The 112735-nt window shown below is 71.8% G+C and carries 96 protein-coding genes and 1 tRNA gene (2 of these 97 cut by a window edge); 52 read left to right on the forward strand and 45 right to left on the reverse strand.

The window, feature by feature from the left end:
• The 4 genes in view from ACIQ6Y_RS11555 to ACIQ6Y_RS11570 are tightly spaced (each overlapping or abutting the next) and all read left to right on the forward strand, a layout consistent with a single transcriptional unit that may run on beyond the window.
• Positions 1-101, forward strand: the 3' end of a protein-coding gene (locus tag ACIQ6Y_RS11555; RefSeq protein WP_404035867.1) for a polysaccharide deacetylase family protein. It extends 652 nt beyond the left edge of the window; only the last 101 of its 753 coding nucleotides appear in the window; its start codon lies beyond the left edge, outside the window; the stop codon is at positions 99-101.
• Positions 98-1249, forward strand: a complete 1152-nt coding sequence (locus tag ACIQ6Y_RS11560) for a glycosyltransferase (protein WP_404035869.1) — start codon at positions 98-100, stop codon at positions 1247-1249. Before ACIQ6Y_RS11555 ends, ACIQ6Y_RS11560 begins: the two co-directional genes overlap by 4 nt.
• Positions 1246-1902: a lipopolysaccharide biosynthesis protein gene (locus ACIQ6Y_RS11565; RefSeq protein ID WP_404035872.1), complete on the forward strand. Its 657-nt coding sequence runs from the start codon at positions 1246-1248 to the stop codon at positions 1900-1902. Before ACIQ6Y_RS11560 ends, ACIQ6Y_RS11565 begins: the two co-directional genes overlap by 4 nt.
• A complete protein-coding gene (locus tag ACIQ6Y_RS11570) occupies positions 1899-3053 on the forward strand; it encodes a GNAT family N-acetyltransferase (RefSeq protein WP_404035875.1) in 1155 nt (384 codons plus the stop codon). Before ACIQ6Y_RS11565 ends, ACIQ6Y_RS11570 begins: the two co-directional genes overlap by 4 nt.
• A 57-nt stretch (positions 3054-3110) precedes the next feature.
• On the opposite strand, the gene ACIQ6Y_RS11575 is transcribed toward ACIQ6Y_RS11570, so the two are convergent.
• From ACIQ6Y_RS11575 to ACIQ6Y_RS11590, 4 genes are all read right to left on the reverse strand, one after another.
• Positions 3111-4445 carry a glycosyl hydrolase gene (locus tag ACIQ6Y_RS11575; protein ID WP_404035877.1) on the reverse strand — a complete coding sequence of 445 codons (1335 nt, stop codon included), beginning with the start codon at positions 4443-4445 and terminating at the stop codon, positions 3111-3113.
• Positions 4446-4678: 233 nt separating this feature from the next.
• Positions 4679-5320 (reverse strand): hypothetical protein, encoded by a 642-nt coding sequence (locus tag ACIQ6Y_RS11580; protein ID WP_404035880.1) that lies wholly within the window; start codon positions 5318-5320, stop codon positions 4679-4681.
• A gap of 139 nt (positions 5321-5459) precedes the next feature.
• A complete protein-coding gene (locus ACIQ6Y_RS11585) occupies positions 5460-5717 on the reverse strand; it encodes a chaplin (RefSeq protein ID WP_404036409.1) in 258 nt (85 codons plus the stop codon).
• 277 nt (positions 5718-5994) lie between these two features.
• Entirely contained in the window at positions 5995-6411 is a 417-nt protein-coding gene (locus tag ACIQ6Y_RS11590) for a rodlin (protein ID WP_404035883.1), read from the reverse strand.
• 227 nt (positions 6412-6638) lie between these two features.
• Here ACIQ6Y_RS11590 and ACIQ6Y_RS11595 point away from each other — a divergent pair, with 227 nt between their 5' ends.
• The 3 genes from ACIQ6Y_RS11595 to ACIQ6Y_RS11605 all read left to right on the forward strand — a co-directional run bounded on the left by ACIQ6Y_RS11595 (position 6639) and on the right by ACIQ6Y_RS11605 (position 8115).
• Positions 6639-7040, forward strand: coding sequence for a rodlin (locus ACIQ6Y_RS11595; protein WP_404035886.1), 402 nt, complete (start codon positions 6639-6641; stop codon positions 7038-7040).
• 112 nt (positions 7041-7152) lie between these two features.
• Positions 7153-7293 carry a hypothetical protein gene (locus ACIQ6Y_RS11600; RefSeq protein ID WP_404035889.1) on the forward strand — a complete coding sequence of 47 codons (141 nt, stop codon included), beginning with the start codon at positions 7153-7155 and terminating at the stop codon, positions 7291-7293.
• A 423-nt stretch (positions 7294-7716) separates the two neighbouring features.
• Positions 7717-8115, forward strand: coding sequence for a rodlin (locus ACIQ6Y_RS11605; protein ID WP_404035892.1), 399 nt, complete (start codon positions 7717-7719; stop codon positions 8113-8115).
• Positions 8116-8183: 68 nt separating this feature from the next.
• Here the strand turns inward: ACIQ6Y_RS11605 and ACIQ6Y_RS11610 are convergent, their stop codons facing one another.
• The 4 genes from ACIQ6Y_RS11610 to ACIQ6Y_RS11625 all read right to left on the reverse strand — a co-directional run bounded on the left by ACIQ6Y_RS11610 (position 8184) and on the right by ACIQ6Y_RS11625 (position 15615).
• Positions 8184-10127, reverse strand: coding sequence for an AMP-dependent synthetase/ligase (locus ACIQ6Y_RS11610; protein WP_404035895.1), 1944 nt, complete (start codon positions 10125-10127; stop codon positions 8184-8186).
• Between the two features lie 95 nt (positions 10128-10222).
• Positions 10223-11779: a von Willebrand factor type A domain-containing protein gene (locus tag ACIQ6Y_RS11615; protein WP_404035898.1), complete on the reverse strand. Its 1557-nt coding sequence runs from the start codon at positions 11777-11779 to the stop codon at positions 10223-10225.
• Positions 11780-11929: 150 nt separating this feature from the next.
• A complete protein-coding gene (locus tag ACIQ6Y_RS11620) occupies positions 11930-12784 on the reverse strand; it encodes an ABC transporter permease (protein ID WP_404035901.1) in 855 nt (284 codons plus the stop codon).
• The gene (locus tag ACIQ6Y_RS11625; protein ID WP_404035904.1) at positions 12781-15615 is read right to left on the reverse strand and encodes an alpha/beta fold hydrolase; all 2835 of its coding nucleotides are present in this window, start codon (positions 15613-15615) and stop codon (positions 12781-12783) included. Before ACIQ6Y_RS11625 ends, ACIQ6Y_RS11620 begins: the two co-directional genes overlap by 4 nt.
• A 237-nt stretch (positions 15616-15852) precedes the next feature.
• Here ACIQ6Y_RS11625 and ACIQ6Y_RS11630 point away from each other — a divergent pair, with 237 nt between their 5' ends.
• Entirely contained in the window at positions 15853-16683 is an 831-nt protein-coding gene (locus ACIQ6Y_RS11630; RefSeq protein ID WP_404035907.1) for a hypothetical protein, read from the forward strand.
• A 40-nt stretch (positions 16684-16723) separates the two neighbouring features.
• Here ACIQ6Y_RS11630 and mmsA read toward each other — a convergent pair whose 3' ends face one another.
• The 5 genes from mmsA to iolC are packed head-to-tail and all read right to left on the reverse strand — an operon-like array spanning position 16724 to position 22842.
• Complete coding sequence (gene mmsA / locus ACIQ6Y_RS11635; RefSeq protein WP_404035910.1) at positions 16724-18226, reverse strand: CoA-acylating methylmalonate-semialdehyde dehydrogenase; 1503 nt, start codon at positions 18224-18226, stop codon at positions 16724-16726.
• Positions 18227-18240: 14 nt separating this feature from the next.
• Positions 18241-20118 (reverse strand): 3D-(3,5/4)-trihydroxycyclohexane-1,2-dione acylhydrolase (decyclizing), encoded by a 1878-nt coding sequence (gene iolD, locus ACIQ6Y_RS11640; RefSeq protein WP_404035913.1) that lies wholly within the window; start codon positions 20116-20118, stop codon positions 18241-18243.
• The gene (iolB, locus tag ACIQ6Y_RS11645) at positions 20115-20945 is read right to left on the reverse strand and encodes a 5-deoxy-glucuronate isomerase (protein ID WP_404035915.1); all 831 of its coding nucleotides are present in this window, start codon (positions 20943-20945) and stop codon (positions 20115-20117) included. Before iolB ends, iolD begins: the two co-directional genes overlap by 4 nt.
• A gap of 17 nt (positions 20946-20962) precedes the next feature.
• The gene (locus ACIQ6Y_RS11650; protein WP_404035918.1) at positions 20963-21880 is read right to left on the reverse strand and encodes a deoxyribose-phosphate aldolase; all 918 of its coding nucleotides are present in this window, start codon (positions 21878-21880) and stop codon (positions 20963-20965) included.
• 11 nt (positions 21881-21891) lie between these two features.
• Positions 21892-22842 (reverse strand): 5-dehydro-2-deoxygluconokinase, encoded by a 951-nt coding sequence (gene iolC / locus ACIQ6Y_RS11655; protein WP_404035921.1) that lies wholly within the window; start codon positions 22840-22842, stop codon positions 21892-21894.
• A gap of 143 nt (positions 22843-22985) precedes the next feature.
• Here iolC and ACIQ6Y_RS11660 point away from each other — a divergent pair, with 143 nt between their 5' ends.
• From ACIQ6Y_RS11660 to ACIQ6Y_RS11670, 3 genes are all read left to right on the forward strand, one after another.
• Positions 22986-23903: a sugar phosphate isomerase/epimerase family protein gene (locus ACIQ6Y_RS11660; RefSeq protein ID WP_404035924.1), complete on the forward strand. Its 918-nt coding sequence runs from the start codon at positions 22986-22988 to the stop codon at positions 23901-23903.
• A gap of 238 nt (positions 23904-24141) precedes the next feature.
• Positions 24142-24342 (forward strand): helix-turn-helix transcriptional regulator, encoded by a 201-nt coding sequence (locus tag ACIQ6Y_RS11665; RefSeq protein ID WP_404035927.1) that lies wholly within the window; start codon positions 24142-24144, stop codon positions 24340-24342.
• 53 nt (positions 24343-24395) lie between these two features.
• Complete coding sequence (locus ACIQ6Y_RS11670) at positions 24396-24959, forward strand: GNAT family N-acetyltransferase (RefSeq protein WP_404035930.1); 564 nt, start codon at positions 24396-24398, stop codon at positions 24957-24959.
• Here ACIQ6Y_RS11670 and ACIQ6Y_RS11675 read toward each other — a convergent pair.
• Positions 24940-25983, reverse strand: a complete 1044-nt coding sequence (locus ACIQ6Y_RS11675) for a zinc-dependent alcohol dehydrogenase family protein (RefSeq protein WP_404035933.1) — start codon at positions 25981-25983, stop codon at positions 24940-24942. The two genes, ACIQ6Y_RS11670 and ACIQ6Y_RS11675, sit on opposite strands and share 20 nt — an antisense overlap.
• A gap of 145 nt (positions 25984-26128) precedes the next feature.
• On the opposite strand from ACIQ6Y_RS11675, the gene ACIQ6Y_RS11680 reads away from it, so the two are divergent.
• Both ACIQ6Y_RS11680 and ACIQ6Y_RS11685 read left to right on the forward strand, forming a co-directional pair.
• Positions 26129-26359 carry a heavy-metal-associated domain-containing protein gene (locus ACIQ6Y_RS11680; RefSeq protein WP_404035935.1) on the forward strand — a complete coding sequence of 77 codons (231 nt, stop codon included), beginning with the start codon at positions 26129-26131 and terminating at the stop codon, positions 26357-26359.
• Between the two features lie 79 nt (positions 26360-26438).
• Entirely contained in the window at positions 26439-28700 is a 2262-nt protein-coding gene (locus ACIQ6Y_RS11685) for a heavy metal translocating P-type ATPase (RefSeq protein ID WP_404035938.1), read from the forward strand.
• Positions 28701-29342: 642 nt separating this feature from the next.
• On the opposite strand, the gene ACIQ6Y_RS11690 is transcribed toward ACIQ6Y_RS11685, so the two are convergent.
• Both ACIQ6Y_RS11690 and ACIQ6Y_RS11695 read right to left on the reverse strand, forming a co-directional pair.
• Complete coding sequence (locus tag ACIQ6Y_RS11690; protein ID WP_404035940.1) at positions 29343-30632, reverse strand: citrate synthase; 1290 nt, start codon at positions 30630-30632, stop codon at positions 29343-29345.
• Positions 30633-30873: 241 nt separating this feature from the next.
• On the reverse strand, positions 30874-33132 hold the full coding sequence (locus tag ACIQ6Y_RS11695) for an ATP-dependent RecD-like DNA helicase (protein ID WP_404035943.1): 2259 nt from the start codon (positions 33130-33132) through the stop codon (positions 30874-30876).
• Between the two features lie 171 nt (positions 33133-33303).
• Between ACIQ6Y_RS11695 and ACIQ6Y_RS11700 the strand changes: the two genes are divergently transcribed.
• From ACIQ6Y_RS11700 to ACIQ6Y_RS11710, 3 genes are all read left to right on the forward strand, one after another.
• Entirely contained in the window at positions 33304-34155 is an 852-nt protein-coding gene (locus ACIQ6Y_RS11700; protein WP_404035946.1) for an MBL fold metallo-hydrolase, read from the forward strand.
• Positions 34156-34258: 103 nt separating this feature from the next.
• Positions 34259-35227 (forward strand): helix-turn-helix domain-containing protein, encoded by a 969-nt coding sequence (locus ACIQ6Y_RS11705; RefSeq protein ID WP_404035949.1) that lies wholly within the window; start codon positions 34259-34261, stop codon positions 35225-35227.
• A 196-nt stretch (positions 35228-35423) separates the two neighbouring features.
• Entirely contained in the window at positions 35424-35834 is a 411-nt protein-coding gene (locus ACIQ6Y_RS11710; protein ID WP_404035951.1) for a hypothetical protein, read from the forward strand.
• A 9-nt stretch (positions 35835-35843) separates the two neighbouring features.
• On the opposite strand, the gene ACIQ6Y_RS11715 is transcribed toward ACIQ6Y_RS11710, so the two are convergent.
• Genes ACIQ6Y_RS11715 through ACIQ6Y_RS11725 form a run of 3 tightly spaced genes read right to left on the reverse strand, consistent with a single transcriptional unit; the run spans position 35844 to position 38976 of the window.
• Complete coding sequence (locus tag ACIQ6Y_RS11715) at positions 35844-36644, reverse strand: sugar phosphate isomerase/epimerase family protein (protein ID WP_404035954.1); 801 nt, start codon at positions 36642-36644, stop codon at positions 35844-35846.
• Positions 36645-36676: 32 nt separating this feature from the next.
• Complete coding sequence (locus ACIQ6Y_RS11720; protein WP_404035957.1) at positions 36677-37828, reverse strand: dihydrodipicolinate synthase family protein; 1152 nt, start codon at positions 37826-37828, stop codon at positions 36677-36679.
• The gene (locus ACIQ6Y_RS11725; RefSeq protein ID WP_404035959.1) at positions 37825-38976 is read right to left on the reverse strand and encodes a Gfo/Idh/MocA family protein; all 1152 of its coding nucleotides are present in this window, start codon (positions 38974-38976) and stop codon (positions 37825-37827) included. The genes ACIQ6Y_RS11720 and ACIQ6Y_RS11725 overlap by 4 nt, the downstream gene beginning before the upstream one ends.
• 331 nt (positions 38977-39307) lie before the next feature.
• On the opposite strand from ACIQ6Y_RS11725, the gene ACIQ6Y_RS11730 reads away from it, so the two are divergent.
• The gene (locus ACIQ6Y_RS11730; RefSeq protein ID WP_404035961.1) at positions 39308-40354 is read left to right on the forward strand and encodes a LacI family DNA-binding transcriptional regulator; all 1047 of its coding nucleotides are present in this window, start codon (positions 39308-39310) and stop codon (positions 40352-40354) included.
• A gap of 105 nt (positions 40355-40459) precedes the next feature.
• Here the strand turns inward: ACIQ6Y_RS11730 and ACIQ6Y_RS11735 are convergent, their stop codons facing one another.
• Complete coding sequence (locus ACIQ6Y_RS11735) at positions 40460-40840, reverse strand: VOC family protein (protein WP_404035964.1); 381 nt, start codon at positions 40838-40840, stop codon at positions 40460-40462.
• A gap of 99 nt (positions 40841-40939) precedes the next feature.
• Here ACIQ6Y_RS11735 and ACIQ6Y_RS11740 point away from each other — a divergent pair, with 99 nt between their 5' ends.
• The 3 genes from ACIQ6Y_RS11740 (at position 40940) to ACIQ6Y_RS11750 (ending at position 42950) form a co-directional block, all read left to right on the forward strand.
• Entirely contained in the window at positions 40940-41359 is a 420-nt protein-coding gene (locus ACIQ6Y_RS11740; protein WP_404035967.1) for a nuclear transport factor 2 family protein, read from the forward strand.
• 108 nt (positions 41360-41467) lie between these two features.
• The gene (locus tag ACIQ6Y_RS11745; RefSeq protein WP_404035970.1) at positions 41468-42064 is read left to right on the forward strand and encodes a dihydrofolate reductase family protein; all 597 of its coding nucleotides are present in this window, start codon (positions 41468-41470) and stop codon (positions 42062-42064) included.
• A gap of 85 nt (positions 42065-42149) precedes the next feature.
• Entirely contained in the window at positions 42150-42950 is an 801-nt protein-coding gene (locus ACIQ6Y_RS11750; protein ID WP_404035973.1) for a sugar phosphate isomerase/epimerase family protein, read from the forward strand.
• Here the strand turns inward: ACIQ6Y_RS11750 and ACIQ6Y_RS11755 are convergent.
• Genes ACIQ6Y_RS11755 through ACIQ6Y_RS11765 form a run of 3 tightly spaced genes read right to left on the reverse strand, consistent with a single transcriptional unit; the run spans position 42934 to position 45729 of the window.
• Positions 42934-43569 carry a GNAT family N-acetyltransferase gene (locus ACIQ6Y_RS11755; RefSeq protein WP_404035976.1) on the reverse strand — a complete coding sequence of 212 codons (636 nt, stop codon included), beginning with the start codon at positions 43567-43569 and terminating at the stop codon, positions 42934-42936. The two genes, ACIQ6Y_RS11750 and ACIQ6Y_RS11755, sit on opposite strands and share 17 nt — an antisense overlap.
• Entirely contained in the window at positions 43566-44807 is a 1242-nt protein-coding gene (gene aroA / locus ACIQ6Y_RS11760; RefSeq protein WP_404035979.1) for a 3-phosphoshikimate 1-carboxyvinyltransferase, read from the reverse strand. Before aroA ends, ACIQ6Y_RS11755 begins: the two co-directional genes overlap by 4 nt.
• 4 nt (positions 44808-44811) lie before the next feature.
• The gene (locus ACIQ6Y_RS11765; RefSeq protein ID WP_404035982.1) at positions 44812-45729 is read right to left on the reverse strand and encodes an EamA family transporter; all 918 of its coding nucleotides are present in this window, start codon (positions 45727-45729) and stop codon (positions 44812-44814) included.
• Positions 45730-45827: 98 nt separating this feature from the next.
• Between ACIQ6Y_RS11765 and ACIQ6Y_RS11770 the strand changes: the two genes are divergently transcribed.
• From ACIQ6Y_RS11770 to ACIQ6Y_RS11785, 4 genes are all read left to right on the forward strand, one after another.
• Positions 45828-46754 carry a LysR family transcriptional regulator gene (locus ACIQ6Y_RS11770; RefSeq protein WP_404035985.1) on the forward strand — a complete coding sequence of 309 codons (927 nt, stop codon included), beginning with the start codon at positions 45828-45830 and terminating at the stop codon, positions 46752-46754.
• A 115-nt stretch (positions 46755-46869) separates the two neighbouring features.
• Positions 46870-48696, forward strand: a complete 1827-nt coding sequence (locus tag ACIQ6Y_RS11775) for a glycoside hydrolase family 3 protein (protein WP_404035988.1) — start codon at positions 46870-46872, stop codon at positions 48694-48696.
• 142 nt (positions 48697-48838) lie between these two features.
• Positions 48839-49168 carry a CU044_2847 family protein gene (locus ACIQ6Y_RS11780; protein WP_404035991.1) on the forward strand — a complete coding sequence of 110 codons (330 nt, stop codon included), beginning with the start codon at positions 48839-48841 and terminating at the stop codon, positions 49166-49168.
• A 14-nt stretch (positions 49169-49182) separates the two neighbouring features.
• The gene (locus ACIQ6Y_RS11785; protein WP_404035994.1) at positions 49183-53310 is read left to right on the forward strand and encodes a trypsin-like peptidase domain-containing protein; all 4128 of its coding nucleotides are present in this window, start codon (positions 49183-49185) and stop codon (positions 53308-53310) included.
• A 48-nt stretch (positions 53311-53358) separates the two neighbouring features.
• Here the strand turns inward: ACIQ6Y_RS11785 and ACIQ6Y_RS11790 are convergent, their stop codons facing one another.
• The 5 genes from ACIQ6Y_RS11790 to ACIQ6Y_RS11810 all read right to left on the reverse strand — a co-directional run bounded on the left by ACIQ6Y_RS11790 (position 53359) and on the right by ACIQ6Y_RS11810 (position 61162).
• Positions 53359-54774 carry a S28 family serine protease gene (locus tag ACIQ6Y_RS11790; protein ID WP_404035997.1) on the reverse strand — a complete coding sequence of 472 codons (1416 nt, stop codon included), beginning with the start codon at positions 54772-54774 and terminating at the stop codon, positions 53359-53361.
• Positions 54775-54881: 107 nt separating this feature from the next.
• Positions 54882-55235, reverse strand: a complete 354-nt coding sequence (locus tag ACIQ6Y_RS11795; RefSeq protein WP_404036412.1) for a hypothetical protein — start codon at positions 55233-55235, stop codon at positions 54882-54884.
• A gap of 167 nt (positions 55236-55402) precedes the next feature.
• The gene (locus tag ACIQ6Y_RS11800; protein ID WP_404036000.1) at positions 55403-59116 is read right to left on the reverse strand and encodes an ABC transporter ATP-binding protein; all 3714 of its coding nucleotides are present in this window, start codon (positions 59114-59116) and stop codon (positions 55403-55405) included.
• Positions 59117-59208: 92 nt separating this feature from the next.
• Entirely contained in the window at positions 59209-60228 is a 1020-nt protein-coding gene (locus tag ACIQ6Y_RS11805) for an esterase-like activity of phytase family protein (protein ID WP_404036003.1), read from the reverse strand.
• Positions 60229-60304: 76 nt separating this feature from the next.
• Positions 60305-61162: a serine hydrolase gene (locus ACIQ6Y_RS11810; protein WP_404036006.1), complete on the reverse strand. Its 858-nt coding sequence runs from the start codon at positions 61160-61162 to the stop codon at positions 60305-60307.
• Between the two features lie 172 nt (positions 61163-61334).
• On the opposite strand from ACIQ6Y_RS11810, the gene ACIQ6Y_RS11815 reads away from it, so the two are divergent.
• On the forward strand, positions 61335-62138 hold the full coding sequence (locus ACIQ6Y_RS11815; protein ID WP_404036009.1) for an endonuclease I family protein: 804 nt from the start codon (positions 61335-61337) through the stop codon (positions 62136-62138).
• A gap of 618 nt (positions 62139-62756) precedes the next feature.
• On the opposite strand, the gene ACIQ6Y_RS11820 is transcribed toward ACIQ6Y_RS11815, so the two are convergent.
• The gene (locus ACIQ6Y_RS11820) at positions 62757-63047 is read right to left on the reverse strand and encodes a hypothetical protein (protein ID WP_404036011.1); all 291 of its coding nucleotides are present in this window, start codon (positions 63045-63047) and stop codon (positions 62757-62759) included.
• Between the two features lie 308 nt (positions 63048-63355).
• On the opposite strand from ACIQ6Y_RS11820, the gene ACIQ6Y_RS11825 reads away from it, so the two are divergent.
• The gene (locus tag ACIQ6Y_RS11825) at positions 63356-64150 is read left to right on the forward strand and encodes a Scr1 family TA system antitoxin-like transcriptional regulator (RefSeq protein WP_404036014.1); all 795 of its coding nucleotides are present in this window, start codon (positions 63356-63358) and stop codon (positions 64148-64150) included.
• Positions 64143-64343 (forward strand): DUF397 domain-containing protein, encoded by a 201-nt coding sequence (locus tag ACIQ6Y_RS11830; protein ID WP_404036017.1) that lies wholly within the window; start codon positions 64143-64145, stop codon positions 64341-64343. The genes ACIQ6Y_RS11825 and ACIQ6Y_RS11830 overlap by 8 nt, the downstream gene beginning before the upstream one ends.
• Here the strand turns inward: ACIQ6Y_RS11830 and ACIQ6Y_RS11835 are convergent.
• On the reverse strand, positions 64318-66012 hold the full coding sequence (locus ACIQ6Y_RS11835) for a thiamine pyrophosphate-binding protein (RefSeq protein ID WP_404036020.1): 1695 nt from the start codon (positions 66010-66012) through the stop codon (positions 64318-64320). The two genes, ACIQ6Y_RS11830 and ACIQ6Y_RS11835, sit on opposite strands and share 26 nt — an antisense overlap.
• On the reverse strand, positions 66009-66977 hold the full coding sequence (gene speB, locus ACIQ6Y_RS11840; protein WP_404036023.1) for an agmatinase: 969 nt from the start codon (positions 66975-66977) through the stop codon (positions 66009-66011). The genes ACIQ6Y_RS11835 and speB overlap by 4 nt, the downstream gene beginning before the upstream one ends.
• 174 nt (positions 66978-67151) lie before the next feature.
• Between speB and ACIQ6Y_RS11845 the strand changes: the two genes are divergently transcribed.
• The 3 genes from ACIQ6Y_RS11845 to ACIQ6Y_RS11855 all read left to right on the forward strand — a co-directional run bounded on the left by ACIQ6Y_RS11845 (position 67152) and on the right by ACIQ6Y_RS11855 (position 69951).
• Positions 67152-68603: a PucR family transcriptional regulator ligand-binding domain-containing protein gene (locus ACIQ6Y_RS11845; protein WP_404036026.1), complete on the forward strand. Its 1452-nt coding sequence runs from the start codon at positions 67152-67154 to the stop codon at positions 68601-68603.
• 67 nt (positions 68604-68670) lie between these two features.
• Positions 68671-69459: a phosphatase gene (locus ACIQ6Y_RS11850; RefSeq protein WP_404036029.1), complete on the forward strand. Its 789-nt coding sequence runs from the start codon at positions 68671-68673 to the stop codon at positions 69457-69459.
• A 99-nt stretch (positions 69460-69558) separates the two neighbouring features.
• Complete coding sequence (locus tag ACIQ6Y_RS11855) at positions 69559-69951, forward strand: peptidase inhibitor family I36 protein (protein WP_404036032.1); 393 nt, start codon at positions 69559-69561, stop codon at positions 69949-69951.
• Positions 69952-69965: 14 nt separating this feature from the next.
• On the opposite strand, the gene ACIQ6Y_RS11860 is transcribed toward ACIQ6Y_RS11855, so the two are convergent.
• From ACIQ6Y_RS11860 to ACIQ6Y_RS11870, 3 genes are all read right to left on the reverse strand, one after another.
• The gene (locus tag ACIQ6Y_RS11860; RefSeq protein ID WP_404036035.1) at positions 69966-70841 is read right to left on the reverse strand and encodes an acyl-CoA thioesterase; all 876 of its coding nucleotides are present in this window, start codon (positions 70839-70841) and stop codon (positions 69966-69968) included.
• Positions 70842-70876: 35 nt separating this feature from the next.
• Positions 70877-72034 (reverse strand): acyl-CoA dehydrogenase family protein, encoded by a 1158-nt coding sequence (locus ACIQ6Y_RS11865; protein WP_404036038.1) that lies wholly within the window; start codon positions 72032-72034, stop codon positions 70877-70879.
• Positions 72035-72178: 144 nt separating this feature from the next.
• Positions 72179-72775, reverse strand: a complete 597-nt coding sequence (locus ACIQ6Y_RS11870) for a TetR/AcrR family transcriptional regulator (protein WP_404036041.1) — start codon at positions 72773-72775, stop codon at positions 72179-72181.
• Between the two features lie 88 nt (positions 72776-72863).
• Here ACIQ6Y_RS11870 and ACIQ6Y_RS11875 point away from each other — a divergent pair, with 88 nt between their 5' ends.
• From ACIQ6Y_RS11875 to glmS, 12 genes are all read left to right on the forward strand, one after another.
• Positions 72864-74480: a carboxyl transferase domain-containing protein gene (locus tag ACIQ6Y_RS11875; RefSeq protein ID WP_404036044.1), complete on the forward strand. Its 1617-nt coding sequence runs from the start codon at positions 72864-72866 to the stop codon at positions 74478-74480.
• Between the two features lie 6 nt (positions 74481-74486).
• Positions 74487-76400, forward strand: coding sequence for a biotin carboxylase N-terminal domain-containing protein (locus ACIQ6Y_RS11880; protein WP_404036046.1), 1914 nt, complete (start codon positions 74487-74489; stop codon positions 76398-76400).
• Positions 76400-77344, forward strand: coding sequence for a hydroxymethylglutaryl-CoA lyase (locus tag ACIQ6Y_RS11885; protein WP_404036048.1), 945 nt, complete (start codon positions 76400-76402; stop codon positions 77342-77344). The genes ACIQ6Y_RS11880 and ACIQ6Y_RS11885 overlap by 1 nt, the downstream gene beginning before the upstream one ends.
• A 6-nt stretch (positions 77345-77350) precedes the next feature.
• Positions 77351-78511 (forward strand): acyl-CoA dehydrogenase family protein, encoded by a 1161-nt coding sequence (locus ACIQ6Y_RS11890; protein ID WP_404036050.1) that lies wholly within the window; start codon positions 77351-77353, stop codon positions 78509-78511.
• Between the two features lie 120 nt (positions 78512-78631).
• Positions 78632-79678, forward strand: a complete 1047-nt coding sequence (locus tag ACIQ6Y_RS11895) for an ABC transporter substrate-binding protein (protein WP_404036053.1) — start codon at positions 78632-78634, stop codon at positions 79676-79678.
• 98 nt (positions 79679-79776) lie between these two features.
• Positions 79777-80637 (forward strand): siderophore-interacting protein, encoded by an 861-nt coding sequence (locus tag ACIQ6Y_RS11900; protein WP_404036056.1) that lies wholly within the window; start codon positions 79777-79779, stop codon positions 80635-80637.
• 177 nt (positions 80638-80814) lie between these two features.
• Positions 80815-82257: a lysine decarboxylase DesA gene (gene desA, locus ACIQ6Y_RS11905; RefSeq protein ID WP_404036059.1), complete on the forward strand. Its 1443-nt coding sequence runs from the start codon at positions 80815-80817 to the stop codon at positions 82255-82257.
• Positions 82241-83515 carry a lysine N(6)-hydroxylase/L-ornithine N(5)-oxygenase family protein gene (locus tag ACIQ6Y_RS11910; RefSeq protein ID WP_404036062.1) on the forward strand — a complete coding sequence of 425 codons (1275 nt, stop codon included), beginning with the start codon at positions 82241-82243 and terminating at the stop codon, positions 83513-83515. Before desA ends, ACIQ6Y_RS11910 begins: the two co-directional genes overlap by 17 nt.
• Positions 83512-84048, forward strand: coding sequence for a GNAT family N-acetyltransferase (locus tag ACIQ6Y_RS11915; protein ID WP_404036065.1), 537 nt, complete (start codon positions 83512-83514; stop codon positions 84046-84048). The genes ACIQ6Y_RS11910 and ACIQ6Y_RS11915 overlap by 4 nt, the downstream gene beginning before the upstream one ends.
• A complete protein-coding gene (locus ACIQ6Y_RS11920; protein WP_404036068.1) occupies positions 84045-85814 on the forward strand; it encodes an IucA/IucC family protein in 1770 nt (589 codons plus the stop codon). The genes ACIQ6Y_RS11915 and ACIQ6Y_RS11920 overlap by 4 nt, the downstream gene beginning before the upstream one ends.
• 177 nt (positions 85815-85991) lie before the next feature.
• Entirely contained in the window at positions 85992-86249 is a 258-nt protein-coding gene (locus ACIQ6Y_RS11925) for a hypothetical protein (protein ID WP_399641824.1), read from the forward strand.
• Positions 86250-86261: 12 nt separating this feature from the next.
• Positions 86262-88079 (forward strand): glutamine--fructose-6-phosphate transaminase (isomerizing), encoded by a 1818-nt coding sequence (gene glmS / locus ACIQ6Y_RS11930; protein ID WP_404036071.1) that lies wholly within the window; start codon positions 86262-86264, stop codon positions 88077-88079.
• A gap of 155 nt (positions 88080-88234) precedes the next feature.
• On the opposite strand, the gene ACIQ6Y_RS11935 is transcribed toward glmS, so the two are convergent.
• Together ACIQ6Y_RS11935 and ACIQ6Y_RS11940 are read right to left on the reverse strand one after the other, a co-directional pair.
• Positions 88235-88792, reverse strand: coding sequence for a GPR1/FUN34/YaaH family transporter (locus tag ACIQ6Y_RS11935; RefSeq protein ID WP_404036073.1), 558 nt, complete (start codon positions 88790-88792; stop codon positions 88235-88237).
• A gap of 150 nt (positions 88793-88942) precedes the next feature.
• Complete coding sequence (locus ACIQ6Y_RS11940; protein ID WP_404036076.1) at positions 88943-89470, reverse strand: universal stress protein; 528 nt, start codon at positions 89468-89470, stop codon at positions 88943-88945.
• 339 nt (positions 89471-89809) lie between these two features.
• Between ACIQ6Y_RS11940 and ACIQ6Y_RS11945 the strand changes: the two genes are divergently transcribed.
• The 4 genes from ACIQ6Y_RS11945 to ACIQ6Y_RS11960 all read left to right on the forward strand — a co-directional run bounded on the left by ACIQ6Y_RS11945 (position 89810) and on the right by ACIQ6Y_RS11960 (position 92603).
• The gene (locus ACIQ6Y_RS11945; RefSeq protein WP_404036078.1) at positions 89810-90100 is read left to right on the forward strand and encodes a hypothetical protein; all 291 of its coding nucleotides are present in this window, start codon (positions 89810-89812) and stop codon (positions 90098-90100) included.
• Positions 90101-90475: 375 nt separating this feature from the next.
• On the forward strand, positions 90476-91693 hold the full coding sequence (locus tag ACIQ6Y_RS11950) for a helix-turn-helix domain-containing protein (RefSeq protein WP_404036081.1): 1218 nt from the start codon (positions 90476-90478) through the stop codon (positions 91691-91693).
• Between the two features lie 130 nt (positions 91694-91823).
• Positions 91824-92426: an oligoribonuclease gene (orn, locus tag ACIQ6Y_RS11955; protein ID WP_404036084.1), complete on the forward strand. Its 603-nt coding sequence runs from the start codon at positions 91824-91826 to the stop codon at positions 92424-92426.
• A 104-nt stretch (positions 92427-92530) separates the two neighbouring features.
• Positions 92531-92603, forward strand: a tRNA-His gene (locus ACIQ6Y_RS11960).
• A 117-nt stretch (positions 92604-92720) separates the two neighbouring features.
• Here ACIQ6Y_RS11960 and ACIQ6Y_RS11965 read toward each other — a convergent pair.
• Positions 92721-93776, reverse strand: a complete 1056-nt coding sequence (locus ACIQ6Y_RS11965) for a LacI family DNA-binding transcriptional regulator (RefSeq protein ID WP_404036087.1) — start codon at positions 93774-93776, stop codon at positions 92721-92723.
• Positions 93777-94875: 1099 nt separating this feature from the next.
• Between ACIQ6Y_RS11965 and ACIQ6Y_RS11970 the strand changes: the two genes are divergently transcribed.
• From ACIQ6Y_RS11970 to ACIQ6Y_RS11985, 4 genes are all read left to right on the forward strand, one after another.
• Positions 94876-96198 (forward strand): ABC transporter substrate-binding protein, encoded by a 1323-nt coding sequence (locus tag ACIQ6Y_RS11970; RefSeq protein WP_404036090.1) that lies wholly within the window; start codon positions 94876-94878, stop codon positions 96196-96198.
• 5 nt (positions 96199-96203) lie between these two features.
• On the forward strand, positions 96204-97214 hold the full coding sequence (locus tag ACIQ6Y_RS11975) for a carbohydrate ABC transporter permease (RefSeq protein WP_404036415.1): 1011 nt from the start codon (positions 96204-96206) through the stop codon (positions 97212-97214).
• Positions 97215-97225: 11 nt separating this feature from the next.
• The gene (locus tag ACIQ6Y_RS11980) at positions 97226-98131 is read left to right on the forward strand and encodes a carbohydrate ABC transporter permease (protein ID WP_404036093.1); all 906 of its coding nucleotides are present in this window, start codon (positions 97226-97228) and stop codon (positions 98129-98131) included.
• A gap of 740 nt (positions 98132-98871) precedes the next feature.
• On the forward strand, positions 98872-100308 hold the full coding sequence (locus ACIQ6Y_RS11985) for a GH1 family beta-glucosidase (RefSeq protein WP_404036096.1): 1437 nt from the start codon (positions 98872-98874) through the stop codon (positions 100306-100308).
• 58 nt (positions 100309-100366) lie between these two features.
• Here the strand turns inward: ACIQ6Y_RS11985 and ACIQ6Y_RS11990 are convergent, their stop codons facing one another.
• The 5 genes from ACIQ6Y_RS11990 to ACIQ6Y_RS12010 all read right to left on the reverse strand — a co-directional run bounded on the left by ACIQ6Y_RS11990 (position 100367) and on the right by ACIQ6Y_RS12010 (position 108737).
• The gene (locus tag ACIQ6Y_RS11990; protein ID WP_404036099.1) at positions 100367-104572 is read right to left on the reverse strand and encodes a trypsin-like peptidase domain-containing protein; all 4206 of its coding nucleotides are present in this window, start codon (positions 104570-104572) and stop codon (positions 100367-100369) included.
• Positions 104553-104867 carry a trypco2 family protein gene (locus tag ACIQ6Y_RS11995; protein WP_404036102.1) on the reverse strand — a complete coding sequence of 105 codons (315 nt, stop codon included), beginning with the start codon at positions 104865-104867 and terminating at the stop codon, positions 104553-104555. Before ACIQ6Y_RS11995 ends, ACIQ6Y_RS11990 begins: the two co-directional genes overlap by 20 nt.
• 67 nt (positions 104868-104934) lie before the next feature.
• Entirely contained in the window at positions 104935-106431 is a 1497-nt protein-coding gene (locus ACIQ6Y_RS12000; protein WP_404036105.1) for a cellulose binding domain-containing protein, read from the reverse strand.
• A gap of 180 nt (positions 106432-106611) precedes the next feature.
• The gene (locus tag ACIQ6Y_RS12005; protein ID WP_404036108.1) at positions 106612-108042 is read right to left on the reverse strand and encodes a sensor histidine kinase; all 1431 of its coding nucleotides are present in this window, start codon (positions 108040-108042) and stop codon (positions 106612-106614) included.
• The gene (locus tag ACIQ6Y_RS12010) at positions 108039-108737 is read right to left on the reverse strand and encodes a response regulator transcription factor (RefSeq protein WP_404036110.1); all 699 of its coding nucleotides are present in this window, start codon (positions 108735-108737) and stop codon (positions 108039-108041) included. The genes ACIQ6Y_RS12005 and ACIQ6Y_RS12010 overlap by 4 nt, the downstream gene beginning before the upstream one ends.
• Positions 108738-108835: 98 nt before the next feature.
• On the opposite strand from ACIQ6Y_RS12010, the gene ACIQ6Y_RS12015 reads away from it, so the two are divergent.
• Positions 108836-109372 (forward strand): hypothetical protein, encoded by a 537-nt coding sequence (locus ACIQ6Y_RS12015; protein ID WP_404036113.1) that lies wholly within the window; start codon positions 108836-108838, stop codon positions 109370-109372.
• Positions 109373-109409: 37 nt separating this feature from the next.
• Here ACIQ6Y_RS12015 and ACIQ6Y_RS12020 read toward each other — a convergent pair whose 3' ends face one another.
• Positions 109410-110273, reverse strand: coding sequence for a spermidine synthase (locus ACIQ6Y_RS12020; protein ID WP_404036115.1), 864 nt, complete (start codon positions 110271-110273; stop codon positions 109410-109412).
• 45 nt (positions 110274-110318) lie between these two features.
• Positions 110319-110687 (reverse strand): hypothetical protein, encoded by a 369-nt coding sequence (locus ACIQ6Y_RS12025; RefSeq protein WP_404036118.1) that lies wholly within the window; start codon positions 110685-110687, stop codon positions 110319-110321.
• Between the two features lie 311 nt (positions 110688-110998).
• Here ACIQ6Y_RS12025 and ACIQ6Y_RS12030 point away from each other — a divergent pair, with 311 nt between their 5' ends.
• The gene (locus tag ACIQ6Y_RS12030) at positions 110999-112432 is read left to right on the forward strand and encodes a hypothetical protein (protein WP_404036121.1); all 1434 of its coding nucleotides are present in this window, start codon (positions 110999-111001) and stop codon (positions 112430-112432) included.
• Between the two features lie 79 nt (positions 112433-112511).
• Here ACIQ6Y_RS12030 and ACIQ6Y_RS12035 read toward each other — a convergent pair whose 3' ends face one another.
• Positions 112512-112735: the 3' end of a histidine phosphatase family protein gene (locus tag ACIQ6Y_RS12035; protein ID WP_404036124.1), read on the reverse strand. It continues 373 nt past the right edge of the window; 224 of the gene's 597 nt are visible here — the last part of the coding sequence; its start codon lies beyond the right edge, outside the window; the stop codon is at positions 112512-112514.

The following is a 112735-nucleotide window of genomic DNA, read 5'->3' on the forward strand; positions in this document are numbered from 1 at the left end:
TGCCCCGCGTGCACATCGGCCAGCGCGACACCGCCGTACGCCTGTATCTCAAGCACCGGCTGCACCGGCTGCGCCGCCGTCCCGTGGAGGTCGCGCGATGAAGGCGCTGCATGTGATCACCGGGCTCGGCGTGGGCGGGGCCGAGCAGCAACTGCGGCTGCTGCTGCGGCATCTGCCGGTCGACTGCGACGTGGTGACCCTCACCAACCCGGGCGCGGTCGCCGACGGGCTGACGGCCGACGGAGTGCGGGTCACGCACCTCGGCATGGGCGGCAACCGCGACCTCACCGCGCTGCCCCGCCTGGTCCGGCTCATCCGCTCCGGCGGCTACGACCTCGTCCACACCCACCTCTACCGCGCCTGCGTCTACGGCCGCCTCGCCGCCCGCCTCGCCGGAGTGCGCGGGATCGTCGCCACCGAGCACTCCCTGGGCGACTCCCAGCTGGAGGGCCGCCGGCTCACCCGGGGCGTGCGCGCCCTGTATCTGGCCACCGAACGCCTGGGCCGCTCCACCGTCGCCGTCTCCCCCACGGTCGCCGACCGCCTGCGGCGCTGGGGCGTCCCCGCACCCCGGATCGAGGTCGTCCCCAACGGCATCGACCTGGCCCGCTTCCGCTTCGACCCGCTCCAGCGCCATCGCACCCGCCGGCGCCTCGGCCTGCCCGAACACTCCTACGTCGTCGGCGGCGTCGGCCGCCTCACCGCGGGCAAACGCTTCGACGTCCTGGTCCGGGCCCTTGCCCGGCTGCCGTCGGACCACTGGCTGCTGCTGGTCGGCGGCGGCCCCGAGGAGAACGTGCTGCGCCGCCTCGCGCACGAGGCCCGGGTCGCCGACCGGGTGCTGTTCACCGGCGAACGCCCCTGTCTGCCCGACGGCTCCCCGGGCCCCGACCTGCCGTCACTGACCTGCGCCATGGACCTGCTGGCCTCGCCGTCCCCCGAGGAGGCCTTCGGCCTGGCGATCGTGGAGGCCCTCGCGGCCGGGCTGCCCGTGCTCTACACCTCCTGCCCCGCCGTCGAGGACCTGCCCGCGAGCGCCGCGTCCGCCGCCCGCCGCGTCACCGGCGGCCCGGACGCCTTCGCCGACGCGATCGCCCAGGTCCGTGCGGCCGGGGCCGCGCCCCGCACCGCCCCCGAGGCGGCCCACCACTACAGCATCAGCCGCAGCGCCGCCCGGCTCATGGACGTGTACGCGGCAGCGGTCCGCCCCCTCGACGTCCCGACCACCCCAGGAGTGAGTTCCGCATGACCGACAAGACCTCCGCACAGCACCGCGCGGTCCGCCCGCTGGCCCGCGCCAAGGCCCTGCCGCCGTGGGCCCTGGTCGCCGCCGGCGTCCTGGTGGGGGGTGCGCTGGGCGGTGCGTACGGGGCGCTGAAGACCCCCACCTACAGCGCGACCAGCTATGTCGTCGTCGTCCCCGCCGAGAGGTCCGACCCGTCGGACGCGCTCGGCTTCGCCCAGGCCTACGGCCGCGTCGCCACGCAGATCGCGGTGCTCGGGGACGCCCAGGTGTGGGCGGGCGTGCCGGTGAGCACCCTGCGGTCCAGTGTGCGGACGGCGACCTCGCCGGACGCGCCGATGGTCGCCGTCACCGCCACCTCCTCGCGGCCCGACCTCGCCGCCGACATGGCCAACGCCGTCTCCCGCGCCCTGACCCGGCACGCCGACGACACCTCCGACGCCACCCACGTCGAACTCCAGCAGTTCGCCCGTGCCGTCGCGCCCACCGAGCCGTCCTCGGCGTCCCCGCTGCTCACCGGCCTGGTCGGCGCCAGCACGGGCGGCCTCCTCGGCGGCATGCTCCTGCTGGTCCGGCCGCGCCGCACCGAGCGCCCCGAAGGCCCCACCGCCTCCCTGCCCGCCCCGGCCGTCGCCGCCGACACCCGCGGGGCGCTGTGACCACGAGCACCGAGAACCCGGTACGCACCAGAAGAGCCCCCGCCTGCACCGCGGAACTCGTCACCGACGACACCGCCTTCGCCGCCCTCGCCCCCGCCTGGGACCGGCTCTACCGGCGCTGCTCGGCGGCGACCCCGTTCCAGAGCCACACCTGGCTGCACTCGTGGTGGCTGTCGTACGGCCGACCGGGCCGGCTGCGGCTGTTCCTGGTCCGCGGCGCCGACGGCGAACTCCTCGCCGCCGCCCCCCTGATGGCCGTACGCCGCCCCCTGCCCGCCCTGGTGCCGCTCGGCGGCACGATCTCCGACTACGGCGACGTCCTGCTGGACGACGAGCACGCCGAGGGCGCGGCCGCCGCGCTCACCGGCCGCCTCACCGAAGCCGCCCGTACCGCGCTGATCGACCTGCGCGAGGTACGTCCGGGCGCCGCCGCAGAGCGGATCTACGCCCGCTGGAGCGGCCCGCGCCGACGGGTGAGCGACTCCGTGTGCCTGGAGCTGCCCGCCCTGCCGATGGACGAGCTGATCGCCCGGCTGCCCTCCGCCAAGACCCAGCAGCGGGTGCGCGCCAAGCTGCGCAAGCTGGGCGCGCTCGGCATCCGGCGGCAGGTCGTCCCGCCCGCCGAGGTGGACGGGGCGGTGCGGCGGCTGCTCGCCCTGCACCGGCTGCAGTGGCAGGGCCGCAGGGTGACCGGCGAGCATCTGCGGCCCCGCTTCGCCGAGCACCTGGTCCGCGCGGTCGGCCCGATGGTGCGCTCCGGGGACGCCGTGGTCACGGAGTTCCACCTCGACGGCGACGTGGTCGCGGTCGACGTCGCTCTGGCGTCCCCGCGCCTGGCCGGCGGCTACCTCTACGGCGCCCACCCGCTCCTGCGCGAGCGCAAGGCGGACGTGGCGGTGATGCTGCTCGACGCCTGCGCCGAGCACGTCCTGACCGGACGCCGCGGCACGCTGAGCCTGCTGCGCGGCGACGAGTCGTACAAGCATCGCTGGCGGCCCGAACCGGTCGTCAACCAGCGGCTCCTGCTCGCCCGCCGGAGCACCGCCCCGCTGCTCGGCGCCGCGCTCGCGCAGGCCGGGGCCCGGCACCGGGCCAAGCAGCTGCTGCAGCGGTGGCGGGACCGGGAACGCGAAGGTGGCGGCAGGTCCTGACGGGGCCTGCCGCCACCGGGGGCGTGTTCGTGTACCGGGTCCGCTCAGCGCGGCCGCTCAGCTGAGCCGCGACCACCAGTCGAACTTGACGCACAGCTTCCCGCCGAGCCAGTGCTCCACCCAGTCGCCCAGCTCCAGCGGCGAACAGTCGACCGGCGGCTGCGAGGGCTGACTCGGGACCGGGGTGGTGGGTGCGGGGGTGGTGGGTGCGGGGGTGGTGGGTGCGGGGGTGGTGGGTGCGGGGGTGGTGGGTTCCGGGGTGGTCGGCTCGGGCGCCGGTTCCTCCGTACGGCCGGACATGATCTCCCGGTACACCTGCGAGGCCTGCGGATTGCGCGAGCACTGCCACACGCCGTGCGGGCAGTAGTCGGTCACCGTGTGGTACAGCGCGTCGTGCTCGTCCATCCAGGCGAGCATCCGCCGCATGTACTCCGCGTTGTCACCGTTGCGGAAAAGTCCCCATTCCGGATACGAGACGGCCTTGCCGTGGGCCTTCGCGAAGTCCACATGCTGCTGAAGTCCGTAGGGCTCCGTCACCTGCTCGTCGAACGACAGGCCCTCCGGCTGGTCGTAGGCGTCCATGCCGATGATGTCGACGGTGTCGTCGCCGGGGTAGCACTGGGTCCAGGGAACGGCGTCCCGGCCGCGGCTCGGGGTGAAGTCGAACGTGAACTTCTGCCCCGGCACGGACCGCATGGCGGTGACGATCCTGTTCCAGTACGCCTTCCAGGACTCCGGGTCCGGGCCGCAGCGGTGGGTGTACGTGATGCCGTTCATCTCCCAGCCGAGCACCAGGACCGTGTCCGGCACCTCCAGCTCGACCAGCCGCTCGGCCAGGGCCCGGAAGTGATGGTCGAACTCCCCGGCCGCGCCGCGCCGCAGCAGGCCGCGCACCTGGGAGTCGGAGAGGCCCTCCTCGTTGCGCTCCAGCATGGGGACGTTGAGGACGAGCATCCGGTCGGCCTGCTCGGTGCGCCAGTCGGCCCACACGTCCAGGAACCCGGGCTGCCCCTCGATGTTGCTCCAGAGGTCGCCGGGCAGGTAGGTGTGGGCGACACGCAGCTCGGCACCGCCCAGCCAGTCGCTGAACTCGGCCATCCGGGCCACACCGCGCGCCCCGTAGTCGAGGTAGGCACCGAAGGCGGGCTTCTTCGGCACGGCGGCCGGCGAGGCCGGCTCCGGCGGAACGCTCGGGGTCGACTCGGGGGACACGGACGGTGCGGCCACCGCGGGCGCCGGGGACGTCGGCGTGGGAGCGGAGGGGTCGCCGACCGCCACCACTCCCAGTCCCGCGGCGAAACCGGGACCGGACGCCAGGGCGGCCGACGCCGCGACCGTCGCCGCGACGAGCGCCAGCCGCCGGGACGGGGACCGACGTTGTTGTGGGGCCATGCCTGCTCCTTTCTCCACTCTCGCGCTGTTCTTCTGACGTGTTCTCTCGCCCTTTTTGCTACGGGTCATTGACACTGAGTCATATGAACGGGCAGTACGCCAGCGCGGATACGGCGTCCGAGTGCGCCTTGCCACCGCACGGGTGACCGGGCCCCACACATGCGCGCGCCCCGGCTGACGACAACGGGTCGTCAGCCGGGGCGCGGCTGGTCACGGGTGCCGGGCACCTGTGGTCATCGACGGGACGCGGCTCGGCCTCGTCGGTAGAGCAGGACTCCGCCCACGATCAGCACGGCGCTGACCCCCGAGGCGGCGATCATCGCCTCACTGCCCGTGTCGGGCATGTGCGGCGGGCGCCCGTGGTGGTGACCGCCGGGCGGCATCGTGTGCGGAGGCGTCGTGTGCGGCGGCATCGTGTGCGGGGGCGTCGTGTGCGGCGGCGTGGTGTGCGGGGGCGTCGTGTGCGGCGGCGTGGTGTGCGGCGGCGTCGTATGCGGCGGCGTGGTGTGCGGCGGCGTCGTATGCGGCGGCGTGGTGTGCGGCGGCGTCGTATGCGGCGGCGTCGTATGCGGCGGCGTCGTCGGGGTCTCGCCGTAACCGCCCTCCTCGTCGTCCGACGGGCCCCCGTATCCGCCCTCGTCGTCTGAGGGGCCCCCGTACCCGCCACCCTCCTCGTGCGACGGGCCCCCGGAACCGCCGCCGAAGGAGTCGGGCGACTTCTCGCCGTGGCCGTGGTCGTGGTCGTCCGAACCCGTGCGGTGGGTGCCCGACGTCGCGATGGGCGAGGCGGAGGCGGGCCCGCCGGACATGTAGTCGGCGAGGGCGGGGCTGCCGCACAGAGACAGGATGCTCGTCGCGGCAGCGGCCGCGACCATTCCCCTACTCAGGGTCTGTCGCAATCTCGTTGTCTTCCTGCTTGATGAGGATGGGAGAGGCCGGCCCCGGAACATGGTTGAGCTTCAGTCCGGGGCCGGCCGATGCGCAGCCGCGCGGGTGCTGCTCGCCTCGACGACGTCAGTCGTTGATGCAGGTGTTCCCGATGGCCGGGTTCAGCAGCCCGATCACGTTGATGGTGTTGCCGCAGACGTTGATCGGCACGTGGATCGGGACCTGGACGACATTGCCCGACAGGAACCCCGGGGAGCCGACAGCGACACCCGTGGCCTCGGCCCCGCCGTCGGCGAAGGCCGGCGCGGCCCCGCCCAGGGCCAGAATCACGCCAGCGACGACAGCAGCGGTCTTCTTCATGGACTTTCCCTTCTCTGCGGTCACGCCCTTTTGACGGCCGAAGCCGAGCGAGCTCAACTGGGGTGGCTCGCACCATGACCGGCAGGCTGTAGAACGAGGGATAGACGGACGAAGAAACTAATGAACGCGCGTCGCGGGGGAATTCACTCTTCCGCCCTCATAGAATTGACACCGATGCAGCACAGGAGAGGAAACGGTTCGCCTGAGTGGGGACATTCAACGGCGGACAGGTTTGGCACGAACGAGGCCGCCCGGGGACGGCGTGTGCAACACCGTTTCCCGGGCGGCCTCTGCCGGCTGATCAGCCGTTGCCCTCGCCGTTGCCCGACAGCGCCGAGATGTCGCTGAGGATGTTCGACAGCGGCTCGTCGCCCTTGGCCTGGGTGGAGTTGTCGGCGCACTGCTGGTTCTGCGGGGCCGACAGGATCGGCACGTCCTGCGCCACACCGACGGCGGCGATGATGCCGAGGATGGCCTGGAGGTTGGCCTTCACCGGCACGCCCGCGCAGAGCTTGTTGACCGAGCCCTGCACCAGGGTGGCCTGCGGGCTCATCTTGCCCTTGGTCACCGCGTTGCCGAACGCGGAGTGCGCGCCGTTGCCGCTCGCGGACTGGGTGCCGTCACCGTCACCGATGGCAAGCGCCTGGGGTGCGGCAGCCGCCGACGCACCTACGACGGACGCGGCGATCGCCGCCGCGGCCATTGCCTTCTTCAGCATTTCGCTTTCCTTTCCTGACCCGCGACGCGGGTTCCTGCTGCCCCTTCAAGCGGGTGCCTGCTCTCGCATCAACCCGTCGCCACGGGATTGGTTGCGGCCATTCACCCGTAAGGATCGCCGGGCGCCGGATTGGGCCATCGGAGTGAATAGGGACAACCAAGCAGGGCCGGGGCATGTTGGTCAGGGCGCTCCGGTGGACGGGGTTTCTCCAGAAGGGACTTAACCAAGTGATCAAGAAGGTTCTGGCCACCGCCGCGGTCGCCGCTTCCGTTGTCGGCGCGGCCTCCCCGGCCATGGCCATCGGCAACGGCGACGGCACCCAGTCCGCCAGCGGCAACGGTGCCTCCCAGTCGTTCGGCAACTCGGCCACCTACGGCAACATGAGCCCGCAGATGGCGCTGATCCAGGGCTCCTTCAACAAGCCCTGCATCGGCCTGCCGGCCAAGGCCAACCTCCAGGGGCTCCTCGGCATCGTGGCCGTCGGCGTCCTGCAGGACGTGCCGATCCTGTCGGCCCCGCAGAACCAGCAGTGTGTCGAGAACTCCACCCAGGCCAAGGGCGACGAGCCGCTGTCGCACATCCTGGACGACATCTCGGTCCTCGCGGGCAACGGCGAGAAGAACGGCTGACGTCGTACGGGGTGAACGGGCTGTCTCGCACAGCTCTCTCGGACTGATTTTCCGAACAGTCCGCCAGCGGGCCGCCGAATTCCCGGCGGCCCGCTGTTCTACGTTGCGTCGCGTGATGACGAGAAGCGGCCTCCGGGCCGCCGTCCCCGCACTCGTGCCGGCCGCCGCCGCGGGGCTGCTCGGCGGCGCCGCGCTGCCGGGGCGTCAGGCGCCGCGAGCGATGAACATCCTCGCGCAGGCGGCCCGGAGCTGATCGTCCGCCCCGGCAGGCATCGCCTCGGCGGCGGGGCCGCGCTGGAGTAAGTACTGCCGCGGAAGACCGACGCCGGCGCCAGCCTGGGGCGCATCCAGTGCCGGCGGCGGTTCCTCGTGGCGGCCCTGCGCGGTCTGCAGAGCCGTGGTGCGCTCACCGAACGGCTGCGCCAGGACCGGCCACTGGTCGAGCCCGGTACGCATCCCCGCCTCAAGGACCCGCCCGATACACCCGCACCTCACCCGCCGTGCGCGCGAGCGCGCTCGCCTGCCCCTGAGAGGCGCGGCCGCCGAGGGGGGGGCGTTCGTCCCATGATCGGAGTGCGCTGCGCCGATCGGGCCATTTCCCGCAACCTGGGCCGCGTTCCCGCCGTTGACGATCATGCAACTCCCCACCGGAGTCCGCTTTTCGAAGGGAACGAACATGAAGAAGCTGTGGGCAACCGCGGCTATCGCCGCTTCCGTCGCCGGCATCGCCTCCCCGGCCATGGCCATCGGTGACGGCGACGGCACCCAGTCCGCCAGCGGCAACGGCGCCTCGCAGGAGTTCGGCAACTCGGCCACGTTCGGCAACATGAGCCCGCAGCTCTCGCTGGTCCAGGGCTCGCTGAACAAGCCCTGCATCGGCCTGCCGGCCAAGCTCAACGCACAGGGTCTCCTCGGCATCGTCGCCGTCGGAGTCCTGCAGGACGTGCCGATCCTGTCGGCGCCGCAGAACCAGCAGTGTGTCGAGAACTCCACCCAGGCCAAGGGCGACGAGCCGCTGTCGCACATCCTGGACGACATCTCGGTCCTCGCGGGCAACGGCGAGAAGAACGGCTGAGCCATCTCGCTCTCCGCGACGGCGGGCCCCGGTTTCTTACGGTGGCCCGCCGTTCGCATGTCCGGGGCTCACTGGGCGTAGAGCTGCTCGATCTGTTCCGCGTACGCCTGGGTCACCGCATGGCGTCTGACCTTCAGGGACGGGGTGAGCAGGCCGTTGTCCTCGGTGAACTCGCCCTCCACCAGGGCGAACGCGCGGATGGACTCGGCACGGGAGACGGCCCGGTTGGCGTGGTCGACGGCCCGCTGCACCTCGGCGCGCATCCGCGGGTCGCGCACCAGAACGGCCATCGGGGTGTCGGCGGGCAGCTTGCGTACGGCGAGCCAGTGGGCGACCGCCTCCGGATCGAGGGTGATCAGCGCGGCGACGAAGGGCCGGTTGTCGCCGACGACGACGCACTGGCCGACGGGGGCGCGGCTGCGCAGGCGGTCCTCCAGGACGGCCGGGGAGACGTTCTTGCCGCCGGTGGTGATGATGAGGTCCTTCTTGCGGCCGGTGATGGTGAGGTAGCCGTCGTCGTCCAGGGAGCCGAGGTCACCGGTGGCGAACCAGCCGTCGGTCAAGGCCTCCTCGGTGGCTCGTGGGTTGTTCCAGTACGCGCCGAAGACGATGCCGCCCTTGATCAGCACCTCGCCGTCGTCGGCGATCCGGACCGCGGTGCCGGGCACGGGCCGGCCGACCGTGCCGGGGCGGGGCTCCAGCGGCGGGACGACGGTGGCGGCCGCGGTGGTCTCGGTCAGGCCGTAGCCCTCGTAGACGATGATCCCGGCGGCCTGGAAGAACAGGTTGAGCTCACGGTCCAGCGGGGAGCCGCCGCTGATGGCGTAGCGCACCCGGCCGCCCAGCTCCTTGCGGACCCGGCGGTAGACCAGCAGGTCGTACAGCGCCCACGCGGCGTACAGCCCCGGTCCCGGGCCCTTGCCGCGGCCCAGGAACTTCTCCAGGTACGCCTCGCCGAAGCGGACACCGATGCGGTGGGCGCGGTCGAAGGAGGCGGCGCGGCCGAGCTTCTCGGCGGTGGCGCGGCCGGTGTCGTGGATCTTCTCGAAGAGGTAGGGCACGCCGACCAGGAAGGTGGGGCGGAACTCCTTGAGCGCGGGCCGCAGTTCGTCGGGCTTGATGCTCGGGCAGTGGCCGATCTCGATACGGGCCATCAGACAGGCGATCTGCAGGGTGCGGCCCATGATGTGGGCGAGCGGCAGGAAGAGGAGGGTGGAGGCGGTCTGGCCGGTGACCTCCTTGAAGATCGGGTGCAGCAGCTCGACGGTGTTGGCGGCCTCGGCGTGCAGATTGGCGTGGGTGAGGACGCAGCCCTTGGGGCGGCCGGTGGTGCCGGAGGTGTAGCAGAGGGTGGCGACCGTGTCGGGGGTCAGGGCGGTGCGGCGCTTGGTGACGTCCTCGTCGGGCAGATGCCGGCCGAGGGCGGCGAGGTCGGCGATGGCGCCCCCCGCCGCGTCAGCGGCTGATGTCTGCGTCAGCTCTCGGACCCGCGGCGGCTCCGGATGCTCCGCGGTGCCTTCGTGGACGGTCGCGGTGTTCTCGGCGGTCTCGGTGATCACGAGGCGGGCGCCGGAGTCGCGGACGATCCAGTCCACCTGCTCGGCGGAGGAGGTGGCGTAGATCGGCACGACCTGGCCGCCCGCCGCCCAGATCGCGAAGTCCAGGACCGTCCACTCGTAGCGGGTGCGGGACATCACCGCGACCCTGCCGCCCGGCTCCAGGCCCGCCGCCACCAGGCCCTTGGCGACGGCCGTGACCTCCCGGGCGAAGGCGGCGGCCGTGACCGGGCGCCAGCCGCCCGGCTCCCGGCGGCGCAGCACCACCGCGTCGGGGGCCTCGGCCGCGTTGGTGAAGGGCAGGTCCGCGATGCTGCCGGAGGCCTGGGGAGGCGCCAGGGGCGCGGCGCGGGCCTCGCGCACCGCTCCGGTGTCGTCCCTGATCAGCTCGACCGGGGCACGGCCGGCCAGGTCGGTGCGCTGCTTGGCCCGCTTGAGATCCCTGCGTACGCCCATGACGGCTCCCGGTGCGAACGTGCCGGTGAACGACCTTGGTGCGACGTCAACTTACTCGCGCGTAAGGAAAGGTCAATGGGGCCGGCAGGCGGGGTTCACAGCAGCCGGTCCGCCTGCCGGACGGCGTCGGCGAGGTCCTCCACCGCGGGGTCCTCGGTGCGGTCGGCCAGTTCCTCCGTGTCCTCGGTGAGCCGGGCGAGGCTGGGCGCTCCCGGCAGGCGGGTGTCGCCCGAGGCGCGCAGGGCGTCGGCGAAGTAGGCGGCGGCCGCGGTGACCTGGAAGCGCGGGGCGGCCGCGCCCACGGAGCTGTGCAGGGCCGCCGCGTCCAGCTGGCCGGAGCGCTCGTGCGGGGTCCGTGTCCTCGGGTCCAGCCAGCGGACGGTGGCCGTGGCCAGATGCCCCGAGGCCCCGGGAGCCGTGCGTACGGCGTACAGCGCGGTCACCGTGTGGCCCGGGCCGACCTCGCCGCCGTCGACCCGGTCGTCGCGGAAGTCCCCGTCGGCGACGGCCCGGTTGTCGTAGCCGACCAGGCGGAACTCCTTCACCGTGGCCGGGTCGAAGGCGACCTGGGCCTTGGCGTCGCGGGCGGTGAGGTCGACATGGCGCGGGAGCTGCTCGCAGAACACCTCGCGGGCGTCCTGCGCGTCCGACACGTACACGGTGTGGCCGTCGCCGCGGTCGGCGAGGCGTTCCATCAGCTCGTCGCCGTAGTCGCTGCCGACACCGACGCCGAACAGGGTGATGCCGTGCTCGCGGCGAGACGCGCCGATCTTCTCCAGGATGGTGTCGGCGTCGGTGTCACCGGTGTTGGCGAGCGCGTCGGACACCAGCACGACCCGGTTGGTGGCGCCCTCCCGCAGGCCCTCGACGGCGGTGGCGTAGCCGGTCTCGACGCCCGCGCCGAGGTTGGTGGAGCCGAGGACCTCCAGGCTGCCGACCGCGTCGTGGACCGCGCCCCGGTGGCCGCCGAGCCGGGTCATCGGCAGCACGGTCTCGGCCTCGTCGGAGAAGGTGACCAGGGCGACGGAGTCGTCGTCGCGCAGTCGGTCCGTCATCACGTCCAGGGACTCCTTGGCGAGGTCGAGGCGGCCGGGCTCGCTCATGGAGCCGGAGACGTCGACGACGAAGGTGAGCGCGGCGGGCGGGCGTTCGCTCTCCCGCTCGGGCAGCCGGGTGGCGAGGCCCACCCGGACCAGCGACCAGTCCTCCTCGCCGGTGCGGGCGCCGTCCACGGTGACGGTGAAGCCGTTGCCGTCCGGGCGCGCGTACTCCTGGCGGAAGCTGTTGACGAACTCCTCGGGCCGCACCTGCGCCGGGTCGGGGGTGCGGCCCTCGGCCAGGACGCGGCGGGTGTAGCCGTAGGAGGCGGTGTCCACGTCGAGCGCGAAGGTGGAGAGCAGGTCGGGTGCGCGCTCGGTGTCGTCGGGGTTCCGCGAGGTGTCGTCGGGGTCCCGCGAGGTGTCGTCGCGCAGGTCCTGGTCGCCGGCGGTCTGCCGCGGGGCGGGGAAGCCGCGCTCGGCCTTCGAGGCGTCGCTGCCGTCCCCGGTGCCCGAGCAGCCCGTGAGCAGCAGTCCGCCGGCGGCGGCGAGGGCGGTCAGCGCCCCGCCGATCCGCCGTCCGCACCGCCGCCGCTGTGTCCCGTGTCGCTCCATCCGCTGTGCCCCCTCGGTCCGTTCACGCCGTGGTCTGTTGTGACTGTGACGGCGTGACGGACCGGAACGTGCGCGACGGGGTGTTGCGGATGGGTCTCGAAGCGGGCACGACACAGGCCCGCCGAGACCGGTGGGTGATCCTCCGGTGACCTAGGAGACGACGTCCTTGCGGGCGAAACCGCGGAAGGCCAGCGCGAACAGCACCAGCGCGTACGTTATGGACAGGACAGTGCCCTGGATCATGCCGGACCACTCCGGGCGGGGCTGGATGGCGTCGGCCCAGGCGAACTGCCAGTGCGCGGGCAGGAAGTCGCGCCAGTCGCCGAGGGCGGTCACCGCGTCCAGGACGTTGCCGACGATGGTCAGGCCGACCGCGCCGCCGACCGCGCCGAGCGGGGCGTCGGTCTTGGTCGACAGCCAGAAGGCCAGCCCGGCGGTGACCAGTTGGGACACGAAGAGGTACCCGACGACCACCACGAGCCGTTGCGCGGCCGTGCCCGCGGCCAGCTCGCCGCCGGTGGGGATCTCCAGCGGGCCCCAGCCGTAGGCGGCGGTGCCGACGGCGAGGGCGACGACCGGCAGCAGGATCATCGCGGCGAGGCTCATCCCCAGCCCGACGGCCAGCTTGGACCACAGCAGCCGGGCGCGGGGCACGGGGGCGGCGAGCAGATAGCGCAGGGAGGACCAGCCGGCCTCGCTCGCGACCGTGTCCCCGCAGAACAGGGCGACCGGGATGACGAGCAGGAAGCCCGCCGAGACGAACAGGTTCACCGCGGCGAAGTTGGCGCCGGACGCGGTCGCCGTGTCCATCAGGGTGACGCGGCCGTCGGCGCCGTCCGGCTCGCCGCCGATGGCGAAGGCGACGACCAGCACGAACGGCAGCGCGGCGAGGATCGCGCCCATGACCAGGGTGCGGCGGCGCCCGAGCTGGCGGACCAGCTCGACGCGCAGGGGCAGGGTGCGGCCCGGCCGGTAGCCGGAGGCGGCCTCGGTGAGCGTGCTCATGCGGTACCTCCGATCAGGGTGAGGAAGGCGTCCTCCAGGCGGCGGTGAGGGCCGACCGAGGTCACCGGCACATCCAGCCGGACGAGTTCGGCGATCAGGCGCTGCGGGGTGCCGGCCGTGCCTTCGGTGTCCAGCCGGACCAGCAGGCCCTCGTCCGCGCGGGCCGCCGAGGCGACACCGGGCAGCGCGGCCACCTTCTCCACCACCGCCTCCTCCAGGGGTGCGGCGGTGCCGACCAGCAGGGTGTCGCCGTTGCCGGTGATCTCCCCGACGGGGCCGGCCTGCACCAGGCGGCCGCGGTCCATCACCACCAGGTGGGTGCAGGACTGTTCGACCTCGGCCAGGAGATGGCTGGAGACGATCACGGTGCGGCCGCCGGCCGCGTACCGGATCATCACCTCGCGCATCTCGCGGATCTGGGGCGGGTCCAGGCCGTTCGTCGGCTCGTCCAGGATCAGCAGGTCGGGCAGGCCCAGCATGGCCTGGGCGATGGCGAGGCGCTGGCGCATGCCCTGGGAGTAGGTGCGCACCGCGCGGGCCAGCGCGTCGCCGAGCCCGGCGATCTCCAGGGCCTCCTCCAGACGGGCGTCCTCGGGCGGGCGGCCGGTGGCCCGCCAGTACAGCTCCAGGTTCTCCCGGCCGGACAGGTGCGGCAGGAAGCCCGCGCCCTCGACGAAGGCGCCGACCCGGGACAGCACGGGCGCGCCGGGGCGGACCGCCTGGCCAAACACGCGGATCTCGCCGGCGTCGGGCCGGATCAGGCCCATCAGCATGCGCAGGGTGGTGGTCTTGCCCGCGCCGTTCGGCCCGAGCAGGCCGAGCACTTGCCCCTTCTCCACCCGGAAGGACAGGTCGCGGACGCTGTAGCGGTCGCCCTTGGCGTACTTCTTGCTCAGATCGGTGATCTGCAGCGGCACCTCGGCCAGCTCCGGGTCGGGCGCGGGCGCGGCGGTACGGCGGCGGGCGCCGAGCAGCAGGGCCAGGGCGGTCACCGCGCCGGCGAGGGGAAGCCACCAGACCCATGCGGGCAGCGGGGCGGCGGCGGTCTCCACGCGCGGGGCCGTCGGCACGGACAGGGCGCTCTCCAGGGACACCGTGTACGTCGCCGGGGCCGCCGGGGAGGCGTAGCCGAGGTCGGTGGAGGCCAGGACCAGGCGCAGGCGGTGGCCCTTGTCGACCTCGTGGTCGATGGCGGGGAGGGTGAGGGTGACGTCCTTGCCGGTCGTGGCCGTGGTCTTCCCGGTGCCCGCACTGCCGTTGCTGCTCGTGGGCTTCCCGGCGCCCGCGCCGACCTTGCCGGTCGTGGGCCTCCCGGCGCCCGCGCCGACCTGGCCGCTCGTGGCCTTCCTCGCGTCCGCCCCGACCTCGCCGGTCGTGGTCCTCCCGGCACCGACGCCGCCCTTTACGCCCTCCACCCGGACCGGTGCCACCAGCTGGGACGGCAGCACCTGTTGCCTGCCGTCCGGCCCGACGTCGTAGACCTTGGCGAACAGGACCGCGTCCTGGCTCGTCGAGGCCACGTGGACCCTGACCGTGGGCGAGCCGGTGATCCGCAGGCTCTGCCGCAGTGGCGTCGAGTCGAAGCGGGCGTACTGGCCGGGGAAGTCGAGGGAGACGCCGAGGCCGAGGGAGGAGAGCTGGGCGAGGCCGCCGCCGGTGCCGAGGCCGGGCAGGGCGGAGACGGCGGGCGGGCTCGCGCCGGCCGGGTTGGCGAAGGTCTGCTCGCCGCCGCTGAGCGCGATCTCGCGCGGGGCGGAGCGCAGGCCCGGGTAGGCGTCCGCGTCGGCGCCCCGCAACTGGGCGGTGCCGTCGGTGGAGTCGACGCCTCCGGTGCGGGTGACCCGGAAGGCGGGGCCGGTGTCAGCAGCCTTGTCGTCCTTGAGGTAGCGGTCGAACCAGGCCGTGACCCGGGAACGGACCCGGTCGCCCTCCAGGTCGCCGCCGTCGTGGCCGCCGGCGATCCAGTCGACGTCGACGGGGGCGCCGTTGGCGCGGATCGCCTTCGCCGCCGCGTCGGCGTGGTCCAGCGGGAAGAGGGAGTCCGTCTGGCCCTGGACCAGGAGGGTGGGCACGTCGATGCGGTCGGCGACCGCGGACGGCGAGCGCTCCTGAAGCAGCGCGCGGGCCTCGGCGTCCGGGGTGCCGGACTCGGCGACCCGCTCGTACATCGCGCACAGCCGGGGCTCGAACGCCTGGCAGCCGCCGCCGGAGTTGACGAAAATGCCCGCCCAGAGCTTCTTGAACACGCCGTGGGGGAACAGGGCGTCGGCGAGGTTCCAGTAGGTGATCGCCGGGGCGATGGCGTCCACCCGGTCGTCGTGTCCGGCGGCGAGGAGGGCGACCGCGCCGCCGTAGGAGGCACCGGCGACGCCCACGCGCGGGTCGCCCGGCTCGTCGAGCCGGACCTGGGGCTGCCGCGCGAGCCAGTCGATCAGCTTCGAGGCGTCGGCGACCTCGCCCTCGGGGGCGTTCAGCCCGATCCGCCCGGTCGACTCGCCGAAGCCGCGCGCGGACCAGGTCAGGACCGCATATCCGTCGCGGGCCAGCTCCTCGGCCTGTTCGCGGACGTCGGCCTTGCTGCCGCCGAAGCCGTGCGCGAGCAGGACCGCGGGGCGGCGGCCGCCGGTCGCGGACGTGAAGTAGGAGGTGTCGATCCGCGCACCGCGCGCCCCGGCCAGCACCTGGTCGGTGCGGAGCACCCCGGGCTGCTCGTCGGAGGCGACCGCGGTCCATGTCCCGGCTCCGGCCAGCACGACGACGGCGGCCACGGCGGCGACCAGCCGCCGCGGTCCCCGCAGCAGGCCCCGCAGTCCGGGCACTCGAAGATCCATGCGCCCACGGTACGGGCCGCCACCGACAACCCGGAACAACCTCCGGTCGGACCCTCCGACCTCCCCCGGGCGTACGGGCCCCGCCGGGTGTACCGCAGCCGTGGTACGGGCGAAGGCCCGGGCCCCTCAGGGGCGCCGGTGAGTTCACCTGGGCAAACCCGGGCGGTCACGGGGCTGTCAGTGGGCTCCGCTACAGTCGCCGTTCACAACTGACACACAGTTATGGGGTGGGGATACATGAAGGTGCGGCACACGGCTGCCTGGATAGGCGTGACGGCCGTCGCGCTCGTGACGACCTCCGCGTGCGGCGGCGCCGCGCAGAAGGCCGCCGTCGACAACGCCGACACGATCATGGCGGCGCTGGCGCGGGCGACCGACCGGACGGAGAAGATCGGGTCGGCGCAGATGAACATGACCGCCGACATGGGCAACGGCACACCGGTCAGCATGAACGGCACGTACTCCTGGGGCGACGGGTACGCCTTCGACGTCGAGATGGACACCGCCGCCGCCCAGATGCAGGCGCTCCAGGACGCGCCGACCACGCGCATGCTGTTCGTGGACGGCGCCTACTACTACGACATCGACCCGCAGTCCTCCGGCCCGATCGCGGGCAAGGAGTGGATGAAGATCGACGCGTCGGCGGTGCTCGGCGAGAAGGGCGCCCAGGCGCTCAGCACGAGCCCCGGCGCGAGCAGCCCGGCCGCCTCCATGCGGGGCCTGAAGTTCGCCAAGGACGTCGAGGACCTCGGCCAGGAGACGATCAACGGCAAGAGCACGGTGCACTACCGCGCCGAGCTGGGCGAGAAGGAACTGGGCAAGTTCGCCGACGCCTACACCGAGGACAACCCGTTCACCAACCTGGCGGGCAACCCGTCCACCATCGTGATGGACATCTGGGTGGGTGAGGACGACCTGCCGGTCCGTATGAAGCAGGACATCGGCAACGTCAGCATGACCATGGACTTCCTGAAGTTCGGCGCCACCGCCGGGGTCGAGGCTCCGCCCGCCGCCGAGACGGGGGACCTCACGGAGCAGGTCGAGCAGATGCAGACGCAGCAGGGCTGAGCCCGGGCACCCCGCGTGCCCGGGCTCACAGGAAGTGGGCTCAGTGGTTGCGCGGGAAGCCCAGGTCCACGCCCGCCGGGGCCTCGGAGGGGTCCGGCCAGCGGGTGGTGACGACCTTGCCGCGGGTGTAGAAGTGCGTGCCGTCGTTGCCGTAGATGTGGTGGTCGCCGAAGAGGGAGTCCTTCCAGCCGCCGAAGGAGTGGTAGCCGACGGGGACCGGGATCGGGACGTTCACGCCGACCATGCCGGCCTCGATCTCCAGCTGGAAGCGGCGGGCGGCGCCGCCGTCACGGGTGAAGATCGCGGTGCCGTTGCCGAACGGGGAGGCGTTGATCAGCGCCACGCCCTCGTCGTAGGTGTCCACGCGCAGCACGCACAGCACCGGGCCGAAGATCTCGTCCTGGTAGGCCTTGGCGCTGGTGGGCACCTTGTCGAGCAGCGAGATGCCGATCCAGTGGCCGTCCTCGAAGCCGTCGACGCTGTAGCCGGTGCCGTCGAGGACGACCTCGCAGCCCTCGTCGGCGGCGCCGGTCACGTACGAGGCCACCTTGTCGCGGTGGGCGGCGGTGATCAGCGGGCCCATCTCGGAGGCCGGGTCGTTGCCGGGGCCGATCTTGATCTTCTCGGCGCGCTCGCGGATCTTCTCCACCAGCGTGTCGCCGATCGAGCCGACGGCGACGACGGCCGAAATGGCCATGCAGCGCTCGCCCGCCGAGCCGTACGCCGCCGACACCGCGGCGTCCGCGGCCGCGTCGAGGTCGGCGTCCGGCAGGACCAGCATGTGGTTCTTGGCGCCGCCGAGCGCCTGGACGCGCTTGCCGTTGGCGGAGGCGGTGGTGTGGATGTAGCGGGCGATCGGGGTCGAGCCGACGAAGGACACGGCCTTGACGTCCGGGTGCTCCAGGAGGCGGTCGACGGCCACCTTGTCGCCGTGGACGACGTTGAAGACGCCGTCGGGCAGACCGGCCTCGGACAGCAGTTCGGCGATCTTCAGCGACGCCGACGGGTCCTTCTCGGACGGCTTCAGCACGAAGGTGTTGCCGCACGCGATGGCGAGCGGGAACATCCACATCGGCACCATCGCCGGGAAGTTGAACGGCGTGATGCCCGCGACGACACCCAGCGGCTGCCGGATCGCGGCCACGTCGACACGGCTGGCGACCTGCGTCGACAGCTCGCCCTTCAGCTGCACGTTGATGCCGCACGCCAGGTCGACGATCTCCAGGCCGCGCGCCACCTCACCGAGGGCGTCGGAGTGCACCTTGCCGTGCTCGGCGGTGATCAGCTCGGCGATCTCGTCGCGGTGGGCGTCCAGCAGGGCGCGGAAGCGGAACAGGATGGTGGTGCGCTGGGCCAGCGAGGACTGGCCCCAGGTCAGGTAGGCCTCCTTCGCGGACTGCACCGCCGCGTCGACCTCCTCGACGGAGGCGAAGGCGACCTTGGTGGTGACGGCGCCGGTGGCCGGGTCGGTGACCGGGCCGAAATTCCCCGACGCGCCTTCGACGGTCTTGCCGCCGATCCAGTGGTTGACGATCTTCGTCATTCCCAGTAACTCCTTCACAGATGGCGGCGTCGGGTCGCAACGTGCCGGTCGTACTCCTCGCGGGCCTTCACCGCCGACGGGCGGGTCGCGGTCTCGGCCACAGGAACATCCCACCAGGCCTGCGCGGGCGGCGCGCCCGACACTGTGTCTGCCGTTTCGGTCTCCACGTAGACACATGTGGGAGTGTCGGCCGCCCGCGCCTCCGTCAGCGCGGACCGCAGGTCGGCGACGGTCTTCGCGCGCAGCACCCGTATGCCGAGGCTGGCGGCGTTGGCGGCCAGGTCCACCGGCAGCGGGGCCGCGCTGTAGCTGCCGTCGTCGGCGCGGAAGCGGTAGGCGGTGCCGAAGCGCTCGCCGCCCACCGCCTCCGACAGGCCGCCGATGGAGGCGTAGCCGTGGTTCTGCACCAGCAGGATCTTGATCGCGATGCCCTCCTGCACGGCCGTGACGATCTCGGTCGGCATCATCAGATACGTGCCGTCCCCGACCAGCGCCCACACCGGGCGCTCCGGCGCGGCGAGCTTCACCCCGATGGCCGCCGGGATCTCGTAGCCCATGCACGAGTAGCCGTACTCCAGGTGGTACTGGTCGACCGACCGGGCCCGCCACAGCTTGTGCAGGTCGCCGGGCAGGGACCCGGCCGCGTTGATGACGATGTCCGTCCCGTCGACCACCGCGTCCAGCGCGCCGAGCACCTGGGTCTGGGTGGGGCGTACGCCGGGGTCGTCGGCGGCGTACGCGGTGTCCACGCGCTGCTCCCAGCGCGTCTTGTCCTCTGTGTACGAGGAGACGTACGACTCGTCGACGCGATGCCCGTGCATCGACAGCCGCTCCGTCAGCTCCTCCAGGCCGGTGCGGGCGTCCGCCACGAGCGGGATGCCGGACAGCTTGTGGCCGTCGAAGGGGGCGATGTTGAGGTTGAGGAAGCGGACGCCGTCGCCGGCGAACAGCGTGCCCGAGGCGGTGGTGAAGTCCGTGTACCGCGTGCCCACCCCGATCACCAGGTCGGCGTCCCTGGCCAGCGCGTCGGCGGTGGCGGTGCCGGTGTGGCCGATGCCGCCGACGTCCTGGGGGTGGTCGTAGGGCAGGGAGCCCTTGCCGGCCTGGGTGGAGGCGACCGGGATGCCGGTGGTCTGCGCGAACTCGGCGAGGGCGTCCTCGGCGCGGCTGTGGTGGACGCCGCCGCCCGCGATCAGCAGGGGCCGGCGGGCACGCCGTACCGCCCGGACGGCCTCCGCCAGCTCGGCCGGGTCGGCGCCTGGACGTCGTACGGCCCAGGTGCGCTCGGTGAAGAACTCCTCCGGCCAGTCGTACGCCTCCGCCTGGACATCCTGGGGGAGGGCCAGGGTGACCGCGCCGGTGTCGACGGGGTCGGTGAGCACGCGCATGGCCTGGAGGGCGGCGGGGATCAGGGCCTCGGGGCGGTGGACGCGGTCGAAGTACTTCGACACCGGGCGCAGACAGTCGTTGACCGACACATCGCCCGCGTACGGCACCTCCAGCTGCTGCAGGACCGGGTCGGCGGGCCGGGTCGCGAAGATGTCGCCGGGCAGGAGCAGCACCGGGAGGTGGTTGATCGTGGCGAGGGCGGCGCCCGTGACCAGGTTGGTCGCGCCGGGGCCGATGGAGGTGGTCACCGCGTGCGTGGACAGGCGGTTCGACTGGCGGGCGTAGCCGACGGCCGCGTGCACCATGGCCTGTTCGTTGCGGCCCTGGTGGTACGGCATGACGTCGGCGTACTCCACCAGCGCCTGGCCGATCCCGGCGACGTTGCCGTGGCCGAAGATGCCCCAGGTGGCGCCGATCAGCCGGCGCCGCTCGCCGTCGCGCTCGGTGTGCTGGGCGGCGAGGAAGCGGACGAGCGCCTGAGCGACGGTGAGCCTGATGGTCATCGGTATCCCCCTGTGCTTTCTCCGTGGTCCGGGTGGAAGCAGATCCGCCACTCGCGCGTCTCGCCCGGGCCCGCCATGACGTTCAGGTAGTACATGGCGTGGCCGGGCTGGGCGATCGAGGGGCCGTGCCAGCCGTCGGGGACGAGGACGGCGTCACCGGAGCGGACCTCGGCGAGGACGTCCGCGCCGCCCTCGCGGGAGGGGGACACGCGCTGGTAGCCGTAGCCGTGCTCGCCCTCGATCTCGAAGTAGTAGATCTCCTCCAGCTCCGCCTCCTCGCCCGGCCGGTGCTCGTCGTGCTTGTGCGGCGGGTACGACGACCAGTTGCCGCCCGGTGTGATCACCTCGACGGCGATCAGCCGGTCGCAGTCGAAGGCGTCGGCGGAGGCGAAGTTGCGGACCTGGCGGGCGCAGCCGCCGCTGCCGCGCTGTTCGACGGGGACCTCCGGCGCGGGGCCGTAGCGGGCGGGGAGTCGGCGCTCGCACTTCGCTCCTGCCAGGGCGAAGCGGCCTCCCGCACCGGAGGCGATCTGGACCCGGGTGTCACGGGGCACGTACGCGAAGTCGGTGACCGACGCGAAGACGCTGTCCCGGCCCAGGAGTTGGAAGTCGGCGTCCGCCGTGTGCACGCTACAGCCGCCGTTGAGCGGAAGCACGATCCACTCGCTGTCCCCGGTGGAGAACGTGTGGTCGCCGCCCGCCTCCAGCTCGACGACCCGCAGGCCGCTGTAGGTCCAGCCGGCCCGCTCGGGGCCGATGTCGACGGCGTACGGCCCCTCGGCGCTCGCGCCCCGGGGGATGTGCAGCTCCGTGCTCGTACGGGTCATGCGGCTCACGCGGCCCCTCACAGCAGTCCGACGGCGGTGTCCACGGCGGCGGCCACGTCGCCGTCCGCCGGGTACAGCAGCGAGCGGCCCACCACCAGGCCGCGCACGGTGGGCAGGTGCAGCGCACCCCGCCACTTCTCGTACGCACGGTCCTGGTCATCGCCCACGTCCCCGCCGAGCAGCACGGCCGGCAGGGTCGTGGTCTCCATGACGCGGGCCATGTCGTCGGGCTCGTCGGTGACGGGCACCTTCAGCCAGGTGTAGGCCGAACTGCCGCCCAGGCCCGAGGCGATGGCGAGGGACCGGGTGACGGCGTCGGCGGACAGATCGTTGCGCAGCCGTCCGTCCGGGTCGCGTCCGCAGAGGAAAGGCTCGACGAACACGGGGAGCCGGCGCGCGGCCATGTCGTCGATCGCGCGGGCGGTGGACTCCAGGGTGGCCAGCGAGCCCGGGTCGTCGTAGTCGATGCGCAGCAGCAGCTTCCCGGCGTCGAAGCCGAGGCGCTGGATGTCCTCGGGGCGGTGGCCGGTGAAGCGGTCGTCCAGCTCGAAGCGGGCGCCCTGCAGTCCGCCGCGGTTCATCGAGCCCATGACGACCTTGTGGTCGAGTGCTCCGAGCAGCAGCAGGTCGTCGAGGATGTCGGCGGTGGCCAGCACCCCGTCGACGCCGGGCCGGGACAGCGCCAGGACCAGCCGTGCCAGCAGATCGGCGCGGTTGGCCATCGCGAGCCGGTGCTCCCCCACCCCGAGCGCGCCCCGCGCGGGGTGATCGGCGGCCACGATCATCAGCCGGCCGCTGTCCCCGATCAGCGGCCTGCGCAGCCGCCGCGCGGCCGCCTCGGCGACGGCCTCGGGGTGCCGGGTGCGCAGCCGTACGAGTTCGGCGACGTCGACCTCGGGGAGCGCGAGCGCCCGGTGGGTGTGCGACCCGCCCACCCGGCCGCCCCTCACAGCACCGCTCCCGCGCTCAGGGCCGCCTCGATCTCGGCCGGCGTCGGCATCGCCGAGGAGCACTCCAGGCGGGAGGCGACGATCGCGCCGGCGGCGTTGGCGTGCCGCACGGTCGTCTCCAGGTCCCAGCCCTCGATGAGCCCGTGGCACAGGGAGCCGCCGAAGGCGTCCCCGGCGCCGAGGCCGTTGAGGACGGTCACGGGCAGGGGCGGCACCTCGGCCGAGTCGCCGTCGGCGCCGACCGCGAGGACGCCCTTGGGACCCTGCTTGACGACCGCGAGCCGGACGCCCGCGGCCAGCAACGCCAGTGCGGCGGCGTGGGGTTCGCGCTCGCCGGTGGCGACCTCCACCTCGTCGAGGTTGCCGACGGCGACCGTGGCGTGCCGCAGGGCCTCGGCGTAGAAGGGGCGGGCGGTGTCGGGGTCCTGCCAGAACATGGGCCGCCAGTCGAGGTCGAAGACCGTCGTGCCGGCCTTCGCGCGATGGGCGAGCGCCGCGAGGGTCGCCGTACGGCTGGGCTCCTCGCTCAGGCCGGTGCCGGTGACCCAGAAGACGCGGGCCTGGCGCACGGCGTCCAGGTCCAGGTCGTGGGCGTCGATCTCCAGGTCGGGGGCCTTGGGCTGCCGGTAGAAGTACAGCGGGAAGTCGTCGGGCGGGAAGATCTCGCAGAAGGTGAGGGGTGTCTTCAGCGCGGGCACCGGCGTCACCCACCGGTCGTCGACGCCGAACTCCCGTAGCGCCCGGTGGAGATAGGCCCCGAAGGGGTCGTCCCCGGTCCGGCTGATCAGCGCCGTACGGCGGCCGAGGCGGGCCGCGGCGACGGCGACGTTGGCCGCGGAGCCGCCGAGGAACTTGCCGAAGGCCGTCACCTCGGCCAGCGGGACCCCCGCCTGGAGCGGGTAGAGGTCCACGCCCAGCCGCCCCATGGTGATCAGGTCGTACGCCATCGCGTTCCCTTCGTGCCGTCGGATCGGCTGACTCCGGTGTCTGTTCCGGTTTCTAGCCCTGCCCCCGCGACCCTGTCAATATTTTGTCCGGACATTCGGACCAGTGCTTGACACCCTTTCCGGGGCCCCGCACGCTGGCGCCCATGACGTCGCTGTCGCCTCAGTCCTCACTGTCCCGCATCCGCATCGGTTCGGCGCCCGACTCCTGGGGCGTGTGGTTCCCCGACGACCCCCGCCAGGTGCCCTGGCAGCGCTTCCTCGACGAGGTCGCCGCGTCCGGCTACGAGTGGATCGAGCTGGGCCCGTACGGGTATCTGCCGACCGACCCGGCCGTGCTCGCCGAGGAGACGGCGAAACGCGGCCTGAAGGTGTCGGCGGGCACGGTCTTCACCGGCCTGCACCACGGCACGGACGTCTGGGACCGGACCTGGGCGCATGTCGCCGACAACGCCGCCCTGGCCCAGGCGATGGGCGCCCGGCACCTCGTCGTCATCCCCTCCTTCTGGCGGGACGACAAGACCGGCGAGGTGCTGGAACCGAGCACGCTCACCCCCGGGCAATGGCGCGACCTCACCTCCCTGACCGAGCGCCTCGGCCGCGAGGTGCGCGAGCGCTACGGGCTCACCATCGTCGTCCACCCGCACGCCGACACCCACATCGACACCGAGGAGAACGTGGCCCGCTTCCTCGACGGCACCGACTCCTCCCTGGTGTCCCTGTGCCTGGACACCGGCCACTACGCCTACTGCGGCGGCGACAGCGTGAAGCTGATCGAGACCTATGGCGAGCGCATCGGCTATCTGCACCTCAAGCAGGTGGACCCGGAGATCCTCGCGGACGTACAGGCGAAGGGAACCCCCTTCGGACCGGCCGTGGCGCAGGGCGTCATGTGCGAGCCGCCGGCCGGGGTGCCCGCGCTGGGACCCGTACTGGAGGCGGCGCAGAAGCTGGACGTGGACCTCTTCGCGATCGTCGAGCAGGACATGTACCCCTGCGAGCCGGACCGGCCGCTGCCGATCGCCCGCAGGACGCGGGCGTATCTGCGGTCCTGTGGAGCCTGAGGGACGTACGCCTGCCGACCCCGTGTACGCCATGTATCACTTCTGTCACCAACACCACCCCCTTGTCACAGATGTCCCGCGCACGCGCCCCCTCCGTCACACCCCGCCCACGGCCGCTTCCTCTCCGTCACGCCGCGTCGTTCACCGGGCACAGGCCTGGTGATCGCCAGCACTGCGCCCGGCTCCCCCGACGGCCACCCCCGGCCGCGCCGCGGCGCGACGCAGGGAGGTGCGACTCATGACCGACCGACGGCTGTGGTCCTACAAGGAGATCGCGGCGCACATCAAGGTGCAGCCCGACACCGTGCGCTCCTACCGCAAGCACGGGCTGCTGCCACCACCCGACCATGTGGAGGGCGGCAGGCCCTACTGGTACGCCGACACCGTCCGCGCGTGGGTCGCCTCCCGGCCCGGGAACCGGGGGCGCCGGGCCGACTGACCCCCTGGAAATCCAGCTGTGCCCCACTCGTCGGGTGGGGCACAGTGCCGTCCATGGACTTCTCGACCAAGCCGGTGCTGACCGGCGAACGGGCCGTGCTCAGGCCCTTCACCGCGGCCGACGCCGATGTGATGTGGGAGATCATCGGCGACCCCGAGGTGCTCCGCTTCACCTACGAGCCCGGCAGCGACCTCGACCTGGACAAGGTGCGCTCCTGGTACGCCACACGCTCCGAGCAGGCCGACCGGCTCGACCTGGCCGTCACCGACCGGGAGACCGGCGAGGTCGTCGGCGAGGTGGTGCTCTACGAGTGGGACCCGCACGCGCGCAGCTGCACCTTCCGCACCCTGCTGGGCCCGCGCGGCCGGGGGCGCGGGCTCGGCACCGAGGCGATGCGACTGATCGTCGGCCACGGCTTCGAGCAGCTGGGCATGCACCGCATCGAGCTGGCGGCCTACGGCCACAACCACCGGGCCCTGCACGTCTACGAGAAGGTCGGCTTCACCGTCGAGGGCATCCGCCGGGAGGCGGCCCTGCGGGACGGCGAGTGGGCCGACGAGGTCATCATGGCCATGCTGGACCGGGAGTGGGCCGCCCTCAGCGCCACGGCTCGATGACCGTCACCCCCGCCCCGGGCGCCGTACCCAGCTCCGCGAGCGCCTTCGGTACGGCGTCCAGGGCGATGCTCGACGTGACCAGCAGGTCGGGCCGCAGCATGCCCGCGCGGACGGCCTCCAGCATCGCCGGGTAGGTGTGCGCGGCCATGCCGTGGCTGCCGAGGAGCTCCAGCTCCAGGGCGATGGCGCGGGCCAGCGGCACGGGTGTGGTGCCGTCGGCCGAGGGCAGCAGGCCGACCTGGACGTGGCGGCCCCGGCGGCGCAGGCCGTTGACGGAGGCGGCGCAGGTGGCGGGCGAGCCCAGGGCGTCCAGCGACAGATGGGCGCCGCCGCCGGTGAGGTCCAGGACGGCGGCGGCCGTGTCGGGGACCTGGGAGGCGTCCAGGACGTGCGCCGCCCCGAAGGTCCGCGCCAGCTCCAGCGCCCGCGGCGAGACGTCGACGGCGACGACCCGTGCGCCGGAGGCCGCCGCGATCATCACCGCGGACAGCCCGACCCCGCCGCACCCGTGCACGGCCACCCACTCCCCCGCGGCGAGGCGCCCCTGCTGCACGACCGCGCGGAACGCGGTCGCGAACCGGCAGCCGAGCGAGGCGGCGGTGGCGTACGACAGGTCGTCGGGTATCGCGACCAGGTTGACGTCGGCGTGGTCCAGGGAGACGTACTGCGCGAAGGAGCCCCAGTGGGTGAAGCCGGGCTGCGTCTGGCGCTCGCACACCTGGTGGTCGCCGGCCGCGCAGGACGCACAGGTGCCGCAGCCGCACACGAAGGGCACGGTGACGCGGTCGCCGGGCCGCCAGCGGGTCACCCGGTCGCCGACGGCCTCGACGGTGCCGGCGAGTTCATGACCGGGCACGTGCGGCAGTGTGATGTCCGGGTCGTGGCCCATCCAGCCGTGCCAGTCGCTGCGGCACAGCCCCGTCGCCTCCACCCGCACCACGACACCGTGCCCGGCCGGACGCGGGTCCGGCACCTCCCGCACCTCGGCCGTCTCGCCGTACCGCTCGAACACCACTGCGCGCATGTGCGACCCCTCTCTCCGCCCGGAACGTTAACGCGACGCGGGCGTGTCCCTGCTTGGTGAAGTACCCCCCAGGGGTATACAGTGAGGAGTGCGGGACCCACCGTGGACCCCACCAGCCACCCGCGCCTCGACGAGGAGTAACGACATGACCGCCCAGACCGACACCGTCACCGCCGTCTACAAGGTCAGCGGCATGAGCTGCGGCCACTGCGAGGGCGCGATCTCCGCCGAGATCTCCCAGCTGCCCGGCGTCACCTCGGTGAAGGCCGTCGCCGCCAGCGGCGAGGTCACGGTCGTCTCCACCGCCCCGCTGGACGAGGAGGCCGTCCGCGCCGCCGTGGACGAGGCCGGCTACGAGCTGACCGGCCGCGTCTGAGCCCCACCCGCCTCCCCACGGGCCGTACCGGCCGCCGATACTGGCCTGGTACGGCCCGGTCCGTTTTCTGGAGTACGCGATGACCAGCACCCCCGAGGCACCCCCGGCCCCCACGGCCGAGGTCGAGCTGCTCATCGGAGGGATGACCTGCGCCTCCTGCGCGGCCCGCATCGAGAAGAAGCTCAACCGCATTCAGGGCGTGACCGCGACGGTCAACTACGCCACCGAGAAGGCGCGGGTCAGCTACCCGGCCGGTGTCGGGGTCGCCGACCTGATCGCGACCGTGAAGCGGACGGGTTACACGGCCGAGGAGCCGACGCCTGTCGAGACTCTTCAGGAAGAGGCCCCGCAGGACGATCCCGAGCTGGTGTCCCTGCGAGGGCGCCTGCTCGTCTCCGCCCTGCTCGCCGCGCCCGTCGTGCTGCTCGCCATGGTCCCGGCCCTGCAGTTCGACAACTGGCAGTGGCTCTCCCTCACCCTCGCCGCGCCCGTCGTCGTCTGGGGCGGCCTGCCCTTCCACCGGGCCGCCTTCACCAACGTCCGGCACGGCGCGTCCACCATGGACACCCTCGTCTCCCTGGGCACGCTGGCCGCCTTCGGCTGGTCGCTGTGGGCGCTGTTCCTCGGCGACGCAGGGATGCCCGGCATGCGGCACGGCTTCGACCTCACCGTCTCGCGCACCGACGCCTCCTCCACGCTCTATCTGGAGGTCGCCGCCGGAGTCACGGCCTTCCTGCTGCTCGGGCGCTATCTGGAGGCCCGCGCCAAGCGCCACGCCGGAGCCGCCCTGCGGGCGCTGATGGAGCTGGGCGCCAAGGACGTGGCCGTGCTGCGGGACGGGCGCGAGGTGCGGGTGCCCGTCGACGCGCTGGGGGTCGGCGACCTGTTCGTCGTGCGCCCCGGGGAGAAGATCGCCACCGACGGCGTGGTCGCCGAGGGCGCCTCGGCCGTGGACGCCTCCCTGCTCACCGGCGAGTCCGTGCCGGTCGACGTGGCGCCCGGGGACCCGGTGACCGGCGCGACCGTCAACGCCGGCGGCCGTCTCGTCGTACGCGCCACCCGGGTCGGCGCCGACACCCGGCTCGCGCGGATGGCGAAGCTCGTGGAGGAGGCGCAGAGCGGCAAGGCCGAGGTGCAGCGGCTCGCCGACCGGGTCGCGGCGGTGTTCGTGCCGGTCGTCATCGCGCTGGCGCTGGGCACGCTCGGCTTCTGGCTGGGCTCGGGGGCCGGGCCGACCCCGGCCTTCACGGCCGCCGTGGCCGTACTGATCATCGCCTGCCCCTGCGCGCTGGGCCTCGCCACGCCGACCGCGCTGCTCGTCGGCACCGGCCGGGGCGCGCAGCTCGGCATCCTCATCAAGGGCCCCGAGGTCCTGGAGTCGACGCGGCGGGTCGACACCGTCGTACTCGACAAGACCGGGACGGTGACGACCGGCCGGATGACGCTGCACGAGGTGTACGCGGCCGAGGGCACCGACGAGAAGCAGTTGCTGCGGCTCGCGGGCGCACTGGAGCACGCCTCCGAGCACCCGGTCGCCCGGGCGGTCGCCGCGGGCGCGGAGGAGCGCGTCGGGCCGCTGCCGGAGGTCGAGCACTTCGAGAACGTCCCCGGGCGGGGCGCACGCGGGCGCGTGGCGGGCCATGAGGTGGCGGTGGGGCGCCTCTTCGGGCCGCTGGGTGAGGAGCTGTCCCGGGCGCGCGCCGAGGCCGAGAGCGGCGGGCGTACGGCCGTGGTGGTCGGCTGGGACGGGGAGGCGCGCGGAGTTCTCGCCGTCGCCGACGCGGTGAAGGACACCAGCGCCGAGGCGGTGCGTGAGCTGCGCGCGCTGGGACTCACTCCGGTGCTGCTCACCGGGGACAACCGGGCGGTCGCCGAGGCCGTGGCCCACGAGGTGGGCATCGAGCGGGTGGTCGCCGAGGTGCTGCCCGAGGACAAGGTGGACGCCGTACGGCGGTTGCAGGCCGAGGGGCATGTGGTCGCCATGGTCGGCGACGGCGTCAACGACGCGGCGGCGCTGGCCGCGGCGGACCTGGGGCTCGCGATGGGCACGGGCACCGACGCGGCGATCGAGGCCGGCGATCTGACGCTGGTCCGCGGGGATCTGCGCGTGGCCGCGGACGCGATCCGGCTGTCGCGCAGGACGCTGGCCACGATCAAGGGCAACCTGGTGTGGGCGTTCGGCTACAACGTGGCCGCACTGCCGCTGGCCGCGGCCGGGCTGCTCAACCCGATGATCGCGGGCGCCGCGATGGCCTTCTCCTCCGTCTTCGTCGTCACCAACAGCCTGCGGCTGCGGACGTTCCGTACGGCGGACGCGGCTCATGGACGTACCGGACGGTAAGGACGGGGGCCCTCTGGAGTCCCGGGCGGGCCTCACATAAGCTCTTCACAAGTCTCGCGCATCTTCCTTACGCTGGGGCATCGTTCGCCGAACATGCCTCTTGCTCATCTAAGGGGACATTTGCAAGAGACGCAGATCACAGTGATGTGAACGTAACCATCGAAGGGGTTCGAAGGTCTAAGTTGGCGATGTCGGAAGGCGTCTTGGGGGGCGCTCACCGACGTCTGAGGTTGTCTTGGGGGACTGCCTCAGAGTTTGCGTTGCCGGGGCACGCACGCGGGAAGCTTTGAGCGGCCCTCCCAGCGTGCGTTGTCCCGGCAGACCGCAGCCCCTTTTTGGAGCGGCGCGGGCAGTTCCCTGCCCCTGCCGCTCGACAGCGATTCAGGCGCTGTGTCCTCACAAGCGCCCGGCCGGATCCCGTGGGGGGAATCCGCACCGGGACATGGGAAGGCGCCCTGGTCGTCGGCCCGTGGGGGGACCGACGCACCGGGGCGCCTTCTTCTTGTTCGCCTACGCGTTTGTTCGCCTACGACGAGGCCCCGCACCCATCGGAACGGGGCGGGGCCTGATCAGGTGCGGGTCCTCGGAAGTGACACCCTCAGCGGCGGGGCGCCAGGAAAGCGACGCCCCTCACCGGAGGGGTCAGCGCTCCTCGACCGGGACGAAGTCGCGCTCGACGACACCCGTGTAGATCTGGCGCGGGCGGCCGATGCGGGAGCCCGGCTCCTTGATCATCTCGTGCCACTGGGCGATCCAGCCCGGGAGGCGGCCGAGGGCGAACAGGACCGTGAACATCTCGGTCGGGAAGCCCATGGCCCGGTAGATGAGGCCGGTGTAGAAGTCGACGTTCGGGTAGAGGTTGCGCGAGACGAAGTAGTCGTCGGCGAGCGCGTGCTCCTCCAGCTTCAGGGCGATGTCCAGCAGCTCGTCGGACTTGCCGAGGGCGGAGAGGACATCGTGCGCGGCGGCCTTGATGATCTTCGCGCGCGGGTCGAAGTTCTTGTAGACCCGGTGGCCGAAGCCCATCAGCCGGACGCCGTCCTCCTTGTTCTTCACCTTGCGGATGAAGGAGTCGACGTCGCCGCCGGAGGCCTGGATGCCCTCCAGCATCTCCAGGACGGACTGGTTGGCGCCGCCGTGCAGCGGGCCCCAGAGCGCGGAGATACCGGCGGAGATCGACGCGAACATGTTCGCCTGCGACGAGCCGACCAGACGGACCGTCGACGTCGAACAGTTCTGCTCGTGGTCCGCGTGCAGGATCAGCAGCTTGTCGAGCGCGGCGACGACGACCGGGTCGAGCTCGAACTCCTGCGCCGGCACCGAGAAGGTCATGCGCAGGAAGTTCTCGACGTAGCCGAGGTCGTTGCGCGGGTAGACGAACGGGTGGCCCACCGACTTCTTGTAGGCGTACGCCGCGATCGTCGGAAGCTTGGCGAGAAGGCGGATCGTGGAGAGGTTCCGCTGCTTCTCGTCGAACGGGTTGTGGCTGTCCTGGTAGAAGGTGGACAGCGCCGAGACCACCGAGGACAGCATCGCCATCGGGTGGGCGTCACGCGGGAAGCCGCGGTAGAAGTTCTTGACGTCCTCGTGCAGCAGGGTGTGCTGCGTGATCTCGCTCTTGAACGCGGTGAGCTGGTCGACGGTCGGCAGCTCGCCGTTGATCAGCAGGTACGCCACCTCCAGGAAGGTGGAGCGCTCGGCGAGCTGCTCGATCGGGTAGCCGCGGTAGCGAAGAATCCCCGCCTCGCCGTCGAGATAGGTGATGGCGGATTTATAGGCGGCGGTGTTGCCGTACCCGCTGTCCAGGGTCACGAGACCGGTCTGGGCGCGCAGCTTCCCGATGTCGAAGCCCTTGTCCCCGACGGTGCTGTCGATCACCGGGTAGGTGTACTCGCTGCCGTCGTACCGCAGTACTACAGAGTTGTCGCTCACGTCTTCCCTCACCGACGTAGTGCCTCATCTTCGAGGTGCCCTGACTGTCTCTACCATCCCCCATTTGGCTCAGGAGAGTGCACTCGGGGTCGACCATTGGGCTTATCGGCGGCACTCAGTGCCGCCAACTTGCCCATCCTGCCCCCTCCACCGGGCCACGGGAAGTGCTCTGTGACCTTTGCGACTCGTTTGATCGATCATTTTTCGTCGCAAGGAGTATGAAGCGCGCTCAACCGCCGGTTCAGCCGCCTGTGAGGCGGAAGTCCAGCGCCGTGCAGCGCCGGCCCGCCGAAACCGAACGCACCGCCTGGCCGATGGCTCTGCGCGAACCGACGAGGACGACCAGCCGTTTCGCCCGGGTGACCGCCGTGTACAGCAGGTTCCGCTGGAGCATCATCCACGCACCGGTCGTGACCGGGATCACCACCGCTGGATATTCACTTCCCTGCGAGCGGTGAATGGTCACCGCGTAGGCGTGCGCCAGCTCGTCCAGCTCGTCGAATTCGTACGGCACCTCCTCGTCCTCGTCCGTCAGCACCGTGAGCCGCTGGTCGACCGGGTCGAGCGAGGTGACCACGCCCACGGTGCCGTTGAAGACACCGTTCCTCCCCTTGTCGTAATTGTTGCGGACCTGGGTGACCTTGTCCCCCACGCGGAAGACGCGCCCGCCGAACCGCTTCTCGGGCACGTCCGGCCGCCCCGGCGTGATGGCCTGCTGCAACAGGCCGTTGAGCGTGCCCGCGCCCGCCGGTCCCCGGTGCATCGGCGCCAGCACCTGCACGTCCCGGCGCGGGTCGAGCCCGAACTTGGCCGGGATCCGCCGCGCCGCGACATCGACGGTGAGCCGACCGGCCTCCTCGGTGTCGTCCTCCACGAAGAGGAAGAAGTCCTTCATGCCGTCGGTGAGCGGATGCTGCCCGGCGTTGATCCGGTGCGCGTTGGTGACCACGCCGGACTGCTGCGCCTGCCGGAACACCCGTGTGAGCCGCACGGCGGGGACCGGGCTGCCGTCCACGAGGAGATCCCGCAGCACCTCCCCCGCCCCCACGCTGGGCAACTGGTCCACGTCCCCGACGAAGAGCAGGTGCGCCCCGGGCGGCACGGCCTTGACGAGCTTGTTGGCGAGCAGCAGGTCCAGCATGGACGCCTCGTCGACGACGACCAGGTCGGCGTCGAGGGGCCGGTCCTTGTCGTACGCCGCGTCCCCGCCGGGCTTGAGTTCCAGCAGCCGGTGCACGGTGGAGGCCTCGGCCCCGGTCAGCTCCGCCAGCCGCTTGGCGGCACGCCCGGTGGGAGCGGCCAGCAGCACCTTCGCCTGCTTGGCGCGGGCCAGCTCCACGATCGACCGGACGGTGAAGGACTTGCCACACCCCGGCCCACCGGTGAGGACGGCGACCTTCTCGGTCAACGCCAGCTTGACGGCGGCCTCCTGCTCGGGAGCCAGCTCGGCCCCGGTGCGGGCCTTCAGCCAGCCGAGGGCCTTGCCCCAGTCGACCTCGCGGAAGCCGGGCATCCGGTCCTGCTCGGTGCGCAGGAGCTGGAGGAGCCGGCCGGACAGGGACAGTTCGGCCCGATGGAAGGGGACGAGGTAGATCGCGGTGACGGGCTCGTCGGACGACGGATCGGGCCCGGGCACCTTCTCCCGTACGACGCCGGGTTCGCCGCTCTCCTCGTCCGGCTCGGCCAGCTCGGCGAGGCACTCGATGACGAGGCCCGTGTCGACCTGGAGCAGCTTCACGGCGTCCGCGATGAGCCGCTCCTCGGGAAGGAAGCAGTGCCCTTGGTCGGTGGACTGCGACAGCGCGTACTGCAACCCCGCCTTGACCCGCTCGGGGCTGTCGTGCGGGATGCCGACGGACTGGGCGATCTTGTCGGCGGTGAGGAAGCCGATGCCCCAGACGTCGGCGGCGAGTCGGTAGGGCTGGTTCTTGACGACCGAGATGGAGGCGTCCCCGTACTTCTTGTAGATGCGGACGGCGATGGAGGTGGAGACGCCGACGGTCTGGAGGAAGACCATCACCTCCTTGATCGCCTTCTGCTCCTCCCAGGCGTCCGCGATCTTCTTCGTCCGCTTGGGGCCGAGCCCGGGAACCTCGATGAGCCGCTTGGGCTCCTCCTCGATGATCCGCAGCGTGTCCAGCCCGAAGTGCTGCGTGATCCGGTCCGCGAACACCGGCCCGATGCCCTTGACCAGCCCCGATCCCAGATACCGCCGGATGCCCTGCACGGTGGCCGGCAGCAGGGTGGTGTAGTTCTCGACGGTGAACTGCTTGCCGTACTGAGGGTGCGACCCCCAGCGCCCCTCCATCCGGAGAGACTCCCCCACCTGGGCACCGAGCAGCGCCCCCACGACCGTCAGCAGATCACCGGCGCCTCTGCCGGTGTCCACCCGGGCGACCGTGTAGCCGTTCTCCTCGTTGGCGTACGTGATCCTCTCCAGCACGCCTTCGAGCACGGCCATGCGGCGCTCGTCGGTGGGGTTCGCCGTGTGGTGGGGCATGGGGTCGACGGTAGCGGTGCGGTGTGACAGTCAGGGGGCGGGTGTGGATTTGAGCGCCTCGGCGAAAGCCCAGAACAAAAGGGGCTGTCCCGCGTTTGACGCGGGCGTGGCATGGGGCTGGACTGGAGGAACAGGCACAGCCGCCGGAGGCCATTCCCAAGGAGCGCGGCGATGACTACTACGGACACCTTCGAACTTCTGCAGCCGTACAGAGTCGCCGACGAGACGTTCGTCATCCCGTGGGCCCTGGAGGCTCCGCCGGTCGGCCACTTCCCGATGAACTCGATGGTGATCCGGGGAGCCGAACCGGTGCTCGTGGACACGGGGGCGCCGGCGGTTCGATCCCAGTGGCTGGAGGCCGCCTGGTCGGTGGTGGATCCACTGGACGTGCGGTGGATCTTCCTCACCCACGACGACCGTGACCACGCGGGCAACCTGCTGGCCGCCCTGGCCGAATGCCCGAACGCGACCCTGCTGACGACCTGGTTCTCGATCGGGCGGATGGCGGAGGAGTGGGAGACACCGGTCAACCGGTGCCGTTTCATGATCGACGGCGACACGGTGGACATCGGTGACCGCACCCTGGTGGCCAAACGGCCGCCGCTGTACGACAACCCGACGACCCGCTCCCTCTTCGACTCGAAGACGAGGGTCCTGTGGGCGGTGGACACCTTCGCGACGAACGTGCCCACTCCCCTGCCCGACGTCGCCGGCCTGTCCGACGAGGAGTTCCGCGACGGGCAGTACTTCGGCGGGCGGCTGGTCTCGCCCTGGGTGGCGTTGCTGGACGACCGGAAGTTCCGGGCGGTGGTGGACGACTTCCAGGGGCTGGGCGCCGAGGTCGTCGCCGGCTGCCACACACCTGTGCTGCACGGATCACGCGTCGCGGCGGCCTTCGATCTCCTGCGCCAACTGCCCGGGGTTCCGGCCTGGACGGAGTTCACCCAGGCCGACCTCGACCGGTGGATGGAGATGGCCGAGACCTCGGTCCCGCCCGAACAGCCACGGCCGTCGGCCACCTGACGGACCCGAACGCGAAGGGAAGTATTCCGGCCCCGCCTCCCTAGGATGTTGCCCGCTCAAGCAGTAGCCGTGCGGGACGCGTTGGGGGCGTGGGGGCGTGGCCATGCTGGTGAAGGAATACCGGACCGAGGTCGTGGCCGCTGGGGAGCGGTGGGAGCTGTGGCAGGACATCGCCGCGCGGACACATCTGCCGAATCTGCTCAGGAGTGAGCAGGACGAGGACTTCCGGGCCGTGATGCGGGTGCTCGCGCTCGGGGACGTACAGGTGGCCGATCTGTCGTTCCCGCAGTTGGAGTCGGTGCGGACGCCTCGGGCGATACGGCGGTTCGACCCCGAGGTGTACCAGATCAACTGCCAGTTCACGGGGAAGGGCGGGATCGCGCACAACGGGCGGCAGGACCTGTTCGGCCCGGGCGACCTCGTCATCGTCGACAGCAGCCTGCCGTACGAGGCCCGGCACCTTCCGCCAGGGCCCGACGTCAACGGGACCTGCGTCGTCGTGACCGTTCCGCACGCGCTGCTGCCGCTGCCGCCGCGTACGCTGCGGCAGGTCTTAGCCGTGCCCCTCCCCCTCGGGCACGGCATCGGCGGTGTGTTGTACCGCTGGCTCGCCGAAGTCGCCTCCCGGGCCCAGGAGTTCGCCCCGCCCGACGCCGTCACGCTCGGCGGCGTGACCACCGATCTGCTCACCTCCGTGCTCGGGCAGGCCCTCGACGCCGAGGACGCGATGAGTCCCGAGTCGCGGCGGCGGGCCCTGCACACCAGGGCGTTGGACTTCATCGACCGCAACCTCGGCGACCCCGCGCTGTCGCCCGCCAGTGTCGCCGCCGCGCACGGGGTGTCCGTACGGCATCTGCACCAGCTGTTCGCCGAGGAGGGGGCCACCCCGGCGGCGTGGATACGGCATCGGCGGCTGGAGCACTGCCGGCGCGACCTCGCCGATCCCGGGCTGCGGTCGCGGCCGATCGCGGCGCTGGCCGCGCGGTGGGGGTTCCGGGACCCGGCCGCGTTCAGCCGGCAGTTCCGGCGGGCGTACGGCATGTCGCCCAGGGATTACCGGCATCACACGTGAGAGCACAGGAACGTGCAGAAATCGCCAAGATCCGTGCACTCTTGGCCAATGAATTCCGCCGCCCGGCGTGGCCATGCTTTTTCTCCGCACCGCTTCGTCCCGTCGGGGAGAAGCAGGGGGAAGCCGGGGGAAGCCGGTGTGCGGTGCCCGCGGACGCAGCCGTGGTCGCCGCGCACCACCGTACGGGGTGATGGACATGCGTGTGGGGATCACCGTGGAGAGCCGGGTCGCCGGAACCGGCGTCCCTGAGCTGTGGCGCAGACTGGCGACCGAACCGGCCCTGCGCGGGCGGGTCCGCGCCGACACCTCCCTGGTCCTGCCGCCGGGCTCGCCCGAGGCGCGTCCGCAGGTGCTGCTCGCGGTGCTCGAACCCGGCGCGGTCACCGAGGCGTTCGCCGGCAGCCTGGTCGCCTGGCTCGCGGCGCGCCGCGACTGCACGGTGTCCCTGACCCGGGCCGACGGCACGCGGATCGTGCTCACCTCGGCGATCGTGCGCCGGTTCACCTTCCTGGAGCGGGCGGCCTTCGTCCGCGACCTCGGCACGGTCCTGGACGCGGCCGCCGCCCGCGAGAGCCAGGAGAGCGACGGGGGCGACCGCGTGCGCTGAGAGCTTCGCTCAGCCCGTCACGTGGGTCACGAACCTGCTCGCCGTCTCCTCCAGCACCTCCCGTCCGTCCCTCGCCCACAGGCCGTCGTTGAACAGCTCGACCTCGATCGCGCCCGTGTACCCGGCCGCCTCCACGTGGCCGAGCCATTCGCGCATGTCGATCGAGCCGTCGCCGATCTGGCCGCGCCCGGTGAGCACGCCCTCCGGCAGCGGGGTCGTCCAGTCGGCGAGCTGGAAGGTGTGGATACGGCCGGACGCCCCGGCGCGTGCGATCTGCGCGGGCGCCTGGTCGTCCCACCAGATGTGGTACGTGTCCACGGTCACGCCCACCTGGTGCGCGGGGAACCTCTCCGCCAGGTCGAGGGCCTGGGCGAGGGTGGAGACCACACAGCGGTCGGCCGCGTACATGGGGTGCAGCGGCTCGATGGCGAGGCGTACGCCACGGTCCTGCGCGTACGGCGCCAACTCGCCCAGCGCGTCGGCGATCCGCTCCCGGGCCCCGTGCAGGTCCTTCGAGCCGGCGGGCAGGCCCCCGGACACCAGGACCAGGGTGTCCGTGCCCAGCGTCGCCGCCTCGTCGACCGCCCTGCGGTTGTCGTCCAGGGCCTGTGCCCGCGCTCCCGGTTCGATCGCCGTCAGGAAGCCGCCCCTGCACAGGGTGGTGACCGTCAGGCCCGCGTCCCGGACCAGTTTCGCCGCCGCATCCAGGCCGTACTCCTGGACCGGCTCGCGCCACAGGCCCACCTGCGTGATCCCCAACTCGCCGCAGGCCGCGACCAGTTCGGGCAGGGACAGCTGCTTGACCGTCATCTGGTTGATGCTGAAACGCTGAAGGCCGTCGCTCACTGGTCCACCCCGTACACCGCGAGCAGGCTCCTCATCCGCTCCTCCGCCAGCTTCGGGTCGGGGAACAGGCCCAGCCCGTCGGCGAGTTCGTAGGCGCGGGCGAAGTGCGGGAGGGAGCGGGCCGACTGCAGGCCGCCGACCATGGTGAAGTGGGACTGGTGGCCGGCCAGCCAGGCCAGGAAGACCACGCCCGTCTTGTAGAAGCGGGTGGGCGCCTGGAAGAGGTGACGGGACAACTCGACGGTCGGGTCGAGCAGTTCGCGGAAGCCGCGCACATCCCCCGTGTCCAGGACCCGCACCGCCTCCGCCGCGAGCGGGCCCAGCGGGTCGAAGATGCCGAGCAGGGCGTGGCTGAAGCCCTGGTCGTCACCGGCGATCAGCTCGGGGTAGTTGAAGTCGTCGCCGGTGTAGCAGCGCACGCCCTGCGGGAGGCGCCGGCGCAGGTCGATCTCGCGCTGCGCGTCGAGCAGGGAGACCTTGATGCCGTCGACCTTGTCCGGGTGCGCGGCGATGACCTCCAGGAACACCTCCGTCGCCGCGTCCAGGTCCGACGACCCCCAGTAGCCCTCCAGCGCCGGGTCGAACATCGGGCCGAGCCAGTGCAGGACCACCGGCTCGGCGGCCTGGCGCAGGAGGTGGCCGTAGATCTCCAGGTAGTCCTCGGGGCCCTGCGCCGTCGCGGCCAGGGCGCGGGAGGCCATGAGGATGGCCTGGGCCCCGCTCTCCTCGACGACCGCGAGCTGCTCCTCGTAGGCGGAGCGGATCTCGGCGAGGGAACCGCCCGCGATCTGGTCGGTGCCGACCCCGCAGGCGATCCGGCCGCCGACGCTGCGCGCCTCCGCGGCGCTGCGGCGGATCAGTTCGGCCGCGCCCGCCCAGTCCAGGCCCATGCCGCGCTGGGCGGTGTCCATGGCCTCGGCGACGCCGAGCCCGTGGGACCACAGGTGGCGGCGGAAGGCGAGGGTGGCGTCCCAGTCGACGGCGGCGGGCGAGTCGGGGGTCGTGTCCGCGTACGGGTCGGCGACGACGTGGGCCGCCGAGAAGACCGTACGGGAGGTCAGGGGCGCGCCGGTGTGGACGGCCAGGGGCTCGGTGCGCGGCTCGTAGGTGCGCAGGCCGCCCCGGCCGTCGGGGAGTCGGATGCTCACAGGGCGATCTCCGGGACGTCGAGGCGGCGGCCCTCGGCCGAGGACTGCAGGCCCAGTTCGGCGAGCTGGACGCCGCGGGCGCCGGCGAGCAGGTCCCAGTGGTAGGGCGCGTCGGTGTAGACGTGCTTGAGGAAGAGCTCCCACTGGGCCTTGAAGCCGTTGTCGAACTCGGCGTTGTCCGGGACCTCCTGCCACTGGTCGCGGAAGACCTCGGTGGCGGGGATGTCCGGGTTCCAGACCGGCTTGGGGGTGGCCGAGCGGTGCTGGACACGGCAGTTGCGCAGGCCGGCGACGGCGGAGCCCTCGGTGCCGTCGACCTGGAACTCGACGAGTTCGTCGCGGTTGACGCGGACGGCCCAGGAGGAGTTGATCTGGGCGATGGCGCCGCCCTCGAGCTCGAAGATGCCGTAGGCGGCGTCGTCGGCCGTGGCGTCGTAGGGCTTGCCCTCCTCGTCCCAGCGCTGCGGGATGTGGGTGGCGGTGAGGGCCTGGACGGAGGTCACGCGGCCGAACAGCTCGTGCAGGACGTACTCCCAGTGCGGGAACATGTCGACGACGATGCCGCCGCCGTCCTCGGCGCGGTAGTTCCAGCTCGGGCGCTGGGCGTCCTGCCAGTCGCCCTCGAAGACCCAGTAGCCGAACTCGCCGCGCACGGACAGGATCCGGCCGAAGAAGCCGCCGTCGATGAGCCGCTTCAGCTTGAGCAGGCCGGGCAGGAAGAGCTTGTCCTGGACGACGCCGTGCTTCACGCCCGCGGCCTCGGCCAGCCGGGCCAGCTCCAGGGCACCTTCCAGGCCGGTCGCCGTCGGCTTCTCGGTGTAGATGTGCTTTCCGGCGGCGACGGCCTTCCTGATGGCCTCCTCGCGGGCGGAGGTGACCTGGGCGTCGAAGTAGATCTCGACGCTGTCGTCGGCGAGGACAGCGTCCAGGTCGGTCGCCCAGTACTGCAGGCCGTGCCGCTCGGCGAGCGCGGTGAGCGCGTGTTCGCGTCGGCCGACGAGGACCGGCTCGGGCCACAGCACGGTGCCGTCGCCGAGGTCGAGCCCGCCCTGGTCGCGGATGGCCAGGATGGAGCGGACCAGGTGCTGGCGGTAGCCCATGCGCCCGGTCACGCCGTTCATGGCGATACGCACCGTCTTGCGTGTCACGTCGTTCCCTTCGTTGGCGTCGTACGACTGCCGGGCCGTGCCGGGTCAGCAGTACAGCAAGCGCTTTCTATGCAGAAAGAAGCTAGCCTCTGATCAGCGGCCGGACAAGGCCGCGGTCACCTCGAGTTGTTCGAGGGGGCGAACGACGGGGTGACGGTCGTACGACGGCACCGCGCTGACCACGCCGGTCCATGGGCCCGATACCGAACCGGCGACGATCGCCGCGGAACCGATGACGGGACCGGGAACGTGCGGTCGGATGAAACCGCTGCCCCTGCGGGGCACGTGTACGACGAGGTACGACGAAAATGCGCGACCGGAGGACTACGAGATGACGGTGACCCTGGCGGACGTGGCGGCCCGCGCCCAGGTCTCGCCCGCGACGGTGTCGCGCGTGCTGAACGGCAACTATCCCGTCGCCGCCTCGACCCGCGAGCGGGTGCTCAAGGCGGTCGACGAGCTGGACTACGTCCTCAACGGACCCGCGAGCTCACTCGCCGCCGCCACGTCCGACCTGGTCGGCATCCTCGTCAACGACATCGCCGACCCGTTCTTCGGGATCATGGCGAGCGCGATCCAGTCGGAGATCGGCGGCCCGGGAGGGCGGGCGGGCGGTGAGCGGCTGGCGGTCGTCTGCAACACCGGTGGCTCCCCGGAGCGTGAACTGACCTACCTCACGCTGCTCCAGCGGCAGCGGGCCGCGGCCGTGGTGCTGACCGGCGGCGCGGTCGAGGACCAGCCGCACGCGGCGGCCGTCGCGGCGAAGCTGCGCAAGCTGGCGGACGCCGGCACGCGGGTGGTGCTGTGCGGGCGGCCGCCGGCCCCCGACGCGCACGCCGTCGCGCTGGCCTTCGACAACCGCGGCGGCGCCCAGCGGCTCACCGAGCACCTCATCGGCCTCGGCCACCGGCGGCTCGGGTACATCGCGGGCCCCGAGGAGCGCACCACCACCCGGCACCGCCTGGAGGGCCACCGCGCGGCACTGGCCGCCGCCGGCATCGAGGACCGGCCCGGCCGGACCGTCCACGGCCGCTACGACCGCCAGTCCGGCTACGACGCCACGCTCGAACTCCTGCGCAGGGACCCCGACCTGACGGCCGTCGTGGCCGCGAACGACTCCGTCGCCCTGGGCGCGTGCGCGGCCCTGCGGGAGTCGGGGCTGCGCATCCCCGAGGACGTCTCGGTCGCCGGCTTCGACGACCTGCCGTTCAGCGTGGACGCGGTGCCGTCCCTCACGACCGTACGACTGCCGCTCGCCGAGGCGGGAGCCCGGGCCGGGCGGATCGCGATGGGCCGCGAGGAGCAGCCACCGGGCGGGATCGCCACGGTGCGGGGCGAGTTGATGGTGCGGGGGTCGACCGGGGTGCCCAAGGGCTGAGCACGGCCGGGGGGGACGGCTGGGGGACGGCTGGGGGGATGGCTGGCCCCTTTTAAGCCTGCTTCTTTTACGCCTGTTTCTTTTAGGCCTGTACGCCTGTTTCTTTTAGGCCTGCTTCGCTCGCTCCGCCGCGCTGCGTTCCACGCAGAACTCGTTGCCCTCGGGGTCGCTCAGGGTGACCCAGCCGGTGCCGTCGGGGCGGCGGTGGTCGGCGTGGAGGGCGGCGCCGAGGGCGAGGAGGCGGTCGACCTCCTCGTCGCGGGTGCGGTCCTGGGGCTGGACGTCGAAGTGGACTCGGTTCTTCACGGACTTGGGGTCGTCGACGCGGATGAAGAGCACGTCGCCGCCCGGGGTGCTCACCAGGGCCTCCGGGTCGCCCGGGAAGTCGTCCTCGCCGAGCGTGCCGTCGAGGGCTTTGGCCCACCACTGGGCGAGGGCGTAGGGGTCGGCGCAGTCCACGGTGATGTGGCGGATGAGTGAGGTCATGGCGGACACCGGACCATGTCCGGCGTTCGCGGTGCAAGGGAATTGCGTCCGCGGAACTGCCTTGACCTCAAGTCCGCTTGAGGGACGAGGGTGGGGTGCATGAACACGCACGCAGAGATCGAGACCCTCGTCCACAGCCTCTTCCGCGCCCTGGACGCCCGCGACTTCACGCCCGGCTGGATGCGGCCCTACGTCGCCGAGGACGCCCGCATGGAGACGCCGCTCGGCACGAGCACGGGCGACGCGGCCGTGCAGGACACCGAGGTGGCGCTCGGGCGGTACGTCCGTACGCAGCACATCGCCTCCGGGGTGCTGGCCGAGACCACCGGGAAGCGGGCCTCCGCCTCCTGGAACGCGCTGATGACCCATGTGCACGCCGACGAGTCGGTCCTCATGGTCGGCGGCCGGTGGGAGGGCGACCTGCGCCGCACCGAGGAGGGCTGGCGGTTCGAGCGGGTCGCGGTGCGGGCGGTGTGGACGCAGGGGAAGCCGCCCGTCGGGGTGGAGGTCACCCGCTGAAACTTTTTTCCTCCAGTGCGATGACTTTCCGGCGCCGCGTCCGTCTGCATGACCGTAACGACCTTGAAGCACCAGGCCTACGTACGGACGTGAAGGAGCACCACCACCATGCGGATCGTCATCAGCGAGTTCATCAGCCTCGACGGTGTCGTGCAGGCGCCGGGCGGTCCGCAGGAGGACACCGACGGCGGCTTCGCGCACGGCGGCTGGACGCACCCGTTCTTCGACCCGGAGGTCGTCGGCGGCGCCTTCGACGCGGCACTGCGGGAGGCGGACGCGCTGCTGTTCGGGCGCCGTACCTGGGCGACCATGGCGGCGGCGTGGCCGGAGCGCGCCGGGGACCCCTTCGCGGACCGGATGAACTCCCTGCGCAAGTACGTCGTCTCCGGCACCCTCGGCGAGTCCGACCTGACCTGGGACAACACCACCCTGCTGCCGGGCGCCGAGGCCGTCGCGGAGGTCCGCAAGCTGCGGGAGTCCGAGGGCGGCAACCTGCTCGTGATGGGCAGCCCCACCCTCGCCCGCACCCTGATCGCCGAGGGCCTCGCGGACGAGCTGCGCCTGATCGTGATGCCGGTGGTACTGGGCGGCGGCAAGTCGGTCTTCCCCGAGGGCGGGGCCAGGTTCCCCTTCGAGCTGGTCTCCACGGAGCGGGCGAGCACGGGGACGCTGGTGAACGTGTACCGGCGGGCCGAGGCGGAGTGAGGCCGGGCTCGGGGTCCGGCTCGGGTTCGGGTTCGGCCGTGCGGGACATCCCGTCGGGGCCCCCGCGCAAGTAAGGTCGTTGAGCATGAAGCTGGCGTTCTCCACTCTCGGTGTACCCGGTATGCCCCTGCCCGACGTCCTGCGGCTCGCGTCCGAGCACGGCTTTCACGGTGTGGAGGTGCGTGCGCATCCGGAGGAACCGGTCCATCCGGGGATCGGCGCGGCCGAACGGGCGGATGCGGCCGCGCGGTTCAAGGAGGCCGGGATCGAACCGCTGTGCGTCGCGGGGTACGCGCGTGTGGCGACACCCGGCCCCGACGAGCCGGTGATCGACGAGCTGCGCGGGCTTGTGGACCTGGCCCATGACCTCGGCGCCCCGTACATCCGGGTCTTCCCGGGTGCCGATGCCGAGCAGCCCGCCGCGGACGCGGACGCGACCGCCGCGCGGCGGCTGGGCACGGCCGCGGAGCATGCCGCCGACGCGGGCGTACGCATCCTGCTGGAGACGCATGACTCGCACCGCACCGGCGCGGCCGCCCTGCGGATCCTGGGGCTGGTCGGGCACCGGCAGGTGGGTGCGCTGTGGGACGTGATGCACACCTGGCTGGGCGGCGAGCAGCCCTCCGAGACGCTGGCAGCCCTCGGCCCCTACCTCGGCTATGTCCAGGTCAAGGACATCGCGTCCGCCGAGGACACCACGCCGCTGGCGCTCGGCGCGGGTGTCCTGCCGCTCACCGAGTGCGTGGACGTGCTGTCCCGGCACGGCTGGGACGGCTGGCTGTGCTGGGAGTACGAGAAGCGCTGGTACGACAGCGCCCGCCCGCTCCCCGGCCTCCTGCGCAGGGGCCACGACCACCTGCTCCGGCTGCTCAACGACTCGGCGTAGGCCGGCGCCCGTTCGCCAGCCGTGCCTCCATCAGCCCTCGGCAGTGCGGCCACTCCTGCGCGGTGACGGAGAAGATCGCCGAGTCGCGCAGGCCGCTCTCCCCGGGGGCCCAGGAGCGGGACCAGTTGCGCAGGACGCCCTCGAAGCGGGCGCCGGTCTTGGCGATGGCGGCGCGGGAGCGGGCGTTGCGGGCGTCGGTCTTGAGGTCGACCCGGGAGAGCTGCCAGACCTCGAAGGCGTGGCGGAAGAGCAGCAGCTTGGACTCGGTGTTGAGGCCGGTGCCCTGGGCGGAGGCGGCGAGCCAGGTGAAGCCGACCTCGACGGCGTCCAGACGGTCGTCGGAGAGCAAGCAGCGCGGCTCCAAATAGGCCGTCGCGCCCACGGCCCTGCCGGACTCCAGGGAGATCTGGGCGTACGGGGCGAGGCGGCCCGTCGCCGCGCGGGCCAGCTGCTCGGCTATGTACGCGTCGACCTCCTCGGCCCTGGGCACCCAGGTGAAGGAGTAGCCGGAGCGGTCCTCCTCGGCCGCCCGCGCCAGGTCCGCCGCGTGCTCCGGGCTCAGCGGCTCCAGGCGGACCGACTCGCCCTCCAGGACCGGCCCCTCCAGCTTGAACGTCATTGCCCCAAACCCCTCGTCAGCTCCGCGAACGCCTCGTGGAAGTCGGGGAAAGTCTTGCGGACGCATCCCGGGTCGTCGAACGAGATTCCGGGGGTGCGCAGGCCCGTCACCGCGAAGGACATCACCATGCGGTGGTCGCCGTACGTCCTGATCTCCGTGCCGGGCCGCAGCCGCGCGGCCGGGCGCACCTCGATCCAGTCCTCGCCCGTCGCGACCTCGGCCCCGAGCCGGCGCAGGTTCTCCGCGCAGGCCTGAAGACGGTCGCACTCCTTCACCCGGGTGTTGGCGACGTCCTCGATGCGGACCGGGCCGGTGGCGTAGGGGGCGAGGGCGGCCAGGGTGGGCATGGTGTCGGAGATGTCCCGCATGTTGACGGTGATGCCGCGCAGCTCGCCCGTGCCGCGCACGCGTGTCGCGTCGGGGCCGACCTCCACCTCGGCGCCCATCCGCGCCAGCACCTCCACGAACCGCAGGTCGCCCTGGAGTGCGTCCTTGCCCAGGCCGGGGACGGTGACCTCGCCGCCGGTGAGGGCGGCGGCCGCGAAGAAGTAGCTCGCCGTCGACGCGTCGGGCTCGATCTCGTAGGTGGTCGCGCGGTAGCCGCCGGGCTCCACCACGAACACCTCCCCGTCGCGCTCCACCCGTGCGCCGAACGCCCGCATCATCGCCGTCGTGATCTCGACGTACGGCACCGAGACCAGGTCCGTGACCCGGATGCGCAGGCCCGTGCGGGTCAGGGGGCCCAGCAGGAGCAGCGCGGTGAGGTACTGGCTGGACTGGCCGGCGTCCAGCACCACTTCGCCGCCCTCGACTCCCGAGGCCCGGACGGTGAGGGGGTGGTGGCCCTCGCGTTCGTCGTGCCGCAGGTCCACGCCGAGGTCGCGCAGGGCGCGGGTGAGGGGCCCCAGCGGGCGGCGGCGCATCTGGGGGGAGGCGTCGAAGCGGTAGGTGCCGTGGCCCGCCGCCGCGAGGGTCGGCAGGAAGCGGGCCGTGGTCGCGCCGTCGCGGCAGTAGACGTCGGCCTCCTCGACGGCGGGGCCCTCGGGGCGGCCGTCGATCCGCCAGGTGTCCGGGGTGCGGCCGATGCGGTGGCCGAGGCGCTCCAGTCCCTCGGCGAAGCCCTCGGTGTCGTCGGAGCGCAGGGGCCGTACGAGGGTGGTGACGCCGTCGGCTGCGGCCGCGAGGAAGAGGGCGCGGGCGGTGATGGACTTGGATCCGGGGATGTCGGCTACGGGCATGGCGTCATGATCGGCCGACGGCCGGTTCGGGCGCCGGGGCGTCCACGGGGTGGACCCGGCTCCGGCGGCCCGCCGGCGCGAAGGACGTCAGTGCCACGCCGCCGACCAGCAGGGCGGCCGCCACCCAGCGCAGGCCGCTGACCGGCTCGCCCAGGAACAGCGCGGCGGAGGACATGCCGAACACCGGGACGAGGAGGGAGAACGGCGCCACGGTGGAGGCCGGGTGGCGGCGCAGCAGCCAACCCCAGGCGCCGAAGCCGAACACGGTGGTGACCCAGGCGACGTAGACGACGGTGCCGGCGCCCTGCCAGTCCAGCGCGCGCAGGGCGGCCGCGTCGCGGTCCCAGCCCTCGGTCAGCAGGGACAGCCCCAGCAGGGGCAGGACGGGGACCGTGCTCACCCACACCATGAAGTTGAGGGCGTCGGGGGGTGCCGCCTTGCGGGTCAGGACGTTGGAGGCGCCCCAGCAGGCCGCGGCGGCGACACAGAGGGCGAAGGCGCCGAGGGGGCCCGAGGTGCCCTCGTCGACCGCTGCCACGGCGATCCCGGACAGGGCGACCGCCATGCCCACCGCTCCGGTCCGGGTGGGGCGTTCGCGCAGGGCGGCGTAGGCGATGAGGGCCGTGAACACCGCCTGGATCTGGAGCACCAGGGAGGACAGCCCGGCCGGCATGCCGGTGTCCATGGCCACGAACAGCAGGCCGAACTTCGCGACGCCCAGCACCAGGCCCACGCCCAGGATCCACTTCCACGCGACCTTCGGGCGGCCGACCAGGAACACCGCCGGAAGCGCGGCCACGAGGAAGCGCAGGGCGGAGAACAGCAGCGGCGGGAAGTGGCCGAGGCCGATCTCGATGACGGTGAAGTTGACGCCCCAGACGGCGGCGACGAGGACGGCGAGGGCGAGGTGTGCGGGGCGCATGCGTCGAGGATCACCCGCCCGGACTGTGCAGGACCAGCGATGATTGATGCACGGTTCGATTCAGTGATGCTTAATCCAGGAGCCTTCAGGAGCCCTCCATGCTCGATCTCCAGCGTCTGCGTGCCCTGCATGCCGTCTCCGTGCACGGCAGTGTCGGTGCCGCGGCGGCCGCACTCGGCTACACGCCCTCGGCGGTGTCCCAGCAGATCGCCAAGCTGGAGCGGGAGACCAGGACCGTACTGCTGGAACGGGAGGGGCGGGGTGTCCGGTTGACCGCCGAGGCGCATCAACTGGTCGCCACGGCCCAGGAGTTGCTGACGATCGTCGAGCGGGCCGAGACGGAGCTGGAGGAGCGGCGCGGGGTGCCGGCGGGGCGGCTGACCATCGCCGCGTTCGCGTCGGCGGCGCGCGGGCTGCTGCCGGGCGTGCTGGCCGACCTGGCGCGGCGGCATCCGGCGCTGGACACCCGGCTGAGCGAGATCGACCCGCATCTGTCGGTCGGCATGGTCGCCAAGGGCGCGCTGGATCTGGTGGTGGCGCACGACTGGGACATCGCACCGCTGCGGGTGCCGCCGGGGGTGGAGCAGGCGGTGATCGGCGACGACCGGTGCACGCTGCTGGTGCCCGAGGGACACCCCTTCGCGGGGCGGGAGTCGGTGCGGCGCGAGGAGCTGGGCGGCCAGCGGTGGGTGTGCCAGCCGCCGGGGCGGGTGTGCCACGACTGGCTGATGCGGACGCTGCGCGGGGCCGGGCACGAGCCGGAGATCGTGCACCAGGCGGACGAGAACCCGACCCTGGTCGCGCTGGTCGCGGCCGGGCTCGGCGTGTCGCTCGTGCCGCGGCTCGGCCGTGGCCCGCTGCCCGGCGGGGTGGTGGAGGTGGCACTCGATCCGACGCCGGTACGGCGGCTGTACGCGCTGTGGCGCACCGGCGTCTCCCGGCGTCCGGCGATCGCCGAGACGGTACGCACCTTGCAGGAGCACTGGCCCGCGGTGGCCGCGCGGACACCGGTCATGACGGACTGACACCACCCGGCAACACCCCCTGTGCACTCCCTTGACTGGCAGAAACTTCCCGGATATTGGTGGCTCCTCGGAAGTTTCCTTCAGCGGACCCTCGCAGCCTCCGGAAGGAGTGCACGTGCACGACACCAGCACGGGAAGCACCGCGAAACCCTCCAGACGTACGGTCCTCACCGCCGGCGCGGCCGCCACCGCGGCCCTCGCGGTCGGGGGGCCCGCCCTCGCCGCCGGGGAGGTCGACGACAAGTTGCTGCGCGGCCTCGTCTCCCGCATGACGCTCCAGGAGAAGGTCGGCCAGCTCTTCGTCTCCCGCGTCTACGGCCACTCGGCCACGGCCCCCGACCAGGCGGACATCGACGCCAACCTCAAGGAGTTCGGCGTACGCACGGCCGCCGAGCTGATCGCCAAGTACCGGCTCGGCGGCGTCATCTACTTCGTGTGGGCGCACAACACCCGCAACCCGCGCCAGATCACCGAGCTGTCCAACGGCATCCAGCGGGCGTCCCTGGACCAGCCGCGCGGCCTGCCCGTGCTGATCTCCACCGACCAGGAGCACGGCATCGTGTGCCGGGTCGGCAAGCCCGCCACGCTGTTCCCCGGCGCGATGGCGATGGGCGCGGGCGGCTCCCGCTCCGACGCCCGCACCCTGGGCCGGATCGCGGGCCGGGAGCTGCGCGCGATGGGCATCCGGCAGGACTACACGCCGGTCGCCGACGTCAACGTCAACCCGGCCAACCCGGTGATCGGCGTACGGTCCTTCGGCGCGGACCCGGCCGCGGTCTCCCGGCTGGTGGCGGCCGAGGTCGAGGGGTACCAGCACTCCGGGGTCGCGGCGACGGCCAAGCACTTCCCCGGGCACGGCGACACCGAGGTCGACAGCCACTACGGCTTCCCGACCATCACGCACACGCGCACGCAGTGGGAGACGCTGGACGCGCCGCCGTTCCGCGCGGCCGTCGCGGCCGGCATCGACTCGATCATGACCGCGCACATCCTGGTCCCCGCCCTGGACGACTCCGGCGACCCGGCCACCCTCTCCCGCCCCATCCTCACCGGCATCCTGCGCGAGCAGCTCGGCTACGACGGGGTCGTGGTCACCGACTCCCTCGACATGGCGGGCGTACGGCAGAAGTACGGCGACGACCGGGTGCCGGTGCTGGCGCTGAAGGCGGGTGTGGACCAGCTGCTGAACCCGCCCAAGCTGGACGTGGCGTGGAACGCGGTGCTGAAGGCCGTCCAGGACGGGGAGCTGACCGAGGAGCGGCTCGACGAGTCGGTCCTGCGGGTGCTGCGGCTGAAGGCGAAGCTCGGGCTGCTCCACGACCCGTACGCCGTCCCCGGCGGCGTCGACCGCGCGGTCGGCAACCTCGCGCACCTGGCCACGGCCGACCGCATCGCCGAGCGCACCACGACCCTGCTGGTCAACGAGGGCGGCCTGCTGCCCCTCTCCCCCGCCTCGCACGGCAAGGTCCTCGTCCTCGGCGCCGACCTCGCCTCCCCCTCGGGCACGACCGGCCCGCCCACCGGCGTCCTCGCCGGCGCGCTGGCCGAACAGGGCTTCGCCACCACCGTCATGTCCACCGGTACGGCGCCGTCGGCGGCGGTGATCGACCGTGCGGTCGCCGCGGCCGGGGAGGCGGACGCGGTGGTGGTGGGGACGTACAACGTCTCGGCGACCAGCAGTCAGAAGACCCTGGTGGAGCGGCTGCTGGCGACGGGCGTGCCGGTCGTCGCGGTGGCGGTCCGCAATCCGTACGACGTGGCGCGCCTGCCCGGCGTACGCGCCTACCTGGCGACGTACTCCTGGACGGACGTCGAACTGCGGGCGGCCGCCCGGGTCATCGCCGGGGAGGTGTCCCCGCGCGGCAAGCTGCCGGTGCCGGTGCAGCGGGCGGACGACCCGACGAAGGTGCTGTACCCGATCGGGCACGGGCTGACGTACTGACGCCTCGTGGGCGTGTCCGGTGTGCGCGCATGCCGGACACGCGTTCGGCCCACTCCCGGGTGCGGCGGGTTCCGGCTTCGAGGAAGGTGGTGGAGTCCCGCAGGAGCCGGTGCCGGGACCGGCCCGCGAAGGAGGCGTCGCGATGGCTCTGACTCGGATTCCGCTGGAAGGCGGGGGTTCCGTGCTGGTGGAGCAGCCGGGCCTGCCGGACGGGGGGCCGGTGAAGGCCGGCCGGCTCGGCGACGCCGTGCGCGAGCTCCCCACGACCCTGGAAGACTCCCTGGAGCCCGTCACGCAGGCCGCGCGCGCCGCCCTCACGCAGTTGCGCAAGGCCAGCCCCGACGAGATCACCATCGAGTTTGGTGTTGATCTGGCCTTCGAGGCCGGGGCCGTCATCGCCAAGAGCCAGGCCGGCTGCAATCTGAAGGTGACCGTGGCCTGGAAGCACGCCGGCCCTGATGACGGGGGCTGATCGCTGTGACGGGCGTGGAGAGCAGTCCGGGCGGCGACGGGCTGACGTCCGATCTGCCTACGGCGGTGGCGCAGGTCCTCGCGCCGGACGGCAGGGTGGCCGGGACCGGCTTTCTGGTGGCCGAGGACGTGGTGGTGACCTGCGCGCACGTCGTCGAGGCGGCGGGCGGCGGTCCGGGTGCGCCGGTCCTGCTGTCCTTCCCGCACGTGGGCGCCGAGCGGGTGGAGGGCACGGTCCCGGAGGAGCTGTGGCGCCCGTCCGACGCGGAGGACGTGGCGTTCGTCCGGCTGACCGCCGTACCGGTCGGGGCGCGCGTCCTGCCGCTGGGCTCGGCGGAGGGCTGCCGAGGCCATCAGGTGCAGTCGTACGGCTTTCCCACCCAGGCCCGGGCCGACGGGCACTGGGGCTACGGCGTGGCGGGCCACATGCTGCGCGCCACGGAGGTCCGGGGCGCACAGTTGCAGCTGACCGGCGCCAACGACCTCACGACCGGGTTCAGCGGCGGGCCCGTCCTCGACGAGCAGACCGGCCTTGTCCTCGGCATGCTCACCGAGATCACCGCGCCGGACGTGTATCAGCGGGGCCTGGGCATCGCGTACGCCACCCCGACCGAGGTGCTGCGGGAGATCCTGCCGCAGCTGGCCGATCAAGGGGTGTGCCCCTACCGGGGCCTTGAGCCGTTCACGGCCGAGCACGCGCGATGGTTCGAGGGCCGGTCGGCCGCGGTCGACCAGGTCCTCGCGAACCTGGCCCGGCAGCGGCGGCTCACCCTGCTGCTGGGGCCGTCGGGGTCGGGCAAGTCGTCGCTGATCCAGGCGGGTGTGCTGCGCGCGCTGGCGGAGGGGACGCTGCGGGGCAGCGACCGGTGGCTGCCGGTGCTGGCGCGGCCGCGGCAGGACATGCTCGGCGAGCTGGAGCAGGCGGGACTTCCCGGGGCGCGGCAGAACGGCATCATCGCGGCGGTCAACCGCAGGCTGGCGGCCGAGCCCTCCTACCAACGCATCCTGCTGGTCATCGACCAGTTCGAGGAGCTGCTGCTGCAGAGCACCAACGGCCGCCTGCGGGACACCCTCGCGGTGATCGACGAGGTCACCTCGGCCGCCGACTGGTACACCAAGATCACCGTAGTCCTGATCATGCGTGACGACTTCTATCCCCAGCTGGCCGCGCGCGCACCCCGGCTGCTGGACGCCGCGATGCCGGGACTGCTCAACGTGCCGGGCACGCTCAGCCAGAAGGACCTGCACGACATCATCGTCAAGCCCGCACGGGACGTGGGCCTGCACTTCCAGCCAGGGCTGCCCGAGCGGATCATCGGCGACGTCCTCGACATCACCCCCGAGGCGGCGACCGAAACCCGTCGGGCGCCCGTCACCGTGCTGCCGCTGCTGGAGATGACCCTCCAGCAGCTGTGGGAGCTGCGCCAGGAGGGTTACCTCACCCACGAGGCCTACCGACGCATCGGGGGCGTCAGCGGCAGCGTCACCACCTGGTGCGACAGCGCCCTCGCCGAACTCTCACCCGAGCAGCAGGAGATCGCCCAGCGCGCGCTGACGTCCCTGGTGCATCCGGCGGACCCGCGCCACAACATCACGCCGGTCCGCAGGCAGGTGCCGCTGGACGAACTGCGCGACCTGGCCGCCGACCCGAGCGACTCCGGCGATCAGGGCGACGTCGACGCCGTCATCGTCGCCCTCGCGCGGCACCGCATCATCACCACCCAGAAGCTGGAGGCCCCGGAGCGTGCCGGTGCTCCCCATGGGGAACCGGTGGCCGAGCTGATCCACGAGGCTCTCATCCGCGACTGGGTCGCCCTGCGCAAGTGGGTCGACAAGGACCACCTCTTCCAGGAGTGGCTCAAACGCACCCGCGAACGTCAGGTCCGCTGGGCGGCCGGGAAGAAGCACCCGGAGGACCTGCTCGGCGGGACGGCACTGTCGGAGGGCCTGGACTTGTCCCGAGGGCGCCGACTGCCTCCGGACATCGCCGAGTACTTGTCGGCCAGCCGGCAGCGGCAGCGGGCCAAGGTTCGGCGGAGCCGGCGTGTCATCGCGGTGCTGGCGGGGCTGCTGGTGCTCGCGCTGATCGCAATGGGAGATGTGTTCTGGCAGTGGCAGCGCGTGGGACACGCCAAGGACAGGTCCCTCTCGCGGGAGCTGGCGGCGCAGTCCAACGAGCTGCTCTACACCGACCCGGAGCTGGCCGCGCTGCTGGCGGTGAAGGCGTACCGGACCAAGGACACGCCCGAGGCCGTCGACACCGTGCGCAGTGCCTCGGCCCTGCCCGCCCACCGTCGCCTGTCCGGGCACACCGACGTGGTGCGGGCCGTGGCGTACAGCGAGGACGGCAGCATCCTCGCCTCCGCCGGGGACGACCACACCGTCCTTCTGCGGGACGCGAAGACGCTGAGGACCCGGGTCAGGCTCACCCAGCACCACCAGCCCGTGAACGCGGTGGCGTTCAGCAAGGACGGACGCCTCGCGACCGGCAGCGACGACAACACCGTCCGCCTGTGGGACCCGGGCAAGGGCGACCTTCGCAGAACTCTCTCGGGACACACCGGGCCGGTCAGAGCTGTGGTGTTCAGCAAGGACGGACAGATCCTCGCGACGGGCAGCGACGACAACACGGTCCGCCTGTGGAATCCCGCCACCGGCAAACCCCTCGGAACGCTCAAGGGGCACACCAAGCCGGTCAGGACGGTGGCCTTCCACCCCGACGGGCAGACCCTCGTCACCGGAAGCGACGACACCACCGTCCGCCTGTGGGACCTGGACACCCGAAGACTGCGCAAGACGCTTGAAGACCACGAGCTGCCGGTGACTTCGGTGACCTACAACCCGGACGGCAGCACGCTCGCGACCGCCGACGACGACATCGTCGAACTCAGGGATCCGGGGAGCGGCACCGTACGCACCACCCTGTACGAACCAGGGCTTCTGATCACCTTCAGTCCCGACGGCAAGTCCTTCGCCACCACCACCGACCGCTACGTGCGGCTGTGGGACACCGACAGCGAGGGCCCCAGAGGCGCCCTGATCGGACATTCCAACGACGTGCTCGCGCTGGCGTTCAGCCGGGACAGCCGCACCCTCGTCACCGCCGGCCGCGACACGACGGTGCGCCTGTGGAACGCGAACACCGGCAAGGACAGCACCACTCTCAGGGGCCACACCAGCACCGTGTACGAGGTGGCCTACAGCCGGGACGGCCACACCCTCGCCACCGCGAGCGCCGACTGGACCGCTCAGCTCTGGGACGCGGACACCGGCAGGCACCGGGGAACGCTGGAGCACAAGACAGAGGTGAACGTGGTGGCCTTCCACCCGGACGGCCACACGGTCGCCACGGGGAGCGACGACGGGGCCGTCCGCCTGTGGGACCCGGACACCGAGAAGATGACCGCCGAGCTCAAGGGGGAACATCAGAACCTGGTGCGCGCGGTGGCGTTCAGCCCCAACGGCCGGACCCTCGCCACCGCCGACGAGGAGGGAACCGTCTACCTGCGTGACGCACACACGGGTAAGGCCCGCGACAAACTCGCCACGCACAGCGAGGCCGTCTACGACGTTGCCTTCAGTCCCGACAGCCGCATCCTCGCCACCGCCGGTGACGACTCGAAGGCAACTCTGTGGGATGTGGCCTCCGGAAGGAGGATCACCGCTCTTGTGGGGCACCACGATGCGGTGTGGTCGGTGGCGTTCAGCCCGGGCGGCCGCAAGGTCGCCACCGGCAGCGCGGACGGAACGGTCCGGCTGTGGGACGTGCGCACCGGCAGAACGCTCGCCGAGATGACCAGACACAGGGCACCCGTGTATGCCGTCGCGTTCCACCGCGACGGCGGCATCCTCGCGACCGGCAGCGCGGACGGAACCGTCCGGCTGTGGGACGCGGACAGCGGCAAGGCCCGCGTCGCCCTCCTCGCCGACTTCGACGGCGTGAACTCACTGGCGTTCAGTCCCGACGGCCGTGCCCTCGCCACCGCGGGCGGGGACGGGACGGCACGGCTGTGGAGGATCGACTCGATCCCGGAGGCCGACGAGGCGCTCCGGCAGGTCTGCCGCACCTTCGGCCGCGACCTCACCCGGGATGAGCGTCTGGCCTACGTCCCCGGCGACTCGGACGCCTCCGTCTGCCCGTGAAAACCCGACGGCGGGCCCCCGAGAGCCCGCCGTCGAAGTGACAGTCACTTATCGCCGAAGCCCCCGCTCCGGCATCCGCCGGTCCAGCTTCGAGTCGAACTTGGCCAGCGGCTTGGCCTCCGACACGACAGACGGGGACAGGCCCGCCCAGTCGAGGATTCGGGCGGTGGCGAGGTTCTTCTCGCCCTCCACCAGGCCGGCCACGCGGGCCCCGTGGTTGGCGCCGGGGGCCGTGAACACGTAGGAGTCACGGGCGCCCTTGCCGAGGCGGAACTGCTCGGCTCCCCAGGGGTCGTTCTGGCCGTAGACGAAGAGCATGTGGTGCGCGTTGTGGCGGACCCAGCTGTCGACGTCGCGCATGGCCCACGGCTGGAAGGCCATGGGGATGTCACGCGGGACGAAGTTGCGCGGGGGCTGGTAGCCGTAGCGGATGTACTGCTTCTCGACGTGCGGGAACTGGATGGTGGGCGCGCCCAGTTGGGTGCCCGCCTGGTAGTAGTACGGCGTGTACGTCTCCAGGCCCTGGTCGGCGTACGCCGAGAAGCCGGAGATGGTGTCGACCGAGGTCCAGATCTCGTCGTCCGTGGCGTGCGCCGCGTCCGCCGGGATCGTCCCGCAGTCGGCGAGCAGGCTGTACTGCCAGAAGCCCCACACGTAGTCGAGGACGACCGCCTCGTAGGCGCGGTCGAGGCCGCCGATCGTGTTGAAGGTGAGGCCGTTCTCGGCGGCGTACGCCTCGTACTTCTTCTCCAGCGGCTCCCGGCGCACGAGCGCCTCGCGCTGGACGGCGTTCAGCCGGTCGCGGCACTCCTTGGTGCCGACGGACGCGAAGAAGCGGTCGTAGGCGGAGTCCTCCTTGTTGACCACGTCGTTGGGGGCCACGTAGGCCACCACGCCGTCCATGTCGCGCGGGTAGAAACGCTCGTAGTAGGTGGCGGTCATGCCGCCCTTGGAGCCGCCGGTGGAGATCCAGTTCTGCGAGTAGATCCCCTTCAGCGCCTTGAAGATGCGGTGCTGGTCGCTGGCGGCCTGCCAGATGTCCAGCTTGCTCCAGTCGGCCGGGGCCGGCCGGGACGGGGTGAAGAAGCGGTACTCCATGGAGACCTGGTTGCCGTCCACGATCTGGGTCGGCTCGCGGCGGCTGGGGGTCGTGGAGACGTTGTAGCCGCCGGTGTAGAAGACGGTCGGGCGGCTGACGTCCTTGTGCAGGACGGTGATCCGCTGCTGGAACGTGCCCGCCGACGGGTTCCGGTGGTCGACCGGCTGGGTGTAGTTGAGGACGAAGAAGCGGTAGCCGGTGTACGGCTTCTCCTCGATCAGGCTCATGCCCGGTACGGAGAGGAGCCGGTCCTTGATGTCGCCGGTTCCGGTGGCCTCCGGCTGGGCGGCGGTGGCCGCCCCGGCCGTGCTCAGCGTGCCTATGAGCACGGCGAGCGCGAGCAGCCATCTGAGCGCCTTGCGCATGCACCCTCCCTGGGAAACAGATGTGCGCCGGAAGCTATCGGAGCAACTCGGTTCACACCAGGGGAGGTTGAGCTAACAGTTGCGCAAAAGGCACTGATCGGACGCGATCAGCAAAGAATCCAGCCCGAGTCCACCGACCCGTTGCCCCGCGAGCCCTTGACCCGCACGCAGCGCTGTCCCGCGTAGGTGCGCACGGGGCCGATACGGCGGGTGCGCAAGCCCTCCTTGTGGGCCGGGCGGAAGCCCCGTGCCTGCACGCTCACCGTCATCCAGTGCTGCGGGCCGGGGCGCCTGGCGTAGGTGACGGCGCAGACGACGCCGCCGCTCTTGTAGACGTGCACCGCGCCGGTGGAGAACGACAGCGTGCGCACCTTGCGGCCCGCGCAGGTCTCCGCCGAGGCGGCCTGGGCCGTTCCCGGCGCGCCGAGCGCCAGCAGTCCGGACGCGGTCAGCACGGCCATGCCGAGCGCGAACCGTCGGCGTATCGCGCCCGCGCCCTTGTCACCCCTGTCCACTGTCGTCCTCCCGAGCCACACGACCATCGCCGTACTGCTGTACGGACGCCAGGCGTGTGTCGGATGGTTGCACAACCGGGACGGGCCCGGGACACGGGCCCGCCCCCTCGCGCTCAGCTCGGCGCCGGCACCGGCTCCCCCACGAACGTCGCCCACAGCTCGGCGTACCGGCCGCCGAGGGCCAGCAACTCCTCATGCGTGCCGTCCTCGGCGACCCGGCCGTGGTCCATGACGACGACCCGGTCCGCGCGGGCGGCTGTCGTCAGGCGGTGGGCGACGACCAGGGTGGTGCGGCGGCCGGCGAGGCGGTCGGTGGCCTGGTTGACCTGGGCCTCGGTGGCCAGATCCAGCGCGGCCGTCGCCTCGTCGAGGAGCAGGACGTCGGGGTCGACCAGCTCGGCGCGGGCCAGGGCGATCAACTGGCGCTGTCCGGCGGAGAGGTTGCGGCCGCGCTCGGCGACCTCGTGGAGGTAGCCGCCCTCCAGGGTGGCGATCATCTCGTGGGCGCCGACCGCGCGGGCGGCGGCCTCCACCTCGGCGTCGGTGGCGTCGGGGCGGCCGTAGGCGATGGCGTCGCGGACCGTGCCGGGGAAGAGGTAGGCCTCCTGCGGGACGACGCCGAGCCGGTGCCGGTAGGAGGTGAGGTCGAGGTCGCGCAGGTCGGCGCCGTCGACCGTCACCCGGCCGGACGTGGGGTCGTAGAAGCGGGCCACCAGCTTCACCAGCGTCGACTTGCCCGCGCCGGTCTCGCCGACGAAGGCGACCGTCTGCCCGGCCGGAATGCGCAGGTCGATGCCGGTCAGCGCCTCTTCCGGTTCATCGGAGGAGCCGTATGCGAAGTGCACGTCCTCGAAGGCGATCTCGCCCCGCAGGGAGGGCACGTCGCGCGGCTGCCGCGCCGACTTCGTCGAGGTCGGCTCCTGGAGCAGCTCCTGGATGCGGCCGAGGGAGACGGACGCCTGCTGGTAGCCGTCGAAGACCTGGGAGAGCTGCTGGACGGGCGCGAAGAACAGGTCGATGTACAGCAGGTACGCCACCAGCGCGCCCGTGGTCAGCGTGGTCTCGGCGACCCGGCCGGAACCGGCGATCAGCACCGAGGCCGCGGCGGCCGCGGAGAGGAGCTGCACGAACGGGAAGTAGATCGAGATCAGCCACTGTCCGTGCACGCGCGCCCGGCGGTAGCTGTCGCTGCGCTCGGCGAAGCTGCGCGCCCCGTCGCGCTCGCGCCTGAAGGCCTGCACGATCCGCAGCCCGGCCACGGTCTCCTGGAGGTCGGCGTTGACCACCGACACGCGCTCGCGGGCGAGTTCGTACGCCTTCACGCTCGCGCGGCGGAAGAAGTACGTGGCGACGATCAGCGGCGGCAGGGTGGCGAAGACGACGAGGGCGAGTTCGAGGTCGAGCACCACCAGCGCGACCATGATGCCGAAGAAGGTGACGACCGAGACGAAGGCCGTGACCAGGCCGGTCTGCAGGAAGGTCGACAGGGCGTCGACGTCCGTGGTCATCCGGGTCATGATCCGGCCGGTCAGCTCGCGCTCGTAGTAGTCGAGGCCGAGCCGCTGGAGCTGGGCGAAGATCTTCAGCCGCAGCGCGTACAGGACCCGCTCGCCGGTACGGCCGGTCATCCGGGTCTCACCGGTCTGCGCGGCCCACTGCACGGCGACCACGAGGAGACCGAGCAGGGAGGCCGCCCACACCGCGCCGAGCGCGGCCTCGGTGACGCCGCTGTCGATGCCGTGCCGGATCAGGACCGGGAGGAGAAGACCCATCCCCGCGTCCACGGCGACCAGGGCGAGGCTGATCAGGAGCGGAAGACCGAAACCTTTCAGCAGTCTGCGCAGTCCGTACTGCTCCTCGGCGCGCACCGCGCGGGCCTCGTCGACCTCAGGGGTGTCGGTGGCCGGGGGCAGCGCCTCGACCTGCGCGAGCAGCTCGGGGGTGGCGGGAGTGCCGGACATCGCGGCGTCCCTCGGCGCGCGCTCCCCCGCCCACAACCGGGGCGTGATGCCGCGCTCGGCGTCGAACTCGGCGTCCAGTTCGTCCCGTACGGAGGTGTCCTCGGCGGGTGCGAGGGGCTGGGTGTGGCCCGGGGAGACACCGCCCAGCTCGTCGGGGTCGGTGAGCAGGCGGCGGTAGAGGGCCGAGCGCTCCTGGAGCTCCTCGTGGGTGCCGAGGTCGGCGAGGCGGCCGCCGTCGAGGACGGCGATGCGGTCGGCGAGGTTGAGGGTGGAGCGGCGGTGGGCGATGAGGAGGGTCGTGCGGCCCTCCATGACCTGCTTCAGCGCCTCGTGGATCTCGTGCTCGACCCGGGCGTCCACGGCGGAGGTGGCGTCGTCCAGGACGAGCAGCCGCGGGTCGGTGAGGATCGCGCGGGCGAGGGCGACGCGCTGGCGCTGGCCGCCGGAGAGGGTCAGTCCGTGCTCGCCGACCTTGGTGTCGTAGCCGTCGGGCAGCTCGGCGATGAAACGGTCCGCCTGGGCGGCGCGGGCGGCGGCCTCGATCTGCTCGTCCGTGGCGTCGGGGCGGCCGTAGGCGATGTTGGCGCGGACGGTGTCGGAGAAGAGGAAGGAGTCCTCGGGGACCAGCCCGATCGCGGCCCGCAGGGACTCCTGGGTCAGCTCGCGCACGTCGTGGCCGCCGATCAGGACGGCGCCGCGCGTCACGTCGTAGAAGCGCGGCATCAGCAGCGACACGGTCGACTTGCCGGAGCCGGACGATCCGACGACGGCGAGGGTCTCGCCGGGGCGGATCTCGAAGCTGAGGCCGTCGAGGACCGGCTGTCCGGGCTCGTAGCCGAAGGAGACGTCGTCGAACTCGACGGTCGCGGGCGCGTCCGCGGGCAGTTCCTTGGTGCCGTCCTTGATCGACGGCTCGGTGTCGATCAGCTCCAGGACGCGCTCGGTGCCGGCGCGGGCCTGCTGGGCGACGGTGAGGACCATCGCGAGCATGCGGACGGGGCCGACGAGCTGGGCGAGGTAGGTGGAGAAGGCGACGAAGGTGCCGAGGGTGATGTGGCCGCGGACCGCGAGCCAGCCGCCGAGGGCCAGCATGGCGACCTGGCCGAGGGCGGGGACGGCCTGGAGGGCGGGGGTGTACCTGCTGTTCAGGCGGATGGTGCGCAGCCGGCCCGCGAACAGCTTCCGGCCCACCTCGCGCAGCTTGCCGGTCTCCTGCTCCTCCTGCCCGAAGCCCTTGACCACGCGTACGCCGCTGACGGCGCCGTCGACGACTCCCGCGACCGCGGCGGCCTGGGCCTGGGCGTACCAGGTGGCGGGGTGCAGCTTGGCGCGGCTGCGCTTGGCGATGAACCACAGGGCGGGAGCGACGGCGAGCGCGACCAGCGTCAGCGGGATCGACAGCCAGGCCATCACGATCAGGGAGATCAGGAAGAGGGCGAAGTTGCCGATGGTCATCGGCAGCATGAAGAGCAGGCTCTGGATCAGCTGGAGGTCGCTGGTGGCGCGGCCGACGACCTGGCCGGTGGACAGCTCGTCCTGGCGGCGGCCGTCGAGCCGGGTGATCGTCTCGTACATCTCCGTCCGCAGGTCGTGCTGGACGTCGAGGGCGAGACGGCCGCCGTAGTAGCGGCGGATGTAGGTGAGGGCGTAGACGAGGAGGGCCGCGGCGATCAGGCCGGCGGCCCAGGGCGCCATGTCACGGGTCCGGGCGGTGACGACGTCGTCGATGATCACCTTGGTGAGCAGCGGGACGAGCGCCATGACGGCCATGCCGAGGAGGGAGGAGGCGAGGGCGAGGACGACGTCCTTGGGATATCGCCAGGCGTATGCCGCCAGTCTCCGTGCCCATCCCCGTTGCGGTTCCACGTCGGTGCCCTCCGGTCGTGCTGATCCAGTCGTCCTGATCTACCGGAAGGCTCCAACACGGACCGAAGCGGATTTCATCCCTCCGCAACAATTCAGGGGCGCACGGTCAGCCGGTAGAACCGCGTGATCTGTGCCGCGTTCTGGTTGTCGTCGCTGGCCAGCAGCACGTGCAGTCGGCCGTGGGGGCCGTGCCCGGTGACGGTCATGGCCTCGATGTTGTCGAGGAGGGGGTTCGGCTGGGGCTGCTTGGCGGTCGCTCCCAGTGACGGGCAGTTCACCAGGTCGGCCAGCAGGGTCTTCTCGACCGGTCGTACGTCGTCCTGCCCGGTCAGCTCCTCGACGCCGCTGGTGTCGGTCGCGTGGCGCGGGTCGGCGAGGTAGAGGCGGACGGTGTTGCCGACGCCCGCGGTGAAGCCGCGTTCCAGGACGAGGAGGCGGCCGTCGGCCAGGGCCTGGATCTCGGGGACGCCGAGGCCGTCGTCGGTGCGGTAGGCGTACTGGGCGGAGAGGCGGAAGTCCGTGCCGTGCCGCCGCCAGGTCTGGAGGCGGACGAGGCCGGGGGTGTCGCCGGAGATCGCGTACTCCATGGAGGCGATCAGGGTGCGCCCGCCGGGCAGCAGGGTGAGCCCCTCGAAGGTCTGGTTGGCGCGGGCGCGGCCGGCCGGGGCGACACGCAGCGCGTCCGGCACCGGGAGGCCGGCGAGGATCGCGCCGTCGCGGCCGTGGCGGCGTACGGCGGGCTCGGTCTCGGAGGAGACGAGGTAGGTGCCGTCCCGGTCGACGGCCAGCCCCTCGGAGTCCAGCGCCCGGCCCTGCTCGTCGGCGAGCGGGACGACGGCGCGCGGGCGGAGGGTCCGCGGGTCGAGGCGGAAGAGGGAGGAGCGGTCGGAGACGGCGGCGAGGGAGCCGTCGGCGTCGGTCGCCAGCGCGGAGAAGTTGCCGACGAACATGCCCTCGTACGTCGTCTTGTCGAGGGCGTCGGAGAAGCCCTCGACGGCGACGGACGGCGAACAGGCGCGGCTCTCCGCGGAGTTGGCGGTCCCGGCGGCGGTCAGGCAGCTGGCCGCCGCCAGGACGGCGGTCGCGGTCGCGAGTACGGTTCTCAGGCGCATGGGCGCCACCGTAGGGCGGACCGGTGACGGGCGGGAGACCGCGCCGTGAAGTCGCGAGTGAGACGTCGGTGAGGCGTCAGCTCGCGTGCAGGTCGCGGTGGACGACCTTGGAAATGTTCTGGATCGTGTTGATGCCGTACTGCCAGGTGCTGCCGGTGTTGTTGAGGGTGAGCACGCTGATGAAGTAGTCGTGGCCGTTGCCCTTGAAGGCGCCGATGCTGTGCACGCGCCAGCGGTGGTCGGTCGAGCGCTGCAGCCAGCCGTTCTTCACGGCCTTGGTGACGGTGGAGGGGGCGCCGTAAGGGGTGCCCCAGAACTGCGAGGGGATGACCTCACGCATCAGCTTGAGGACGTAGGCGCGGCGGGCCGGGCTGAGGACGGTGGAGCTGCTGGAGGTGAGCATCTTCAGCAGCTTCTGCTCGTCGGTGACAGTGATCTTGGTGAGGCCCCAGGTGCCGTAGGGGCCCGGGACGGTGTGGGTCATGCCGGCGGCGTTCAGGAAGCGCTGGATCTTCGTGACGCCGAGCTGGTTCCACAGAGCCGTGGTGGCGTCGTTGTCCGACTGGGTGATCATTTTCCGCGCGAGCGACATCTCGCGGTCGGTCAGGGCCCGGTTGTTGGACTTCTGCGCGTCGTAGAGCAGGGCGGACAGGACGGTCACCTTCACGACGCTGGCCGAGTCGTAGCGCACGGTCGGACGCAGGGTGCAGATGGTCTTGGTGCTGCGGTCGTAGACGCCGACGGCGATGGTGCCGCTGCGGGCGTTGACGGCGGCCTGGATGTCCTGCCGCAGCTTGGTGGCCAGCCCCGCCTTGGCGGAGGTGCAGCTGACCGTGGGGGTTGCCGCGTCGGCGGGTGAGGCGGCGGCAAGGGGTATCAGGAGGCCGGCGCCGAGGGTGGCGGCGAGGGCTCTCGCGCGTCTCTGGTGCGTCATGCCCCTGTTGACTCACGAAGTTGACGGATAGTTGCACGCTTTCGATCAGAAGCTCCCCGGGCCCTTCACAGCTTCTGTCATGCAACCGACACTGTTCGTTCACCCCAATGAGTACATGTGCATGTCACTCTCCCGGGTGCCGCTCCATCAACCCGCGTAGAACGGACCCCACATGCCGTCTTCCCGCGCCCGACGCTGGAGGTCGGTGGCCCTCGCCACCGCCGCCCTGCTGACCGGGCTCACCGCCCCCACACTCACCGCGACGCCCGCCGCCGCGACGACGACCGCGTACGACTCGACGTACTACAAGAACGCGATCGGCAAGACCGGCACGAGCCTGAAGTCCTCGCTGCACACCATCATCAGCAGCCAGACCAAGCTGTCCTACTCGGGGCTCTGGGAGGCCCTGAAGGTCACCGACCAGGACCCGAACAACAGCAACAACGTGAAGCTGCTGTACTCGGGCATCTCCCGCAGCAAGTCCCTCAACGGCGGCGACACCGGCGACTGGAACCGGGAGCACGTCTGGGCCCAGTCCCACGGCGACTTCGGCACCTCCGCCGGGCCCGGCACGGACCTGCACCACATCCGCCCGGAGGACGTCACCGTCAACGCCCGTCGCGGCAACCTGGACTTCGACAACGGCGGCTCCAGCTTCACCAACAGCGGCGGCAGCCTGATGGACTCCGACTCCTTCGAGCCGCGCGACGCGGTCAAGGGCGACGTGGCCCGCATGATCCTCTACATGGCCGTCCGCTACGAGGGCGACGACGGCTGGCCGAACCTGGAGCCCAAGGACGCGGTGAACACCGGAGGCACCCCGTACCACGGCCGCCTCTCCGTCCTGAAGGCCTGGAGCGCCGAGGACCCGCCGGACGCCTTCGAGGAGCGCCGCAACCAGGTCATCTACGACACCTACCAGCACAACCGGAACCCGTTCATCGACCATCCGGAGTGGGTCGAGGCGATCTGGTAACGCCGACGCGCACGCACGGCGAACGTGCCAGAGTAGAGGTGGCAGGCACCTGTCGGGTTCGAGTCGGGGGACGGGTTCGACGGGTGCAGGCCGGCGCGGAAATGTGGTCCGACCCCGGCGGGCACCGGGGCCGGACCGCAGTGCGTGCGCCGGGTGGGTCCGGCCGAGTAATGGGCGGTCGGACTCGCCCAGCATGCCGCGAGTCGACCTTCCGGTCCGCCCCACACCTCTCGTCGCCTCTACTTGGCGAACACCTGCACACACACCGCGACAAGGGGCGCCAGCGGTGTCAGGATCGCGACCGCCGTCCGCGCCCATCGGGGAAGCGGTTCCGGCTCGCCACCTGCCGTGCCACGCCTTCGCCTTGCCATGGCCGGACTCCTCTCGCCGTAGTGTCCCGCCTCGCGGCGGGATCCGGCCCTGGGACAGGACCGGAGCACTGGACGGCGAACGAAGTACCGGTAGCGCAGAGCATAGTGGGCTTCGGGCGAACAGGCGGGCTCTTGTCCATCATCAACGCCCAAGTGACGCAGGCAACTTGGCGGAGCCGACCGGAACGTCCGGCCCCGCACGTGAGCCGCCCCCGCCGTGACCTCGCACGACGGGGGCGGCTCGAAATCACAGGCCCTCGCCGCCGGGCGCGGGCAGCCGCGCGCCCCTGCTCTCGGCGATCCGGCGCACATCCGTCAGCGCCTCCCGCATCCGGGCGAGCATGAACCGGAGTTGGGCGTTGGTCGCAGTGTCGTCGGCCAGCAGATCGGCCGCGTGCTCGAGGAGGTCGCCGGCCATCCCGAGCTGCACGCACTCGATGGTGTCGGCCACGCGGGAGAGGTAGCCGGTTCCGTCGGTGACCAGGTAGCAGGGTTTGCCTTCCGTCCCCTCCCAGGGCAGCAGGCGGGCTTCGCTCACCTGGTCGCCTCCCTCGCGGGCGGCATCCCCAGGGAACCGATGCCGATGCCGAGCAGCGGTGCGGGGCGCGGAAGCGGAAGCGGAAGCGGTGGCGCCTGGCGCCGAAGTCGCGCACGGAGGAAGAAAACGGCGATACGGTGACGCATGTCGTCGGCCCCTAGGCAGAGTTGATGACCACGCCCCCGGACCGGTCGCACGGTCGCGGGGGTATCGCTTTGTGTAGCGATCCACTCACAGAGTGAGACGTGCCGGGCTAGCCTGACCAGGGGGTCGGATGTGACCAGGCATTTGTCACAAGGGAGTTGGCCATGACCAACACGTACGGTGACTGGCTGAGGCAGCAGCGCGAGACGGCCGGCCTGACGCAGCAGCAGCTGGCCGACATGGCGGTCATGACGCGTTCGCACATCGCGCACATCGAGGCGGGCCGACGGGTTCCCTCGCGGGAGGATGCGCGGCGGCTGGACGGGGCTCTGAACACGGGGAATGTGTTGAGCAGCTTCCTTCCGCACGAGCAGGCCGCTGTGGAGGACTACTTCGAGGCGGCCAGGGAGCTCGAACAACAGGCGACTGTGATCCGCGAGTTCGCTCCCACGTTCGTGCCCGGCATCCTGCAGACGTACGCGTACGCACACGCCCTTCTCAGCGTTGGGTACCCCCCGGCGAGTGAAAAGGAATGTGACAGGCTCGTTGTCACACGCCTTGAGCGCTCGAAGATCCTCAGCGACCCGGTGACACCCGTAGTGTGGGCACTGCTGGACGAGGCGGTTCTACGACGCCCTGTCGGCGGCCCAGAGGTCATGGCCGAGCAGCTCATGCACATCGTGCACCTGGCCGAGGGCGGTCGGTTACGCGTCCACGTGATGCCTTACGGCGTGGGCGCCTACCAGATCCTCAACAGCATGCTGACGCTGATGTGGTTCGAGGACCAGCCCCCGGTCGCGTACACCGAGGGCCTCCAGATCGGAAAGGTCCACGACTCCCCCGCTGTCGTCGAGCGACTCCAAGGCGCCTACCATCTCGCGTTGAGCGACGCGTTGCCGCTGCAAGAGTCACTCGACCTGCTGAGAGCGACAGCGAAGGACTACGGACACCATGACTGATCACACGACCCCCGCCAGCGGTTGGCGTAAGTCGTCCTACAGCGGAACCGAAGCCAACAGCTGCCTCGAAGTCCTCGACCACCACCCCACCGGCGTCCCCGTCCGCGACTCCAAGAACCCGCACGGCCCGGCCGTGGTGTTCTCCACGGCCGGTTGGTCGTCCTTCGTCAGGGCGTTGAAGGCAAGTGCGTAGGCGCGAACATCCGCAGGACGGCCGGGAGCACGACCACTGAGGGCCCCGGCGTGGCCAGTGCCTTCGACAGGTCCGCCTCCAGCGACTCCGGCGTCGTACGGACGCCCGGCACGCCGAAGGACTCGGCGAGGGCGACGAAGTCGGGCCGGGTCAGCTCCGTCCCCATGGCGGAGCCGAACGCGTCGGTCATGTACTCGCGCAGGATGCCGTAGCCACCGTCGTCGATGATCAGCCACGTGACCGGGAGGTCGTACTGCTTCGCGGTCGCCAGCTCGGCGATCGAGTACAGGGCGCCTCCGTCGCCGGACACCGCGAGGACGGGGCGGCTTCCGTCGGCCACGGCCGCGCCCAGTGCGGCAGGGAAGCCGTAGCCGAGGCCGCCCGCGCCCTGGGCGGAGTGCATGTGGTTGGGGCCCTTGGGGTCGAAGGCCGACCAGGCCCAGTACGCCAGGATGGTCATGTCCCAGAAGGACGGGGAGTCCGAGGGGAGCGCCGCGCGGACGGAAGCCAACACCTGCTGCTCCAGGGTGAGTTCCTGGGCGGCGATACGGTCCCGCACCTTCGCCAGCAGGGCCCGCACCCGCTCAGGCGCAGAGGCATCGTCCCGCTGCGACACCGTCTCCAGCAGCGCCTGCAACGCCAGCCGGGCGTCCGCGTGGATGCCGAGGGCCGGGTGGTTGGACTCCAGCTTGCCGAGGTCGGCCTCGATCTGGATGACCCGGCCGCGCGGCTTGAACGTGTGGTAGTTGGACGACAGCTCGCCCAGGCCCGAGCCGACCACCAGCAGGACGTCCGCGTCCTCCAGGAGGTCCGTGGTGTGCCGGTCCTCCAGCCAGGACTGCAACGACAGCGGGTGCTTCCAGGGGAAGGCACCCTTGCCGCCGAAGGTCGTCACCACCGGGGCCTGGAGCTTCTCGGCCAGCGCCTTCAGCTTGCCCGAGGCGTCGGATCGTACGGCGCCACCGCCCGCGATGATCGCCGGCCGGGCGGCGGAAGACAGCAGGTCCGCCGCCACCGCCGTGAGCTCGGGCCGCGGCGCCAGTTCCTCCGGCGTCGCGTCCACCGCCGTCACCACCGGCAGGTGGGTCTCCGCCAGCAGCACGTCCTGCGGGATCTCCACCCACACCGGGCCGTGCGGGGCGGTCAGGGCCGACTCCCACGCCTCCGCGATGGCCGACGGGATCTGGGACTGGGTGCGGACCGTGTGGACCGACTTGACCACGCCCCGGAACGAGGCCGCCTGGTCGGGGAGTTCATGCAGATATCCGTGGCGGCCGCCGCCCAGGCCCGCCGTCGGGACCTGGCTGCTGATGGCGAGGACGGGGGCGCTGGCGGCCGCCGCCTCCTGGAGGGCCGCGAGCGAGGTCAGCGCGCCCGGGCCGGTCGACAGCAGCAGGGGCGCCGCCTCGCCGGTGATGCGGCCGTACGCGTCGGCCGCGAAGCCCGCGTTGTTCTCCACGCGCAGGCCCACGTACCGCAGGTCGGACCGGCGCAGGGCGTCGAACATGCCGAGGGCGTGCTGGCCGGGCAGGCCGAAGACGGTCGTCGCGCCGAGCCCGGCCAGGGTCTCCACGACCAGGTCTCCGCCGTTGCGGCCGGGGGGAGGATTCAGCGCGGCCTCCGTCTGGGCCGGCGTCGGGCGGAGTACCAGGTCGTGGTCGTGCGTCACTTCGAGCGAGCCTCGGCAATCTGGCGGGACATGATGGTGGTCAGCTCGTACGCGGTGTGGGAGGCCGCGACCGAGGTGATCTCGGCGTGGTCGTACGCGGGCGCCACCTCGACGACGTCCGCGGAGACCAGGTTGCAGGATGCCAGACCGCGCAGGATCTCCAGCAGCTCGCGGGAGGTCATGCCGCCCGCCTCGGGGGTGCCGGTGCCGGGCGCGTGGGCCGGGTCCAGGCAGTCGATGTCGATGGAGATGTACAGCGGGCGGTCGCCGATGCGCTGGCGCAGCTGGTCGGCCACCTCGTCGGCGCCGCGGCGGTAGATGTCCGCCGAGGTGACGATGCCGAAGCCCATCTTCTCGTCGTCGGTGAGGTCCTGCTTGCCGTACAGCGGGCCGCGGGTGCCGACGTGGGAGAGCGCCTCGGTATCGAGGATGCCCTCCTCGACCGCGCGGCGGAACGGCGTGCCGTGGGTGTACTCGGCTCCGAAGTACGTGTCCCAGGTGTCGAGGTGCGCGTCGAAGTGCAGCAGGGCGACCGGGCCGTGCTTCTTCGCCACCGAGCGCAGCAGGGGCAGGGCGATGGTGTGGTCGCCGCCCAGCGTCATCAGGCGGGCACCGGTGCCGAGCAGGTCGTCGGCGGCGGCTTCGATCGTCTCGACGGCCTCGTTGATGTTGAACGGGTTGACGGCTATGTCGCCGCCGTCCGCCACCTGCGCGAGCGCGAAGGGGGAGGCGTCCTGCGCGGGGTTGTAGGGGCGCAGCAGCCGGGACGCCTCACGGATGGCGTTGCCGCCGAAGCGGGCGCCCGGCCGGTACGAGACGCCGGAGTCGAACGGCACGCCCACGACGGCGACGTCGGCGCGGCCGACCTCGTCCAGGCGGGGCAGCCGGGCGAAGGTCGCGGGACCGGCGTACCGCGGGATGCGGGACGAGTCGACGGGGCCGCGGGGCGTCTCGTTGCTGCTCATGGTCAATTGCCTTCTTTCCTACGCTTCGTCGCGTATGTACTTCTTGCCCTATGACTCTACTGGCGGGCCGGGGGCCGGGACGGGCCCTCTTCGCGCACCCTAGGTGGCCGACGAGCGGCTGCGAAGTGTACGTTTCATCCATTCAGGCCACTGAGAATGGAGGGTTCGCACACCATGCCGGAACCCACCGTTCCGCCCACTCCCCCCGTGCCCCTGGCGTCACTCCTGGCCCGGGAGGACCTCGGCCTGCGCCAGATCGCCGGGCCGCCCGCCACGGGGGTCGTCGTCCACTGGGCGCACACCTCGGAGATGGCCGACCCGTATCCCTATCTGCTGGGCGGTGAGCTGCTGCTGACGGCCGGGGTGCACATCCCGGAGGCGGCGGGCTCGGGCACCTACTTCGACGATTACGTCTCCCGGATCGTCGCCGCGGGCGGCGCGGCCCTCGGCTTCGGGCTCGCGCCCGTCCACGACACGGTCCCGCGCGCCCTGGTCGCGGCCTGCGAGGCGTACGGCCTGCCGCTGCTGGAGGTGCCGCCGCAGACCACGTTCTCCGGGGTGGCCCGCGCGGTGTGGCAGCTCATGGCCCGGGCCCGCACGGCCGAGCTGCGCCGGGTCACCGAGGCCCAGCAGTCGCTCGCCGCCGCCGCGGCCCGCCCGGACCCGGTGCCGTCGGTGCTGCGCCGGCTCGCCCAGCGGGTCGGGGGGCGGGCCGTGCTGTACGGGCCGGAGGGGACGGAGATCGCCGCGGCGGGACGGCCGGACCCGGAGGTGGGGGCCGCTCTCGCGGCACTCGCCGGGCTGGTCGTCGCGCGGGGGTCCGCCTCCGCCAGTGACACCATCGGCGGGGCGCACCTCACCGCGTACGCCCTCGGCGCCGGGCACGGGTTCGTGCTCGCCGTCGCCGCGCCCCGCCGGGACCCCGGCGACCACACCATCGCGTCGGTCGCGGCCGTACTGCTGTCGCTGCTGACCGGGGAACACCAGAGCGGTCCGGGCGCGGCCCGCTCCTCGGCGCTGGTACGGCTGCTGCTGGGTGCGGCGCCCGGTGAGGTGGCCGGGCTGCTCGGGGCCGGGCCGTGGCACGTGGTGCACGCCTGCCCGGACGGGCCCGGTGGCCCCGACCCGGTGGCGGCGTCCGCGCTCGGGGCGGCGCTGGGCTCCCCGCTGGTCGACCTGGCGGACGACGTCGTACGGGTGCTGCTGCCGGCCGGGCGGGAGCCGGGGCCGCAGCAGGGCTGGACACTGGGGGTCAGCGCGGCCGCGGAGCCCGCGGAGTGGCCGGTCGCCGACACACAGGCGGCCCGCGCCCTGGCCCGGGCCCGTGCCACCCGCACGGCCCTGCTCCGGCACGGCGACCGCCCGGCCCTCGGGGACCTGATCCCGGCGGACGAGGCCGAGGCGCACGCCCGTGCGCTGCTCGCCCCGCTGCATCCGCCGCTGACCGAGACCCTGCGCACCTGGCTGTCGCTGCACGGCAGCTGGGACCGCACCGCGGTCGCCCTGTCGGTGCACCGCAACACCGTCCGCCAGCGCATCACCCGCTGCGCGGCCCTGCTGGAAGCGGACCTGGACGATCCGGACGTACGCATGGAGCTGTGGTTCGCGCTGCGGCGCACCGGGTGACGTGACGCGCGTCCCAGCGCGCGGGACGACCGGGACCGGCAGGGAGGTCTGCCTCACAATGGGAATCATGCCGATACCCGGGACACCCAGCCGCGCCGAGCTCGTCGAACACCTCGTCAGAACCCGTATCGCGGGTGACGTCGCCACCCCGCGCGAGAACAACCTCTCCCACTACCGCCAGCTGGCCAACGGCGTGCGCAACTACTGGCTGGGCCTGGAGCTCGGCGACCGCTGGACCGACGAGCAGGACGTGCTCGCGGTGATGGCGGAGCGCTGCGGGGTGAGCGACGACCCCGAGTACCGGTACGGCCAGGACACCATCGACCCGGAGCTGACGGTGGACGCGCTGGAGCGGCTCGCGGGCCGGCTGCGCAAGGCGGCCGAGGACCGGCAGCGGGTGCTGTTCGCGACCGGCCACCCGGGCGGCCTGCTCGACGTGCACCGCGCGACCGCGGCCGCCCTGCGCACGGCGGGCTGCGAGATCGTCGTCATCCCGGACGGACTGCAGACGGACGAGGGTTACGTCATGCAGTTCGCGGACGTGGCGGTGCTGGAGCACGGCGCGACCCTCTGGCACACCCACTCGGGCGAGCCGATGAAGGCCATCCTCACCGCCCTGGAGCGCGAGGGCCGCCCCCTGCCCGACCTGGTGGTCGCCGACCACGGCTGGGCGGGCTACGCGGGCCAGCACGGCGTCGACTCCGTCGGCTACGCCGACTGCAACGACCCGGCCCTCTTCCTCGCCGAGGCCGAGGGCACCGTCCAGGTGACGGTCCCCCTCGACGACCATGTGGTCAGCCCCCGCCACTACGACCCGATGACGGCTTACCTGCTGTCGGAGGCGGGGCTGGGCTAGTCGGTTTCCGGCCGTCAACTGGCCGGATTATTGCCGTAGTTGTCGCACACCCCCTGGTCTACGATCATGCTCGACCACTCATGATCAAGGGGGAACCAAGTGCGTTTCAGACGAGTCGGCACGGTCCTGCTGGGGCTCGCCGCCACCACCGGCCTGATGAGCGGTACGTCGGCCGAGGCGACCCCGCTGCAGGACTGCGCGGCCATCAACGTCCCGATCGGCCTGAGCTTCTGCCTCTTCTACAACTCCGACTACGGCGGCGACATGGTCTCCACCGGCTACAACGTCTCCAACTTCGCCGGCTGGACCTGGGACAACGGCCAGTCGGTGAAGAACAACGCCGCCAGCGCCTACAACTACACCGAGCGGTGCGGACGGCTGTACTTCAACAGCAACTACGCGGGCGCCTCGGACACCATCGCCGCCGGCACGGGCTGGCGTCGGCTGGTGAACACGTACAACAACAACGCCTCGTTCCGCTGGTGCAGCTGAGCGACTGAGTCCTGTCACCGGGGGACGCGGACCACGCCCTCCTGGATGACCGACACGGCGAGGCGGCCGTCCTGGGTGTAGATGCGGGCCTGACCGAGGCCGCGGCCGCCGGACGCGGACGGGGACTCCTGGTCGTACAGGAGCCATTCGTCGGCGCGGAAGGGGCGGTGGAACCACATCGCGTGGTCCAGGGAGGCGCCGACCACGTCACCGACCGCCCAGCCGCCCCGGCCGTGCGCGAGCAGGACCGAGTCCAGCAGGGTCATGTCGGAGACGTACGTCGCGAGGACGACGTGCAGCAGCGGTTCGTCGACAGCGCCGCCGAGCTTGCCGTTGGTGCGGAACCAGACCTGGGAGTGCGGTTCGCGCGGTGCGCCGTACCGGCCGTACGGCGGCTCGTCGACATAGCGCAGGTCGATCGCCTCACGGGCGGCGAGGAAGTGCTCGACGACCCGGGGGTCGAGGTGCTCGTAGCCGCGCAGCCGGTCGCTGGAGGTGGGCAGGGCCGCCGGGTCGGGCGCGGACGGCATGGACGCCTGGTGGTCCAGGCCCTCCTCGTACGTCTGGAAGGACGCGGACAGCGAGAAGATCGGCCGGCCGTGCTGGACCGCGACCACCCGGCGGGTGGTGAAGGAGCGGCCGTCGCGGATGCGCTCGACGTTGTAGACGATGGGCGCGCCCGGGTCGCCCATGCGCAGGAAGTACGCGTGCAGCGAGTGGGCGAGCCGGTCGGCGGGGACCGTGCGTCCCGCGGCGACCAGCGCCTGGGCGGCGACCTGCCCGCCGAAGACCCGGGGGACGACGGCGGAGCGGGACTGGCCGCGGAAGATGTTCTCCTCGATCTGCTCCAGGTCGAGCAGATCGAGGAGATCCTCAAGTGCCTGGCTCATGGTTGACAGTTGTACTGTCCCGAGAGGGCCGTTGCCTACAGACCCATGTCCTTGGCGATGATCGACTTCATGATCTCGCTGGTGCCGCCGTAGATGCGGTTGACACGGTTGTCCGCGTACAGGCGGGCGATCGGGTACTCGTTCATGTAGCCGTAGCCGCCGTGCAGCTGGAGGCAGCGGTCGATGACGCGGTGGGCGACCTCGGTGCAGAACAGCTTCGCGGAGGCGGCCTCGGCGGGGGTGAGCTCGCCGGCGTCCAGCGCCTCGGTGGCGCGGTCGGCGACGGCCTCGGCGGCGTCGACCTCGGCCTGGCAGGCGGCCAGCTCGAACTTGGTGTTCTGGAAGTGCGCGACCGGCTTGCCGAAGACGGTGCGCTCCTGCACGTACTGCTTGGCGAACCGGACGGCGGCCTTGGCCTGGGCGTAGGCGCCGAAGGCGATGCCCCAGCGCTCGGAGGCGAGGTTGTGGCCGAGGTAGTAGAAGCCCTTGTTCTCCTCGCCCAGCAGGTCCTCGACCGGCACCTTGACGTCGACGAACGCCAGCTCGGCGGTGTCGGAGGTGCGCAGGCCCAGCTTGTCCAGCTTGCGGCCGACGGAGTAGCCCTCGGACTTGGTGTCCACGGCGAACAGGGAGATGCCGTGGCGACGGTCCTCGGCGGTCGGCGCGGCGGTACGGGCGCAGACGATGACCTTGTCGGCGTGCACACCGCCGGTGATGAAGGTCTTGGCGCCGTTGAGGACGTAGTGCGTGCCGTCCTCGGAGAGCTTGGCGGTGGACTTCATGCCCGCGAGGTCGGAGCCGGTGCCCGGCTCGGTCATCGCGATGGCCCACATCTCCTCGCCGGAGACGAACTTCGGCAGGTAACGCTTCTTCTGCTCGTCCGTCGCCAGCATCTTGAGGTACGGCAGGGCGAGCAGCACGTGCACGCCGGAGCCGCCGAACTGGACGCCCGCACGGGCGGTCTCCTCGTACAGGACGGCCTCGAACTTGTGGCTGTCGATGCCGGCGCCGCCGTACTCCTCCGGCACGCTGATGCCGAAGACACCCAGCTCGCCGAGCTTGTAGTAGAACTCGCGCGGCGCCTGGCCGGCCGCGAACCACTCGTCGTACACCGGTACGACCTCGGCCTCGATGAAGGCGCGAAGGGTCTCCCGGAACGCCTCGTGATCCTCGTTGAACACCGTACGGCGCACGCCGCCACCTCCAGGTCACATGTCTAAGCGCTTGCTCAGACCCAACCGTACCGGCCGGTAGCGAGAACCGTCCAGAGACCGAGGGCCGTAACGCTCGTCACGCGGTTGCCGGTGCGGCTCCCCAGGGCGTCTCCCCCGCCCGGCTCAGTCGCTGCCCGCCGCCGCGAACGCCCCCCGGGCCATCCGGTGCAGCAGCTCCGCCGTGGCGGCACGGCCCGGGAGAGAGCCGGCGCGGCCGAGGTGGGGGGTGGAGTTGAGGAGGCCGAAGACGGAGTGGACGGCCGAGCGGGCGGCCGGTTCGCCGAGGTCGGGGTAGACCGCGCGGACGACCTCCACCCACAGCTCGACGTACTGCCGCTGGAGCTGGCGGACCAGCTTGCGGTCGCTGTCGCGCAGGCGGTCCAGCTCGCGGTCGTGCAGGGTGATCAGGGGCCGGTCGTCGAGGGCGAAGTCGATGTGGCCCTCGATCAGGGAGTCCAGGAGCCGGGTCGCCGGGACGCCGTCCGCCTCGGCGACCCGGAGCTTGGCGCCGGTCAGCAGGCGGCCGCTGATGCCGACCAGCAGCTCGGCGAGCATCGCGTCCTTGCCCGGGAAGTGGCGGTAGAGGCCCGGCCCGCTGATGCCGACCGCGGCCCCTATCTCGTCCACACCGACGCCGTGGAAGCCGCGTTCGGCGAACAGCCGCGCGGCCTCCTTGAGGATCTGCTCTCGGCGGGTGGGGGCGTCGGTTCTGGTGGCCATGGAACCAATTCTAGACAGGGAGGTTAGCGCTCGTTAACCTGGAGGAAATGCGTTAACGCTCATTAACAAGGTGAGGGGACCCGCAAGGATGGATGAGGCACCGGAGCTTCAGAGCGCGGCAGATCCCGCGTCGGAGGCCTTTCGGGCCAACGAGGAGGCCCACCGGGCGCTCGTCGAGGAGCTGCGCGGCAAACTCGCCGCGGCCCGCCTCGGCGGCGGCGAGAAGGCGCGGGCGCGGCACACCGCGCGCGGCAAGCTGCTGCCGCGCGACCGCGTGGACACCCTGCTCGACCCCGGTTCGCCCTTCCTGGAGCTCGCTCCCCTCGCGGCCGACGGGATGTACGACGGACAGGCCCCGGCCGCCGGGGTGATCGCCGGGATCGGGCGGGTCGCCGGGCGCGAGTGCGTGATCGTCGCCAACGACGCCACCGTCAAGGGCGGCACGTACTACCCGATGACCGTGAAGAAGCATCTGCGCGCCCAGGAGGTGGCCCTGGAGAACCGCCTGCCGTGCGTGTACCTGGTCGACTCCGGCGGCGCCTTCCTGCCCATGCAGGACGAGGTGTTCCCGGACCGGGAGCACTTCGGGCGGATCTTCTACAACCAGGCCCGGATGTCGGGTGCGGGAATCCCGCAGATCGCGGCCGTCCTCGGGTCGTGCACGGCCGGCGGCGCCTATGTGCCCGCCATGAGCGACGAGGCCGTGATCGTCCGCAACCAGGGCACCATCTTCCTGGGCGGCCCGCCCCTGGTGAAGGCCGCGACCGGCGAGGTCGTCACCGCCGAGGAGCTGGGCGGCGGCGAGGTGCACTCCCGGGTCTCCGGCGTCACCGACCACCTCGCGGAGGACGACGCGCACGCGCTGCGGATCGTGCGCAACATCGTCGCCACGCTGCCCGCGCGCGGGGCGCTGCCGTGGCAGGTGCGTCCGGCGGCCGAGCCGAAGGTGGACCCGTACGGGCTGTACGGCGCCGTCCCGGTCGACTCCCGCACGCCCTACGACGCCCGCGAGATCATCGCCCGGATCACGGACGGCTCGCGCTTCCAGGAGTTCAAGGCCGAGTTCGGGCAGACCCTGGTCACCGGCTTCGCCCGGATCCACGGCCACCCGGTGGGGATCGTCGCCAACAACGGCATCCTGTTCGCCGAGTCCGCCCAGAAGGGCGCCCACTTCATCGAGCTGTGCGACCAGCGCGGCATCCCGCTGCTGTTCCTGCAGAACATCTCCGGCTTCATGGTCGGCCGGGACTACGAGGCCGGCGGCATCGCCAAGCACGGCGCCAAGATGGTCACGGCCGTCGCCTGCACGCGCGTGCCGAAGCTGACCGTCGTCGTCGGCGGCTCGTACGGCGCCGGGAACTACTCGATGTGCGGCCGCGCCTACTCCCCCCGCTTCCTGTGGATGTGGCCCAACGCCAAGATCTCCGTGATGGGCGGCGAGCAGGCCGCCTCGGTCCTCGCCACGGTCAAGCGGGACCAACTGGAGGCCCGCGGGGAGAGCTGGCCGCTGGAGGACGAAGAGGCGTTCAAGGCGCCCGTGCGCGAGCAGTACGAGCGCCAGGGGAACGCCTACTACGCGACCGCCCGCCTGTGGGACGACGGGGTCATCGACCCCCTGGAGACCCGCCAGGTGCTGGGTCTGGCTCTGACCGCCTGCGCCAACGCCCCGCTGGGTGACCCCCAGTTCGGCGTCTTCCGGATGTGAGGACCCATGTTTGACACCGTGCTTGTCGCCAACCGCGGCGAGATCGCCGTCCGTGTCATCCGCACGCTGCGGGCACTGGGCGTGCGCTCGGTGGCCGTCTTCTCCGACGCCGACGCCGACGCGCGGCATGTGAGGGAGGCCGACACCGCCGTACGGATCGGTCCGGCGCCGGCCGCCGAGAGCTATCTGTCCGTCGAGCGGCTCCTTGAGGCCGCCGCCCGTACCGGTGCCCAGGCCGTGCACCCCGGCTACGGCTTCCTCGCGGAGAACGCGGGCTTCGCGCGCGCCTGCGCCGAGGCGGGGCTCGTGTTCATCGGGCCGCCCGCGGACGCCATCGCCCTGATGGGCGACAAGATCCGCGCCAAGGAGACCGTGAAGGCGGCCGGGGTGCCCGTGGTGCCCGGTGGCCGCGACCCCGAACTCGCCGAGGCCGCCCGGGAACTGGGCGCGCCCGTGCTGCTCAAGCCCAGCGCGGGCGGCGGCGGCAAGGGCATGCGCCTGGTGCGCGACCTGAGCCTGCTGGAGGACGAGATCGCGGCGGCCCGCCGCGAGGCCCGCGCCTCCTTCGGCGACGACACCCTGCTCGTGGAGCGGTGGATCGACCGGCCCCGGCACATCGAGATCCAGGTCCTGGCCGACGGCCACGGGAATGTGGTGCACCTGGGCGAGCGCGAGTGCTCGTTGCAGCGCCGCCACCAGAAGATCATCGAGGAGGCGCCGAGCGTGCTCCTCGACGAGGAGACCCGCGCGGCCATGGGCGAGGCGGCCGTGCAGGCGGCCCGCTCCTGCGGCTACCGCGGCGCGGGCACGGTGGAGTTCATCGTGCCCGGCGGTGACCCGTCCGCGTACTACTTCATGGAGATGAACACCCGCCTCCAGGTGGAGCACCCGGTCACCGAGCTGGTCACGGGCCTGGACCTGGTGGAGTGGCAGCTGCGGGTGGCGGCCGGTGAGCCACTGGCCTTCGGCCAGGACGACATCCGCCTCACCGGGCACGCCATCGAGGCCCGTGTCTGCGCCGAGGACCCCGCGCGCGGGTTCCTGCCCTCCGGCGGCCGGGTGCTGCGGCTGCGCGAACCGCAGGGCGACGGCGTGCGCACCGACTCCGGGCTCACCGAGGGCACGGAGGTCGGCAGCCTGTACGACCCGATGCTGTCCAAGGTGATCGCGTACGGCCCCGACCGCGAGACGGCCCTGCGCAAGCTGCGGGCGGCCCTCGCGGAGACGGTCACGCTGGGCGTGCAGACCAACGCCGGGTTCCTGCGCAGGCTGCTGGCCCACCCGGACGTGGTCTCGGGCGAGCTGGACACCGGCCTGGTGGAGCGGGCGGTCGACGACCTGGTGGTCACCGACGTACCCGAGGAGGTGTACGAGGCGGCGGCGGCCGTACGGCTGGACGCGCTGCGGCCCGCCGGCGAGGGCTGGACCGACCCGTTCTCGGTGCCGAGCGGGTGGCGCCTCGGCGGCGAGCCGAAGCCGGCCGCGTTCCCGCTGCGGGTGACCGAGCCGGTGGAGTACTCCCCGCGGGGCACGCACACGGTCACGGACGACTCCGTCTCCGTGACCCTGGACGGCGTCCGGCACACCTTCCACCGCGCCGCGGACTGGATCGGCCGCGACGGCGACGCCTGGCACGTACGCGACCACGACCCGGTCGCCGCGTCCCTGGACCGGGCCGCCCACGCGGGCAGCGACTCGCTGACCGCGCCCATGCCCGGCACGGTCACGGTCGTGAAGGTCGCCGTCGGCGACGAGGTGACGGCCGGTCAGAGCCTGCTGGTGGTGGAGGCGATGAAGATGGAGCACGTCATCTCCGCCCCGCACGCCGGCACGGTCACCGGACTGGACGTCACGCCCGGCACCACGGTCGCCATGGACCAGGTTCTCGCGGTCATCGCGCCGCACGAGGAGGCGGAGTGATGACGCAGCCGCAGCTTCCCATGGTGGTCCCGGCGCCGGGTCTGCCCGCGCGGGTGCGCATCCACGAGGTCGGCGCGCGCGACGGCCTGCAGAACGAGAAGGCGACCGTGCCGACCGAGGTCAAGGCGGAGTTCGTGCGCCGGCTGGCCGACGCGGGCCTGACGACGATCGAGGCGACGAGCTTCGTCCACCCCAAGTGGGTGCCCCAGCTCGCGGACGCCGAGCAGCTGTTCCCGCTCGTACGCGACCTGGAAGGCGTGGAGCTGCCGGTCCTCGTGCCCAACGACCGGGGCCTGGAGCGGGCGCTGGCCCTCGGCGCCCGGCGGGTGGCCGTGTTCGCCAGTGCCACGGAGTCGTTCGCCAAGGCCAACCTCAACCGCACGGTCGACGAGGCCCTGGCCATGTTCGAGCCGGTGGTGGCGCGGGCGAAGGCCGAACAGGGCCATGTGCGCGGCTACCTCTCCATGTGCTTCGGCGACCCGTGGGAGGGCCCGGTCCCGGCGGACCAGGTCGTGCGGGTGTGCAAGGCACTGATGGACATGGGCTGCGACGAGCTGAGCCTCGGCGACACGATCGGCGTGGCGACCCCGGGCCAGGTCACCGCGCTGCTGACCGCGCTGAACGCGGCGGGGGTCGGCACGGACCGGATCGGCGTCCACTTCCACGACACCTACGGGCAGGCGCTCGCCAACACCTACGCCGCCCTCCGGCACGGCGTCACCACGGTCGACGCCTCCGCGGGCGGGCTGGGCGGCTGCCCGTACGCCAAGTCCGCCACCGGGAACCTCGCCACCGAAGACCTGGTGTGGATGCTGCGGGGCCTCGGCATCGACACCGGCGTAGACCTCGGCCGTCTCGTCGCCACCAGCGCGTGGATGGCCGGCCAGTTGGGCCGACCCAGCCCTTCCCGCACCGTACGAGCCCTCTCCCACCAGGAGCAGTGACACACCATGGACTACCGTCTCACCCCCGAACTGGAAGAACTGCGCCGCACGGTGGAGGAGTTCGCGCACGACGTGGTCGCACCGAAGATCGGTGACTACTACGAGCGGCACGAGTTCCCGTACGAGATCGTGCGCGAGATGGGCCGGATGGGCCTGTTCGGGCTGCCGTTCGACGAGGAGTACGGCGGCATGGGCGGCGACTATCTCGCCCTCGGCGTGGCGTTGGAGGAGCTGGCCAGGGTCGACTCGTCCGTCGCGATCACGCTGGAGGCGGGGGTCTCGCTGGGCGCGATGCCGATCCATCTGTTCGGCACGGACGAGCAGAAGCGCGAATGGCTGCCGCGGCTGTGCTCGGGCGAGATGCTGGGCGCGTTCGGGCTCACCGAGCCGGACGGCGGATCGGACGCCGGGGCGACCCGCACGACGGCCCGTCTCGACCCGGACACGAACGAATGGGTGATCAACGGCACCAAGTGCTTCATCACCAACTCCGGCACCGACATCACCGGCCTGGTGACGGTCACCGCGGTCACCGGCCGCAAGCCGGACGGCAGGCCGCGGATCTCCGCGATCATCGTGCCCTCGGGCACCCCGGGCTTCACGGTCGCGGCGCCGTACTCGAAGGTCGGCTGGAACGCCTCGGACACGCGGGAGCTGTCGTTCGTCGACGTCCGTGTCCCCGCGGCGAACCTGCTCGGCGAGGAGGGCCGCGGCTACGCCCAGTTCCTGCGCATCCTCGACGAGGGTCGGATCGCCATCGCGGCGCTGGCGACGGGGCTGGCGCAGGGCTGCGTGGACGAGTCGGTGAAGTACGCGAAGGAACGTCACGCCTTCGGCCGCCCGATCGGCGCCAACCAGGCCATCCAGTTCAAGATCGCCGACATGGAGATGAAGGCCCACACCGCCCGCCTCGCCTGGCGCGACGCGGCCGCCCGCCTGGTCTCCGGCGCCCCCTTCAAGAAGGAGGCCGCCCTCGCCAAGCTCCACTCCTCGACGGTCGCCGTCGACAACGCCCGTGACGCCACCCAGATCCACGGCGGCTACGGCTTCATGAACGAGTACCCGGTCGCCCGCATGTGGCGCGACTCCAAGATCCTGGAGATCGGCGAGGGCACGAGCGAGGTCCAGCGCATGCTGATCGCACGGGAGTTGGGGCTCACCGGCTGAGCCGTCCCGGCAACGGGTCCGGCTGCGGGAGGGTCCGCCCCTGGACAAGATCTGAGGTTAGGCTAACCTACCTTTCGAATCGTCCGGCGGGCCCTCCGCCCTGTTCGAAAGCAGCCAGCCATGTCCCATGCCCGTGCCACCCACCTCACCCGCCGCGGCATCCTCGCCGCCGGTGGCGTCCTCGGCCTCGGTGCCGTTCTCGCGGCCTGCGGTGACGACGACGCGAAAAGCGGTGGTTCGGACACCAAGGCCACCGGCAAGGCGTCGGGCCCCTGGACGTTCAAGGACGACCGCGGCACGACCGTGAAGCTGGACAAGGTGCCGGCGAACATCGTCGCGTTCACCGGTGTCGCCGCCGCCCTCTTCGACTACGGCATCCCGGTCAAGGGCGTCTTCGGCCCGACCAAGACGCAGGACGGCAAGCCCGACGTCCAGGCCGGCGACATGGACATCACCAAGGTGAAGGTCCTCGGCAACGTCTGGGGCCAGTTCAACGTCGAGCAGTACGCGGCCCTCGCCCCCGAGGTCCTCATCACCACCACCTTCGACTCCGCGGGCACCCTCTGGTACGTCCCCGAGGAGTCCAAGGACAAGATCGCCCAGCTCGCCCCGAGCGTGGCCATCTCCGCCTACGACCGCAAGCTCGACGTCTCCCTCGCGCGGATGCTGGAGCTCGCCAAGTCCCTCGGTGCGGATGTCGCCTCCGCGAAGGTGGCCGACGCGAAGAAGCGGTTCGAGGACGCCTCGGCGCGACTGCGGGCCGCCGCCAAGGCCAAGCCGAACATCAAGGTGATGGCCGGGTCCGCCAGCCAGGACCTGTTCTACGTCTCCGGCTCCAACTTGTCCCTCGACCTGGAGTACTTCAAGGCGCTCGGCGTGAACTTCGTCGAGCCGTCGGAGAAGGCGAAGGCGGTCGGGGGCGGTTGGTACGAGTCGCTCAGCTGGGAGAACGTCGACAAGTACGGGGCCGACATCATCATGATGGACGACCGGTCCTCGACGATTCAGCCCGCCGACATCACCGAGGGCACCTGGAAGAAGCTGCCTGCGGTGAAGGCCGGGCAGGTCATCGCGCGTTCGCCCGAGCCGATTCTGTCGTACGACAAGTGTGTGGCGCTGGTGGAGGACCTTGCCGAGGCGCTGGAGAAGGCCAAGAAGGTCGCCTGAGCCTGGTCGCTTCTCGCCGTGGGGAGCTGCGCGCCGCCTGTGGCCGGTCGCGCAGTTCCCCGCGCCCCTGAAAAGGGCACATCACCCCAGGAGCCTTCATGAGTACGCCCGACACCCTTGCCTTTCGGTTCTTCTCCCTCCAGGTCGTGCGGGCACGGTCCCTCGGACCGAATTTCGTCCGCGTCACCTTCAGCGGTGAGGATCTGACCCACTTCCACTCCGACGGGGCCGACCAGTCGCTGTCGCTGTTCATCCCGGCCGAGGGGCGGACCGAACCCGGCGTACCGGTCGAAGCGGGCGAGAACTGGTACCAGGCCTGGCGTGAACAGCCCGACGACGTGCGGGCGGTGATGCGGTCGTACACGCTGCGCAGCCTCCGGCGCGAGCCGGACGAGATCGACATCGACTTCGTGCTGCACGGCGTGGAGCCGGATGCCGCCGCCCCGGCCGGGCCCGCCTCGCGGTGGGCCGCCAGGGCGAAAGCCGGCGACAAGGTCGTGCTGATCGGGCCCGCTGTCGCCGACAACCGGGCGATCAGGTTCCGGCCGCCCGAGGGGACCGACCTCGTGCTGATGTGGGCCGACGAGACCGCACTGCCCGCCCTGCTGGCCGGCCTGGAGACGCTGCCGGCCGGGATGCCGGTGCGTGCCTGGGTCGAGGTCGCGGACGCCGGGGACATCCAGGACATCGAGACGGCAGCCGATGCCGAGGTGACCTGGCTGGTGCGCGACGAGAGCCGCGCCGAGGGGTCCCCCATGGCCCTCGGCGCGATCAAGGAAGCCGAACTGCCGCCCGCCGAGCAGCCGTACGTGTGGCTCGCGGGCGAGTCCGGCTGCATGAAGGAGATGCGGCGGCACTTCGTCGGTGAGCGCGGCGTCGATCGGCGGCAGGTCACGTTCGTCGGGTACTGGCGGCGTGGGCTGAGCGAAGAACAGTTGCGCGAGCAGCCCGAGGACTGAACTGCCGTGTGACGACCGGCGGTTCGCGCCGGCGTGACGGCCGTCACTTGAGGGGTGGAGTGTCGCGGATTCAACTTAGGTTAGGCTAACCTAAGTTCGAAGCCCGGGGCTCCGCCCCTCTTCCTTTATGTCCTCTCGGACTTCCTCACGGTCCATCCCCACCCGGAGGCCCCCCGCATGCGCTCGCACCTGCTCAATGACACGACCGCGGAGCACTACCGCCGCTCCGTGACCGAAGGAGTCGAGCGGGTGGCGGCCAAACTCGCCACCACCGACCGCCCGTTCACCGGCGTGGCCGTCGACGCCCTCGCCCCCCGCATCGAGCGGATCGACCTGGACCGGCCCCTGCACGACACCGCCGCCGTCCTCGACGAGCTGGAGGACGTCTACCTCCGGGACGCGGTCTACTTCCACCACCCCCGCTACCTCGCCCATCTCAACTGCCCGGTCGTCATCCCGGCCGTGCTCGGCGAGGCCGTCCTGTCCGCCGTCAACTCCTCCCTCGACACCTGGGACCAGTCGGCCGGCGGCACCCTCATCGAGCGCAGGCTGATCGACTGGACCGCCGAGCGCATCGGCCTCGGCCCCGCCGCCGACGGCGTGTTCACCTCCGGCGGCTCGCAGTCCAACCTCCAGGCGCTGCTGCTGGCGAGGGAGGAGGCCAAGACCGAGGACCTCGGCACACTGCGCGTCTTCGCCTCCGAGGTCAGCCACTTCAGCGTGAAGAAGTCCGCGAAACTGCTCGGCCTCGGCCCGGACGCCGTCGTCACCGTCCCCGTCGACCACGACAAGCGGATGCAGACGGTCGCCCTCGCCCGCGAGCTCCAGCGCTGCCGGGACGCCGGCCTGGTCCCCATGGCCGTCGTCGCCACCGCCGGCACCACCGACTTCGGCTCCATCGACCCGCTGCCCGAGATCGCCGAGCTGTGCGAGCAGTTCGGCACCTGGATGCACGTCGACGCCGCCTACGGCTGCGGCCTGCTGGCCTCCCTCAAGCGCCGCGCCCTGCTCGACGGCATCGAGCGCGCCGACTCGGTCACCGTCGACTACCACAAGTCCTTCTTCCAGCCGGTGAGTTCCTCCGCGATCCTGGTCCGCGACGCGGCCACCCTGCGCCACGCCACGTACCACGCGGACTACCTCAACCCGCGCCGCGCCGCGCAGGAGCGCATCCCCAACCAGGTGGACAAGTCCCTCCAGACCACCCGCCGCTTCGACGCGCTCAAGCTGTGGATGACCCTGCGCGTGATGGGCGCCGACGGCATCGGGCAGCTCTTCGACGAGGTGTGCGACCTGGCGGAGGAGGGCTGGCAGCTGCTGGCCGGCGACCCGCGCTACGACGTGGTCGTCGAGCCCTCGCTGTCCACCCTGGTCTTCCGCTACATCCCCGCCGCCGTCACCGACCCGGCCGAGATCGACCGCGCCAACCTCTACGCCCGCAAGGCCCTGTTCGCCTCCGGCGACGCGATCGTCGCGGGCACCAAGGTCGCCGGCCGCCACTACCTGAAGTTCACCCTGCTCAACCCCGAGACACAGGCGTCCGACATCGCCGCCGTCCTCGACCTGATCGCCGGCCACGCCGAGCAGTACCTGGGAGAATCCCTTGACCGCGCTTCCTGAACCCAGCCGCACGTACGACTTCGTGGGCATCGGGCTCGGCCCCTTCAACCTCGGCCTGGCCTGCTTGACCGAACCGGTCGACGCACTCGACGGCGTCTTCCTGGAGTCGAAGCCGGACTTCGAGTGGCACGCCGGCATGTTCCTGGACGGCGCCCACCTCCAGACGCCGTTCATGTCGGACCTGGTCACCCTGGCCGACCCGACCTCGCCGTACTCCTTCCTGAACTACCTGAAGGAGAAGGGCCGGCTCTACTCGTTCTACATCCGCGAGAACTTCTACCCGCTGCGCGTCGAGTACGACGACTACTGCCGCTGGGCCGCGAACAAGCTGAGCAACGTCCGCTTCAGCACGACCGTCACCGAGGTGACGTACGAGGACGAGGTGTACGTCGTACGGACGGCGGGCGGCACGACCTACCGGGGCCGCCGCCTCGTGCTCGGCACCGGCACCTCCCCGCACCTCCCGGAGGCCGTCCGCGGCCTGGACGGGGACTTCTTCCACAACTCCCGCTACATGCAGAACAAGGCGGAGCTGCAGAAGAAGGAGTCGATCACGATCGTCGGCTCCGGGCAGTCCGCCGCCGAGATCTACTACGACCTGCTCGCCGAGATCGACGTCCACGGCTACCGGCTGAACTGGGTCACCCGCTCCCCGCGCTTCTTCCCGCTGGAGTACACCAAGCTCACGCTGGAGATGACCTCGCCGGAGTACATCGACTACTTCCGCGCGCTGCCCGAGGCGACCCGCTACCGCCTCACCCAGCAGCAGAAGGGCCTGTTCAAGGGCATCGACGGCGACCTGATCAACGAGATCTTCGACCTGCTCTACCAGAAGAACCTCCGCGGCCCGGTCCCCACCCGCCTGCTCACCAACTCCTCGCTGAACAGCGCACGGTACGAGAACGGCACGTACACCCTCTCCTTCCGCCAGGAGGAGCAGGAGAAGGAGTACGAGCTCCAGAGCGAGGGCCTGGTGCTGGCCACCGGCTACGCCTACGCCGAGCCCGAGTTCCTCACCCCGATCCACGACCGGCTGGTGCGTGACTCCCACGGCAACTTCGACGTGGCCCGCAACTACGCCATCGACGTCACCGGCCGCGGTGTCTTCCTGCAGAACGCCGGCGTCCACGCCCACAGCATCACCAGCCCCGACCTGGGCATGGGCGCGTACCGCAACAGCTGCATCATCAGGGAGCTGCTCGGCTCCGAGTACTACCCGGTCGAGAAGTCGATCGCCTTCCAGGAGTTCGCAGTATGAGCACCACCATGACCTTCACGTTCCGACCCCTCGACCCGCTGAAGGACGCCGAGCTCCTGCACGCCTGGGTCACCCACCCCAAGGCCGCGTTCTGGATGATGCAGGACGCCAGACTGGAGGACGTCGAGCGGGCCTACATGGAGATCGCGGCCGACGAGCACCACCACGCGCTGCTCGGCCTGACGGACGGCATGCCCGCGTTCCTGATGGAGCACTACGACCCGGCCCGGCGGGAGCTGGTCGGGCTGTACGAGCCGCAGCCCGGGGACATCGGCATGCACTTCCTGACCCCGCCGACGGACACGCCCGTGCACGGCTTCACCAAGGCCGTGATCACCGCGGTGATGGCCCACCTCTTCGAGGACCCGGCCGTCCGGCGGGTCGTCGTGGAGCCCGACATCGGCAACAAGGCGGTGCACGCGCTGAACGCGGCCGTCGGTTTCGTGCCCGAGCGCGAGATCCAGAAGCCGGAGAAGAAGGCCCTGCTCAGCTTCTGCACCCGTGAGCAGTTCGAGAAGGCGGTGGCGGCATGACCCTCGCCGACGCCGTCGCCCACCTCACCCCCGAGCGCTGGGAGCAGGCCAACCGCCAACTGATCCGCAAGGCGCTCGCCGAGTTCGCGCACGAGCGGCTGCTCACGCCCGAGCCGGAAGGCGAGTCGTACGTCGTGCGCAGCGACGACGGCCTCACCTCCTACCGCTTCACCGCCGTACGCCGTGCCCTGGACCACTGGCAGGTCGACGCCGACTCCATATCCCGCCACCGCGACGGAGCCGAACTCCCGCTGGCCGCACTGGACTTCTTCGTCGAGTTCAAGGACGCCCTCGGCCTGAGCGCGGAGATCCTCCCGGTGTACCTGGAGGAGATCTCCTCCACCCTCTCCGGCACCTGCTTCAAGCTCACCAAGCCGCAGATCCCGGTCGCCGAGCTGATCGACAGCGGCTTCCAGGCCATCGAGACGGGGATGACCGAGGGCCACCCCTGCTTCGTCGCCAACAACGGCCGCCTCGGCTTCGGCGTCCACGAGTACCTGTCGTACGCCCCCGAGACCGCGAGCCCGGTCCGCCTGGTGTGGCTGGCCGCCCACCGCTCGCGGGCCGCGTTCACGGCCGGCGTCGGCATCGAGTACGAGACGTTCGTACGGCAGGAGCTGGGCGAGGGAGCCGTCGAGCGGTTCGAGCGGCAGCTGACCGACCAGGGCCTGGACCCGGCCGACTACCTCCTCATCCCCGTCCACCCCTGGCAGTGGTGGAACAAGCTCACCGTCACCTTCGCCGCCGAGGTCGCCCGCCGGCACCTGGTGTGCCTGGGCGAGGGCGAGGACGAGTACCTGGCCCAGCAGTCCATCCGGACCTTCTTCAACAGCTCGCAGCCGGAGAAGCACTACGTCAAGACAGCCCTGTCTGTGATCAACATGGGCTTCATGCGCGGTCTTTCGGCCGCCTACATGGAGGCCACCCCGGCGATCAACGACTGGCTGGCCCAGCTGATCGAGGGCGACCCGGTGCTGAAGTCGACGGGCCTGTCGATCATCCGCGAGCGGGCCGCCGTCGGCTACCGGCACCTGGAGTACGAGCAGGCGACCGACCGCTACTCGCCGTACCGCAAGATGCTCGCCGCGCTCTGGCGGGAGAGCCCGGTCGGCTCCCTCCAGGACGGCGAGTCCCTCGCCACGATGGCCTCGCTGCTGCACGTCGACCACGAGGGCCGCGGCTTCGCCGCCGCGCTGATCGAGCGCTCCGGCCTCGCCCCGGTCGAGTGGCTGCGCCGCTATCTGCGGGCGTACTACGTCCCGCTGCTGCACAGCTTGTACGCCTACGACCTGGCGTACATGCCGCACGGCGAGAACACGATCCTCGTCCTGAAGGACGGGGCCGTGCAGCGCGCGATCTACAAGGACATCGCCGAGGAGATCGTCGTCATGGACCCGGACGCGGTGCTGCCGCCCGAGGTCGCCCGTATCCGCGTCGAGGTCCCCGAGGACCAGAAGCTGCTGTCCGTCTTCACGGACGTCTTCGACTGCTTCTTCCGCTTCCTCGCCGCGAACCTCGCCGCCGAAGGGGTCCTGGAGGAAGGCGACTTCTGGCGCACGGTCGCCGAAGTCACCCGCGACTACCAGGAGGCGACACCCGAGCTGGCCGACAAGTTCCGCCAGTACGACATGTTCGCCCCCGAGTTCACCCTGTCCTGCCTCAACCGCCTCCAGCTGCGCAACAACAAGCAGATGGTGGACCTGGCGGACCCCTCGGCCGCGCTCCAGCTGGTCGGCACCCTGCGGAACCCGATCGCCGGGTTCTGACGTCCCCGAGAACGAGCGGGCGCCCCGGAGTACGGTCCTCCGCGGCGCCCGCCGACCGGCCCGGCGAAACAGGCGATCCTCAAACGAATGCGACAAAGAGACCCATCCACCGTGCTCGCCTGCCCGAAATCGGGCAGGATTGTTGCGTAACGTTTTCGACTCCTCCAGGATCTACGGGTGCACGACGAACTGGTTGATCATCTGACGCGGTCGACACCCCTGAACCGGGGCGAGGCGCTGCGGGTGATCCAGGACGTGCTCGCCTACTTCGACGAGACGACCACCGAGTTCGTCCGTCGCCGCCACCGCGAGCTGCAGGCCCAGGGCCTGCTGAACGCGGAGATCTTCGAACGGATCGAGGCGGACCTCAAATACCGGGCGGTGGCACCGCCGGAGCTCTCGCTCCGGCAGTTGCGCCGGATCGTCTACGGCTAGGAATACGTCTGTATGTGCGGAATCGTCGGATACATCGGCAAGCGTGATGTCGCTCCCCTGCTGCTGGAGGGCCTGCAGCGCCTGGAGTACCGCGGCTACGACTCGGCGGGCGTCGTCGTCTCCTCCCCGAAGACGCCGGCCCTGAAGATGGTCAAGGCCAAGGGCCGGGTGCGCGACCTGGAGGCCAAGGTCCCGGCGCGCTTCAAGGGCACGACCGGTATCGCCCACACCCGCTGGGCCACCCACGGCGCCCCGTCCGACGTGAACGCCCACCCGCACATGGACGCCGACCTCAAGGTCGCCGTCGTCCACAACGGCATCATCGACAACGCCTCCGACCTGCGCCGCAAGCTGGAGGCGGACGGCGTCGAGTTCCTCTCCGAGACCGACACCGAGGTCCTGGTCCACCTCATCGCCCGCTCGGGCGCCGAGAAGCTCGAGGACAAGGTCCGCGAGACCCTCCGCCTCATCGAGGGCACCTACGGCATCGCCGTGATGCACGCCGACTTCCCGGACCGCATCGTCGTCGCCCGCAACGGCTCGCCGGTCGTCCTCGGCATCGGCGAGAAGGAGATGTTCGTCGCCTCGGACATCGCCGCCCTGGTCGCCCACACCCGCCAGATCGTCACCCTGGACGACGGCGAGATGGCCACGCTGAAGGCCGACGACTTCCGCACCTACACCACCGAGGGCACGCGCACCACCGCCGAGCCCACCACCGTGGAGTGGGAGGCCGCCTCCTACGACATGGGCGGCCACGACACGTACATGCACAAGGAGATCCACGAGCAGGCCGAGGCGGTCGACCGCGTCCTGCGCGGCCGTATCGACGACCGCTTCTCCACCGTGCACCTCGGCGGCCTCAACCTGGACGCCCGGGAGGCCCGCCGCATCCGCCGCGTGAAGATCCTCGGCTGCGGCACCTCGTACCACGCGGGCATGATCGGCGCCCAGATGATCGAGGAGCTGGCCCGCATCCCCGCCGACGCCGAGCCGGCCTCCGAGTTCCGCTACCGCAACGCGGTCGTGGACCCCGACACCCTCTACATCGCCGTCTCCCAGTCCGGTGAGACCTACGACGTCCTCGCGGCCGTCCAGGAGCTGAAGCGCAAGGGCGCCCGGGTCCTCGGCATCGTCAACGTCGTCGGCTCGGCGATCGCCCGCGAGGCCGACGGCGGCATCTATGTGCACGCCGGCCCCGAGGTCTGCGTGGTGTCGACCAAGTGCTTCACCAACACCTGCGTCTCCTTCGCCCTGCTCGCCCTGCACCTCGGCCGCACCCGCGACCTGTCCGTCCGTGACGGCAAGCGCATCATCGAGGGCCTGCGCAAGCTGCCCGCCCAGATCGCCGAGATCATGGAGCAGGAGGCGGAGATCGAGAAGCTGGCCAAGAGTTACGCCGACGCCCGCTCGATGCTCTTCATCGGCCGCGTCCGGGGCTACCCGGTCGCCCGCGAGGCCTCCCTCAAGCTCAAGGAGGTCTCGTACATCCACGCCGAGGCCTACCCCGCCTCCGAGCTCAAGCACGGCCCCCTCGCCCTCATCGAGCCGGCCCTCCCCACGGTCGCGATCGTCCCCGACGACGACCTGCTGGAGAAGAACCGCGCCGCCATGGAGGAGATCAAGGCCCGCAGCGGCAAGATCATGGCCGTCGCCCACCAGCCCCAGGAGAAGGCCGACGAGACCATCCTCGTCCCCAAGAACGAGGACGAGCTCGACCCCATCCTCATGGGCATCCCCCTCCAGCTCCTCGCCTACCACACGGCCCTGGCCCTGGGCCGGGACATCGACAAGCCGAGGAACCTGGCGAAGTCGGTAACCGTGGAGTAGAGGCCCGTTTTTCAGGGGCGCGGGGAACTGCGCGACAAGCCACGACGCTCCGATACAGGCAAGACAACAGAACGGCCCCCCACGTACGCCACCGATACGTGGGGGGCCGTCTCCATAGGGGGCTCAGGCTCAGCGCCCGCGCCCCCGCGCTGCGATCAGCCGGCGGCCGTCACCCCCCGACCGGCAGCGCGCTTCGGAAGCACAGTCGGCCAGTGCGCGAGAGCCGCAGTCGCGGCATACCAGGCAACGGCACCGGCGGCCACGGCGAACCACCCACCGGCCTTGGTCAACGACCCGCTGTCGGCGAACGCGGCGACCGCCATCAGAACCAGCCCGACGAGGAACAGCCCGTACGTCCCCCGGGCCAGCTGGTCCCCGCCCGCCGCGGCCAGCGACAGCACCACGAGCGCGAACAGCAGATAGAACAGCCCCGCCGCGTTCGCGGAACCCGCGTCGGTCACGGCCCAGGTGAACCACATCGCACCGAGGACCGAGAATGCCGTACCGGTCCCCGCGTCACGGTCCCGGAAGGCGAACAGACCGGCGACGAACAGCGCGACGCCGCCGATGTAGTGGGCGATGGATACGGCGTCGGCCGCCGTCACGCCGTCGATCACGTCCGTGTACCCCAGCCCGAAGGCCAACAGGGTGATCCCCAGGGCGAGTCGGCCGGCGATCGTGGTGGTGCCTCCCGCAGAGACGTCGTTGTCCACGGCGGGCTCCCTTCATGCATGTGCAGTTGTGCGGTGACCGGTATATGCCCTTCACAAGGGCACAAACACCTCTACGCGCGAGTAGATTCGCGCACTGCACAAAGGGAGTTGGAGACGCCGAGCCCGCATCTCACCTGGGGCGAGGGCGAGTTACGGGATGACGACGACGGGGCGCTTGGCGCGCTTGGCGAGCCGCCCGGCCACGGAGCCGAAAATACGCCCCACGATGCCATGGGTGGAGCCGACGACGATCGCGTCGGCCTCGTACTCGCGCCCCACCTCTTCGAGCTCGTGGCAGATGTCACCGCCGCGCTCGACGAGGATCCACGGCACCTCGGCGAGGTAGTCCGCGCAGGCGAGCTCCAGGCCGAGCACCTCGGTGCGGTGGTCCGGCACGTCCACGAAGACGGGCGGCTCGCAGCCCGCCCACACGGTGGTCGGCAGCCGGTTGGCGACATGGACGATGATCAGGCCCGATCCGGAGCGGCGGGCCATGCCGATGGCGTACGCGAGGGCACGCTCGCTGGAGGTCGAGCCGTCGAAGCCGACGACCACCCCGTGCTTGAAAGCGGGGTCGCACGGATGGCGTGGCTCTTCCGCCGCCAGGGGCTCGGCCGCCGTGGGGTCGGCGACGGGCCGCTTGCGGTCCGCGTGTTCGAAGAATTCGTGACCGGCCATGGCTGTCTCGGGGTCGTGATCCTTAATTGGGTGGGACGACAGTGTGCGGCGGAGCTGTGTCCGGGAATCATCTTCCCAACCCCATACCCCCAAGGGTACGGCGGCACGCCTCCTTAGCCCAGATCCCGCGCAACTGCACGGGGGTTCCCCGGAGCATGCACGAGGGGGCGCCCGGAACGCAATGGTTGCTGCCCTGTACAGGCGATCCGATCAGGATTCAAGTAAATTTCCCCCGGCACACCGGGAACACGCTCACCGTGCCGGTACGGCGCCGTCGACAGTGACCGACCAGTCGAACGGGCGTTGATCACGGTGAACCTCCGCCCCAGGGAGCACGCCATGCCCGCACCCCGCACCTCCCCGCGCCCGCCCGAAGGATGGCCCGCGCACGGCGCCGCCGCACCGGAGTCGGCCGGCGACGTGGTCCGCTGGGCGGCCTTCAGCTGCGTCCTCGTCCCGGTGGTGCTGGTCGGGTACGGCACCTCGCTCGGGGGCGCCGCGGGCAGCGCGCTCGGGCTTGCGGCGGTCACCGCCGTGTGCCGGGTGCTGCTGCGCCGCTCCGAGCGCTGCGCGGCGCGGGCGGGGTCGCGCGGAGGCCGTCACGCGGGCGAGAATTCACCGGTTGACTGACCGGTTTTGGCGCCCCGGCCCACCTGTTTTCAGCCAACTTCCCAAAGCCGCCGAACCCCCCTCCCGAACACCCCCCAACCCCCGTTCGACCTGCACGGAAAGGGTCTCCGGCGACCCGCGCACCCTACGCGGATTGGCCACTGCGAGGAGGCGCACTTCCCTCTGCGGCTCGCGAGTGCAACCCTTCGTGATCGAATGCTTTACGCCAAGTTGCCATGTCGACAATGTGCCGGGTGCAGAGACTGGTCACCGAGGCACGGCGTGACGCAGTAGATTCGATCTTGTCTTACGGCGGGGGACTCGTGCAGGACCGAGGGGAAACGTGCAGGAGCGACACAACCGAGGAGCCGCGACCACCGAGGGGGGCTTAGCAGTATGAGCCACGACTCCACTGCCACCGCGGACGCCGCGGCCCGGAAACTGACCGGGCGACGCCGCAAGGAGATCGTCGCGGTGCTGCTGTTCAGCGGCGGGCCCATCTTCGAGAGTTCCATTCCGCTGTCGGTGTTCGGGATCGACCGCCAGGACGCCGGCGTACCGCGCTACCGGCTGCTGGTGTGCGCCGGCGAGGAAGGCCCGCTGCGGACCACTGGGGGCCTGGAACTCACCGCGCCGCACGGCCTGGAGGCGATCTCGCGGGCGGGCACGGTCGTCGTGCCGGCCTGGCGGTCGATCACCTCCCCGCCGCCGGCGGAGGCGCTCGACGCTCTGCGCCGAGCCCACGAAGAGGGAGCCCGGATCGTAGGACTGTGCACCGGAGCGTTCGTGCTCGCGGCCGCCGGACTGCTCGACGGCCGGCCCGCGACCACCCACTGGATGTACGCGCCGACGCTGGCCAAGCGCTATCCGTCGGTGCATGTCGATCCGCGTGAGCTGTTCGTCGACGACGGCGATGTGCTGACGTCGGCCGGTACGGCGGCCGGGATCGATCTCTGTCTCCACATCGTGCGGACGGACCACGGCAACGAGGCGGCGGGCGCGCTGGCCCGCCGGCTGGTGGTGCCACCGCGCAGGTCGGGCGGTCAGGAGCGCTACCTCGACCGGTCTTTACCGGAGGAGATCGGCGCCGACCCGCTCGCCGAGGTCGTCGCCTGGGCGCTGGAACACCTCCACGAGCAGTTCGACGTGGAGACCCTGGCCGCGCGCGCGTACATGAGCCGTCGTACGTTCGACCGCCGCTTCCGGTCGCTGACCGGCTCGGCACCGCTGCAGTGGCTGATCACGCAGCGGGTCCTGCAGGCCCAGCGGCTGCTGGAGACGTCCGACTACTCCGTGGACGAGGTGGCGGGACGCTGCGGCTTCCGCTCCCCCGTCGCGCTGCGCGGACACTTCCGGCGGCAGCTCGGCTCGTCGCCGGCCGCGTACCGGGCGGCGTACCGCGCACGCAGGCCGCAGAGCGAACGCCCGGACAGCGGTGAGGGCGCACCGAGCGCCGCCACCGCCCCGACCGGCCCGTCCGCCCAGCTGCCCCCGCCGCCGGGACCCCCGCAGGTGCTCCACCCGGACAACCCGGTCCCGCTCCAGACCCGCCGCACGGCCACCGCGGGAGCGGTCCCGCTGGCCAGCCTCCCGGGTCCCCGCACGGGCACCTGACGGGAACCCCACCTTCCCCGCGCCGTCCTTTCCGGGACCGCGCGGGGAAGGTGCTTCTCTTTTCACAGCTCCCACTCAGTAGGCGCCCGCAGCTCCTCAGCCCCACACCACGGCCCGTAAGGTGAGACACATGAACGACCGCATGGTGTGGATCGACTGCGAGATGACCGGCCTCTCGCTGTCCGACGACGCGCTCATCGAGGTGGCCGCCCTCGTCACCGACTCCGAGCTGAACGTGCTCGGCGAGGGCGTGGACATCGTCATCCGTCCGCCGGACTCCGCCCTGGAGACGATGCCGGAGGTGGTGCGCCAGATGCACACCGCGTCCGGCCTGCTCGCGGAGCTGCCGAGCGGCACGACGCTCCAGGACGCCGAGGAGCAGGTCCTGGCGTACGTACGCGAGCACGTGAAGGAGCCCGGCAAGGCCCCGCTGTGCGGCAACTCGGTGGGCACGGACCGCGGCTTCCTGCTGCGGGACATGCCCACGCTGGAGGACTACCTCCACTACCGGATCGTCGACGTCTCCTCCGTCAAGGAGCTCGCCCGGCGCTGGTACCCGCGGGCCTACTTCAACAGCCCCGAGAAGAACGGCAACCACCGCGCCCTCGCCGACATCCGCGAGTCGATCGCCGAACTGCGGTACTACCGCGAGGCCGTCTTCGTGCCGCAGCCCGGCCCGGACTCCGACACCGCGAAGGCCATCGCCGCCAAGCACGTCCTGCCCGCTCAGTAGCCGTCCCCGGGGGCCGCGCGAAAACCTGTGCGCGAGCACCCCTTCGGACCCTGTAGACTTCTTCTCGGCCGGTCGGGGAAAACACTCCTCGAACACCGGTCATGGTGGGTGTAGCTCAGCTGGTAGAGCACCTGGTTGTGGTCCAGGATGCCGCGGGTTCGAGTCCCGTCACTCACCCTGTGTGATCAGGCGGTGACCTTCGCGAGAAGGTCACCGCCTGATGCGTTTTCCGGCGCCCCCGGTGGGCCGTCGGCCTACGCCCCCTCCCGAGAGAGACGCAGGCCGCCGCACACCTCAGGACGACGCCCGCGGCACCAGTTTCGTCGGCAGGACCAGTTGCCGGCGCTCCAGCCCCCGCGACACCGCGGGACGGCGGTCGGCGATCTCACTGAGGAGCAGGTCGATCATCCTGCGGCCCATCTCCTCGATGGGCTGGCGCACACTGGTCAGCGGCGGCTCCATGTGGCGGGCGATCGCGGAGTCGTCGTAGCCGACGAGCGCCACGTCCTCGGGTATCCGCAGGCCGGCCGCGCGCAGCGTCTGCCGGGCGCCCGCCGCGGTCACGTCGGAGGCGGCGAAGACGGCGTCCAGGTCCGGGCGGCGCTCCAGCAGCGCCGCCATGGCCCGTGTCCCGCTCTCCTCGGTGAAGTCGCCCGCCTCGATCAGCCCTTCGTCCGGCTCGTGGCCCGCGTCGCTCAGCGCGTCCCGGTAGCCGTCGATACGCCGCTGGGCGCCGTAGACGTCCAGCCGGCCGGTGATGTGCGCGATCCGGCGCCGGCCGCGGGAGAGCAGGTGCTCGACCGCCGAGCGGGCGCCGCCGTAGTTGTCGGAGTCGACCGAGGGCAGCGTCTCGTCCACGGACCGCGGACCGCTGATCACCGCGGGGATCTCCAGCTGGGACAGCAGGTCAGGCAGCGGGTCGTCGGCGTGCACCGACACCAGCAGGACGCCGTCCACGCGGTGCGCTGCCAGATACTGCGCGAGCCGCTGCCGCTCCCGGTCGCTGCCCGCGAAGATCAGCAGCAACTGCATCTGCGTGTCGGACAGCTCCGCGCCGACGCCCTTGAGCATGCCCGAGAAGTAGGGCTCGGCGAAGAAGCGGGTCTCCGGCTCGGGCACCACCAGCGCGATCGCGTCGGTGCGGTTGGCCGCGAGGGCCCGCGCCGCCGTGTTCGGCACATAACCCAGCTCCGCGACCGCCGCCTCGACGGCCGCGCGCGTCGCGTCACTCACCCGGGGCGAGCCGTTGATCACCCGTGAAACCGTGCCCCGGCCCACTCCGGCCCGCGCGGCGACCTCTTCGAGGGTCGGCCTGCCGCCACTGCGGCCTCGTGCTCCGTGGCTTGCCATGGGTCCGCCCTCCCGTCACAACACATCGGCCTGGAATCTAACAGTCCCGCAGGACACGACCATCGTCCCGGATTCCACGCCCGGGCTCCGCGGACCGTCCGACCCCCTCCCCGAAGCTCCCCGTTTCCCCCACCGCCCTGCCCCGGCCGGACCGCCGTCGCCGCCCGGCGGGCGCCCTTCGGGTCGCACCCGGAGGGGGTTCGGGCCTTGCGCACAGGATCGGCCTGGGCGCACGCGGACGGGCTTCGGACCGTAACGGGCCCGGGGCTTCGGACCGTAACGGGCCCGGGGCTTCGGACCGTAACGGGCCCGGCGCTTCGGGCCGTACGAGCACAGGCCTTCCGGTCTCGCGGGGCACGGGGCTTTCCGTCGTACAGGCACGGGGTTTCCGGTCGTACGCGTACAGGCCTTCCGGTCTCGCAGGGCGCGGGCTTGCCCGATGTACGCGCAGGGGCGTTCCGGTCGCACGCGCGCAAGGTTCCTGTCGTACGAGCACGGGCCCTCCGGCTCGCCGGGCGCGGGCCTTCCCACCGTACGAGCACGGGGTTCGGGTCGGCCGAGCACGGGGTTCGGGTCGGCCGAGCACGGGCTCCCCGGCGTACGGGCGTGGGCGTTCCGGTCTCGCCGGGCACAGGGTTCCCGGCCGGCCCGCCGGGGCGTTCCGGTCTCGCCGGGCACGGGGCTCCCCCGTCGGCCGAGCGCGAGGCTTCGGAGCAGCCGAGCGCGTTCCCGTTTCGCCCAGCGGCAGCGTGGTGTGCAGATGGGTTCCGTTCCGGGCGGTGGGCGGGTTCCATGCGCAGGGGTGTGTGGATTCCGGTCGTGCTGTCACCGTGTCGTACGCCCTTCCGGTCCGGCTTCACGCGCCGAGCCTGTTCCAGTTAACAGCCCGATAACCGAACGCATCTGACCCCGCCGACTCCCTTGACACCCTCGCCCGCAGCGACGAACCTTCAACACATCACTGATGGGAGCGCTCCCACGCTACCTGGGTCATACACATCCCGCACGTTCCCCGCCCGAGCCGCAGCACGTCACAAGGGGCCGAGCAGCACCATTTTCAGGCCGGGGGGTCGGCACGTCAGGGCAACAGGAGGACGCAATGCGAGCACGTATCGGTACCCGTCGCAGGGCGATCGCCCTCGCGGCCGTCGCGTCGCTGGGCGCCGCACTGCTGGCAGGCTGTGCCGACGACGGCGACGGGTCGGACAAAACCTCGAGCGGTGACGGCGGCGGCAAGGGCAAGACCACCCTCACCGTCGGCCTGTTCGGCACGTTCGGCTTCAAGGAGGCCGGGCTGTTCGACGAGTACGAGAAGCTCAACCCGGACATCAACATCGAGCAGAACGTCATCGAGCGCAACGAGAACTACTACCCCGCGCTCGTCAACCACCTCACCACCAACAGCGGTCTGATGGACATCCAGGCCGTCGAGGTGGCCAACATCTCCGAGGTCGTCCAGACCCAGTCCGACAAGCTGCTCGACCTGTCGAAATACGGCAAGAAGAGCGACTACCTGGAATGGAAGTGGCAGCAGGCCACCACCGAGGGCGGCCAGACCGTCGGCCTCGGCACCGACGTCGGCCCGATGGCCATCTGCTACCGCAAGGACCTCTTCCAGCAGGCCGGTCTGCCCACCGACCGCGAGGAGGTCGGCAAGCTCTGGGCGGGCGACTGGGCGAAGCTCGTCGACGTCGGCCGCGACTACATGAAGAAGGCCCCGAAGGGCACCTACTTCATGGACTCCCCCGGCGGCCTGCTCAACGCGATCCTCGGCAGCGAGACCAAGAAGTTCTACGACGAGTCCGGCGAGGTCGTCTACAAGACCAACCCGGCCGTCAAGGACGGCTTCATGCTCACCGCCGAGGCCGCGCAGGACGGCGTGGTCGGCAACCAGACGCAGTTCCAGCCGGCCTGGGACCAGACGATCGCCAACAGCAAGTTCGCCGCGATCTCCTGCCCGCCGTGGATGCTCGGCACCATCAAGGGCAAGTCCAAGCCGGAGGCGAAGGGCCAGTGGGACGTGGCCCAGGCCCCCAAGTCCGGCAACTGGGGCGGCGCCTTCCTGGCCGTGCCCAAGTCCGGCAAGCACGCCGAGGAGGCCGCCAAGCTGGCCGCCTGGCTGACCGCGCCCGAGCAGCAGGTCAAGCTGTTCGCCAAGCAGGGCAGCTTCCCGAGCACCCCGGCCGTCTACACCTCGCCCGAGGTGACCGGCGCCAAGAACGAGATGACCGGTGACACCCCGATCGGCACGATCTTCGCCGAGGCCGCCAAGAACATCCCGGTGCAGATCATCGGCCCGAAGGACCTGATCGTCCAGCAGGGTCTGACGGACAACGGCGTCGCTCTCGCCGCCCAGGGCAAGTCGCCCCAGGAGGCCTGGGACGCGGCCGTGAAGACCATCGACAACAAGCTGGAGCAGTGACCGGCATGGCCGCCCGGCACGAAACCGCCGCGCCCCCCGTGAAGGAGGGGGGCGCGGCCCCGGTCCGCCCGACCGGAGAAGCAACCGCACAGGAGCAGCGGCACCGGGCCCGGCTGTCCCGCCGCTGGCAGCGGGACGTGCGCTGGAGCCCGTACGCGTTCGTCTCCCCGTTCTTCCTGCTGTTCATCGCCTTCGGCCTGTTCCCGCTGCTGTACACCGGCTGGGCCTCGCTGCACCAGGTGGAGGTGACCGCCCCGACCGACATGGACTGGGTGGGCCTGCGCAACTACACGCGCATCCTGGACGACGAGTTCTTCTGGAACGCGGCCGAGAACACCCTCACCATCGGGATCATCTCCACCGTCCCGCAGTTGCTGATGGCCCTCGGCATCGCGCACATCCTCAACTACAAGCTGCGGGCCTCGACCTTCTACCGGGTCGCGATGCTCGCCCCGTACGCCACCTCGATCGCCGCGGCCTCGCTGGTGTTCGTGCTGCTCTTCGGCCGCGACTACGGCATGGTCAACTGGGTCCTGAACTCGGTGGGCTTCGACAACGTCGACTGGCAGAACGACAAGTGGCCCTCGCAGTTCGCGGTGTCCACGATCGTCATCTGGCGCTGGACCGGCTACAACGCGCTGATCTACCTCGCGGCGATGCAGGCCATCCCGCAGGATCTGTACGAGTCGGCGGCGCTGGACGGGGCGAGCCGCTGGCGGCAGTTCCTGCATGTCACGCTGCCCGCGCTGCGTCCGACGATCCTGTTCACCTGCGTGGTGTCGACCATCGGTGCCTCGCAGCTGTTCGGCGAGCCGCTGCTGTTCGACGCGACCCGGGGTGCCTCGGGCGGCAGCGAGCACCAGTTCCAGACGCTCGGCCTGTACCTCTACGAGCAGGGCTGGGTGAACCAGCATCTGGGCCGCGCCTCCGCCATCGCCTGGACGATGTTCCTGATCCTCATCGTGATCGGGCTCGTCAACTACGTCATCTCGCGCCGGCTGCGCGCCAGTAGTTAGGAGAACCGGCCGTGACGACGACACTGACCCCGCCGCGCAAGAGCACTGCGCCGCCCAAGGCCCGTACGCGCGGGCTCCGGGCCGCCCGGGCGGGCGGCACGCTGCACGCCGGGCCCGTCGCGTACATCGTGCTCGCGCTGTTCACGATCGGCTCGCTGTTCCCGCTGGTGTGGACCGCGATCGCCGCCTCGCGGGACAACCAGCGCCTGGCGCAGACCCCGCCGCCGCTGTGGTTCGGCTCGAACCTCTTCGACAACCTCGAACTGGCCTGGACCGACGCCAACCTGGGCGAAGCGTTCATCAACACCACCTTCGTGGCCGGGGTGTCCGCGGCCACCATCGTGTTCCTGTCGACGATCGCCGGGTTCGCCTTCGCCAAGCTGCGGTTCAAGGGCCGTAACGCCATGATGCTGATCGTCGTCGGCACCATGATGGTTCCGCCGCAGCTCAGCGTGATCCCGCTGTACATGATGGTCGCCAAGCTCAACTGGTCCGACCAGTTGCAGGCGGTGATCCTGCCGTCGATCGTGAGCGCCTTCGGTGTGTTCTTCATGCGGCAGTACCTGCTCCAGGCGCTGCCGGACGAGGTCATCGAGGCGGCCCGGGTGGACGGGGCGAGCAGCTGGCGGGTGGTGTGGCACATCGTGTTCCCGGCGGCCCGGCCGGCGATGGCCGTGCTCGGCATGCTGACGTTCGTCCAGACCTGGAACGACTTCCTGTGGCCGTTCCTGGTGCTCAGCCAGACCGGCAACCCGACCGTGCAGGTCGCCGTTGCGGGTCTGGGCCGCGGCTACACGCCCGACCAGTCCCTGATCATGGCGGGCGCGCTGCTGGGCACGCTGCCGCTGCTGCTGGTCTTCGCGATCTTCGGCAAGCAGATCGTGGGCGGCATCATGCAGGGCGCGGTGAAGGGCTGACCCGGCCGCGCCGGGGGGCCGGGGGTGCCTGTGCCGTGGGGCGGGGCTGGGGCCGGGGGGCCTCGGCTTCGGTGCGCCTCGGCTGCCGCGGGGTGGTGGATGCCTCGGTGCGCCTCGGCTGCCGCGGGTGGCTGGGATCTCGGTACGGAGGTGCCTTGGCTGCCGCGGGTGGCCGGGGACCTCGGTACGGGGGTGCTTCGACTGCTGCGGGTGGCCGGGGACCTCGGTACGGGGGTGCCTCGCCTGCCGCTGGCGGCTCGGGACCTCGGTACGGGGGTGCCTCGCCTGCCGCTGGCGGCTCGGGACCTCGGTACGGGGGTGCCTCGCCTGCCGCTGGCCGGTCGATGCGTCCGCGCGGAGGCGCCTCAGCCGCCGCGGGTGGCTCGGGACTTCGGTGTGGGGGCGCCTCGGCCGCAACGGGCCGGCGGGTGCCTCGGCGCGGAGGTGCCTCGCCGTCCGGCGCCTCGCACCGCTGGACGTCGTACCGCTGGACCCCGTACCGGCGCCCGGCGCTCCGGCGTCACCGCCCCACAGCCCGAGGCACCGCCCACCGCACCACCCCCGGCATCCCGCGCAGGCCCCCGTGACACCCCCGCGCACACGGACGGCACCTCACCCGGGTGCCACGCCCGCCGCCTCCTTCCACAGGGCCAGGTCACCGCCGCCCCGGCCCTTCTCGACACCCCCCTCTTCCCTCTGTTCCTCCTATGGTCTCGACGACCCTCGATGGGAGCGCTTCCATGCCTGAGTCCGTACAGCCGGTGACCCCGGTGACCTTTCCTCCCGCCTTTCTCTGGGGCGCGGCGACATCCGCGTACCAGATCGAGGGGGCGGTGCGGGAGGACGGCCGCACGCCCTCGATCTGGGACACCTTCAGCCATACCCCGGGCAAGACGGCCGGCGGCGACACCGGTGACATCGCTGTCGACCACTACCACCGCTTCCGCGACGACGTGGCCCTGATGGCCGACCTGGGCCTGAACGCGTACCGCTTCTCGATCTCCTGGTCGCGGGTGCAGCCGACCGGCCGGGGGCCCGCGGTGCAGCGCGGCCTGGACTTCTACCGTTCGCTGGTCGACGAGCTCCTGGAGAAGGGCGTCAAGCCGGCGGTCACGCTCTACCACTGGGACCTGCCGCAGGAGCTGGAGGACGCCGGCGGCTGGCCGGCCCGCGACACGGCGTACCGGTTCGCGGAGTACGCGCAGATCGTCGGCGAGGCTCTCGGCGACCGTGTGGAGCAGTGGATCACGCTCAACGAGCCCTGGTGCAGCGCCTTCCTGGGCTACGGCTCCGGCGTGCACGCCCCGGGCCGTACCGACGGCGCGGCCGCGCTGCGTGCCGCGCACCACCTCGACCTGGCGCACGGCCTGGGGACGATCGCGCTGCGCTCGGTGATGCCGGCCCGCAACTCGGTGGCGGTGAGCCTCAACTCCTCCGTCGTACGCCCGCTCTCGCAGGACCCGGCGGACCTGGCGGCCGCACGCCGGATCGACGACCTGGCCAACGGCGTCTTCCACGGCCCGATGCTGCACGGCGCCTACCCGGAGTCGCTGCTGTCGGCGACCGCGGGCGTCACGGACTGGTCCTTCGTCCAGGACGGCGACCTGCGCACCGCGCACCAGCCGCTGGACGCGCTCGGCATCAACTACTACACGCCGACGCTCGTCTCGGCCCCCGATCGCGCCCCGCAGGGCCCGCGCTCCGACGGTCACGGCGCCAGCGACCACTCCCCGTGGCCCGGTTCGGAGGACGTGGCGTTCCACCAGACGCCCGGCGAGCGCACCGAGATGGGCTGGACCATCGACCCGACCGGTCTGCACGAGCTGATCATGCGCTTCAGCCGCGAGGCCCCGGGTGTCCCGCTGTACATCACCGAGAACGGCGCGGCCTACGACGACAAGCCCGACGGCGACGGCCGCGTCCACGACCCCGAGCGCATCGCCTACCTGCACAGCCACCTGTCCGCCGTACGCCGTGCCATCACCGACGGCGCCGACGTGCGCGGCTACTACCTGTGGTCCCTGATGGACAACTTCGAGTGGGCCTACGGCTACGGCAAGCGCTTCGGCGCGGTCTACGTCGACTACGCCACGCTCGCCCGCACCCCGAAGTCCAGCGCCCACTGGTACGGCCGTGCCGCCCGGTCGGGCGTCCTGCCGGAGGTGGACGCCCTCTGACGGCAACGGGGCGCGGCACCCTCCTCCCCGGGTGCCGCGCCCCGGCCGTCATCGGCGGTCAGTCGAGGTCCAGGTGGGCGAAGACCACGTCCCGCACCTTCCGTACGGCGGCGGGGTCGATCTCCGCGAGCACGCGGACGGCCGTGTCCCAGCCCGCGGGGGTGAGCGCCGCCGCGAGGAGGGCGCGGGCCCGCGGGAGGTCGGGGCCGCCCGGTGGCGGCAGAAGCCGGGCGGCCAGCCTACGGAGCGTCAGCAGGGTTGCGGGCGTGCCGCCGAAGAAGGACCGGGCCGTCATCCCGTCGGCCGCACAGGCGGTGTACGCGGCGAGCTGGGCGCACGCCTCGGCGCGCAGCCGCGCGTCCGTGATCCGCAGGGCGGCGTCCAGCGCGGCCTCATGGTCGCCGAGCGCGGCGTGGACCAGCGCCAGGGCGGGACGCCCTTGCGGTAACGGGATCCAGCTGAGCGGCATCCCGTCGAGCAGGCGGCGGGCCTCGAGCGGGTCGTCGACGGCTGCCATGAGCACCGCCAGCGCCTGCTCGTGGGGCGTGAGCCGCTCGACGGGGCCGGCGTTCGCCGTCCTGTTCAGCAGGACCTGCCGGACCAGCACACCGCGCTCGGCGTCGTGCCGGTCGACGGCGAGGAAGAACTCGGCGATGTCCAGCAGAGGCCTGGGCAGCAGGCGGTACAACCTGTGGTCCGCCAGTCCTTCGGCCCGGGCCGGGTCGCGCTCCCACAGCGCTTCGATCACCGACGCCGGCACGCTGCCACGCTCCATCAGCGACAGCGCTCTCAGACCCGGCAGGTCGCCGAACGCCTCGTCGAGCCGCTCCGTCGACCCGGAGCGTGCCAGGGCCTCGACGGCGGCCGTCTCCACGCTGCCCAGTCGCAGCGCGAGACCTGGCGTGGTCACCAGCTCGTACGCCCGCTCCGCCAGCCGCCGGGACCGTGGCAGGTCCTGCTGTGCGACGGCCAGCGCCACGGCGGAAGAGGCCCACGAGCGCGACATCGGCTCCCTGAGTGCCTCCGCCAGCCGCTCGGCGTCGTCGGCCCGGCCCGCCCTGGCGAGCGCCCCGGCGAGAACACCCAGGCGTACGTCCCGTTCGTAGGAGTCACGGGTGGCGGAGCTGGGCGCGCCGTGCTCCGCCTCGTGCAGCAGCCGCAGCGCCTCGTCGGGGGCGCCCGGGGCACGGCGGGCGGCGAGCGCGACCAGGCCTTCGGCGGCGAGCGTCCAGTTGGCCCGGTCGGCCGCGGCGAACAGCAGAGCATCGAGGCCGTCGACGGCACCGGCGTCCGCGAGGAGCCGGACGGCCTGCTCGACGAGGCCCGGCTCCGACGGGTCCGGCCACTGCTGCGCCAGGTTCAGCAGCGCGTTCGCCGTCTCCCGCGGCCGGCCCGCACGCGCCCATCCCAGGGCGAGCGAGCGCCACATCTCCGAGCGTTCCGAGGCCGGCGCGGCCAGCCGTCTCCTCGTCCCCGCGGTGTCGAGGAGCTGCTGGGCCTCGGCCAGGCGGTTCGCGACGACGAGCCCGCACACCACCCCGGGCACGCTGTCCGGGGAGGGCACGGGCGGCTCCTCCCCCAGTGCCGCCTGGACCAGTTCGACCATGGCCGCGGCCCGCCCGGGGCTCGGTTCGTGGAGTGCCTGCGCGACCGCCGCCGGGAGGTTGCCGTGGCGGACCGTGCCGCGCCGGGCGAGGCCGGTCACGGCGTCGTAGATCTCGTCCGCTTCTTCGCGTGCGCCGGCCGTCGACCATGCCTCGGCGACGGTGACGAGGGCACGGACGCGGTGCGGCAGGAAGTGGATCGACTCGGCGACCTGCCGGGCGCGGCGGAGCATGCCGGCCGCCGGCGTCGGATCCGCCAACAGCACTGCGGTCCCGGCCAGGGCGTCGACCAGATGCCGTCTGCCCTCGTCGCGCGGCGGATTCAGCGGAGCCAGCGCCTGGACCGCCTCGCCCTCCAGGCCGCGCAGTGCCAGGGCCTGGGCGAGTACTCCGCGGGCCGCCACGACCTGCCAGGAAGGGGAGCCGATGTCGGCCTCCGGCCCGGCCTCCGCCAGCCTGACCGCCTCCCGGGCGAGCCCCACCGCCCGCCGGTCGCCCGTCTCGGCGAGTTCCCGGGCCACGCCGCTCAGCGCACGGGCCCGGTCCAGGGGCCGCAGCACGCTGTGGGCCAGCCCGATCGCGTGCCGGACCCTGCCCAGCCGGGCGTACACCGCCGGTATGTCCGGGTGCAGTGAGGCGTTGCGCTGCGCCACGAGGTCCTCCGCCGCGGCGAGCGCCGCGAGTCCCTCCAGGTCGCCCGGGGCGTCATGCGTGAGGATCTCCCGGGCCGCGCCCATCTCCGCAAGGCACGCCGCGTCGCTCCCGGTGGCGCCCCGCAGCAGGTCGTGCCGCCGGGCGTCCACGGCCAGGGCCGCGAGCCGGCCGGAGTCCCGGAGGAACGCGAGCAGACGGCCGTACGGCTGGAGCAGGTACACCGGCGTCCGCTCGGGCCAGCCGCCTTCCTCGTACGACGTCGCCCATGCGTGCAGACGGTCCAGGTAGATGTCCAGATCGGGGCCGAGGTCCTGCTGGGCCGTGCTGAGGAGGCTCTCGTGGGCGAGGAGGTAGCCGCGGGCGGACGTGTACAGCGCCAGGTCGTCGCCGTAGCCCTCGGGACCGCTGCCGCCGCCTCCCGATACCCGGCCGCGCAGTCTCAGGATGCGCCCGAACGCGCTGCTCAGTCGGCGGTTCAGCTCGAAGGCGGGTTCGCCGGTGAGTTCTCGCAGGTCGTCGGTGGTGAGTGTGCCGCGGGCCGCGGTCAGGAGGCCGACGAGGTCGCGTTGCAGCCGGTCCCCGGACAGCGCCTTGTGGAGGTCGTGCGTCGCCTCGTACTGGGTGTGGCGGGACGCCTGCGTGGCCTCGAGCCGCGTCACCCGGCAGTCGCGCAGCGGGTGGTCGCCCTTCACGTCGGCCGGCAGGCCCGGGCTCGTGCGGCTGGTGACCAGGACGCGGACGTTGGGCGGGGGGCGTTCGGGGAGCAGCGCCGCGATGCTGGTGCCGGCGCTGCCCAGGGTGAGGGACTGGTCCTCGTCCAGGCCGTCCACGATCAGCAGGAGTGTGCGGTCCTGCTGTGCCAGCTGCTCCGCCGCCTGCCGCAGCAGGAGCCTGCGTTCACCGTCTCGGGCGGCCGGGGAGCCGGGGGTGAGGGGTTCGCGGCCCACGATCGCCGCGAGCTGGTCGACGACGGCCGCGGTGTACGCGTCGCTGTCCGACTGGCCTGCCTGGCGCGCGGTGATGAAGAACCACACCGGGACGACGCCGCGGGGCGGGTGCAGCGCGAACCAGGACGCGAGCGCCGTCTTGCCCGCCCAGGGCGGGCCCTGGAGCCAGAGGTAGGAGTCCTGGCCCGCGCAGAAGGAGACCAGATCGGCGAGGTGCGGCTGCCGTTCCTCCAGCCGCTCCGGTGCGATGTCGGCGAGCTGGGCCCGGTAGGCCTCCTGGAGGAGGTGCAGCGTGCTGGGCGGCGCCACGGAGGGCAGTGCCGTGAAGCGGAGTTCCTGCCCCAACAGCTCTTCCAGCGCAGCCTGTTCGGTGGCGTCCAGGGCGTCCGCCCAGCGGTCGACCCGGCTCGCGGCGATGCGTCCTGGGCCGTCCCCGCGGTGGTGGCGGGTCACGACGCCGACCAGTCGTCCGCCGCTGAAGACGGCCGCACCCGACATGCCCTCCCACGCGTCCCGCCGCGGGTCCGGGTCCTCTGGGGGTGCCGCCATGACCGCCAGGTCCAGTGTCCCCTCACGCCGGTTGGACAGCACCGCGCACGCGGCCTGCACGTGTTCGGCGTCCCGGAAGCGGGAACCGTCGGGTGTCGTACGGAGTTTGAAGCGGGGGAAGCCCAGCGCGGTGCAGCGTACGACGGCGTCCTGTTCGCCGAGCCTGCCGTACGTCACCATCGGCGGGCCGTGCCGGTCGGTTTCGATGCCGGGCCGGTCGGTGTCGCTGCCGTGCCCGCCGGCCTCGTCCTGCAGTTCGAGCACGGCCACGTCGATGCCGGGGTGGGTCCAGCGCACCTCGGCAGCGGCCAGGCGTCGGCCCGGCCGATCCGCCTCGAACAGGACACGGACGTCCGCCGCGCCGTGCACGACGTGGGCGGCTGTCAGGACCTTGCCCGGAGCGACGAGGTAACCCGAACCCCGTCGTCCCGGGCCGTCGCCGGGCAGCCGGACGACGATCTGCGCGACACGCTCCGGGCGCAGCCCCGGGTCAGAGGCGCTCGTCGTCAACCTCGCCGCCCGAGATCAGCACCGTACGCGCCGCTCCGCCGCCCGCCGGGACGGCCTTGGGCGTCAGGGTGACCGTGACGCGCTGGGTGTGGCCGTTCGCGTATCTGCCGTTCGCCGTGGCGTCGACCACCCACAGCCGGACCTTGGCGTCCGCTCCCCCTTCACGGCTGACGGCGACGGTCGCCTCGACCTCCACGGGGCCGAGTTCGAACCGCACGGCCTCGCCCTCGCCGTCCGCCAGGGCCGTCGTCAGCTGATGCCTCAACTCGCGGATCATGTCGGCAAGTTCGATCACGGCTCCCCCTCGGTGGCGCGGTGCTCAGATGCTACAAGCGGGCCGCGCCCCCGTGGTCCGGCCGTGGTCAGTTGCCGGCCGCGAACGCCTTGGTGAAGGCGTGCTTGTCCTGGAGGATCGAGCTGCAGGTGGGGTCGGCGTAGTTCTTGGCGCCGCCGGTGCACTGCTGGTCGCGGGTGGCGGACCACATGGAGAGCCAGCCGATCCCCTTGGACCTGGCGAAGTTCACCAGCTGGGTGGCGTCGTCGACCTTGAAGATCTCGGAGGTGACGTCGTTGACGCCGATCATCGGGGTGACGGCGACGGCCTTCCAGGCGGCGGCGTCGGAGAGGCCGAGCACGCCCTTGATCTGGGCCTGGGTGGCGGTGGCGGCCTGTTCGGCGTAGGTGCCCATGTCGCCGCTGTAGGCGGGGCCGTAGTCCATGGCCATGATGTTCACGGCGCTGATCTTCACGTTGTTCTTCTTGGCGTCCGCCAGGAGGTTCACGCCGTCCTGGGTGAGGCCCTCGGGCATGACCGGGAGGGTGAAGGAGACGTCCAGGTCGGGGTGCTGCTGCTGGAGCTTGGCTATCGCCTGGGCGCGGCGGGTGTTGGCGGCCGTGTTCGGCAACGCGCCGCCCTCGACGTCGAAGTCGGCCTTGGTGAGCCGGTAGGTGTCGACGACCTTGCCGTAGGCCGCCGCGAGCGCGTCCACGGAGGTGCAGGCGGTGGCCAGTTCGCTGCCGGCGGCGCCGCCGAAGGAGACCCGGACGTCGCCGCCCTTGGCGCGCAGGGCTCCGATCTGCGCGGCGACCGCGTCGCTCCCGAGGTCGGTGACGCCGCCCCACTTGGGTGTGCAGCCGCCGCCGTCGGTGACGAAGGCGAGGTTGTACTGCTTCACACCCGTCGCCTGGGCGTTCGCGACCAGGTCGAAGGACGGGTAGAGGCTGGTGTCGACGTACGGGGCGAAGCCGGCGGTGGCCGGGGTGCCGGTGCCGGTGCTCTCCGAGGGGGAGGCCGTGGGGGTCGCGGTCGGTGTCGCGGTCGGTGTCGCGGTCGGCTTCGGGGGCGCGGTGGGGCTTGCGGTGGGGCTTGCGGTGGGGCTTGCGGTGGGCGTCGGGGACTGGGTCGGGCGGCCGGTGGGCTCGGGGGTGGCGCCGCCGTCGGTGGAACAGGTGCCTCCGTCGATACGGCAGCCCGTGGGATCGGCCGTGCCGTTCACGACGAAGCCGACGGTGACCGACTCGCCGGCGCTCAGTCCGTCCGTGTCCCACTTGGGCGGCGTCACGGTGACGTGCTGCCCGGACACGCTCGACTCCGCGTTCCACAGCGAGCCCAGCTTCGCGCCGGCCGGCAGGTCGAACTCCAGCTTCCAGTCGGCCTTCTTCTGGCCGCTGTTGTTCGTCACGACGTACTGCGCGGTGTAGCCGGTCGACCAGTCGCTGGTCTTGGTGTACGCGGCGCCGACGCCCGCGGCCTGTGCGGTGCCGGTGAACAGGAACGCCCCGCCGCCCACCACCGCCGCGGCGACCAGTCCGCCGATCGCCTTGGTCCTGCCGCCGATCCTGCGCCGGTGCGTACTCATCGCGTGCCTGCCTTCTGCCGTTCGGAGCGTCCTCGGGGGTGAGGTGCGGCAGCACGCTAGCGACCCGGAATCGGGCAATCGGCCTGATCCGGACGGGGGTTCGAGATCTTAGGGCCCGCTTAAGGAAGGCATCGGGACCGGTTAAAGGTCGAGACCAATGTGACAGGCTGCGAGGCCGGCTCAGGCCCGTCGGCCCCAGCCCGTCACCCCGCCCGGTCTCTCCACCCTGGCGCGGCGCGGGCCGCCTCGCCGGCGGCGTACCGGGCCCCGGTGCCCTCGGCGCCGTGGCTCGCCCGCCCGCGCGTCGAGCTGGATCCAGATGCGGACCTCCGTGCCGCCGAGGACCGACGCGCCGATCGTCACGTCGCCGCCCGTGGACTCGGCGAGGCGGCGGACGATGTCCAGGCCGAGGCCGGTGGAGCCGTCGGTGCCTGAGCCGCGGCCGCGGGCCATCGCCGCGGCCGGGTCGGGTATCCCGGGGCCCGCGTCGGAGACGAGGACGATGACCGCGTCCTCGCCGTTGTGGACGTCGACCGCGAAGGCGGTGCCCTCCGGGGTGTGCCGGAAGACGTTGCCGAGCAGGGCGTCGAGCGCGGCGGCCAGGTCGGCGCGGGCCACGGGTATGCGCACCGGCCGGTCCACGCCGGCCACCCGCCACTTGCGGCCCTCGTCCTCGGCGAGCGCCGACCAGAACCCCATGCGCTCGCGCACCACTTCGGCGGCGTCGCAGCCCGCGCCGGGCCCGGCGGCCGCGGTCTGCGGCTTGGCCTCCCGGGCGGTACGGATGATGGTGTCGACCTCCCTCTCCAGCTGGGCGACCGCGGCCCGGGTCTGCTCGGCGGCCGGCCCGTCGCCCAGCGAGGCCGCGTTGAGCCGCAGCACGGTCAGCGGGGTGCGCAGCCGGTGGGACAGATCGGCGGCGAGTTCCCGTTCGTTGGCGAGGAGCTGGACGACCTGGTCGGCCATGGAGTTGAACGCGACCGCGGCGAGCCGCAGTTCGGTCGGCCCCTCCTCCGGCACGCGGGCGCCCAGCTTGCCCTCGCCCAGCTCGCGGGCGCCCTCGACGAGCCGCTGGGCGGGCTGCACCATGCGCACCCCGAGCCGGTCGGCGACGGCCACCGAGCCGACGATCAGGGCGAGTCCGACCCCGGCGAGCACGGCCCAGGCGGTGCCGACGCCCTTGTCGACGGCGGCGTCGGGCACATACACCTCGACCACCGCGATCTGGCCGGAGCCGAGCGCGACCGGCTGCAGCAGGACCGAGCCGCCGGGCGCCTCGGCGGTGGAGGCGCGGCCCATCCTGCGGGTGGCCTCGATGTCCTCGGCGGCGGCCCGCCTGCGGCCGATCTCCACGGCCGGGGCGCCCTCGCCGCCGGGTATGTGCAGGGCGGTGCCGGAGGAGTCGGAACCGGCGGAGGCGACGAACCGCTCCAACTGCTCGCGGTCGGTGGTGATGGACAGCGCCGGGGCGATCTCCGCCGCGTCCCGCTCGGCGTTGGAGAAGGCCCGGTCGCGGGCCATCTCGCGGATGACGAGGCCGAGCGGCACGGCGAAGGCGACCACCACCATCGCGGTGACCGCGAGCGAGACCTTGACCAGTGCCCACCTCATCGCACGGGCCCCGGCGGTTCGAGCTTGACCCCGACGCCCCGCAGGGTGTGCAGATAGCGCGGGTCGGCGGCCGTCTCGCCCAGCTTGCGGCGCAGCCAGGACAGATGGACGTCGATGGTCTGGTCGTCGCCGTACGACTGCTGCCACACCTCGGCGAGCAGTTCTCGGCGCGGTACGACGACACCGGGGCGGCCGGCGAGGAAGGCGAGGAGGTCGAACTCGCGGCGGGTGAGGTCGAGCCGGACGCCGTCCAGCTCGGCCTGGCGGCGCAGCGGGTCGACGGTCAGCCCGCCCACCCGCAGCACCGACGAGGGCGCGGCCTCCGCGGTGGCGGCACGGGAGCGGCGTAGGACGGCGGCGATGCGGGCCGACAGGTGCTCGACCGAGAACGGCTTGGTCAGGTAGTCGTCCGCGCCCGCGTTGAGCAGCCGGACGATCTCCGTCTCGTCGTCCCGCGCGGTGGCGATGATCACGGGGACGTCGGTGATGCCGCGCAGCATCTTCAGCGCCTCGGACCCGTCCAGATCGGGCAGGCCGAGGTCCAGGATGACCACGTCGAAACGGTGATGGGCGACCTCGCGCAGCGCCTCCAGCGCGGTGCCGACGCTGCGCACCAGGTGGGCGGCGTCGGTCAGATGCCGGATGAGCGCCGAGCGGACGAACTGGTCGTCCTCGACCACGAGCACACTTGCCATGCGCCGCACCGTACGCCATGCCGTCGAGCCGGATCGGAGCCTGTGGACAACTCAGCGCCTGTGCACACGGTGAGGCGGGTGAGGCAGTATGGCCCGCGATGCGCAGAGGACTCGTACACGCACTGGCCTGGTCGCTCGCCACGGGCGCGGCGGTCACGCTGTCGTGGTGGGGTGTGCGCACGGTCCTGGACTCCACGGCGTACGACCCGCCGCGCGCCCTGCCGGTCACGGCGGACGCGACCGCGCCAGGGTCGAAGCCGCTCGCGACCTCGGCGAGCACGCACCGGCCGCATCCGTCGCCGAGCCCGTCGGCGTCGGCGCCCGCGAAGGAGTCCCCGAAGCCGAGCTCCCCCGCGCCGACCCGCACCCCGTCGCCGCCCGCCGCCACGGGCCCGGCCCCGTCCCCCTCCTCCGGCCAGGTCAAGAGCTACGCCACCGACGGCGGCCGGGCCGTGTTCGACCTGCGTGGGTCGTACGCGACGCTGGTGACGGCGACGCCCGAGACGGGCTGGTCGATGCAGGTGTGGAAGACGGAGTCGTGGATCCGGGTGGAGTTCAGCTCCGGCGCGGACCGGGTGTCGGTGTTCTGCACCTGGCACGACGGCCCGCCGCGGGTCGAGGTCGGCACCTACTGAGCCACGGCACTCCGCGCCGCGTCCGCCGCCGGACCGGTCAGCGGAACACCGACGCCGGTGGCGCGGGCGAGGCCACCGCCGCCGCATCGGTCACCGGTACGGCACCCCCCGCGAAGTCGGTGAGCGGCCGCCCGTGCTCCACGCGGCCCGGGTGCGGGTCGGAGGCCGTACGACGGGTCAGCTCGGCCAGCGGCAGGGGGCGGTCGCTCGCGACCAGCACGGCGTTGCCGAAGCGCCGGCCCCGCAGGACGGTCGGGTCGGCCAGCAGCGCCAGCTCGGCGAACCGGGCGGCTGCCGTGGCGATCTGGCCGCGCAGATGCGCGAGCGGCGGCCCGTCGGCGAGGTTGGCCGCGTACAGGCCGCCCGGCTTCAGTGCCCGGCGGACCTCGTCGAGGAACTCGGTCGAGGTCAGGTGGGCCGGGGTGCGGGCGCCGCTGAAGACATCGGCGACGACGAGGTCGGCCCAGCCGTCGGGCACCTTCGCGAGCCCCTCGCGGGCGTCCACCGACCGCACCCGGATGCGTGCGCCCGGCTCCAAGGGCAGTTCCCGTCGCACCAGTTGCACCAGCGGCGCGTCGAACTCCACCACCTGCTGGGTGGAGCGGGGCCGGGTCGCGGCGACGTAGCGGGCGAGGGTCAGGGCGCCGCCGCCGAGGTGGACCGCCTGGATCGGCCGCCCGGCGGGCGCGGCGAGATCGACGACGTGCCCGAGCCGCCGCTGGTACTCGAAGGACAGGTACGCGGGATCATCCAGGTCGACGTGCGACTGCGGCGCCCCGTCGATGAGCAGGGTCCAGGCCCGCGCCCGGTCCCGGTCGGGTATGAGTTCGGCGAGTCCCCCGTCGACGGTTTCGACGACGGACTCGGCGGCACCCCGCCGGGCGTTCCTGGACTTTCCCATGAAGGCATTGTCCCAGCACACGGACCCGGGAGGCGCGGGGAGACCTCACCGGCGGCTGTCGGCGGCCTCGATCAACCGGGCCGCCTCCCCGAGAGCGGCCCGCAGGACGGCCGGGTCGGTGGCCAGATCGGCGTCCCCGGGCGGCAGCAGCCAGTCGGACCCCTCCACCGGCGGCTCAGGGGCGACGAGGCTCAGCCCTCGCCCCTCGGTCTCCACACATGTGCTGCCGGGCACGTCCCACGCCGCCGCCGTACCCGACGGCACCAGGAAGCCCAGCGTCCCGCAGCCGTCGTCGTGCAGCACCGGCCCGACCCCGTCACCGGCGCCCCGCCGCAGGATGTCGACCGCTTCCAGACCCTGCCGCGCCGGCACCGTCACCAGGTCCCACGCGGGCGACGGCGTACTGGCTTGCATCCCGCCCTCCACTACGAACCTCCTCGTTCGTGCGGGTCGGGAGTCGGGCGGCTCCCGGTCCATGGGGTTCAACGCGGGGCCGCGTCAACGGCTACGGCGGAAGTCAGCCGCAAAGGATGGCAGTTCATGGCAGATCTTGGATGAGATATCCGGTTTGTAGCCAAACACCGCGTGGCGGCCCGGTCGCAGCAGGTACGTTCTTGCCCGCCGGAATCCGGGCGTCACAGTGGGACAGGTCAGACATAAGGCCACATCCGTCAAGTCGCCCGCTCTCCGGCATGGTTCGACGGTTCGCACGAGAGGACCCGGCCATGACGTCGTCCACGGTGACCTCGTCCCAGCCCCATCGGCCCCCACGGCCGAACCTCGCCTTCCGTCGGCTGCGCGGCCGGCGTTCCCCGGCCGAGTTCGCCGCGGAGGTACGGCGGGCCGCCCGCGAGATCGGCGAGCAGGTCAGCTGTGACGCGCGCTACATCGGCCGGGTGGAGGCGGGCGAGATCCGCTGCCCCAACTACGCGTACGAACGGGTGTTCCTGCACATGTTCCCCGGCCGCACGCTCACCGACCTGGGCTTCGCGCCCCGTTCGGCGGTCCGCGGCCGCGCCGCGCGCCCCGTCCCGCCGGACTCCCCCGCGAGCCCGGCGTTCCCCACCGGTGAGACACGGGAGGGCCCCGATCCGTATGACCCGCAGGACCCCTTCGAGACGTACGACAACTATGAGGAGAGCGACGTGCTGCGTCGCGCATTCATGACCGGCGGGGGCGCGACCGTGGCCGCCGCCTCACTGGGACCCTTCGGTCTCGCCCTCGACGCCACGGCCGCGCCACGCCTCGGCCACCGCGTCGGGTCGGGCGAGGCGGGTGCCCTGGAGGAAGCCGTCCGCAGGATCCGGCTGCTCGACGACCGGCACGGCGCCGACGGCCTCTACCGGCGCGCGGCGGCCCCGCTGCGCGCCGCGTACGCGCTGCTGGACGCCGGCACGACCCGGCAGACCACCACCGACCGGCTCCACTCCGGCGCCGGTGAGCTGGCGATCTCGGTGGGCTGGCTGGCGCACGACTCGGGCCGGTTCGACGACGCACGCTCGCACTACGCGGAGGCGCTCGCGACCGCGCGGATGAACGGTGACGCAGGGCTGGAGGCGCACGCCTTCTGCAACACCGCGTTCCTCGCGCGGGACGCCGGGCGCCCGCGCGAGGCGGTGCGTGCCGCGCAGGCCGCCCAGCGCATCGCCCGGCCGCTCGGCTCGCCCCGGCTGATGTCGCTGCTGGCGCTGCGCGAGGCGGGCGGCTGGGCGGGGCTCGCCGACCGCACCGGCTGCGAACAGGCCCTCGCGCGAGCGCAGGCCCTCTACGAGCGAGGCCCCTCGGACGCCGACCCCGAGTGGATGAGCTTCTACGGAGAGGCCGAACTGGAGGGCCTCGAGGCGCAGTGCTGGTCCGCGCTGGGCGACTGGCCGCGCGCGGCCCGGCACGCGGCACGGGCCGCGCATCTGCAGGACCCGCACTTCACCCGCAACATCGCCCTCTACACGGCCGAGCTGGCGGACGACCTCGCGCGCGGGGGCCACCCCGACGAGGCGGCGTCCGCCGGGCTGCGGGTGCTGGAGCTGCTGGGCGAGGTGCAGTCCTCCCGCATCCAGACGATGCTCGCGGGCACCGCGCGCGTGCTGCTGCCGCACCGGCGGGCGTCGGGGGTGTCGCGATTCCTGGAGAAGCACGCCTCGCTGCCGCGTACGGCGTGAGGCACACGCGTGTGCGTACGAGGTGACGCTCACGCATGTGCGTTACGGCGTCAGCGCCTCGGCCGCCGGGTGGCGCGGGTCAGCCGGCCAGGTGCCCCAGGTCGTTCCAGCTCTCGACGGCCGGCTCGCCGTAGGCCCAGCCCAGCACCGACAGGGAGGTCGGATTGAGGCGGATACGGGCGGCGAAGTCGATCGGCAGGCCCAGCCAGCGCGCGCCGATGGTGCGCAGGATGTGCCCGTGGGCGAAGACGAGGACGTCCCGGTCGGCTTCGCGCGCCCAGGCGACGACCTCGTCCGCGCGGG

The sequence above is a fragment of the Streptomyces sp. NPDC096205 genome (assembly GCF_044763135.1).
In the GTDB taxonomy this organism is placed as follows: domain Bacteria; phylum Actinomycetota; class Actinomycetes; order Streptomycetales; family Streptomycetaceae; genus Streptomyces.

What these genes read in the sequence shown, in the direction of transcription:
- iolD (WP_404035913.1), bottom strand. Translation starts at nt 20,118, where the DNA reads ATGACCATCAGGCTCACCGTCGCTCAGGCGCTCGTCCGCTTCCTCGCC.
- ACIQ6Y_RS11560 (WP_404035869.1), top strand. Translation starts at nt 98, where the DNA reads ATGAAGGCGCTGCATGTGATCACCGGGCTCGGCGTGGGCGGGGCCGAG.
- ACIQ6Y_RS12010 (WP_404036110.1), bottom strand. Translation starts at nt 108,737, where the DNA reads ATGGCAAGTGTGCTCGTGGTCGAGGACGACCAGTTCGTCCGCTCGGCG.
- ACIQ6Y_RS11940 (WP_404036076.1), bottom strand. Translation starts at nt 89,470, where the DNA reads ATGGCCGGTCACGAATTCTTCGAACACGCGGACCGCAAGCGGCCCGTC.
- mmsA (WP_404035910.1), bottom strand. Translation starts at nt 18,226, where the DNA reads ATGACGAAGATCGTCAACCACTGGATCGGCGGCAAGACCGTCGAAGGC.
- ACIQ6Y_RS11680 (WP_404035935.1), top strand. Translation starts at nt 26,129, where the DNA reads ATGACCGCCCAGACCGACACCGTCACCGCCGTCTACAAGGTCAGCGGC.
- ACIQ6Y_RS11830 (WP_404036017.1), top strand. Translation starts at nt 64,143, where the DNA reads ATGACTGATCACACGACCCCCGCCAGCGGTTGGCGTAAGTCGTCCTAC.
- ACIQ6Y_RS11700 (WP_404035946.1), top strand. Translation starts at nt 33,304, where the DNA reads ATGACTACTACGGACACCTTCGAACTTCTGCAGCCGTACAGAGTCGCC.
- glmS (WP_404036071.1), top strand. Translation starts at nt 86,262, where the DNA reads ATGTGCGGAATCGTCGGATACATCGGCAAGCGTGATGTCGCTCCCCTG.
- ACIQ6Y_RS11715 (WP_404035954.1), bottom strand. Translation starts at nt 36,644, where the DNA reads ATGACGGTCAAGCAGCTGTCCCTGCCCGAACTGGTCGCGGCCTGCGGC.
- ACIQ6Y_RS11565 (WP_404035872.1), top strand. Translation starts at nt 1,246, where the DNA reads ATGACCGACAAGACCTCCGCACAGCACCGCGCGGTCCGCCCGCTGGCC.
- ACIQ6Y_RS11755 (WP_404035976.1), bottom strand. Translation starts at nt 43,569, where the DNA reads ATGACGTTCAAGCTGGAGGGGCCGGTCCTGGAGGGCGAGTCGGTCCGC.
- ACIQ6Y_RS11810 (WP_404036006.1), bottom strand. Translation starts at nt 61,162, where the DNA reads ATGACGCACCAGAGACGCGCGAGAGCCCTCGCCGCCACCCTCGGCGCC.
- ACIQ6Y_RS11630 (WP_404035907.1), top strand. Translation starts at nt 15,853, where the DNA reads ATGAAGGTGCGGCACACGGCTGCCTGGATAGGCGTGACGGCCGTCGCG.
- ACIQ6Y_RS11945 (WP_404036078.1), top strand. Translation starts at nt 89,810, where the DNA reads ATGCCCGCACCCCGCACCTCCCCGCGCCCGCCCGAAGGATGGCCCGCG.
- ACIQ6Y_RS11730 (WP_404035961.1), top strand. Translation starts at nt 39,308, where the DNA reads ATGACGGTGACCCTGGCGGACGTGGCGGCCCGCGCCCAGGTCTCGCCC.
- ACIQ6Y_RS12030 (WP_404036121.1), top strand. Translation starts at nt 110,999, where the DNA reads ATGACGTCGTCCACGGTGACCTCGTCCCAGCCCCATCGGCCCCCACGG.
- ACIQ6Y_RS11770 (WP_404035985.1), top strand. Translation starts at nt 45,828, where the DNA reads ATGCTCGATCTCCAGCGTCTGCGTGCCCTGCATGCCGTCTCCGTGCAC.
- iolC (WP_404035921.1), bottom strand. Translation starts at nt 22,842, where the DNA reads ATGGCGTACGACCTGATCACCATGGGGCGGCTGGGCGTGGACCTCTAC.
- ACIQ6Y_RS11805 (WP_404036003.1), bottom strand. Translation starts at nt 60,228, where the DNA reads ATGCGCCTGAGAACCGTACTCGCGACCGCGACCGCCGTCCTGGCGGCG.
- ACIQ6Y_RS11745 (WP_404035970.1), top strand. Translation starts at nt 41,468, where the DNA reads ATGCGGATCGTCATCAGCGAGTTCATCAGCCTCGACGGTGTCGTGCAG.
- ACIQ6Y_RS11920 (WP_404036068.1), top strand. Translation starts at nt 84,045, where the DNA reads ATGACCCTCGCCGACGCCGTCGCCCACCTCACCCCCGAGCGCTGGGAG.
- ACIQ6Y_RS11890 (WP_404036050.1), top strand. Translation starts at nt 77,351, where the DNA reads ATGGACTACCGTCTCACCCCCGAACTGGAAGAACTGCGCCGCACGGTG.
- desA (WP_404036059.1), top strand. Translation starts at nt 80,815, where the DNA reads ATGCGCTCGCACCTGCTCAATGACACGACCGCGGAGCACTACCGCCGC.
- ACIQ6Y_RS11765 (WP_404035982.1), bottom strand. Translation starts at nt 45,729, where the DNA reads ATGCGCCCCGCACACCTCGCCCTCGCCGTCCTCGTCGCCGCCGTCTGG.
- ACIQ6Y_RS11780 (WP_404035991.1), top strand. Translation starts at nt 48,839, where the DNA reads ATGGCTCTGACTCGGATTCCGCTGGAAGGCGGGGGTTCCGTGCTGGTG.
- ACIQ6Y_RS11860 (WP_404036035.1), bottom strand. Translation starts at nt 70,841, where the DNA reads ATGAGCCAGGCACTTGAGGATCTCCTCGATCTGCTCGACCTGGAGCAG.
- ACIQ6Y_RS11665 (WP_404035927.1), top strand. Translation starts at nt 24,142, where the DNA reads ATGACCGACCGACGGCTGTGGTCCTACAAGGAGATCGCGGCGCACATC.
- ACIQ6Y_RS11625 (WP_404035904.1), bottom strand. Translation starts at nt 15,615, where the DNA reads ATGGATCTTCGAGTGCCCGGACTGCGGGGCCTGCTGCGGGGACCGCGG.
- ACIQ6Y_RS12025 (WP_404036118.1), bottom strand. Translation starts at nt 110,687, where the DNA reads ATGCAAGCCAGTACGCCGTCGCCCGCGTGGGACCTGGTGACGGTGCCG.
- ACIQ6Y_RS11815 (WP_404036009.1), top strand. Translation starts at nt 61,335, where the DNA reads ATGCCGTCTTCCCGCGCCCGACGCTGGAGGTCGGTGGCCCTCGCCACC.
- ACIQ6Y_RS11900 (WP_404036056.1), top strand. Translation starts at nt 79,777, where the DNA reads ATGAGTACGCCCGACACCCTTGCCTTTCGGTTCTTCTCCCTCCAGGTC.
- ACIQ6Y_RS11580 (WP_404035880.1), bottom strand. Translation starts at nt 5,320, where the DNA reads ATGGTCGCGGCCGCTGCCGCGACGAGCATCCTGTCTCTGTGCGGCAGC.
- ACIQ6Y_RS12015 (WP_404036113.1), top strand. Translation starts at nt 108,836, where the DNA reads ATGCGCAGAGGACTCGTACACGCACTGGCCTGGTCGCTCGCCACGGGC.
- ACIQ6Y_RS11790 (WP_404035997.1), bottom strand. Translation starts at nt 54,774, where the DNA reads ATGCGCAAGGCGCTCAGATGGCTGCTCGCGCTCGCCGTGCTCATAGGC.
- ACIQ6Y_RS11750 (WP_404035973.1), top strand. Translation starts at nt 42,150, where the DNA reads ATGAAGCTGGCGTTCTCCACTCTCGGTGTACCCGGTATGCCCCTGCCC.
- ACIQ6Y_RS11710 (WP_404035951.1), top strand. Translation starts at nt 35,424, where the DNA reads ATGCGTGTGGGGATCACCGTGGAGAGCCGGGTCGCCGGAACCGGCGTC.
- orn (WP_404036084.1), top strand. Translation starts at nt 91,824, where the DNA reads ATGAACGACCGCATGGTGTGGATCGACTGCGAGATGACCGGCCTCTCG.
- ACIQ6Y_RS11970 (WP_404036090.1), top strand. Translation starts at nt 94,876, where the DNA reads ATGCGAGCACGTATCGGTACCCGTCGCAGGGCGATCGCCCTCGCGGCC.
- ACIQ6Y_RS11670 (WP_404035930.1), top strand. Translation starts at nt 24,396, where the DNA reads ATGGACTTCTCGACCAAGCCGGTGCTGACCGGCGAACGGGCCGTGCTC.
- ACIQ6Y_RS11615 (WP_404035898.1), bottom strand. Translation starts at nt 11,779, where the DNA reads ATGGAGCGACACGGGACACAGCGGCGGCGGTGCGGACGGCGGATCGGC.
- ACIQ6Y_RS11610 (WP_404035895.1), bottom strand. Translation starts at nt 10,127, where the DNA reads ATGGGCGTACGCAGGGATCTCAAGCGGGCCAAGCAGCGCACCGACCTG.
- ACIQ6Y_RS11950 (WP_404036081.1), top strand. Translation starts at nt 90,476, where the DNA reads ATGAGCCACGACTCCACTGCCACCGCGGACGCCGCGGCCCGGAAACTG.
- ACIQ6Y_RS11850 (WP_404036029.1), top strand. Translation starts at nt 68,671, where the DNA reads ATGCCGATACCCGGGACACCCAGCCGCGCCGAGCTCGTCGAACACCTC.
- ACIQ6Y_RS11915 (WP_404036065.1), top strand. Translation starts at nt 83,512, where the DNA reads ATGAGCACCACCATGACCTTCACGTTCCGACCCCTCGACCCGCTGAAG.
- ACIQ6Y_RS11965 (WP_404036087.1), bottom strand. Translation starts at nt 93,776, where the DNA reads ATGGCAAGCCACGGAGCACGAGGCCGCAGTGGCGGCAGGCCGACCCTC.
- ACIQ6Y_RS11590 (WP_404035883.1), bottom strand. Translation starts at nt 6,411, where the DNA reads ATGCTGAAGAAGGCAATGGCCGCGGCGGCGATCGCCGCGTCCGTCGTA.
- aroA (WP_404035979.1), bottom strand. Translation starts at nt 44,807, where the DNA reads ATGCCCGTAGCCGACATCCCCGGATCCAAGTCCATCACCGCCCGCGCC.
- ACIQ6Y_RS11740 (WP_404035967.1), top strand. Translation starts at nt 40,940, where the DNA reads ATGAACACGCACGCAGAGATCGAGACCCTCGTCCACAGCCTCTTCCGC.
- ACIQ6Y_RS11575 (WP_404035877.1), bottom strand. Translation starts at nt 4,445, where the DNA reads ATGGCCCCACAACAACGTCGGTCCCCGTCCCGGCGGCTGGCGCTCGTC.
- ACIQ6Y_RS11845 (WP_404036026.1), top strand. Translation starts at nt 67,152, where the DNA reads ATGCCGGAACCCACCGTTCCGCCCACTCCCCCCGTGCCCCTGGCGTCA.
- ACIQ6Y_RS11705 (WP_404035949.1), top strand. Translation starts at nt 34,259, where the DNA reads ATGCTGGTGAAGGAATACCGGACCGAGGTCGTGGCCGCTGGGGAGCGG.
- ACIQ6Y_RS11605 (WP_404035892.1), top strand. Translation starts at nt 7,717, where the DNA reads ATGAAGAAGCTGTGGGCAACCGCGGCTATCGCCGCTTCCGTCGCCGGC.
- ACIQ6Y_RS11870 (WP_404036041.1), bottom strand. Translation starts at nt 72,775, where the DNA reads ATGGCCACCAGAACCGACGCCCCCACCCGCCGAGAGCAGATCCTCAAG.
- ACIQ6Y_RS12005 (WP_404036108.1), bottom strand. Translation starts at nt 108,042, where the DNA reads ATGAGGTGGGCACTGGTCAAGGTCTCGCTCGCGGTCACCGCGATGGTG.
- ACIQ6Y_RS11620 (WP_404035901.1), bottom strand. Translation starts at nt 12,784, where the DNA reads ATGAGCACGCTCACCGAGGCCGCCTCCGGCTACCGGCCGGGCCGCACC.
- speB (WP_404036023.1), bottom strand. Translation starts at nt 66,977, where the DNA reads ATGAGCAGCAACGAGACGCCCCGCGGCCCCGTCGACTCGTCCCGCATC.
- ACIQ6Y_RS12020 (WP_404036115.1), bottom strand. Translation starts at nt 110,273, where the DNA reads ATGGGAAAGTCCAGGAACGCCCGGCGGGGTGCCGCCGAGTCCGTCGTC.
- ACIQ6Y_RS11660 (WP_404035924.1), top strand. Translation starts at nt 22,986, where the DNA reads ATGACGTCGCTGTCGCCTCAGTCCTCACTGTCCCGCATCCGCATCGGT.
- ACIQ6Y_RS11735 (WP_404035964.1), bottom strand. Translation starts at nt 40,840, where the DNA reads ATGACCTCACTCATCCGCCACATCACCGTGGACTGCGCCGACCCCTAC.
- ACIQ6Y_RS11695 (WP_404035943.1), bottom strand. Translation starts at nt 33,132, where the DNA reads ATGCCCCACCACACGGCGAACCCCACCGACGAGCGCCGCATGGCCGTG.
- ACIQ6Y_RS11825 (WP_404036014.1), top strand. Translation starts at nt 63,356, where the DNA reads ATGACCAACACGTACGGTGACTGGCTGAGGCAGCAGCGCGAGACGGCC.
- ACIQ6Y_RS11685 (WP_404035938.1), top strand. Translation starts at nt 26,439, where the DNA reads ATGACCAGCACCCCCGAGGCACCCCCGGCCCCCACGGCCGAGGTCGAG.
- ACIQ6Y_RS11675 (WP_404035933.1), bottom strand. Translation starts at nt 25,983, where the DNA reads ATGCGCGCAGTGGTGTTCGAGCGGTACGGCGAGACGGCCGAGGTGCGG.
- ACIQ6Y_RS12000 (WP_404036105.1), bottom strand. Translation starts at nt 106,431, where the DNA reads ATGAGTACGCACCGGCGCAGGATCGGCGGCAGGACCAAGGCGATCGGC.
- ACIQ6Y_RS11880 (WP_404036046.1), top strand. Translation starts at nt 74,487, where the DNA reads ATGTTTGACACCGTGCTTGTCGCCAACCGCGGCGAGATCGCCGTCCGT.
- ACIQ6Y_RS11875 (WP_404036044.1), top strand. Translation starts at nt 72,864, where the DNA reads ATGGATGAGGCACCGGAGCTTCAGAGCGCGGCAGATCCCGCGTCGGAG.
- ACIQ6Y_RS11895 (WP_404036053.1), top strand. Translation starts at nt 78,632, where the DNA reads ATGTCCCATGCCCGTGCCACCCACCTCACCCGCCGCGGCATCCTCGCC.
- ACIQ6Y_RS11975 (WP_404036415.1), top strand. Translation starts at nt 96,204, where the DNA reads ATGGCCGCCCGGCACGAAACCGCCGCGCCCCCCGTGAAGGAGGGGGGC.
- iolB (WP_404035915.1), bottom strand. Translation starts at nt 20,945, where the DNA reads ATGACCCGTACGAGCACGGAGCTGCACATCCCCCGGGGCGCGAGCGCC.
- ACIQ6Y_RS11885 (WP_404036048.1), top strand. Translation starts at nt 76,400, where the DNA reads ATGACGCAGCCGCAGCTTCCCATGGTGGTCCCGGCGCCGGGTCTGCCC.
- ACIQ6Y_RS11795 (WP_404036412.1), bottom strand. Translation starts at nt 55,235, where the DNA reads ATGGCCGTGCTGACCGCGTCCGGACTGCTGGCGCTCGGCGCGCCGGGA.
- ACIQ6Y_RS11985 (WP_404036096.1), top strand. Translation starts at nt 98,872, where the DNA reads ATGCCTGAGTCCGTACAGCCGGTGACCCCGGTGACCTTTCCTCCCGCC.